This is a genomic window from Pseudoalteromonas sp. bablab_jr010 (genome assembly GCF_016464105.1).
In the GTDB taxonomy this organism is placed as follows: domain Bacteria; phylum Pseudomonadota; class Gammaproteobacteria; order Enterobacterales; family Alteromonadaceae; genus Pseudoalteromonas; species Pseudoalteromonas simplex.
Genome location: NZ_JACDWV010000199.1, coordinates 57,672 through 173,014 on the forward strand (window position 1 = coordinate 57,672; position 115,343 = coordinate 173,014).

The window sequence follows — 115,343 nt, forward strand, 5'->3', positions numbered from 1 at the left end:
TCATCAGGTAACGGAAACACATAACGGGCATTAACGGCAAACGGGTGCGGGTTTTGATAACGCTGTTTAACAACAACATGATTAATAAGCCCAGTGAGCGTCATAGTGACATCGTTTTTCACTAATAAGCCCGACGACACTTGGCTATTTGAGTCATCATAAAAACGCAGCTCGGCACTGGCATTGGCTGCAAATGCAGGGTTAACAGCATAACCTAATAAGAGGATAAAAAGGCTCCCAAAAAGGAGCCTTTTGGTACGGTTACTCAACATAATATGTCACTCCATCGACCGATGAATTAGTGGTTACTTTGTGCTGTGCGTAAGCTGCTTTGTGAAACAGGGCGTGTCGTTAAGGTTACGCGGCGGTCAAACACGTTGTCTTCGTAGTTATTTGAATCGGCAACACTTTGCTGCTCACCAAAGGCGGTAGCGGTTAAGCGCGTATGAGGCACACCTTGTTTAATTAAGTAGCTTTGCACTGCATTTACGCGCTGTTTTGAGAGCATTAAATTAGCCAACTCATCACCACGCTGATCTGCAAAGCCATTTAAGTCGATAGCCAGATTTGGCTGAGCAATAAGTAACTGTGCGACTTTATTGAGCTGGTTAGCAAAGTGTGGGGCAATTTCGCTAGAGCCAGTTTTAAACTGTACCGTCATGGCCAATAAGGTGTTTAATTGAGCTTGTAGTAACTGCTCTTTTTCGTCAGCTAATAATTCAAGCTGCTCACTTAAGGCTGCGTTATCGGCAATTACTTGTTGGTAATCAGCGGTTTGCTCTTTCATTACAACTAATGCGTGTGCTTGTTCATCAATGGTGTTGTCTGCCGCTTCTTTTTCGCCAATTAAGCCACCTGCAAACGCGCCAATAAATGCCCCCACTGGGCCGCCGACTAGGCCGCCAACAACGGCACCAGCACCTAAGCCAATGGCAGTTTCTTTTGGTGTTTCTTGTTTAGCTTGACTCGCGGCGTCTGCAAAAGGGGCTACAGATACAGCAGACGTAATAACAGCGGCAATAATTAATTTTTTCATGGTTTAATCCTTTTTCTACTTAATTGCTTGGCAACATTGGTTGGTGTTGCGAACTTGGTATGGAGCTATTAAAACAAGTCGAAATGGCAATAAAGGGGATCAAAAAAGGCAAACTGCTGAGCAATTGTGGCAGAAAAATGGCAATCGCGTTTTTGCCAGTACGCAAGGCAAAAAATTAGGTATAGTTCGCTATAGAAAGAATTTAAGTAAGTATTAACAATGAAGAAAATAGCAATCGTTGAAGATGAAACAGCAATCCGCGAAAACTACACAGAAATGCTCAGCGCTCAGGGCTATCAGGTTGTAGGCTTTGCTGACAGAGCCAGTGCTGAACTGGCATTTAGTCAATCTTTACCAGATTTAGCCATTGTTGATATTGGCCTTGGCCATGAAGTAGATGGTGGTTTTTTACTTTGCCAAACATTACGCAGTCTATCTAAAACCTTACCGATTATATTTTTAACCGCCCGCGATAGCGAAATTGATACCGTATGTGGCCTGCGCATGGGTGCTGACGATTACTTAACCAAAGACATCAGTATGGCGCATCTTGCTGCTCGTATTGGTGCCTTGTTTAGACGCCTTGATGCCTTCGATCAACCCGCCGATCAAACCGCTCTTTTACATCGCGGCCCGTTAAAGTTAGATACTCAGCGCATGCAGGTTTTTTGGCAAGAGCAACTGGTTGATTTAACTGTGACAGAATTTTGGATGGTACATTCACTTGCACAGCGTCCAGGCCATGTAAAAAGCCGCAACGAATTAATGAGTGATGCGAAAATTTATGTTGATGACAGCACCATTACCTCTCATGTAAAACGCATTCGTAAAAAGTTTATTGCTTTAGATGATGCATTTGACTGCATTGATACCGTTTACGGTATGGGTTATCGCTGGGAGCAAGCTTAATGCTGCGTTTGGGGCTTAGAACAAAGTTTATTTTCTTATCCTGCTTTTTATTTTTATTGCCTTGGCTTGGCTATGAATATGTGTGGGAAATGGAAAAGTTCTTAAGACAAGGGCAAGAAAAAACCTTAGTAGGCACCACCCGCGCACTCGCAACCGCATTACATGAGCGCCCCGCTTTGTTTGACTCGCAAACCAACTTTTTAGATCAAGTTGTAAAAGGCCGAGATTTATATGCCTATAACCTAAATAACCCGATTCAACTTGATGGTAAATTGTCGGAATGGCAACCGTATCAAAGCTTATTTTGGCATTATGACAAACGCTACCTACAGGGGCTAAGCAATGAGCACCAAGAAAGTGATCTAAGTTTTGATCACATGGTAGGCAAGTACGAAAACTACCTTTATGCGGCATTTAAAGTCACTGACAGCTCATTAGTTTATCGTGCTAAAAATGTGCTTAGCTTTACCCGTAACGATCACTTACAGATCATGTTAAAAACACCTGAAGGTGAATTTAAACGTTATGTGGTGGCCGCCCGCCAAGATGGTTGGGTTAATGCCTTTGATGCTGCAACACAAGAGCCGGTCACTAAAATCCAAGGCTATTTTAAAAGCACCGACACGGGTTACAACATAGAGCTGCGTTTTCCGCTTTCGATGCTAGGTAATAAGCTTGGTTTTGCGATTGAAGATTGGGATGAAGACAAAGTTGAGCCTCAGTTAATGTCGACCTCAAACCTGCAAAACCCCAATGATATCGGCTCTGTTTTAGTACCTTCGCCGGAAATTAACCGTATTTTGAAAGGCATGGGCCACAGTGGCAGCCGAATTTGGGTCGTCGATAACCATCATCGTGTACTTGCACAATCAGGCTCAATTCATCATGCCGATGGCGTTTGGGCAGACGGCCTAAAAGAGGAGCCTGCAACAACATGGTGGCAACGCTTTGAGCAAGATTACTTACACCCACTTTACTATAAAATTTTAACTCGCCCAGAAAATGAGTTTATTGATACCTTACATGATGTCGCAGCGATGCAAGGTACTCACATAGCAAGTGCTTTAAATGGTAAACCCGCATCATCATGGCGCTTAACTCCAGATAACAAAGCCGTTATTTTATCGGCGGCTTACCCTATTTGGATCCAAGATAAAGTCATTGGTGCAGTAATCGCAGAAGAAACCACCAATGGCGTGCGCACCCTACGTAATAAATCGTTAGAGAAGCTCTTTAATGTCATTTTAGCAGTGATGCTTGTAGGCACTGTGACGCTATTCTTTTTTGCTTCAAGAATTTCCAGCCGTATTCGCCGCTTACGTGACAACGCCGAGCAAGCCATTGATGCCCAAGGGCGCATCACCGGCAAAATTACTTATGCCGATTCGAATGACGAAATTGGCGACCTTTCTCGCAGCTTTGCCAACATTGTTAGCCGTTTAAGTGGTTATACTGATTACTTAGAAAATATGTCATCACGACTCTCCCATGAACTTCGTACGCCCGTGGCTGTTGTGCGCTCATCGCTTGAAAATTTACAAATGCAGCCGCAATCTGAACTGAGTCAAAAATACCTCGACCGTGCCAGTGAAGGGGTTGAGCGGTTAGGTAAAATTATTACCACCATGAGTGAAGCAACGCGCCTTGAACAAAGTATTCAAAGTGCCGAGGCAGAAGAGTTTGACCTGACCAAGGTGATCACCGGCTGCATGCAGGGCTATCAAATAACCTATGGTGAAAGCCTATTTACATTGTCGCTTTGTAAAGAGCCGTTAAATGTTAGTGGCGCACCAGAATTTATTGCCCAATTACTCGATAAGCTCATCAACAACGCACTTGAGTTTAAAACCCCGCAAAGCACAATTTCAGTCAGCTTAATCAAGCAAGAGCAGCATGCATTATTAAAAATCAGCAACCAAGGGCCTTTGCTCCCTGACGGTTTAGTTGAACACATTTTCGACTCAATGGTCTCGGTGAGAAGTCAGCAGCACCAGCAGCAGCCCCACTTAGGTTTAGGTCTTTATATTGTAAGGCTTATTTGCGATTACCATCACGGTAAAGTATTGGCAGAAAATTTAGATGATGGCACAGGTGTTGTGTTTACTGTGAAGTTGCCTATTAAATAAGCATATTTGCGTTACATATGATTACAGTTTAATGACTGGCTATTCACCGATAATTCAGATTACAGGACGTAATATTTGTAATACAAAAGGCAAACTATTCTTTGGAGGGCATCATGCGTTCTGGATTACAACGTGAAGAGATTGAGTTCATTATGGGGCTATTTAGCTATAATGAAGCAACCGATAAACCAGTGGCTCCAAAAAAGCAGCCTGTAAAAGCTGACACTAAAAAAGTTGATACAGCGCAATATAAAGCAAACTACAAAGCAAGCTATATCAATTAGCTTAATTAAGTAAGCAACTTTGAGGCAAGAAAACCGCGTTGATAGCAAGGCAAAAATTTTGCTATTTAGTTGTTCTAAATGAAAAATTTTTAACGCTGCTAGCATCAGGTTTAATCCCTCAAATTGATTAAGTATTATTGCTGATTGATATCGTTTGACCTAACTAAGGGTAGCTCATTACAATGGCGCACCTTTGGAATATAACGCCTTGTAATGAAAAAACACTCACCTAAAAAAGAACTGATTTTACTGCCCGTTTTATTCGTGGCTATTTTACTTTGTGTTGCAGGTCACTTCCTACTCCAGCCCAACTACCAAGACAGCCATACCGTTGAGTATTTACTCGCTGCACTGCCATTTGCCTTGTTTGGATTGGTGATTATCGCCTTTAAAGTTGCCAGTAAAAACGATAACCAAGAATAGATCACAACACGTGATAGCCAAACCAATCGGGTTTCATTGCTTGAGCTTGCCCGCTTGGCGTTAATTTGATTGATAAGTTGCTATCTAACAAGTCAATCGCAAAACAATCGTCTACATCGTGTAAGTCATCTTTATGAAGATGAGTCATTCCCGCCAATAAAGACTCTTTAGCGCGTTGCTTTGCTTCTTCACTGCTACGGGCAACATACAATGCAAAATCATGTTGCTCTGCAAGACTATCAGCTCGGTAAGCACCTAAATTTACAAAGTATAGTTTTTCGGCTTGGTGATGCGCACTATCAACCACTTCGACCTGATAACCATCAATGTGCTGAATTTGCATGTAGCTATCCATGTGTACGTTGCTTTTATCACCCACCCATTGTGCTTTTAGTTTTGAGTAGGTTTGCTCAATGCTATCGCCTACGACAAATCGAACGTCGTGCATTTCAATGTGGCAACCTTGAATACGACCGCCCAGATAGACTAAAAAAAGCGCCATGTTTTTCCTTATATTAAGCTTTCAACATTAATGTTGTGCTTTTTGATTAATTTATAAAAATCTGAGCGATTACGTTTCGCAAGCTTTGCGGCTTCGGCAACATTACCCGCTGACATTTTCAGCGTATTAATTAAATAATCTCGCTCAAATTCTTTTTTTGCATCATTTAACGAAAGTGGCTCAGCAATACTAACATTACTATTTAATGCACTCTCAACTAACTGAGCAGCTATCACTTTACCAGGTGTAAGGGCTACTACCTGCTCTATCACATTTTGTAATTGACGGATATTACCCGGCCAATCATAGCGCACCAAAGCATGCATCGCATCATTGGCAAACTGCTTTTGCTCTTGCCCCATACGTTTAGCAATTAGACCTGCAAAATGCTGTGCTAGCAAACTAATATCTTCTCGGCGTTCACAAAGCGGAGGCAGTTTTAAGTTCACCACATTTAATCGGTAATATAAATCTTCACGGAACTGCTGATTATTGATTGCCTCTGGGAGGTTCTTATGAGTCGCCGACACCACCCGCACATCAATTGGGATCTCTTCTTGAAAGCCCACAGGGCGAATGGTTTTCTCTTGTAAAACCCTCAGTAGTTTTACCTGTAAATTTAGCGGCATATCACCAATTTCGTCTAGAAAAAGGGTCCCACCTTGAGCTTGTTGAAACAAACCTTGATGGTCTTTGACTGCGCCTGTAAACGCGCCTTTTTTATGCCCAAACAATTCAGACTCTAAAAGCTCCCCCGGCACAGCGCCACAGTTAATTGCCACAAATGGCCCATCACTAACATGGCTATGTTGATGTATCGCTTGTGCAAGCAGCTCTTTACCTGTGCCGCTAGCACCGGAGATCAACACATTCACTTGCGTTGGACCAAGCAATTTAACTTGCTCAAGTAAATGCAACATCGCGCCGCTACGGGTGACAATATTTGTTTGTGTCGGTGTTTCATCACCGTGTACACCATGGATCTCAATAGCTTTAGCAAGGCTGTCGAACAGCTCATCTTTATCAACTGGTTTGGTAATAAATGCAAAAATACCTTGCTTCGTCGCTTCCACTGCATCAGGTATCGAACCATGTGCTGTCATCATAATCACCGGCATTGAAGGGTAACGACTTTGTAACTGGCGATGTAGAGCCATGCCGTCCATTTCATCCATTCTTAAGTCAGTGATCACCGCATCATAGGTTTGGTTTTTTAACGTTTGTAATGCCTCAATGCCACTTTCGACTGTGCTTACCAAATAGCCTTTAGACTCAATTCTAATCGCTAGTAACTTTAATAAACTCGCATCGTCATCTACTAATAAAACCCGTGGTTTTGTTACTTCATTCATGGTTACTGCTCCTTGGTCTCTTCACGTAGCAGAAGTTGTTGTTCGATAGTCGCAAGCGACGATAAGGTTTTTTCCATTTCATCACTCAGTGCTTGCTTAGCTTGTTTTGCCGCTAAATTCTGTTGTAAATATTGCTTTTGTAACCATAGATACTGCTTAATATCATCTGGCCAATAAAAAGCATGGTCACTTTTTTCAAGCTGACTAAGAGCTTTTTCTGGCTCTGAAGCACCGAGTAAACAAATCGATTCAAACAGACGCTTTAGCTCATTTTCACCAACATAATTTGCTTTATCAGAGCTTGCTTTAAAGCCACCGCACTTGGCAGCATGCCAAGCAATGACTGTACTTGCAGGCGGGTATAACGGCTCACTTTTCGGCCGAGGCTTGGGGTTAGGTTGCCCTTGAGGTTTCACTTCTGCTGTCGGCTCTACTTGCTCTGCCTCAACATGCTTTTGCGTGATCGTGCACCCTGTTATAAAAAGTGTGCCTATAACAAGCATAAAACTGGCTTTATTCGCTAAGCCCATATCAGTTAACTCCTTGGGTTAATTGAATTGGTAAAATGGCTGTAAATACACATCCTTGTGGGTCATTATCAGTAATAGAGAGCTTACCGTTTAATTGTTCAACGGTTTCTTTAACTATGGTTAAACCAAGCCCGCTGCCCATTTCAGTATGTTGTTTTGCATTCTTACCTTGGTAAAAAGCCCCAAACACAGCGGCTTTTTCTGTATCCTCTATCCCTACCCCTAAGTCGCTGACACTCAAAATTAACTGTCCCTGCTTTAAGCTTGCTTTTATTGTCACTGACTCATGTTCTGGCGAAAACTTTAGCGCATTTGAAGTCAGCTGAATGAGCACCATTTCAAGTAGCTCAATTGAGATAAACAAAGCTTTATTTGGTAATTCATTCACCCACACAATGGATAAGTCACGCGCTGATAATCGGTGCTCAAAATGACGCTCAATTTTGTTCATCATCAAATTAAAGTTAAGCTCGCTTAGGCTTTGCTTACTGGTGCGAATGGCGTTGTAACTCAATAAGCTTTCAATCATGGCTCTGAGTCGCACCATACTTTGCGTTATTAGCTCAAGAACGGCTTGTTGCTCGCTATTGATAGGACCAACAATCTCATCTGCGAGTAAGTCTGTGCCTTCAACCATCGAAGCTAGGGGCGTTTTTAATTCATGTGTCACATGGCGTAAAAACGTATCTTTTTGCTGCTCAAGCATATGTAACTGCGCTTGAACCCACTCTAATTTATTACCTAATTCAACTAACTCTGACGAGCCGCGAACTTGAATTTTTTGCTGCCAGTGACCTTGTCCAAGTTTATCAATCACATGTGTGAGTTCTCTGAGCCGCCCGCTGATCCGCCAAAGAAAGCCGCCCCCGACCAATAACGTGAGTGGAATTAACGCAACTAACCAATTAATAAATGAAGCTTGAAGCGCTTTTAATTGCTGCTGATTTTTTGTGATGCGCAATTCATTTTGCTCTTTGAGCCAATTTGTTTGCTCACTGATAAGCTTACTAGCGGGTGCAAACAGCTCACCATCTTGCTTTTGTTCTATTAATAAATGCTGATGCGCAAATTGTAATACCTCAGCCAATTGCCGCCACTGCGAGACATAATCAGCGGTTGGGCTTAAGAAAATGAGCTCATCGACACTTTGCAATGACGATTGCCACTTGTAGGCAATCAAGCTATCGAGGGATTCTCTTTTAAGCACCCAGTTTTGTCGAGTTGCTCGTTCAAGGCTATTTAAGTCTTGTTTGAGGTTGTTAAATGCTTTAGTAATCTCGTAATTGTCACCGACGATTTCTTGAGTCACTGCAAGCTGCTTATTGAGCGCATTTAAAAATAAAATCACCACCAAAGATAACGGTAGTAAAGACAGCAAAATGCTACAGACGAACTGGCCAATAAGACTAGGTCGCCAATTGAGTAACTGTTTTATTTTTATCGCTACTGTATTTTGCATATTCACTCTCAACATAATTGCAGATGCTGATTATTAGCGAACAAACTTAGACACTCGCTGAATCCGACCTTAAAAAGTACTGATTTCCCCCCAAAAACCGATACAAAGTTGCTATTTGGCAACAAACTAACTCATTGAAATAAAATAGATAAACTTTTAACACCTGAAAATCGTTGCAAAAAAGACACAACACCCTGTAACTATTTCGCATTCAAATCCACACAAAAACCATAACCACCTGATAACTAATAACTTTTAATATTGGCACTGATTTTGATTAGTACTAAGCAAATTAGTTATTTAGGACACAAAATGAAAGTAACGGCCCAGGTAGCCATCCTGCTTATAAGTCTCATCTCGGTAAGTAGTTATGCACTAGATTTGCAAACAACGTTTAACGAGCTAGATAAAGACAGCAATGGTTTTTTGAGTGAGGCAGAAGCATCTGAAGATGCCTTGTTGCACGGCAACTTTACGCAAATTGATAGTAATCAAAATGGCCAAATTTCATTTTCTGAGTTTCAGTCGTTTATTCAATAGGAGATTGTAATGAAACAACTTTTAGCTGCATTCTCGCTGATGTTTTTAGTTATCAGCGCCACCGTTTTAGCATCACAAATGGATGTTCGATTTGCTAAATTTGATACAAACGCCGATGGCGAGATTTCATTAACTGAAGCAACCAAACACGATAACTTACTTAAGCAATTTGCCGATCTGGATGAAAACGGCGATCAGGTTTTGTCTGAACAAGAGTTTGAAAAATTCAAACCTTAACGGCTTAAAGTGCTTGCCATAATCCCAGAGGGAATGTGTAAACGGATTTAAATTTTGGGAGTTAAATTATGGCAAGCACTTTTATTTAGGAGGCAATTATGAGAATTTTCTGGCTTGCTCCATGCACCTTAATTACTATAAGCTTCAATAGCTTAGCATTGGACGTAAAACAACGCTTTGATCACCTAGATAAAGATAAAAATGGCTTTTTATCTGAGCAGGAACTGTCATCGCAACCGCACTTGCAAAAACGCATAGCGCAGTGGGATACAGATAAAGATCAACAAATCTCGCTCCTTGAGTTTAAACACTATTTAACAAACAAGAGTTAAAGTAATGTCAAAATTAACCTTTGCCAGCCTAGTTTTAAGTTGTGCATTTAGCACAATGAGTTTTGCTGCAGATAGTATTGGTGAAAAATTTAAACAACTTGATCGTAATGACGATGGTTACCTGACTCGCTCAGAGTCTGCGAGAGACCCAGCTCTGTGGTCGCGATTTAAAAATTACGACAGTGATAAAGATAATAAATTATCCCTCAGTGAGTTTAAGATTTATGCGAGCAAATAAAGAGTTATAGTTAATTATTAATCTCTGCTGAGTTGCAGTTTACTGCAACTCTGATACTGTTTTCATAAATCAATAAAAACTATTAGAAGATTATGAAACTCATCATCAGCTTACTCGCAACAGCTTCACTTAGCTGCTTTGCCAACACCACTGTTATTTATAATGTAAATGGCTATACGCCTACCTATAAAGGCGAAACCCAACACTTTTCTGCACTGGTTTTTAAAGACGGTAAAATCGTAAAAACAGGCAATGACTCAATTAAAAATAGCTTTCCTGACGCCACCGCAATTGATGGCAAGCAAGCCACATTGTTACCAGGCTTAGTCGATGCTCATGGCCATGTGATTGGTTTAGGAAATAACCTTTCACAACTTGATGTCAGGAATACGCGCTCGGCAGATGAGGTTGGCAAAATGCTGGCTGAGTTTGCCAAAGATAAACAAAGTTGGATCATTGGTCGCGGTTGGAACCAAGAGCAATGGCCTGGCGGTAAGTTTCCAACTGCAGCTGATTTAGACAAATACGTAAAAGACAAACCTGTGGTACTTTCTCGCGTTGATGGTCATGCTGTGTGGGTTAACTCAAAAGCCATGGAACTTGCAGGTATTACCAAACAAACTTCCTCTCCTGCCGGCGGTGAAATTTTAAAGCTAGATTCTGGCTTACCTTCTGGGGTGTTCATTGATAAAGCCGAAACGCTTGTTACCCAACATGTACCAAAAGCAAGCCATGCCAGCATTAATACAGCCTTAGATAATGCAGGTAAACATCTACTAAGTTTGGGTATTACATCAACCCATGATGCCGGTATCGATTATGACACGTGGCAAGTGTACAAGCAGCGCTCTGAGCAAAGTACTCTTCCTGTCAGAGTCGTAGCCATGCTAAGTGCTGCCGATCCTCAATTAGAAACCATGCTCAAAGCGGGTAAATATAAAGACATGAATGACATGCTGTCGATTCGCAGTGTCAAAGTGTATGCGGATGGCGCTTTGGGAAGCCGAGGCGCAGCCCTCATTGAAGAGTACGCTGATCGTAAAAATCATCATGGCTTAATGCTTGAAACTCAAGAAAAGCTTGAGCAGCTATTTAACCTAAGCTTTTCCCATGGCTTTAGTGCAAACACTCATGCAATTGGTGATAAAGCCAATCACGTAGTACTCGATGCGTATGAAAATGTGTTCAAAAAAACCGGTGGTATTTTACTTCGTAACCGAATTGAACATGCACAAATTGTGACTCCTGAAGATATTCCTCGTTTTAAAACATTAAAAATTATTCCATCAATGCAGCCTGTTCATGCAACCTCTGATATGCATATGGCAGAGCAGCGCCTGACTGAAAAACAGCTTGAAGGGGCGTATGCTTGGAAGACCTTTTTAGCACAAGGCTCAGTGATTGCAGCGGGTTCTGACTTTCCAGTGGAGCTTGCTAACCCATTTGATGGTTTATATTCGGCCATCACCCGAATGGATCATAATCAATTACCAGAAGGCGGCTGGCGACCACAAGAGCTGCTATCGCGTGATGAAGCTTTGCGTGCATTTACTTTAGGTGGTGCTTATGCTGCACATCAAGAGTTTAAGGTAGGCAGTTTAGAGCAAGGTAAATGGGCTGACTTTATTTTGATTGATAAAGACTATTACAAAGCGCCAATCTCAGAGATCCACGATATAAATGTGACGCAAACTTGGATTGCGGGCGAGCTGAAATATAAAAAAGAGGAATAATATTACTCGGCGTCAGCTTTTTGCTGACGCTTTAATTTAACGATGTGGTAAATATTCACAAACGCCAGTAAGCCATTAGTGAAGGCAACGGGCACGGCTCCTATTGCTAATCCGTAGAAGGTAAATGCAATACACCCTGCTAAGTTAAGCCAACGTAGTTTTACTACATCGCTCATTGTCAAAGAAGCAACCAACAGTGCTGACGCTAAATAGCCTAAATATTCCCAACTCAATTGTTCTCTCCTAGGCTTTAGGTTAGCATTGGAGCTTGTCATTTTTTTTGACGCACTCTGTGCTATTTTGACAATAAAATAAAAAAGCTAACTTACTAAAAACCTTGTAAAGCTTAAGAATAACCTTGGCTTTAAAATCATTACACGGGAAATGAAGGTATCAGTAACGTGAAACACCTTACTAGCAAGTTAGCGTAAATTCTTAGAATCTTAATGCTAACGTCATTAAGATGTAATAAATAGGACAATTGTCCGAAGAGCGGCGTTAATGTTTCAATATCATTTTTCAAGCTATCTTGTTGACCAATTACTGACATTTGCTGGCAGCAGTTTTCAACAAGCTAAAAAAGAGGTGCTGATCCACCAAGATCAACCCTTGTCAAAACTCGTATTAGTGAGAAGCGGCACAGTGTCGTTCAGCTATGACGTGGGTAATGGCCGACGCCTTCTTTTAGGCCAGCTTGATTGTAACAACACACTGATAGGTGAAATTGAAGCTCTGAATAACTATCCGTGTATTTATACAGTTACGTGCTTTAGCGATGTAAGCTATAACCTAATAGAGCTCAAGCATTGGCGCGCACTACTGTTAGAAAAGCCAGAGTTAAGCTTGTACACAGCGCAAACAATTGCCGCTAAATTCCAAGAAAACCAAAAAATAAACTTAGATAAGCTGCTATTACCACTTAGCTACAACATAGCTAAAGATTGCTTATTAAGAGCTGAAAACAGCAACCCAACGTTACTGCGTGCCTACCCTACCGTAAATGCTGAAGCTGAGCGCTTTGCTACCACCGAAAGAGCATATAGACGCGTCGTTACAGAGTTAGTTGAAAAAGGCTTAGTGCAAAGAAGTAATCAAGGTTTACAAGTAGTAGATATCGACAAGCTTAGTGATTACGTCGATAGTTTTGCGCAGTTATAAGTGTAGGACACACTCATAACTGCAAGGGTATTCAAACTTACTTTTCTAAAAGTAAATCATGAATATTAGCTAAATCTGACTTACCTTCGATAATTTCGTCTGGCGTTAGGCCTGAAAGCTCATGAGGGAACACTAACCACTCTTCAGACTCATGAATGAAGTAATCTGGCACCATGTCTACTTTTGAGTTCTTCGGCTTGTAGTATGGGCAAGCAACGCGAATATCACGTGGTAGGTTTAAACGCATTAATTCAGAAAGCTTTTCTTTTAATGCAAAAATACTGCGGCCAGAATCGAACACGTCATCAACGATTAGTAATGAATTGTCTGCATTGGCATTTTCAATGATGTAATGCAAACCGTGAACTTTAATCTCTTTAGATTGCTGGTTAATACCGTAATACGAAGAAGTACGCACTGCGATATGGTCAGTTTCGATGCCTTTGTAATCGTAATATTCTTGAACTGCGATACCAATTGGTGCACCACCACGCCAAATACCAATGATGAAATCAGGACGGAAACCATCTTCATAAACTTGTGCCGCAACACGAAATGAATCTTCAAGAAGCTGCTGCGCAGTGATATAGCACTTATCTGACATAAATAGAGACCCCAGTGTCAATTGATCATTCTAGTGTAGCTAATTTAATAAAAACTAACCACAGGATGAGAAAATGTGGGGCGGGATTTTATACTAATTTACTCAAAAAAGCTTGTATCAGTTTGTAAAATTCCCCTTTAGATCAAAAAAGCCCCTTAACTTAGATAAAGTTAAGGGGCTTTTAATTAGGGCGTGTTGGCCTTTGTGGATTAAATTTGTTCACTCTAGGGACGATTTAATCGCGGCGCGAGATTTGTAACCTAGTGGGCTAAGTAAAAATTGAGCAACAAAGAGTTAATCGCCCCTAGGAAGAACCCGAAGGGCAGCACGTGTTTGGCATTAATGCTGCGTTATCGCCTATTTATGTGGAACAACCACACTACATTGGCTCTGCCTTGTCTAAATACCAAACACACTGCTGCAAAGTTAATCATAAAAGGTCAACACGCCCTATAGATAATTGCTTATGCTTTTTCTAGTAAAGTTCTTGCAACGGTACGCATACCTTGTGTTGTTGCGCCTGCAGCCCACTCGCTTGTGCTACCCATGTTAAATGCAGCAGCAAGGTCTATGTGCACCCAACCTTTACCTTCATTTGGCACAAAGCGTGATAAGAAACCAGCCGCATTAGAAGCACCACCGTAACCACCACCTTTTTGAGGACGGCTATTTGCGGTATCTGCATATGGCGACGGGCAATTTTGTTGATGCCATTTTTCAAGTGGTAATGGCCATGCAGCTTCCATTTCTTGCTCTGCAAAGTCTTGTACGTCACGTACAAGCTCTTTATCAAGACCGAACAATGCATTGTACTCTTGACCAACAGCAACAAGCGCAGCGCCTGTTAGTGTTGCCGCATCAATGATTAATGGCGCGCCAGACTCACCTGCAGCCATTAAGCCATCAGCTAGGACTAAACGGCCTTCAGCGTCAGTATTAACGATTTCAACTGTAGTGCCATTTTTATACGTTAAGATATCACCAAGTTTGTAGGCATGACCTGAAATTAAGTTTTCAGCACAACATAAAAACAATTTAATACGTTTGTTGATACCACGGCTAATAGCAAGTGCTAAGCCTGCAGTTACTGTAGCAGCACCGCCCATGTCGCACTTCATGCCTAACATGCCTTCACTTGCTTTGATTGAGTAACCACCTGAGTCAAAGGTAATGCCTTTACCAACTAAAGCGGCCGCAACAGGTGCGTTTTCGTCGCCCGTTGGGTTGTAATCTAATGCTAATAATACCGGTGGACGCTCACTACCACGGCCTACCGCGTGAATACCAATCCATTGTTGCTCTAATAAAGCATCGCCTTTAATGATTTGGTAGCTTACGTGCTCAGGCGCTAATGACTGAATAAACTCAGCAGCTTTACCAGCTAGGCTCTCTGGGAAAATATCATCCGCAGTGCCATTGATCATTTGACGAGCCCACGTCGCAGCTTGCTTTAACGAAGTCAGCTCTTTGCTGTCTGTTTTTGCATTTTCAACAAACTCAATTGCGTCTAAATTCTTTGGTGATACAAAACCTTGATAAAAAGCCCACTGTGTTTCTGTGCACCAAACATCGCCTACTAAGGCAATATTTTTTAAGCCTTGATTAGCTAACGTACGTGCTGCTTTTTGTACGTTTTTAAGTGTATCTTGCTCAGTTAAATGAACAGTTGCGCCTTGTTCAGTAAAAGAAAGAGCGGCTTTTTCGCCCCAATGTGCGGCAGCGCCCTGCTCGCTAAGTTGAACTAGAAATTTTTCTGACATGTTAGAATACTCTTTGCGCTAAAAATGTTGATTGAGTTTACTACAGCCAACGTCAGTTCCCAACAGCTTGCGATAAATAGCGTTATGAAGTGTGGTTTAATCCGCGTAATGAATCACTTACAATAAAGAAAAACCAATCAGGTAAAGTCATGAAGTTTACTCCTGCATTACAATCAGCCACCTTAATTAAGCGCTACAAGCGCTTTTTAGCCGACTTAAAAACTGCCGATGGCGCAGAGTTTACAGCTCACTGTGCTAATACAGGCAAAATGACGGGCTGCGCAGAGCCTGGGTTTAAGGCTTTTTATTCAACCAGTGATAATGATAAACGTAAGTACCCTCAATCCTTGCAATTAACTCAGAACCAATTCGACCACTTAATTTGTGTTAATACCGCTATTGCAAACCAGGTTGTGCTAGAAGCTTTAAATACAGGCGCGATTGCTGAACTTGTTGACTATCAAACCATTGCTGCAGAAGTAAAATACGGCCAAGAAAATAGCCGTATCGACTTTTTACTAACAGATGAACATAAACCCCATTGCTATGTAGAAGTAAAATCTGTGACATTACTTTCACAAACAGAACCACACTCCGGACAAGGGTATTTTCCGGATGCAAAAACTGAACGTGGCCAAAAACATGTCAGGGAATTAGTAGAAATGGTACAGCAAGGGCATCGTGCCGTTCTGCTTTTTGCAGTTTTACACGACGGTATCAATCAAGTAAGTGCAGCAGAACATATCGATCCGAAATATGCCCAGCTTTTGACTGAAGCTATAAAAAAAGGGGTTGAAGTGATTGCTTATAAAGCAGAAATTTCAGCCAGCCAGATCAGACTGGCTGAAAAAGTACCTTTTATTGCTTAGTCATTGACAGGTCGACTTCATCAATCAGGTTAAGCTCAATATCTTCATCTTTAAAAAGTAAAGGTCTAAGCTTAGCCGACTGAGAATAATAGCGACTTTGATCATCAAAATGTTCTGAATGTGAGTCTGAACTTTGTGACATAGTTAACAAACCTTTTGCCTCAGGGCCATTTTCTGTAAAGTTCATTACAAACATCCAACTAGAGCCATAGTTAACAGGGTATCCCTGCGGCGTTAAGTTTGATGCAAGAGGTTTACCCGTCACAGCATCATTTAGAACAGCATAATCCGTGTAAGGGATCAGTGTCGAACGCGTTAAGTTACTGCGATCATATCTGAACACGTTAAACCCACCTTCCACATGCATAGGACCAGCCCAAGGTAGCTTTTCACCTGAGCCACTGCCACCGGCAAGTGATTTTTCGACAAACTGTAATTCATCTAAGCGACTATCCAGTGCAACATTATTTGCTTGTAAATTATAAACAGCATGTGCCAATGCAGTTAAAGCAACTTTATCTTTGCGTAATGTATTTGGCGTATTAGCAGGGTTAGTCACATCAAAATTGTCATAAAGATGTTGGTCTACATCAAATAAGTGCGCAAACTCACGAAATAGAGCAGCACCTTGCGTATCTAAGTTCATTTTACCATCGGCATTAGCTAATAAATCGCATGCTTGGCTAATATCAACTTGCATACCATTGCTTAATTCTATTGGTAAGTCCCCTTGTGCAAAACATTGTAATGCCAGCTCTTCAAACACTAAACTATCAAGGTAAAAGTGATTACCGACTAATGCCTGCTCTAACTCATCCAGGGTAAATTTAGCATCTTCGCCTCCTCCTTGTTGAAGAAGTTTCAATCCCATTCGTGTTCTTAGTGATAAGGGTTTATGCACATCACCATATTGAGCCGCAAAGCCGATGAGTGGCTCGTTAAGGTTAGTAACCCAATAGCTGTCATTAGAGTTTTGTACATAATCTGTGCGTGTTAATTGCGGCGCTTCATTAAATGGTACTTTGCCTTGGCTTTCAAATAGCTTCATATTGCCAGGAACAATGTCAAAGCCGACGGATTCTCTTAAAGCAACAAGCTCTGGTTGTAATCGAATTGCTAAATTCGCTTGATCTTCAAGCTTTAAAACCGTGCTATCGTCAACATAAAAGACATTACCTTGTTTGTCTGCTGCCATGGTGTTATTGAAAGACACACCATCAAACTCAGCAAAGGCTGCTTTCATATCTTCAAGGCTTACAGCTTGGTTTAAAGCCGACCACTGAGCAACGACATCCATATTAAATTCGTTAGCATCTTTTATCGTAAATGCTTGAGTATCACTCCAACCTAAGCCATTTTCTGCAGGTGTTTCGAGCATTAACCCATGATGGCTGTAATAAAATGGCTTGCTCAACTCGATTGTGCTGCCAGCACCTGTAGCCACTTCAACTGTAACGACTTTTTCAGTAATTGAGTACTGCTCATCTTCAACGCTATAGCTCATTTTATCATTTTCATTTAAAGCCAATTGATAAATTAAAAAGTGGCGCGCAGTCGAAAAAGTATGCGTCCAAGCTACATGCTCATTAAAGCCAATATTAATAACGCCCGGCATTCCCTGAAGACTCCCCCCCATTACATCCATTGCACCAGGTATGGTCAAATGAGACTGCCAAAACCGCAAATTTCCCTCATAAGGAAAATGTGGGTTAGCGAGTAGTCCTCCTTTGCCATTGGCCATCATGTCTTTACCAAGACCCCAGCCATTTGAACCTAAATGTTTATATTTTTTTTCAAGTTTAAATTGCGCAGCTTGCTGAGCAATGTTGTTAGTGATACTAGAAACCGCTGAAGGAGCACCGCTCATTGGTACAGGTAAATATTCATTGCTATCCCCAGGGTTGGCAAAAAAGGCTAACTCTAAGAAATTAGCCGAACTGGCTAACTGTACGGTAGCCATTGAATAGGCAAGCATATCTTGTGCTGTTAGTTGAATTACCCAAGGTTGCGATGCACACTCTGGTGCAAGGTTTTCAACACCGGTGTCTGTTACGTATTTATTAAACCCTTGTACAAACCCCTCGTAGTGGGCGCGGCTGTCTTCATTGAGTTCATCATAATGCTGCAGGGCGTATTCGTTAACTCCCAATGCTTTATAACCAAAGTCTGATATTAAGTGCTGTGAATCTCCACTTCCAGCAACCTTATCTGGGCCATAGTATTTTGAGCGTTCGCCTCGCACTTTAATAATTTGGTCCATTAATAAGCAAGCATGATCTTTTGCATATGCAAACCCTGCTCCAAACGCCAAACTTTCTAAGTTTGCTGCTGTAATATGTGGCACACCATAGGTTGTCCATCGCACATTAGCTTGTAAAGTATTGCCTTCGGAAAATGCAGGAATATCTACTTTTACAACTGGATCTGGGTCGGGGGTAACAACGGGTGCTGTGGTGTCATTGTTATCATTATCTGAGTTACAGCCGACGAGCAAAGCCGCAGCAATACCGATTAGCAGGGGATTGAGTTTCATTGTGGATCCTTATTATGATTGTATGTCCACCCCCCAGCTTGCCTTAAATAGTAGGCTAAATCTTGACCTTTCACGCAAAAAATTGACTTTGCGCGCCAACTAATGCAGCGTTACTTCTATTAAAATAATAATAACTATGAATGACCTATGTTTTATATCAGTTGCCAGATAATTCGCTCACTTGTATTTTTTTTAGAACGCCAAGGCATGTGTAGCAAACAAATTGAAGCTTTGCTCGGTGAACGACTGAAAGATTTGGACGATGTAAGCACCCGCTTTCCTATCGCTGACTATGAGTCACTCATGCACTATGGCGATAAAATATTACAACAAGAGCATATTGGGCTGGAGTTTGGCAACTCTTTAAAAGCACAAAATTGGGGGCTACTAGGTCATGTTGCATTAGTGAGCAAAAACTTAGAAAAAGCACTGGAGCATGCACAGAGATTAAGCAAAACAATACGAAACATTGGTCACATTGAACTCGTTTCTGAAGACGAGTTTTGTCGTCTAAGCTGGCATGCTCAAAGTAACATACAGCATTACATGGTAGATGAATTATTTAGCAGTTGGCTTTCATTTGCTAAGCACTGTTGTCACAATCATGCCGATGTTAGCCTTGAAAAAGTACAGTTGACTAGGCCGATCCCTAACCCAGAAAGTTTAGCTGTTTATAAACAGGTTTTTAATTGCCCTATTGAGTTTTCAGCTAACTCAAACTCTCTTATTTTTAGTAAATCGATTCTTAAATGTCGATTGCAATCTCCTAACCCCGAGCTTGAAAACATTTTATTATCTCAAGTCGATACAGCTGTATCACAGCATGATTATGCCTCGCAGTTAGTTACTTTCATTAATACCCAATTGCCTCACATCCCCACCCTTGAGCAAGCATCAATTCAACTCAATATTAAAAAACGCACTTTACAACGTCACCTTTCAAATCAGCAACTTAGTTTTTCTAAACTCATTGATCAGCAACGAAAACTGCTTGCAAAAGAGATGCTGCTAAAAGGCCTATCTGCACTGGAAATTAGCAACAAGTTAGGTTTTTCTGAACAAAGCGCTCTACAACGCGCCTTTAAGCGTTGGTACAAAACCACGCCAAAAAAGTTTTTAGCTTTATATACTATTTAAGTTGTATTATTTTTTTTTGCCCATATAACTTAGCAAATTTTAAAAAATGACGAGTAGTTAAGGGCTTACCAAACCGCCCATAATTATTTGAGCAATCATTAGCACAAGGTCAAGAGGATTAATTAAAAATAAATTTGCCTCAGTCTAATGATTCTGCTATTTATAGCCGCCGGCTAACGCTGGGCAAAATATTAAGGATTTAGGAGAAAGTTATGCCAGACCAAAAAAGACTAGGGTTATTGGCTCAGGCCGGGTTGGAACCATACCAAGAACAGCCAGGTGAAGAGTACATGAATGAAGCACAACGTGCTCATTTCAAAACAATTTTAGAAGCTTGGCGTAACGATTTACGTAACGAAGTAGACCGTACTAAATCGCATATGCAAGACGAAGCAGCTAACTTTCCGGATCCAGTAGACCGTGCAGCACAAGAAGAAGAATTCTCATTAGAACTTCGTACTCGTGACCGTGAGCGTAAACTGATCAAGAAAATTGAAAAAACGATTCAATTAATCAAAGAAGATGACTTTGGTTTCTGTGAATCATGTGGTATCGAAATAGGTATCCGCCGCTTAGAAGCGCGTCCTACAGCTGATTTATGTGTAGACTGTAAAACGCTTGCGGAAATTAAAGAAAAGCAATCTGGACGCGGTTAATTACATCCTTTAATTAGCCCATGTCTACCACAGCCGTTAACACGCCAATGCGTGAGTATCGTGGCCGCTTTGCGCCATCCCCTTCAGGGCCATTACATTTTGGCTCACTTATAGCGGCTGTGGGTAGCTTCCTTGATGCAAAAGCCAATCAAGGAAAATGGTTAGTACGCATTGAAGATATCGACACAACGCGTGTTGTAAGCGGTGCTAGCGACGATATATTACATACCTTAGAGGCTTACGGTCTTTACTGGGACGAGCCTGTCATATACCAAACCCAGCGTCATGAGCAATACCAAGCCATTGTTGACGAGTTAATTTCGCAAAACCTTGTTTATGCATGTCATTGCACGCGCAAAGAAATTAAAGCAATCGGTGGAATATACCAAGGCCACTGCCGGTATAAAAACCACGCTTTAACTGATTCAGCGCTACGTTTAACCCAGCAATTTGCAACCAGTCACTACCATGATTTAATTCAAGGTGAAGTGTATGTTGATAGCCAACTTGCCAAAGAAGATTACTTAATAAAGCGCAGCGATGGTTTATTTGCTTACCAACTGGTCGTAGTCGCCGATGATATCGCACAAGGTATTACAAGAGTCGTTCGCGGCGCTGATTTACTCGAGCCGACTGCACGACAACTTAGTTTGTTTAAGCAACTAAATAAACCGGCCCCAGAATACGCCCACCTTCCTTTAGCGGTAGCTAAACCAGGTTTTAAGCTATCAAAGCAAAATTACGCCCCCGCAATAGCAAAATCAAATCCAAAGCCCGCGTTGTTCGATGCCTTGCGTTTTTTAGGTTTAAAGCCAGAAAGTTCACTATTATCGTTAAGTATCGAACAGATGTTAGCTTGGGCTGTTGAAACTTACCGCCTTGAACACATACCAAAGGTGCAAGAAATACAAGTTAGCGAGGATCCTAACTCTCCTTTTTGTAACTTTGTTACTATTGAAAAATAAATTGCCAATTTTAAAGGCCGAGTAACTTAATTTTTCAGCCTTGCTGGTATATGATAGCGACCCAAAGTGTGCGAATCATCAACACCTTAATTTAGCGCCATTTAATACACACTGATTACACGTCAATCTCACATCGGCGAAGTATCAAACAAACGCTATACTTGATGAGTCGCAAAGTCCGCGTCGTAGGAGACAGATTATTATTTCTAAGCTTTTTCAATTTTGTCGGCAGATTATTGGCCCAAATGCCACGACATCAAGTGATGCTTTGCCAACGAGCGAGTTACCTTTGGTGATCGAACGCAGTGAACATGGTATTTCACGCAAACAATTTAGCCCAAATGCAATCAAAGTATTGTACCGCCTTAAAGAAGGTGGTTTTGATGCCTACCTTGTAGGTGGTTGTATTCGAGATATATTGTTAGGCCAACAACCAAAAGACTTCGACGTTGTAACAAACGCAACCCCTGAGCAAATCAAAAAGCTATTTCGTAACTGTCGTCTAATTGGTCGTCGTTTTCGTTTAGCCCATATCGTGTTTGGTCGAGAAATTATTGAAGTGGCGACCATGCGCGGCCATCACGAAGCCGAAGAAAGCAAAAATCAAATTAGTCAATCAAGCGAGCACGGCCAACTTCTGCGCGACAATGTCTATGGCAGCATCGAAGAAGATGCCGAGCGCCGTGACTTTTCGATTAATGCACTTTACTACTCAATTAACGACTTTTGTATTTATGACTATGCCAATGGCATTAGCGCGATAAAAGCAAAACAAATAGAGCTGATTGGCGACCCAGAAACGCGTTACCGTGAAGACCCTGTGCGCATGTTACGCGCAGTGCGTTTTGCCACCAAACTAGGAATGAGCATTGCACCTGGCACCGAAAAGCCAATTAAAGACCTTGCTAATTTACTCGACCATATTCCGCCAGCTCGTTTGTTTGAAGAATCACTCAAATTATTCTTAAACGGCAAAGCAGAAGAAAACTACTTAATGCTTCGCCAGTATGGTTTATTCAAAGCATTATTCCCTGCGCTTGATAAAATCTTAGATGCCAACCCTGAAGGCTTTGAACATACATTTATCCTGCAAATGTTTAAAAACACCGATAAACGTATTAATGCTGATAAAAAAGTCACTCCAGCCTTTATTTTTGCAGCCCTTTTGTGGTTCCCATTACTGAGCATTGCTAAAAAATTACAACAACGCGATCAACTTTCAGAGTACGATGCATTTGCACAAGCGATGAACAAAGTACTGAGTGAAAACGCACAACATGTAGCAGTACCAAAACGCTTCACACTGGGTGCACGCGATATTTGGCATATTCAGCAACGTCTTGATAAACGAGGTGGTCAACGTGCTTATAGGCTGACTCAACAGCCTCGCTTCAAGGCAGCCTATGATTTCTTACTATTGCGTGTGCAAGCTGGTGAAGAGCAGCAAAAAGAGCTTGCTGATTGGTGGACAACCTACCTAAGCCAAGACATTAATGGCCAAAAAGAGATGGTTAAAAATTTAGGACACCAAGGTGGCCCTAAGCGCCGTCGTCGCCCACGCAAGAAAAAAGTAGACTAAGTATGCATACCGTTTATTTAGGTTTAGGTGCCAATTTAAACGCGCCACGTAAACAAATTCATGCTGCTGTCGCTGCCCTAAAAGCATTAGAAGATGTTGAGTTTGTTTGTGTATCCCATGATTACGCAAGCAAACCCATGGGGCCACAAGATCAACCCGATTATGTAAATGCGGTCGCATGTGTTAAAACTGCACTTATGCCAGAGCAGTTGCTTGATTTAACGCAAGCCATTGAGCTTGAGCATGGCCGTGTTAGAAAAGAACAGCGCTGGGGTCCGCGTACCCTTGATATAGATATTTTATTGTTCGGTAATGACGTAATAGACACCCCTCGCTTAACCGTGCCTCATTATGGCCTAACAGAGCGAGAGTTTGTTGTTTACCCCTTGTTGGAAATTGCACCAACACTTGTACTACCGAATAATCAATCACTTGCTGATATAACAAAAACGTTGCCTTTAAACGATTTACAACAACTCCCTCAGCAGTAATCAACCAAGGCTAAGCCTTAGAGGAAATTATGTCTAAAATCACCGTTTCAACCTTGAATAAAATGAAACAAGAACAACAAAAAATCACCGCATTAACAGCTTACGATGCCAGTTTTGCTAAATTGTTTCATGATAATGGCGTCGAGGTGATTTTAGTTGGTGACTCTTTAGGTATGGTATTGCAAGGTGCTGATGACACATTAGCAGTAACCAATACAGAGATTGCTTATCATACACGCTGCGTACGTGCTGGTAGCCGCGAATTATTTGTAATTGCTGACTTACCCTTTATGACCTATGCCAACCCAACTGATGCCTGTAAAAATGCTGCAGAGCTGATGCGTGCTGGGGCAAACATGATCAAGCTTGAAGGTGGCGAATGGCTGCACGACAGCATTCGTGCGATGACTCAACAAGGTATTCCAGTATGTGGCCACCTAGGCTTAACACCTCAGTCAGTGCATGTATTTGGAGGTTTTAAAATTCAAGGTCGTGAGCAATCTCAAGCCGATAGAATGGTTAGCGATGCGAAAGCACTTGAGGCGGCAGGTGCGCAGTTACTTGTTTTAGAATGCATACCAAGTGAGCTTGCTAAACGTATTACTGATGAGCTAAACATTCCTACTATTGGCATTGGAGCAGGTAATCAAACTGATGGACAAATCTTAGTTATGCACGACTTAGTTGGTATTTCAGCAGGCTATATTCCTAAGTTTTCAAAGAATTTCTTATTAGAAACCGGCAATATGCCAGCAGCAGTGCAAAAGTATTGTGAAGATGTAAAAAGTGGTGCTTTCCCAAGTACCGAACACGAGTTTAAATAAATGCAATCAATCACTGAAATCAAATCGTTACGCAGCCAAATCAAAGCTTGGCGTCAAGCAGGCCTGAGCATTGCACTAGTGCCTACTATGGGCAATTTACACCAAGGTCACTTTTCACTGGTAGAAAAAGCCAAAACCTTGGCTGATAAAGTGGTTGTGAGTATCTTTGTGAACCCAATGCAGTTTGGGGCTAACGAAGATCTTGATAGCTACCCACGTACACTTAACGAAGATAAACAAGGTTTAGCTGAACTCGGTACTGATATCGTGTTTACACCCTCCGTTGAGACAATCTACCCAAATGGGTTAGGCGAACAAAGCTTTGTCGATGTGCCGGGTGTTTCTATGGGTTACTGTGGCGGCTCGCGCCCTGGCCACTTCAAAGGCGTCGCAACCGTTGTCACTAAGTTATTTAATTTAGTACAGCCTGACTTTGCTTGTTTTGGTGAGAAAGACTTTCAGCAGCTGCAAGTGATAAAAACCATGACACGCGATTTATCTATCCCTGTAGAGATAATTGGCGTACCTACTTGCCGTGAAATCTCTGGGTTAGCAATGAGCTCTCGTAATGGCTATTTATCTGATGAGCAAAAAGACACCGCAAAAGTACTGTTTGCCACACTAAATAATACTGCAACTGCACTTAAACAAGGCAGCGCAGACATTGCAGCACTTGAGGCAGATGCAAAATTACAGCTTGAAAAGGCAGGCCTTAAACCTGACTATTATGCGGTAGCAGAGCGCTCAACATTAAAGCCTGCAACAACGGCTGATAAACAACTTGTTATTTTAGCTGCAGCCTACTTAGGCTCAGTACGTTTAATTGACAATTTACAAGTTGAGCTGGATTAAATAGCAACAATCTGGGTAAGATGGATTGCAAAGAAAAGACATAAACTAGGGATAAGCATGAAAAAACTACCTGCAATTGCAGCAACATTATTTGCTATGACATTACTGTCTGCTTGCTCAAATAAAATTGACAACCCAGAAATGCAACAATGCGCTCAACAAAACTACCAATGCGAGGCAAGCTGTGAACAACAAAGCACTGCTGATGGCTTAGTTCATAAGGTGTGTAGTAACAAGTGCATTGAAGCTTATAATCAATGTAAAGCTAATGCCGAAAAATTAGGTGAAGTTAAATAATACTTACTTTTAGCTCGCTTATTAGGGCACTGAAACCTGTTCGGTGCCTGCACTTCTCTTCTCGATTACAATTTCATTTCCATAATTAAGCCTCTGGTAATTTTGTTCATATTTTTGTTTACCCTTTAATCTATTCATATTAGGGCAAGCTTTCGTTCATTAAACTTCTCTATATTGGTGACGAATAAACAACTGCAACCATGTAATTGTTTCTCACTAATTTCAAAATTTTACTCTTCGCATTTAACTGCACCAACTCAAAGTCATTGAGATTATTAGTTTTTATTTTGGGTTCAGTAATTGCTAAGGGATATGAATTAACGTGATTTACGGCTAAAGGAAAATTGAATGAGACCAGAAACTCGAACCAAGCTCTTCAGTGCTGCTAAAAAGAAGACCTTATTGGGCGTATTATTAGCCATGAGCGCAGGTCATACATACGCAATTGAAGAACAAGATCAATCAAACGTAACTAAAACAGAACAAACAGCCGTTAAAGTTCAAGCAGCCGAAAATGAAAAACTGGCCTCAAAGGAAAAGGCTGCTGTTGAGCTTAAGCCTGAGATGATCACTATTCCGCAAGAAAAGCTATTTGATGTTATCACTGCGCGTGCTAAAAAACTCGCTTCAGAGCCTTATGTAGCCCCGAAAGATCTTGAACTTGAGGCGCTCACAAGCATCAATTACCAAGACTACCGTGCAATCCGTTTTCGTACTGAGCAAGCAATTTGGAAAGATCAAAGCCTTTATGAAGTGCAGTTGTTCCACCCAGGATTTTTATATCGTTCACCGGTTGCAATTAATACTCTTGAACAAAACGCTGAAGTAAAAAGTTTACCTTTTAAAACAGATTACTATCGTTATGATGCAACTGCTGCCCCGTTAGAGCAAGAGATCAGTACCGCGATTGCCAATACACAACTTGGCCATGCAGGTTTTCGTTTGCATTTTCCACTGAACAACAACCAGTACAAAGATGAAGTGGCTGTGTTCCAAGGTGCTTCATATTTTCGTTTAGTTGGTCCGCACCAAGTATATGGTCTGTCAGCCCGTGGGCTTGCGGTGGATACTGCTCTTAGTTCAGGTGAAGAATTCCCTGTATTCAAAGAGTTCTGGTTAGTAAAACCAGCACCCGAAGATACCACTATCGTGCTCTACGCATTATTAGATAGCCCATCTGTGTCGGGCGCCTATCGTTTTGAATTAACACCTTCGACCAACACTGAAGTGAAAACTCAAATGCAAATTTTCGCCCGCAAAGACATCAAAAAGCTTGGTATTGCCCCGCTAACAAGTATGTTCTACCACGGTGAAAACAGTACAAAGTTCTTCGACGACTACCGCCCTGAAGTACATGACTCTGACGGCCTTCTAATGCAATCAGAACAAGGTCAATGGGTTTGGCGCGCACTGAATAACCCGAAGAAGCTAAGTGTCACTTCGTTTAGCTACGATAACCCGAAAGGCTTTGGTCTTGCACAGCGAGACCGTGACTTTAATAACTACCTTGATACCGAAGCACATTATCACAACCGTCCGAGTATGTGGATTGAGCCAGAAGGTAATTGGGGTAAAGGGCGCGTTGAGTTAGTAGAGATCCCAACAGATACAGAAACCAACGACAATATTGTTAGCTACTGGGTGCCAGAGCAGCCAATGAAAGCCGGTGACAGCTTAAGCTTTAGTTACAAGCTTTCGACTTTCAATGCCACGCTTGCAACTCAAGATAAAGCGAGTGTGTTAAGAACTCGAATTGGTAGTGCAGCATTACCTGGTGAAGACAATCCACCACCAAAAAGCCACCGCCAATTTACCGTTGATTTTAGTGGCGAAACCATTAATCAACTATCAGCTAATTTTGCCATGCAAGCGGATCTTACACTCTCTGCTGGGCAAATAAGCGATAAAACGGTACAGCAGTTACCAAACAATCAAGGATGGCGCGTAGCCTTTAAAGTGGCGCCAGAGGGAGATAAGCCAGTTGATATGCGCTTATCGTTAAAACTACGTGATAAAGAAATCAGCGAGGTATGGAGCTATGTCTGGTATCCAAACGACGTCCAATAGTAAAGCGTTAGAAGCAACAGCAATGCCATTTAAGAAAACCCGCGCTTGGCTTTTTTCGAGCCTAGCGCTCAGCATTACCGCCTATGGCGTGTGGATCATGTTCGATATTTTAAATTCTAACGGCATGACACCGCTTGAGTACGCTTTACTGGCATTATTTACAGTCACCTTCGCGTGGATTGTTACAGCCTTTTGTAGTGGCTGTATGGGCTTTATCTTGCAATTATTTCGTATTGACCCGTTGACCTTAAAACGTCAAAAGCCAATCGAGATTAATCAGCATGCCTTGAGCCAAACGAAAACAGCCATTGTTATGCCTATCTACAACGAAGATACAGAGCGTGTAATTGCCGGTTTTGAGGTTAGCCTTCGCTCGCTAGCCAAAACAGGACAAATGCCACATTACGATTTTTACTTACTTAGTGATACGCAAGACCCTGAAATCGCACGTAATGAACTAAAAGCATGGAATGCTCTCACTAAGCGTTTAGGTGATTTAGCTGCGCATACTTTTTATCGTCGCCGTGAAGACAACAAACACCGTAAAGTAGGTAACTTAACTGATTTTTGTGAACGTTGGGGCAGCCAATACGATCATATGATTGTGCTTGATGCCGATAGCATTATGACGGGTCAATGTATGCTTGAACTGACTTCTAGCATGATCAGCAATCCAAAATCAGGTTTGATCCAGACGATCCCTATTCCGGTTCGCCAAGACACGTTTTTTGGTCGCTTTTTACAGTTTGCATCGATTTTATATAGCCCAATGTTGGCAACTGGTTCTGCTTTTTGGCAAACAAACCAAGCAAACTACTGGGGTCACAATGCAATTATTCGCGTTGAAGCATTTACAAAATGCTGCGGCCTGCCAGTTTTAAAAGGCAATGCCCCATTTGGCGGTGAAATCTTAAGTCATGACTTTGTTGAAGCCTCACTGCTACACCGTAGTGGTTGGGATGTGTTACTGCTGAGTGATGTTGAAGGTAGCTACGAAGAAGTGCCAAGTAACATTCTCGATTACGCAATTCGAGATAGACGATGGGTGCAAGGAAATATCCAGCATTTAGGTTTATTGCCAAAATCTGGCCTGAAGCTAATGAGTAAAATGCACTTTTTATTTGGTGCCACAGCGTATATTTCATCGTTAATCTGGTTATCAATGCTGGCATTAAGTACATTAGATGCAGTGACTCGTGCTCTTAATAGCGACGTATACTTTAACCATGCTTATCAGCTTTTCCCAACCTGGCAAATTGCCAAAACGGATCTAATTGATTCGTTGTTATTCATTACTGCCGTATTACTGTTACTACCTAAATTAATGGGTATTATTGTGACTTTAGTACACCGTAATAAAGCCTTTGGTGGCACGATGAAGCTAATTGCAGGTTCACTCATCGAAACGGTTTTTGCTATTGTGATTGCGCCGCTAATGATGGTATTCCATAGCTATTTTGTCGTGTGCGTATTTTTAGGCAAAAAAGTGAGCTGGGATGCACAGCCTCGTGAAGGTAGAATGGTACCGTGGAAGGAAGCGATTGGTTATACGTTATTTTCGACTATTACCGCGATTATTTGGGGCTCGGTTGCTTACTATTACACACCGACCTTCTTTTGGTGGTTATCACCTATTTTAGTGGGCCTTATTTTAGCAGCGCCAATTGTACGTTACTCAAGCAGCATCGGCTTAGGTGTGAAAATGCGTAAAATGGGCTTATTCTTATGTCCAAGTGAAGTTGAAAACGATGATACCTTAGCGGCACTTCGTGTACATCAACAAGAAATTGGTTTACCTAAGGATGAGCACGCTGACTTTAGTGTACCTGCACTACCTAATGAATACCCAACGGTAATGCCAATTCAAAGCTTTAAGGCTCCCTCGGGTAAAAAGCGTAAGCAAGTACGCCTTGCTCAGCAACGCATTAAGGCAAAATTATTTGCTAAAAGCTAAACGAAAAAAAACCGCTCAATGAGCGGTTTTTTCATCTATGTCTGTATGGTTGTTACAGAAGGCCTAGCTTTTTAAGTTCAGCCATTGCCATTTTGCCTGAAAGTGGCACATAACCATCTTTCTCAACAATTTTTTGACCATCTACAGAAAGAACCATTTTTAAGAACTCTGCATCGATAGGTGAAAGCGGCTTGTTAGGGTGCTTGTTCACGTAAACGTATAAGAAACGAGATAGTGGGTATTTACCTGTTGCTACGTTTTCTAATGTTGCATCAACAAAGTTGTCGCCTTTCTTAGAAAGTGGAACCGTACGTACACCTGATGTTTTATAACCGATACCTGAGTAACCAATCGCGTTCACTGAAGAAGAGATTGACTGTACTACAGATGCAGAACCAGGTTGTTCGTTTACGTTGTTACGGAAGTCACCTTTACAAAGTGCTTTCTTCTTGAAGTAACCGTAAGTACCCGATACTGAGTTACGACCGTAAAGCTGGATATCTTTTGCTGCCCAATCGCCCTCAAGACCTACTTCGCTCCAACGATTAACCTGTGCATCAGCACCACATTTACGTGTTGAAGAGAAAATCGCATCAACTTGGTCAATACGTAAACCTTTGATTGGGTTATCTTTGTGTACGAATACAGCAAGAGCATCGATTGCAACGCGTACTTCAGTTGGCTTGTAGCCGTAACGCTTTTCGAATGCTTCAATTTCTTTTGACTTCATACGACGGCTCATTGGGCCGAAGTTTGCTGTCCCTTCAGTTAATGCTGGAGGAGCAGTTGAAGAACCCGCTGCTTGGATTTGAATGTTTACGTTTGGATAGAAGCGCTTGTACTCTTCTGCCCAGAACGTCATCATGTTTGCAAGCGTGTCAGAACCTACAGATGAGAAGTTACCAGAGATACCACTTACTTTAGTGTACTCAGGCATATCTTTATCAACTGCAGCTGCTTGTGCTGATACAAATGTTGTTACAGCCACACCCATTGCGGCAACGAGATTTTTGAATTTCATAGGGGTTACTCCGATTTGTTCGTCCCATTTCCTAACTGCGGTCTACTCTAATGACACTAGATGACAGTTAGATTACCCTTAAATGACATTTTTATGACTTTGCAGTTTTTTTAATATTATCTGTTAAACGCACGACTTTTTCGCTACCAAATGCAAACGCAAAGGTCGAGCCTTGGCCTAATTTACTGCTGATATCTAAACGACTGTCATGCCTTGTAAGTACATGTTTTGTAATCGCTAAACCTAATCCTGACCCACCTGTAGTGCGGCTACGAGCCTTATCAACACGATAAAAACGTTCCGTTAAACGGTTAATATGTTCAGCGGCAATACCATCACCATTATCGGTCACACTAAACGCGGCTTGGTTATTTTTAAGCTGCCAATCAACCACAATCTTGCCACCGGGCTTGGTGTAATGAATGGCATTAAAAACAAGGTTAGAAAAGGCACTTCGTAATTCGTCTTCAGCCCCTTTAATGTCTAAACTCGCATCAACATTAAAAATAAGCTCATGGCCTTTATCTTGGTTTAATGACTGTGCTTCGGTTTGAATATAGGTAAGTAGCTGCGGCACATTGACAGGCTTATCGTTATCTTGACGACGTGCCCCTTCAATACGCGACAACGATAATAATTGATTAACTAGACTGTCCATGCGCTTACATTGTTCAAGCATGGTAGTTTGCGCTTTTTGCCACATTGCAGGAGGTGGTAAGCTATCTGAATCAAGCATTTCTAAGTAACCGGTTACCACTGTAAGTGGTGTTCTCAGCTCATGAGAAACATTGGCCACAAAATCTTTACGCATCTGCTCAAGTTGCTTTAAGCGAGTAACATCACGCACCACCATCATCAACTGTGAACTTGCATAGGGCATAACACGAAACTCTAAGGTTTGATCGTAGCTGTGGCCACCATCAAGCTCGAGCGGTTCATCGAAACAGGCTTTATGCATGTACTTTGCAAACTTAGGATCGCGAATAAGATTATCTAAGCGTTGCCCATGATCGGTAGGCCACTGTAACCCTAAAACCTTTAAAGCCAATTGGTTACACCAAATGATGCTGAGATCTTTTTGTAAAACCACTACCGCATCAGGCACAGCCTCGGCGCCATCACGAAAGCGGCGTATTAAGTCTGCAAGTTCATTACGTTTTTTACGGTTTCGATGTTGTAAGTGATAGATCCCTTCAAAGACTTGCTCCCACGCTCCCTCCCCTTCGGGTGGGTTGAAACTACGTTGATTAAGAAGCCAATCGCTGAGGCGATATAATTGATGATAATGCCAAATTAGCAGTGCAAAAGAGCCTAAAAATAAAAGCAAAAAAGGCGCACCTACAAGTACGCCAACTAATAACAAGGGTAAGAAATACATAAACAGGCGTTTTGCTAACGCCTGTTTATTCACTACTCGATACATACACTCACTTTACCTTAAGTATGTAAATTAGCTTGTTAAGGTCATTGCTATGACACTTATAATTTACTTGAAAAACGATAGCCTGCACCGCGAACGGTTTGTACTAAACGGTCATGCCCTAATGGTGCAATCGCTTTACGTAGACGACGAATATGTACATCAACTGTACGGTCTTCTACATATACATTTGTTCCCCATACATGATCAAGTAATTGTTCACGGCTGTAAACACGTTCTGGATGCGTCATGAAGAAATGGAGTAATCTAAATTCAGTAGGCCCCATATCCAATTCACTCCCTTCTGAGGTTACACGGTGTGAGATTGGGTCAAGGCGTAAGCCATGGACTTCAATGGCTTCTTCTAATGAGGTTGGTGAAACACGGCGAATAACCGCTTTAATGCGCGCCATTAATTCTTTTGGAGAAAATGGTTTGGTTACGTAATCATCAGCACCTACTTCAAGGCCGCGTACTTTGTCTTCTTCTTCACCGCGAGCAGTCAGCATGATGATAGGAATTTGACGAGTGTATTCGTTTTGCTTAAATTTCTTAGCAATTTGAATACCGCTACCACCAGGTAACATCCAATCTAATAAAACCATATCTGGGTATGGTTCAACCATAGCTTCAATCGCAGAGTCATAATCTTCTGCTTCAATTGCTTGAAAACCATTTTGCTCTAAAACAAAAACCAGCATCTCTCTGATAGGCGCTTCGTCATCGACGACTAGTACTTTACGTGACATTCCAATTTATCTCTTTCGTTAGCGAACTGGTTTCATTATTATGACTAAGTATGACATTTTTATGAAAGTCTAACGAGTAATTGAAAAAGCGCAAAAGAATCAATGCAAAAATAGCCATTTTTTACGCTTAAATAGTAAATTTCGGATTAAAAGTCATACCTTAAAGTGACTGCAAGATGATCTTCATCAGCATTATTATCTAGTGAAAATTGCGTATACCACATATACATACGTGCTTGTTTTGACAGGCTTCGTTCAACGCCAACAGAGGTACCACTCCCTGAATCTTTCAACTTACCAAAGCTGCCATCAGTATCTTGGTATTGCGCCAATAACTTATATTTATCGATTTTGTAAGATGCGCTCACTAAAAAGCCATCTTCTTTATCGGAACCTGTAACTTTTTCGCTTTGTTGATACATACCGCCTAAGGTTAAATCGCCTAATTTACCTTGCGCCGTAAACCGCGTTGTATCATAACCGGCTACTTTACTGTCATGGGCAACACTAACAAAGTAAGGCGTTTTTTTAAATTTACTATCACCATACATAAATGCCGCAGAAACACCGGTTTCTTCATCTTGTTTGGAGTTATCTTCAGCAATGTAGGTGACCACAAATTGCATATTGCCGACAATTGGCGAGCTATAATGAACCACATCGCCAAGGCGATTTTCGCCATTAAATAAGGCTTTAACATCACCATTAAAGTCGTTCATTAAATCAATTTTACCCTGCGATACTTTTAACGCTGTATCATGTCGACCAAGTACTACCTGCCCATAACTGCCTTGAAGACCAACATATTGGTTACGCGCGGTAATATTCTCTTCAGTTTTACCATCGCTGTCTTGATCTGCCGCATTTACAGCAAATTCAAACTTATATACGGCTTTTAACCCATCGCTTATTTCACCGCTGCCTTTGATCCCCATACGAGAGTTATAGCTTTCAACAGACGTTTTACTGCCCTCGCCAGTGTCGCTATTAGCAACCCCTAAATGGGCCCGACCATACACATCTACAGCTTCGGCAGCACTATGAAAAGAAATAATGCACATTGCAAAGCTCGACAACATCATGGCAGGTTTATTCATGGTAGCGATCCTCAATTTAAGCAATAACTTAAAAATCGAACATAAAGGGCTTTTGGTCAAGGCAAGGAGACTATATTTCACATAAAAATCACGGATCACTGATCTACCAACTTAATCAGATCAGGATCAGATTTTTACTAAGAAGATCAACTTCAGATCAGTTTTTTACTTAGAGAATAAGATAACTTGTTGATTTAATGTTAAGAGGCTCAGCATTTCGTTTAAAAGATGAGCAAAGAAAAGCCTGTGATCAGTATACAACTAGTAAAATAATGATCCGTGAAAGCTAAGGTTAGTAAAACAGTGATCCTGAAAAACACGAGTAAGTATATCGCTGATCCGTCTTGATCGAATCATAAAAAAACCGGCATAAAGCCGGCTTTTTCAACTTATTGTCAATTACTTGATTTGTGGATCAAGTTCACCTGATAAATATTTAAGATGCATATCATCTAAAGAGATAGGCTTGATCTTACCAGCTTGACCTGCCGTACCAAACGCTTCGTAGCGAGCAACACAGATCTCAGTCATTGCTTTCGTTGCTTCAGCTAAGTATTTACGTGGATCGAAGTTAGCTGGGTTTAAAGCTAAGTGGCGACGAATTGCACCTGTAGATGCTAAACGAAGATCGGTATCGATATTTACTTTACGAACACCGTATTTAATACCTTCGATAATTTGCTCTACTGGCACACCATAGGTTTCAGGGATTTCACCACCGTATTGGTTGATCACTTCTAACCACTCTTGTGGCACTGAAGACGAACCATGCATTACCAAGTGCGTGTTAGGAATACGCGCGTGGATCTCTTTGATGCGATCAATCGCTAAGATATCGTCTGTTGGTGGACGCGTGAATTTGTAAGCACCATGTGATGTACCACAAGCAATAGCAAGTGCATCAACTTTAGTTTTACGAACGAAATCAGCGGCTTCTTCAGGATCTGTTAGCATTTGATCAGTAGATAATTTACCTTCTGCACCCACGCCGTCCTCTTCACCTGCTTCACCTGTTTCAAGTGAACCTAAAACACCTAACTCGCCTTCTACAGACACACCACAAGCATGTGCCATTTCAACGGTTTGACGAGTAACATCAACATTGTATTCATAACTTGAAGGAGTTTTACCATCAGACATTAATGAGCCATCCATCATAACTGATGAAAAGCCTAACTGGATTGAACGCTGACATACACCTGGTGAAGTACCGTGGTCTTGGTGCATTACGACTGGAATATGTGGCCATTCTTCAACGGCAGCTAAAATCATATGACGAATAAAAGGGGCACCAGCATAGGCACGTGCGCCTGCTGAACCTTGTACAATTACCGGGCTGTTTGTTTTGTCAGCCGCTTCCATAATTGCGCGCATTTGCTCTTGGTTATTAACGTTAAAAGCAGGTACGCCGTAACCATTTTCAGCTGCATGATCAAGAAGTTGTCGCATACTGATTAAAGCCATTTGGTATTCTCCAAATTGTATCGACAGTAGTTTCCTACTATCTAGTTTGAACGGATAAGTTATTTTTTGATGCATCACTGCATCACGAAAAGCTCGCGCCTACCGTAACAGCTGTAAATAAAACGAGGGTGAGAGGTATTTTATTAACAGCTAAACCAGCGTAATTACCTAATAACTACGCTGGCATACGCACTAATTACTTAGCACGTTCTTCAAGCATAGCAACTGCTGGTAATTTTTTCCCTTCTAAAAATTCAAGGAAAGCACCACCACCGGTTGAAATGTAAGAAACTTTATCGGCAATGCCGTATTTATCAATCGCTGCAAGCGTATCACCGCCACCAGCAATCGAGAATGCACTTGAGTTAGCAATCGCATCAGCAATAGCACGTGTGCCGTTGCCAAATTGGTCAAATTCAAATACACCTACTGGACCATTCCATACAACGGTGCCTGCATTAGCAATGATTTTTGCTAATTGGTTTGCTGTATCAGGACCAATATCGAAGATCATGTCTTCGTCTGTTACTTCATTCACATCTTTTAGTGTTGCCACTGCAGATTCTGAGAACTCATTACCTACAACAACATCAGTTGGTACAGGGATTTCACCGTTATTAGCTTTTGCTGCCGCACTTAATTTGTTTGCTTCATCAATTAAATCAGCTTCAAATAAAGACTTACCTACTGAGTGACCTGCTGCTGCGATGAAGGTATTAGCGATACCACCACCTGTTACAAGTTGGTCAACCACTTTAGAAAGTGAATCAAGTACAGTTAACTTAGTCGATACTTTAGAGCCACCAACGATAGCAACTAAAGGACGAGCTGGGTTATCAAGCGCTTTACCTAGTGCGTCTAACTCTGCCGCAAGTAGTGGACCAGCACATGCAACATCAGCAAATAAACCCACACCGTGAGTCGATGCTTGTGCACGGTGAGCCGTACCAAATGCGTCCATTACGTAAACATCACATAATGCAGCTAGTTTTTTAGACAATGCTTCGTCGTTTTTCTTTTCGCCAGCGTTAAAACGCACGTTTTCGAAAACAACCACTTCGTTATCAGCAACGTCTACGCCTTCTAGGTAGTCTTTTTCAAGACGAACTGTTTGCTCAAGGGCATCATTTAAATAATTAACCACAGGGGCAAGTGAAAACGCTTCATCATATTCCCCTTCCGTAGGGCGGCCAAGGTGTGACATCACCATTACTTTAGCACCTTTTTCTAACGCTAATTTGATAGTTGGTAATGCTGCACGAATACGCGCATCAGAGGTCACTTTACCTTCTTTTACAGGCACATTTAAATCTTCACGAATTAACACGCGTTTGCCGTTTAAATCTAAATCTGCCATTTTAATGACCGACATGGACTTCTCCTTAGTTAACGATACTAATATTATATTTATAAATTATTGGCTTACAGCCATCATCGCACGCGCAGTGTCGAGCATACGATTCGCAAAGCCCCACTCATTATCGCACCACACTAACAACTTTATCAGTCGTTTATGACTAACACGTGTCTGAGTGCCATCTATGATACAAGAATGTGGGTCATGATTAAAATCTACCGATACCAATGGCTCTTCAGTGTAACTTAAAATACCGTCAAGGCGATCTTTTGCAGCTAACTTAAGTGCTTGATTGACAGTCGCTAAATTCACATCAGTATTCACTGTTACACTTAAATCCATTGCAGTCACGTTGATAGTGGGTACCCTAACAGCAATGGCTTCAAAGCGACTATGAAACTTAGGCAAAATGCGCTCAATACCACGCGCAAGCTTTGTATCTACCGGAATGATAGACTGGCTTGCAGCGCGAGTACGACGCAAATCATGATGATACGCATCAATCACTTGTTGATCATGCATCGAGGCATGAATCGTCGTAATAGCCCCAGATTCAATCGAAAATGCGTCATCTAACACTTTAATTACTGGCACAATACAGTTTGTGGTACATGAACCGTTTGAAACAATCGTATGTTCAGCTTTTAGCTCATCATCGTTAATACCATACACAATTGTGGCATCAACATCAGCATCTGCAGGCTGTGAAAACAATACTTTTTTTGCGCCCGCAGCTAAGTGTAGTTCTGCATGTTCACGAGAGTGATACACCCCTGTACATTCAAGAACCACATCAACATCAAGAGTTTGCCAAGGCAGTTCTGCAGGGTTTTCTTCTGCAAATAAGGCTATAGAGTCGTTAGCAACCGTTAAAGTATCTTCGCCAAGATTAACTGGAAATGAAAAGCGGCCATGAGATGTATCGTATTTAAGGAGATGGGCAATGCCCTTAGGGTCGGCTAATTCGTTAATAGCGACAATTTTGATTTGATCTTCAAGCCCAGACTCATACAGAGCACGGACGATGTTGCGCCCGATTCGACCAAAACCATTAATTGCAAGTTTGATTGCCATGAAGAAGAAAATCCACTCTATTTGCTTGCAGATAAAGGCAGCTGCCTTTTAGATGGCGGTATTGTAATCGACCTTTGAAGTTTTTATAAGAGGGCAAGGTAAATAAAACTACTTTAACAACCCTAGATGGCTCAATTTTGGTAATCGACCTGAAGAGTTTTTATAAGAGGTCAGCCAAAATAAAAATTGCTTAGCATATTTTAGATGGCTCAATTTTGGTAATCGACCTTACACATTATTATAAGAGGTCAGGTGAAATAAAAGTTGCTTAGCATGTTTTAGATGGCTCAATTTAGGTAATCGACCTGAAGAGTTTTTATAAGAGGTCAGGTGAAATAAAAGTTGCTTAGCATATTTTAGATGGCGCAGTTTTGGTAATCGACCTGAAGAGTTTTTATAAGAGGTCAGATGAAATAAAAGTTGCCTAACACTTTTTAGATGGCGCAGTTTTGGTAATCAACCTGAAGAGTTTTTATAAGAGAGTAAGATAAATAATGCTACTTAAGTTAGTAAATTACCACTCACCTTAACTCTAATTAAAAAGTGAGTTAGTTGCCCAACCCTCACGCTAGTGCTAACATTTGTACACACATAGATGAGGAGTCTAGCATGGATACCAGAATTCAATTTCGAGTTGATGAAGAAACTAAACGACTTGCCCAGCAAATGGCACAAAGCCAAGGTAAAACACTTAGTGATGCTTGTAGAGAACTCACTGAACAACTAGCTGAGCAACAAAGAAAAGCGCTGTCTCATGACGCTTGGTTAACAGAGCAAGTAAATCAAGCTTTTGATAAATATGAGGCTGGTGAAAGTACTTTTATCGACAACGAAACAGCTAAATCCCGCATGGCTGAGCGTAAAGCAAAAATACGCAATAGAGGCAATCTATGATCCTGTGGGAAGATGAATCTTTAAATGATCGTGAAAAAATCTTCGAATATCTTTATCACTTTAATCCAAGTGCTGCAGACAAAACCGATGAGCTTATTGAAGCCAAGGTAGAAAATTTATTAGCACAGCCTTTGATGGGTGTAGAGCGTGCTGGCATTAAAGGACGACTGCTCATTATTCCAGAAATATCGATGATTATTTCCTATTGGGTTGAGGATGACACAATACGTGTAATGCGTGTTTTACATCATAAACAAAAGTTTCCTCAAGACTAAATAGCGGCTTTAAGTTAAATCAGCTCCCCTACTTTCAATGCCTTACCACGACTAATTTGATGACACTGGGCTAAGAATAACTCGGCTGTTGCCATGGCATCCGTAAGAGCATGGTGCGAGCTATAATGCGGTAAGTTGTAGCGTTTACGGCATTCGCTAAGTGTTAAGTCATCGTGGCCAATTTCGTGGCCTTGCTGGTGCAGGCGTTTTTTTTCAATAACAAAGGTATCAAGAATTAAACGCGCTTTTGCATCTAAGCCAAGCGTTCTGCAGGCTTGTTTTAAAAACCCCCAATCAAGTGCCGCGTTATGAAACACTAAAATGCACTCACCAAAATGCTGATGCAGCTTACCAAGAATGCTTTCGAGGCTTTCACCTGTATCTATATCTTGTTTTGCAATACCGTGATAAATCGGGCTTTGCTCTAAGCTTTGCACGTCTTTATTTATTAAGTGCTGCGCACCGCTGAGTTTAATGCATTGATCTTCTATCATCACCCACGCCACCGAGACAATTTCGTGCTGGCGAGGATCTAGCCCCGTTAATTCCATGTCTATCACTATGTAGCGTTCTTTATAGGCATCAGCTGCCAAGAGTTGCTTGCGCGCTAAATACCGACTTAACCAGCGTTTAACCATACCCTCTCCTATAAACTACCGCGAGCAAACTTAAATGCGGCGGCTTGTTGCGCCTGCTTAACCAAATAAAATGCTTCTTTTAATTGATGTCGCTCTAATGAATTCAACGCATTTGGGTTAATACAGTTGCTAGGCAATCCCTCTTCGTTAATTTGCGTGCCTAAACGCAGCTGGGTTAAAAAGCGCCAACAGTCTTTTAAGTTATAGAGATCATCTTTATTGAGTAACGAAAATTTCATTAACGCATCAATACGCTCTTGCGTATTAGCACGCTGAATACCCGCTTTGAGGGAATATAAACGTACTATGTCGTTGATGATCACCACACCGCGTTTTTTTAAATCGAGGTACTTATGCTGCTTTTCGTCTTTCTCTAATTTAAATTGATTAAACAAACCAATGGGCACTGGCGTATTTTTAATGTCACTGGCCATAGCCGCATAGAATAAGTCATTTTTAGAAATGCGTTTTAGCTGCTCACAAAAGCGCGCATATAAGGTAGTGGAACCTTCAATAAAACGTAGGTCAAAAAATATCTTACAATTGAGCATCGCCTCTGGTGTAGGTGAGGTGATCCACTTATGAAACTTTTCTGTCCAAGCATTAATGCCCATACGGCACTGTGCATTGCTCGCCATAATATTGCCAGGGCAACGTTTTATACCGCACTCAATTAAATGCTCACAGACATACTCGCCCATGCGCTTAAAGTAATCGTGTTGTTCTTCTGTTAAATCATCAGGTAGCAACAGGCCATTATCTTGGTCAGAATGCAGTGTTTGTTCTTCTCGCGCTTGCGAACCAAAACAAATAAAACTAAAGCTGGTTGGTGCCGCACCATTATCTTCTTGGAACAAACGAATTAACCGCGAAGTCAACGCATCGGTTAAGCCACTTAATAATTTACCAATCAAAGAGATATCGTCAATATTGTTCGAAAAGCCTTTTAATAAACCGGGTATCTCTTGCGAATAACGTTTTAAATCAACCACGCTATGCGCTTTGTAAATTCGCCCAATCAATTGTACTGGGTCGCTTTTTTGCTGACGCAGTAAATCAGTACTGGTGAGCATACCAAGCGGTTTGTGATGTTCATCAAGCACAGGTAAATGGTGAATATTGTGCTTAAGCATTAAGTGTAGCGCCGAAAACACGCGGTTATTTTCAAAAATAAACTTGGGTTTACACGTCATGATGCTACTAACAGACTCTTGTGGGTCAACCTCATCGGCTAATACGCGGTTGCGTAAATCTCGGTCGGTCACGACTCCTACAAGACGCTCATGTTCAGTCAACATAATCGATGAAACTCCCTGTTGTTTCATTTTTTTAGCGGCTTGACGAATACTTGCATCTGGCGCCAAGGTGACGGCCTTGCGATTCATCAACTCGCAAATTTTTTTCTCCGACCAACTGTCGTTTTGACTTTTATAATGAGACGACAATAAACGGTTTTTATGGGCACGAACAAAGTATTGCTCAAACACCTTATACTCACGGCGTAAGTAATCAAATGCCGCTTGGTTAAGCATGTAAACAATGCCTTCCTTTTGCACTGAAATGCTATTTTGAATTGCTTCGCCAGTTAACAGTGAAGGAAAACCAAAGTAATCGCCACTTGATAACTTAGTGATCACATCGCCTTTTGGGTCAACTAAATCATAATCGCCAGAGCGAATTAAAAATAATCTTAGATTATCCGAACTTAACCACTGATTTTGATTCTCACGGGTCAAATAAATAATATCGAGATGGTTTACAAAATACTCACTGGCAGCGCCATCAAGCTGATTAAATGGCGTTTGCTGCATCACAAATTGGGCGACTTCCTGTTGCTCGGTATTCATGGTCATTCTCGCTATAAAATAGAGACAATATCTACACTACCCCTGTTTGAAATAAATAAAAAGCCCGACTTAAGTCGGGCTTTTAAACGTCAAGAGTGTGTTCTTATAAAATGGTTTTATTAGTGCGCGTGTGCTGCGCTCGAACCTTTAGGGTTACGGATACCTTCAACCATTTCTTGGATTTCAACTGGTGTTTCAGCCGTTAGTTTAAGTACGATAGCTGCAACTACAAAGTTAACAATCATACCAATAAGACCGATACCTTCAGGTGAAATACCAAATAACCAGTTTGCCGGTGTATTCAACTCAGGGCTTACGAACTTGAAGTAGATAATATAAGCCGCTGTAAATGTAATACCTGTCACCATACCCGCAATCGCACCTTCTTTATTCATCTTCTTAGAGAAGATACCCATAATGATGGCTGGGAAGAAGCTCGCCGCTGCTAAGCCGAAGGCGAAGGCAACAACCGAGGCCACGAACCCTGGCGGGTTAATACCAAAGTAAGCTGAAATCACAATCGCTATCATCGCAGCTAAGCGTGCTGCAAGTAGCTCTTGTTTGTCACTTATATCTGGTTTTAAGGTGCGTTTTAATAAGTCATGGGATACCGAGGTCGAGATCACCAATAGTAAGCCTGCTGTTGTTGATAGCGCTGCTGCGATACCACCTGCTGCGACTAATGCAATCACCCATGCTGGTAAGTCTGCGATCTCAGGGTTTGCAAGTACCATGATGTCGCGGTCAACTTTAACTTCGTTTGCGCTGTTTGGATCATCAATCTTACCTGCTGAGTAGAACATTTTGCCGTCACCATTTTTATCATTAAAGGTGATTAGGCCTGTTCTTTCCCAGTTTTTAACCCAAGCTGGTGCTTCTGCGTACTCTGTACCGCTACCGTCTTTACCGTTAATTGTATCAATCATGTTTACACGAGCGAATGACGCTACAGCTGGTGCTGTTGTATAAACAATTGCAATGAAAACAAGTGTCCATGCAGCTGAGATACGCGTGTCTTTAACACGTGGAACAGTGAAGAAACGAACGATTACGTGCGGTAAACCTGCAGTACCAACCATTAACGCGCCTGTAATTGCGAATACATCAATCATGCTCTTCGAGCCTTCGGTATACTGCGCAAAGCCAAGCTCGGTACTGAGCCCATCTAGTTTATCAAGTACAAACTGTCCTGAGCCATCGCTAAGGGTTGCACCGAAACCGGTTTGTGGGAAGAAGTGACCTGTCATCATCATTGAAATGAAGATTGCTGGAACAAGGTAAGCAAATACGAGTACACAGTACTGAGCTACTTGCGTATATGTAATCCCCTTCATACCGCCTAATACAGCGTAGAAGAATACAATCACCATACCAATGTAAACACCGGTCTCAATATCTACTTCTAAGAAGCGAGAGAAAACCACACCTACACCACGCATTTGACCTGCGATATATGTGAAACAGATAAAAATAGCACATAAAATTGCAACAACACGTGCAGCTTGTGAGTAATAACGGTCACCGATGAAATCAGGTACCGTGAACTTACCAAACTTACGTAGGTAAGGAGCTAAACAAAGTGCAAGTAGTACATAACCACCTGTCCAACCCATTAGATATACACCACCGTCATAACCCGCAAACGAGATAATACCCGCCATTGAGATAAACGATGCCGCACTCATCCAGTCAGCAGCGGTTGCCATACCATTTGCTAGCGGCGGTACACCGCCCCCTGCAACATAGAATTCATTTGTTGACCCAGCACGAGCCCAGATTGCGATGCCGATATAAAGCGCGAAGCTTAAACCGACGATAATAAACGTGAGTGTTTGAACATCCATTGCTTAGCTCCTATTCGTCTACGCCGTATTTTTTATCTAACGTATTCATTTTGAAAACGTAAACAAAAATCAAAGCAACAAAGGTGTAAATAGCGCCTTGCTGGGAGAACCAGAAGCCGAGTTTAAACCCAAAGAAACGTATCTCGTTAAGTACGTCTACCAGTAAAATGCCAAAGCCAAATGACACGACAAACCAAATTGCTAATAATTTAAATAGCAGTGCGAGGTTTTCCGCCCAATAAGCTTTTGCTTGTTCTTCATCTTTAAAAGCCATTTTTTATCCCCTTATGCATTACAAGAAAGTAATGAGTGGTATTAGTTGTCATTAACTAAGTTAGCAAGGGTTCTGATTTATGGAATTGAGACCATAGTCGTAACAGTCAGTTTACGTTTACGTAAACTGCAAAACACCATTTGTTAATAAATGGTAAAAAACAATATTTAACAACAACTTAACCTATAAAGATAAATTTGCGAAATAGCGAAAATAGTAAAAACGAATGATCTGCGACATTAGTCTAATAGCAGCGCATAAAACAGTACTATCTTTTAAATATCAACAACTTGATTTTTATTAATTTTTATTGCAAAAAATCTAGCCATCGAAATCGCGCATAATTCTGGTAAGGTAGTGTTATTACAATAATTACTGAATTTAAACATGACAGCTGCGCTTTTATTTGTTGCACTCGCCTATATTGGCGTGTTGTTTTGGTTGGCAAATTGGGGAGATAAAACCACTCCTCTTGCAAAAAGAATTAGTCACCACCCATTTGTCTATTCTTTTTCACTAGGGATTTACTGTACGTCTTGGACCTACTATGGTTCGGTTGGTACAGCAGCCACCAGCAGTTGGAACTACTTACCTATTTTAATTGGCCCTGCGCTGCTATTTTTCTTCGGCCAAGGGTTTTTACGTAAATTAGTACTGGTCAGTAAAAAGCAAAATATCACCACCATCGCCGACTTTATTTCAGCTCGCTATGGTAAACGGCAAACCACCGCGATTATGGTAACGATTATCGCTTTATTAGCGACTATTCCGTATATCGCACTGCAATTAAAAGCACTGAGTAGCAGCTTCTTACTGCTGCAAAACGACGATCGTATTTCGGGGTCTATGCTGGCCCTTTCAGCAACACTTATCATGGCAATGTTTGCGATATTCTTTGGTACTCGTAAGGTGGATGTAACCGAATATCGCTCGGGGCTGATGCTGGCTGTTGCCTTTGAATCGATGATTAAATTACTGGCTTTAGTGGCCGTTGCTGGGCTTGCTTTATACACATTATTTAATTTAACTACGGTGCAAACCGAGCAACTAAAGGGCTCTATTTGGCAGCACTGGCATAACTTCGACTTTTTTAGCTTTAACTTTATCGGTCAGTCATTAATGGCAGCTGCGGCGATTATCTGTTTACCAAGGCAGTTCCATGTAACTGTGGTCGATAACCAAGACAAACGCCATCTTTATACTGCCCGCTGGGCATTCCCCCTGTATTTGTTACTGACTGCTGCAATGATTTTCCCTATTGCAACAGCAGCTATACACCCAGGCATTGGTAGTGGCTTCTCTCCAGATAGCTTTGTATTAGCCCTACCGCTGATGCACGAAAACGCCTTTTTAACGACCTTTGTATTTATCGGGGGTCTATCAGCGGCTACAGCGATGATTGTTGTAGCCACACTTACACTCAGCACCATGATCTCAAACGATGTGGTATTGCCGTTAATGCTGCGTCGTAAGTTTAAACGTAATCTCATCACCAGCAGCTATAAATCACAAATTCTGTTAGTTAGACGATTCACAATTGCTGGCATTTTGATTTTGTCGTATTTCTACCAGCAATGGTTTGGTCATGGTAAAGCATTGGCTAGTATGGGTTTAGTGGCCTTTTCTTTAGTATCGCAATTACTGCCTGCTATTGTGGGTGGTCTATATTGGCGAAAAGGCCATGCTTATGGGGTTTATGCGGGATTATTAGCAGGCTTCATTTGCTGGGTTTTATTCTTAATGCTACCTATTTTAGATGCAGGCAATACCTTAAACGCAGAGCTACAACAAACACTCATTACTCGTGGCACCCTCATTGCTTTATTTGCCAATATTGGTTGTTACATTAGTTTTTCGCTCGGTGCAGATGAGCGTTTAATTGATAAAATTCAGGCAGCTGCCTTTGTTAATCCTAAAGATCAAGCTGTGTTTGCTAGACGCTTGAATAAAAATGTGAAAGCCACCGTCTACGACTTTAAGGTTCTGCTACAAACCTTCTTGGGCGTACAGCGATCGCAACAAGTTTTAGCCCATTACTCTTTAACTCATAACTTAGATAATAATAACGCACACCCAGAACCTGAGTTTATTGCCTATTGTGAACGCGCCTTAACTGGTGTGCTTGGTGCCTCTTCAGCACAGGCGCTGATCCACACAGTTGCCTCTGGTAAACGCATGGCCTTTGAAGAAGTGGTTAACTTTTTTGATGAAACCACACAAGCTCTGCAATTTAACCAAAACCTATTATTCACCTCACTTGAAAACCTCAGCCATGGTATTTCTGTTGTTGATAAAGAGCTTAATTTAGTGGCATGGAATAAGCGCTACGCAGAAATGTTTGACTACCCAGAAAACTTTTTAGAGGTTGGTCAACCCATAGAGGAAGTGATCCGCTACAATGCCGAGCGCGGCGAGTGTGGTCCAGGTGAAGTTGAGCGCCATGTAGAAAAGCGCGTGCAGCATCTTAAAAACGGCACGCCCCACCACTTTATTCGCCACCGCCGTAATGGCCAAGTGTTCGAAATGATTGGTAACCCACTGCCAGATGGTGGCTTTGTAACAAGTTTCTCTGATGTTACCACGCATATCGAAACGCAAAATGCGCTTGAAGAAGTAAACATGGACCTTGAAAACCGTATTGAAGCGCGTACTCAAGAAATCCGTACTATCAATAAAGATTTACAAGCACAAATCGATAGTCGAGTACAAACTGAGCAAGCACTTACTTTAGCTAAAAAAGAGGCAGAACAAGCTAATGACAGTAAGACGCGATTTTTAGCCTTAGCAAGTCACGATATTTTACAACCGCTAAATGCGGCGCGCCTGTACCTTGCAGCCATTGATGATAAAACCCTCTCGAGCAACAACTTAAATAACTTTGAAAAGCTTGGCGCAAGTTTAGATTCAACGGTGCATTTGATGTCTGCGCTGTTAGAAATTGCCAAGCTCGAGCAAGGGGCAATGACCCCGACTCCGCGTCACTTTAGTATTGATGACATACTTGCCCCGCTTAAGAACGAATACGCCATTATGTCGAGCGAAAAAGGCTTAAAACTCACGGTGCGTTCAAAAGGAGTTATCGTTCACAGTGATATCACTTATTTACGACGAATTATTCAAAACTTGGTGTCAAATGCGGTTAAATACACTGATAGTGGCCGAGTTTTAATTGCTTGTCGCAAACGCAAACATCATTTACGTATTGAAGTATGGGACACAGGCCCCGGCATTACAGAAGTAGAGCAAGCGAAGATCTTTAATGACTTTTATCGTATTGAAGCGGGAGATAACAAAGGGGTTGGCCTTGGCTTAGGAGTTGTAAAACGAATGGCCGACTTACTCTCTTTACGATTAGATGTCAGTTCAAAGCCTGGCAAAGGTAGCCGCTTTAGTATTGAAGTACCTTATGGTGAAAGCCAATTTATTCAACAAAAAGAGGCACCTAAAAAAGGTGTTGAGAACCGCAGTGCAATGAATATTATTGCGGTGGATGATGACCCTGAAAACCTTAATGCCATGGCAAGCCTATTGCAAAAGTGGCAGGCCAATTACCAGCTCTTTGATCAAGTTGAAACCGTGATGGCCTATGCCAAAGAGCACCGAGCGCCCGATGTGATCTTAATGGATTATCAGCTCGGTCATGATTGCGATGGCATCACGCTTATTAAAACTCTAAGAGAAATTTGGCAAAGCCCAGTACCGGCGATTTTAATCACAGCGGTACGTGATGAAGCGCTAAAACAGCAAACCAAAGAAGAGCAAATTCATTACCTTAGTAAACCTGTTAAGCCCGCAAAACTCAAAGCACTGCTTAACCACAGTACTTAACAATAGTGCTTAACCAACGTTTTTAAAAACATAGATTTAAGGCAAAGCAGTAGGCTTTGCCTTAAATTTTTGGAACAACCAACTAAGCGCCACTAACGACAAGCCTAAGCCGATAAACGAAATAGCCCGCAATAATCCAGTTAAGTTTGCCATATCAATCAAGAACACTTTTAACACCACCAGCGCCAATAAGCCAAGGCCAAGCTTTTGTAATAACGTAATGGTTTTTAAATGCCCTATCACAACTACCATAGCTCCGATAATAAGCCAAACTAAAGAATAACTGTAAAGCTCGGCATCTGAGGTTGGCAAAGCAATATTTATAAACTCGCCTTGCCAGTTGTGGCGAATTTCCGCATTGATATATAAAACACTCATCACACCTGCAAGAACTGTAAACAGCTTTTGTAAATAGTGCTGAGATTTCGTCAGTCGGCTTGCCCAAATTGCAATTAAAGCTGGTACTAACCAAAGTAATAGTAACCAGTTAATAATCGGCCAGCTGCCTATATTTATCGGTTCAAAAAACGGATTTACAGCGGTAAAGCTTTTCACTACTAGCAAGCCGCTTAATGTTAATAACGCAAAACCAGCCATTTGATAGAGCTTAACCAATTGCGCAGTAAAGCGTGAGCGCAGTAAATAAACACAACCCAAGATGCCCCAGTTACAGGTTAATAAAATATGCTCATACACAGACAAGCTCTCAAAATCAGGGTAGCGCCCCACCAACTGATAGCTCGTCTCTGTGGTAATAAATAAAGCAATACAATGAAGCACCGCACCTTCTAGCCACACCCGAACTGATTGCAGCTGCCAGTGCCTCGCCGCTAAGTAAAATAAGCAAGCGCATACTGGGTACACAATCAAACTCCAATGCACACCGAGCAGCAGCGCATCACTGTAATCCGCTGACCAAGGTGCAAAACTTAATCTAATGAGTAAAGCACCAACTAAACCTTTAAGCGGCCAAGTCAGTATGCTGAGTGACTGTTTATTCACATAAAAACTGATCAACAACACTTGCACAGCAAGCGCTAAGGTCAAGCTGCTGCCTTCAAGGAGCATGGATAATGCCAAACTAATATTGGCATTACCGCCGAGCCAGTAACTAAATACTCGCATTGGATTTGTGCTATTGATGGATAACTTAAATAGCCAGGCAGACAGTGCCAGTAATACAAAGCACCAAACCGGGTATGCCGTCATCAAGGCATGGTCGGGAGTGATGAGATATAAGCAACTAATAATCACAAAACTTGAAAGTGATGCGAGTAACGTAAAGCCAAAGCGTTTAGGGTATTTAAGACCAAATAAAAAACCATAGCCAGCAAACAAAGCAATAAAAAACAGCCCTGCTCCGTAATTTTGCCTAAATACAAAAAGCTGCTCAGAATAATCAACAGTATTATTTTGCCCTGTCAGCAAACACATTACACTGACGACAGCTATTATCAGCCAGTGATCCCATGCACTGTTTTTTAATACCAAAAACAACAGTAAAGCCACTAACAACAACATACTCAACTGCCAAGTAAGCAGTTGATTACTACTCATGAGTAAAAGATAAAGTGGTACGACAACCGCTAATAACAAAGGGTTGTCGGGCAGTTGTTTCATTAGCGTTTTAAAGCGATGTGGGCGGTATTCAATTTGCTTAAAGCCCAGCCCAAAGCGTGGAATAGCAATTAACAATATGATGCTAAATAGAGCATAAAGATTAATAAACCAATGCAGGTTTTTAGATACTGTCAATGCAACTAAAATGTACCAACCTAAATGACCTGCCCATAACAGATACCACAGCCAATGACGTTTTACATAATGCGCTACCAGCGAAGCAGAAACACTAACAAAAGCAACATAGGTAAGCAGCGCTATAAAATCATTATTCCCAGTATTGACCCAAACCGGCACGCTGTAGGCGCCAATAATACCAATGACCGCAAGCACTGGACCAAAACGCAGCGCCATCCAGCTGGCTGCTACAGAGATTAAGGTTAAAACGCTAAATGCAGGTAATGCTTGGAGTAAGCCATAATGGCTGTAGGCCAGTAAAGTGAGCGCAAAACAACTGATAAAGCCGCCGCTAGCAAGCGCAGCGGGAATATAGTTACTAAACCCATCAAAGATAATATCTTTACGATGTAACACCTCAGCCGCAACAATTAAGCTCAGACCAAAAATAGCCCCAAGTGTGAGTCGCATAGTTTCGGATAATAAGCCTGCTTCCAGTGAATAGCGGGCTAAAAAGATACCACCAAAGGCAAGTGCAACCGCTCCTACCCAAGTTAGCCAATTGGCTTTGATTTGTGTAACGAGTTGGCTTACTAGCGGATTTAAAATGGCAGGCTTGGGTTTTGTTGGCTCTGGCTTTTTAGGGATAGCCTCAATCGGCTTAATAATGACTTTCGGCTTTGGTTCAAATTTTGCTGAGTCAGTCAGATCTTCGTTTGAATTTTCAAACGTGTTTGCAGTATTTGTTTGAGGGTTATTAACATATGTCGCGTTAAGTTTTACTCGAAGAGCAGCCACCTCTCGCTTTAAACTAGAGAGTTGAAAAAGGGCAATAATGCCAGCAATTGAGCCACCTACAACAACTAGTGCTAGTAAGACTAGTAACGCAATACCGCCGTCCATACTCTCTCCTTGTGTATACTTTAAACAAAAAAGCAAAAGCCTTAATTGTTTATACAATAAACACTTAGCAAGAGTAAATAAACAACGATATTGCGTTTTAGCCGGTTAAGACTGTTCAGTCACCGTACGCTCTAAGGTCATCTTGTAACCTGAATCAGTGGTTTCATCGTGTTCAATCACCAAGATATAGTTACCTTCTTCAGTAAAATCCATATCGCTTTGTTGTAAAAGCACAATCTGTTGGCCGTTATCTTCAAACACCACATAGGTTGTATAAACTTCGTTATCAACCACCTGCTCTTGTTGGTCGTATTGATCTAACCCTTCTACAACATTGCTAGTATCTTCAACCGTTTCACCATTGAGGGTGAAGTACACATCAACCTCGTCAATTTCTTGCCCAGCATAGCTATCAATTAAGTTAACCACAGTAACTGCATGGCTGTAGCTGCTTGGAGTTAGGTTTTCTTCAATGGTCATCATACGAGGGCCGTAATCTTTGTCATTGTAGAAAAGACCAACCGCACTTTGCTCACGTTCTAATGTCATTAAGAAGTTATCTACAATCGTGTCACCCGCTTCATCTAACATGGCGACGCTGTAACTATTTGGCGACATGCTCATGTATTCAGAGTAACTATCGTTGCTGACAACTTCGGTGTTAGTCGCCGTTGTGCCTCGGGTTACTTTAAACTGGGTTTGCGTGTAGTCATCGATAGTATTGATAAAACGCAGCTGACCTTGCGCGTCTTGGTGGTTTAGTTGTGTTACTGAGCTACTAGCCGTTACGACATCAAGCGTAATGCCATCTTCTTCTGTTGCATAACTTGGACGGATCATCGCCATGTACGTTGCTTCATCATTAAAGTACACGGTTGGTGATTCAAAAATCACATCTGTGCTACCGCTAGCGGTAATATAAATAGTGTAATAACCTTCCTCAAGCGTCGCTAATTCTGGTTCAACGAGGTATTGCGAAGTCATTAATAACTCAGCGGTATCAAATAAACCGTCGTCGGTAGCAACGTATACATCGTAAAGGTTATCTTCACCAACGATATTAAAAAAGCCAACATTGAATTCATCTTCATCGCTTAACGTCGGCACACTGAGCTCTGTAAACGTTGGTTCAGCAAAGTCGCCATTCATTACTAGCAGCTGAGTTTGATCATTTTTAATTTTGATGGTTTCTTCATCGATGGTGATATAGCTATCGTTGGCATCAACATATTCAAAACTTAAATCATACTCCCCCGAACTGTAGTTATGACGAGTTGATACATCACCAAAATCTGCGCCTGAACGTTCAGTGTCATCAACAAATAAACGTGTGTATGGGCTGTTGTAAGAGCCATTGTACAGTTGCACATAGCCACTGTTGCTACTGCTGCTGTCGTCGCTTGAACAGGCAGCCAGTACCGAAAGCAAACTTGAGGCAACAATTGTTTTAAGCAGAGTGCTTTTCATGGAATTTTTTCCTTATTGTTTGTAATACCCCATTCTGACTCGAATAGTGCGAAAAAATTCTATGTTTTACAAACTATTACCTTCACTTACAGTTACTTACGATAAAGTTAAAAAGTGTAGAAAATGATGTAGAAAAGCACTTAATTAATCATAATTATGGACAGAAAATCACATTTATAGTGAAAGCAGCTTACTTTTACACGAAAAGTAAATAATGATTACATTTTAGGCGCTTATACAATCAAATCAGATAAATTATTAGATAGTTAAATTTGCGCTATGCAGCACAAAAAAATTAGCAAATAATGGTGTTCACACAAACGGGATTAGAATGAGGACTATGAACACGATTTTAACCACACAATGCGATGATGATGTTGGTCTAATTGCCAAGATCACCGGCCTTTGTCATCAACATAACTTAAATATTACACGTAATAACGAATTTGTAGATAAAGACGCTAAACGCTTTTTTATGCGTACAGAGTTAAGCGGCGTTATTTCAGAGGACTTTTTACCAAGCCTTGCTGAGCTACTTCCTGATGGCGCAGAGCTTGCCCTGCACAGCAGCGAAAAAACGAAAGTGGTATTACTTGCTACCAAAGAAGCGCACTGTTTAGGTGGGGTATTACTTAAGCAATTCGAAAAAGCCTTAAACATCGAAGTATTAGCTGTAATTGCTAACTACGCTGATTTAGCGCCATTGGCTGCAGGCTTTGGCGTGCCATTTCATGTGGTATCGCACGAAGGTTTAAGCCGTGCGGAGCATGATCAACAAGTAGGTGATTTAATTGCCAGCTACCAGCCTGACATTATTGGCCTTGCTAAATATATGCGTATTTTAAGCCCTGAATTTGTGGCGCGCTTTGAAGGTAAGATTATTAATATTCACCATTCATTTTTGCCTGCCTTTATTGGAGCAAAGCCTTACCATCAGGCATTTGAGCGCGGTGTAAAGATTATTGGCGCAACCGCTCACTTTGTTAATAATGAGCTTGATGAAGGGCCGATTATTTTACAAGATGTGACGCATGTCAGTCATGCGGATACCGCAGAGATGATGGCAAAAATGGGTAAAGATGTAGAGAAAACAGTATTCTGTAAAGCGCTGCAACTCGCATCTGAACATAAACTGTTTATCAATGCTAATCGAACCGTGGTGTTCGCTTAAGCAATAAAATGAAGAGGCTGAATGGCCTCTTTATTATTTTTATTATCGTTTGTTATGCCGACTCAATAGGCTCTAGTTGCAATTTAGAGGCAATTAATACCGCTTGAGTACGGTTATACACACCTAGCTTTCTAAAAATTGCTGTAATGTGTGCTTTAACGGTTGCTTCAGAAATATGTAACTCGTAAGCAATCTGTTTGTTTAACAAGCCTTCGTGCAAGTATTGCAACACCTTGTATTGCTGCGGTGTCAGTGAAGCCACTTGCGCTGCAATTTCTTTGTCTTCGCCATCTACAGCAGCCACTTTATCTTTAAGTTCAAGTGGCAGCCAAACATCGCCTTCAAGAATGTGGTTGATTGCCAGCGCAATATCATCTGATGAAGATGATTTAGGAATAAACCCCATCGCACCATAACCCATTACTTTAGAAACTACATTGATGTCTTCGCTGCCAGAAACAACAGCTATTGGTAAGCTTGGATAGTCTTCGCGAATGCGAATAAGGCCGTATAAATCGCCATTGCCTGGCATGTGAAGGTCTAGTAGTAAGATATCAAGATCTTCTTGCTCGCTTAGCACCTGCAAAGTGGTATCAAAGTTTTCCGATTCAAACACTTCTAAATCAGCGAACTTAGCACTCAATGCCCCTTTCAGCGCTTCACGAAATAACGGATGATCGTCCGCTATTAAAAACTGACTCATGGTTCACTCCTAATAAATTCGGCTGACACCTATTTCTAAGTGACAGCCGATATACTACGTTTAGAATCAACTTCTAATCAAGTTTTTAACGCGATTTTAACGATTTAATCGGTTTTCGATTAGCTCATCAACAACGCTTGGATCGGCTAGTGTAGAGGTATCACCAAGCTGTTGGTGCTCATTTGCCGCAATTTTACGTAAAATTCGACGCATGATCTTACCAGAACGAGTTTTCGGTAAACCCGGAGACCATTGGATCATATCTGGTGATGCAATTGGGCTTAACTCTTTACGAACCCAGTTACGTACCTCTTTTGTTAGTTCATCACTCACTACAACACCCTCATTTGGAGTGATGTAAACATAGATGCCCTGACCTTTAATATCATGCGGGTAACCAACTACAGCCGCTTCTGCTACTGCTTCGTGAGCAACCAATGCACTCTCGATTTCGGCAGTACCTAGGCGGTGGCCTGATACGTTAAGTACGTCATCTACACGGCCTGTGATCCAGTAGTAGCCATCTTCATCACGACGACAACCGTCACCAGTGAAGTACACACCTGGGTATGCTGAGAAATAGGTTTGTTCAAAGCGCTCATGGTCGCCATAAACTGTGCGAGCTTGTGATGGCCAGCTGTCTAAAATAACAAGGTTACCGTCAACCGCGCCTTCGAGTGTATTACCTTCAGCATCAAATAGTGCCGGTGCAATACCAAAGAACGGACGAGTTGCAGAACCTGGTTTCATATCTGTCGCACCTGGTAATGGTGTGATCATGATGCCACCAGTTTCTGTTTGCCACCAAGTATCGACGATTGGGCAGTTTTCGTTACCAATGTGCTCGTAATACCATGCCCACGCTTCAGGGTTAATCGGCTCACCCACAGAGCCCATAACACGAAGGCTGTTACGAGTTGAAGTCGCTGTTGGCTCATCGCCTTTCGCCATTAGAGCACGAATAGCAGTTGGTGCTGTGTAAAGGATAGTCACGTTGTGCTTATCAATCACTTCACCCATACGCCCCGCCGTTGGGTAAGTTGGTACACCTTCAAAAACCACTTGCGTGCAGCCATTCACTAATGGACCGTAAGCAATGTAGCTGTGACCTGTGATCCAGCCCACATCGGCACTACACCAGAAAATATCGTCTTCTTTCAGGTCAAACACATATTCATGTGTCATCGATGCATAAACAAGGTAACCACCGGTAGTATGAACCACACCTTTTGGTTGACCCGTTGAGCCTGAAGTGTAAAGAATAAACAGCGGATCTTCTGCATTCATTGGCTCTGGCTCGCACTCAGCTGGTAAATCAGCTACAAGCTCATGCCACCAAACATCATGGCTATTCCATTCAACTTCACCACCGGTCAGTTGATGAACAATAACGTGCTCAACAGTGGTTACTGAATCTTGTGATACCGCTTCATCAACATTTGCTTTAAGTGGTACGCAGTTACCAGCACGACGACCTTCGTCTGATGTAATCACCACTTTAGCGCCTGAATCATTAATTCGGTCAGCAATCGCTGATGGAGAGAAACCACCAAATACCACAGAGTGAATCGCGCCAATACGCGCACACGCTTGCATAGCGTAAATAGCCTGCGGTGTCATTGGCATATAAATAGCGACACGGTCACCTTTCGATACACCTAATTTTTTAAGGCCATTAGCTAATTTAGCGACTTCGTCGTGAAGCTTTTGGTAGCTGATGTTTTCGTTATGTTCAGGGTTGTCGCCTTCCCAAATGAGGGCTGTTTTATCGGCTTTAGTAGCAAGGTGGCGGTCAATACAGTTATAAGATGCGTTTAGTTGGCCGTCTTCATACCAGCGAATACTGATGTGGCCTTTGTCGAATGAAGTATTCTTTACTTTATTGTAAGGAGTTGACCAATCAAGGCGTTTACCGTGTTCTCGCCAAAATCCCTCAGGGTCATCAATCGATTGCTTATACAGTGTATTATATTTATCGTTATCAACTAATGCAGCATTCTTGATATGCGCTGGTACTGGATAGATACTTTCTGACATTGTTGTCGTCTCCATTTTAATTACTTGCCTACGGCCTGCATCAAGGATCACTCAGCAAAGCCCCTGAAAGTATTAGACCTTAGTTGTATATCTTGTCATTTAACAAAAAACGTCGAAATCGCCTTCTATAATCTAGTTCAATGTTAGATTGGTTGTGATTTAACCAGATATTCCACCTTAGTCTAATAGACCAATAGATAATTGAGAGAAGTCTTATCTTAAACAACAGTGGTACAACAACATTATTAAAAAATCATTAATGCAACAAGTAGCTTCGACAGGAATACACATTATGACAACAACAAAAGTAACCGCATTAAAAACACTAGCAGCTTCAGCTGTTTTATCAGCACTTGCCAGCAATGCTAACGCTGCAACCATTGGTAACACAGAGGTTTCTTATGGTGGCTATGTAAAACTTGATGCCATGTGGAGTGATTACTCAGCAGGCGTACCAGCCGGTGGTAGTATTGGCCGTGACTTCTATGTACCAGGTACAACACCAGTAGGCGCAGACAGCGACAGCGATGCTGTATTTGACATGCACGCGCGCCAATCTCGCTTTAACCTAGGTACCGCAACAAAGTTAGACGATGGCAAAACCATCAAAACTAAAATTGAAATCGACTTTATTGCTTCAGCACCAGGCGGTAACGAACGCGTAAGTAACTCTTATGCGCCACGTATTCGTCAAGCATTTGTAACTTATGATGGCTGGTTATTTGGTCAAGCATGGTCAAACTTTCAAAACGTAGGCGCATTACCTGAAACACTCGACTTCGTGGGACCTGCTGAGGGTACCGTGTTCGTACGCCAAGCACAGGCACGTTACACTACTGGCAACTGGTCATTCTCTATCGAAAACCCAGAGAGCACAGTCACAGTAGACGGCGCTCGCGTAGCCACTGATGATGCATCAATGCCAGACTTTACAGCACGTTATGCACATAAAGCTGATTGGGGGGAATTAGTATTTACCGGTCTTGCTCGTCAATTAACTTACAAGCAAAATGGCATTGATGCAGATACATCATCGTTCGGTATCAGCGCCTCAGGTAAAGTTAATTTTGGCCAAAACAACCTAAAATTCATGCTAACTCAAGGCTCAGGTTTAGGCCGCTACATTGGTTTAAACGTAGCAAATGGTGCTGTGCTTGATGGTGATGATTTAGATGCGATTGATTCAACATCAGGTTTTATTGCCTACCAACAACACTGGAACAGCCAATGGCGTTCAACTTTCCTTTACTCATTCTTCTCAGCAGATAACAACACAGATTTACTTGCTGTGACTGGCGACCCTACAGAAATGAGCCAAAGCTATAGTGCCAACCTTTTATACTCGCCTGTTAAAAAGCTCACCTTTGGTGTTGAGTTTAAACATGCCGAGCGTGAGTTAGAAAGCGGTGCTGACGGTGATATGGATCGTCTACAGTTTTCTGCAAAATACGTTTTTTAAGATTTAAACTTATTTACTTCCTGAAGCGGCTTCGGCCGCTTTTTTTATATCTCCTTTTTATATTTCTGTGCCCTTTAAACTTTTTTGCAATCAATTATTCACTAAAACAGCAAACCTTAATTGCAAATTATTTTCATTTAGATTAGATTACGCATTAATTTCACTATTCATTGAACTAATTGGAACTTTGCATGTCATCAACAAAATTTTTGCGCTTATCTCAATTAAGCCTTGTGACCTCAGCACTTTTAAGTGGCCACGCTTTTGCAGAACAACAAAAAGAAGAACAAGCAATTGAAAAAATAGCCGTGTATGGCCAGCATCATAAAAACTACATCACTGAAGAAGCACAGTCAGCGACCAAATTAGGGCTAACAATTAAAGAGACACCACAGTCAATCTCTGTTGTTTCACGTGCATTAATGGATGACTTCTCACTCGATAACCTTAACGCAGTTCTTGAAAGCACACCGGGTGTGACTGTTGAGCAAATTGAAACTGATCGTACTTATTTTAAAGCTCGCGGTTTTGAGATCACTAACTTCCAAGTTAATGGCATGGGTATGCCGCAAGACAACGGTTCAATCCAAGGTACTCTTGATACCTCTATTTTTGATAGTGTTGAAATTGTACGTGGTGCCAATGGTTTAATGACAGGTGCGGGTAACCCTTCAGCAACCGTGAACATGGTTCTAAAACGCCCTACTTATCAAACACAAGTAAATGCGTCTGTATCGTATGGCTCTTGGGACAACAAACGTTTAGAGCTTGACGCTTCAACAGCTATCAACGAAAACCACGCTGTACGTGCAGTATTCACTAAGCACAAAACTGAGTCATACCTTGACCGTTACGAGCAAGATAAAACAATTTATTACCTAGCCTACGAAGGTCAATTAACTGATAGCACAGTAGTCACTGCAAACTATGTAAATCAAAAGAAAGATGCCGACAGCCCACTTTGGGGTGCCTTACCACTTTATTACAGCGATGGTTCAGCAACAAACTTTGATGCGTCAACCAGCACTGCTTCAGATTGGTCATATTGGAATAACACAACTGAGCAGCTGTTCTTATCAATTGAGCAAGCAATCACCAATACTTGGTTCTTAAAAGCCAGCTACGCGCACTTAGAAAATGAGCAAGATTCTGAGCTTTTCTATGTTTACGGCACACCAGACAGAGAAACAGGTCTTGGCCTAACTGGTTATGCTAGTGAATATGACCACAAAGATAAGCACGACATTTTAGATATCTACGCAACAGGTAAATTTGATTTATTTGGTATGGAACATGATCTGTCGTTTGGTGTAAACCAAGCAGATATGGATAACAAAGATAAATCATTGTATGACTACACTACAGGCAATGGTTTCCCTGCAATGCCTGAGCTAGGTGGTTGGGACGGTGTTGCGCCAGTACCAACACTTACTGATGGTTTAACAGGTGCTGATATCACTAGCCGTCAACGCTCTGCATATGTTTCAACACGCATTCGTGCAACTGACGCATTCAGCATTTTAGCAGGTGTGAGCCAAGTAAATTGGGAAACTGAAGGTGCCTCTTACGGCGTTGCAAAAGACAAAGATAGCGACCAAACGGTGCCTTACTTCGGTGCTGTGTATGATATCAACGAAAGCTTCTCAACTTATGCAAGCTACACAGAAACCTTTGTTCCACAAACAGAGCGTGACATCAATGGCGATTACTTAGATCCAATCACAGGTAAAAGTAGCGAAATTGGTGTGAAAGCGCAGCTACTTGATGACGATTTATTTGTAACTCTTGCATACTTTGATGCTAAACAAGTTGGCCTTGCTGTTGCTATCCCTGATTCATTACCTGACGACACTCGCTACTATGGTGCAGATGGCATTAACAGCGACGGTATTGAAGTAGAGCTTAGTGGTCAAATCAACGAAACACTAAGTGCAAGCTTCAGCTACAGCAATCTAAACATTGATGGTGATGAGTTAGTCAAAGACTACACACCTGAAAACCAATTCAAACTTGCTGTAACTCATAAAGTGCCTGAAGTTGATGGTTTAACCTTTGGCCTAAACTATCGCTGGCAAGACGATACAAAGCGCGTACAAGTTCGTGATGCGGCAACAAATGCTGCACTTATCACCACAACGCAAGATGCGTACGGCCTATTAAACCTAATGGCAACATACGATATTAATGACAATATGAGCGTTAACTTGAACGTTAATAACGTGACCAACGAAAAGTACATCCACAGTCTTTTCTGGGCACAAGGTTATTACGGCGCACCACGTAACTACTCAGTGTCTTTTAACTGGCAGCTATAATTTTATAAAGCGACAAGTTTTAAGCTTTAAGTACATGAAAAGCCGCATCATATGCGGCTTTTTTATTACCCCATTTTACTCTAAGAGCAAAAAACATAGCGAATAACCTTCACTTCATTGCACCTTATAAATTTTTCTGTAGTGTATTAAAAAATGAATATTTTAGTTATTTGGTACAGATTAATGGATGCTAAAAAATCGAAACGCTCTAGAAGATGTCCAGATTGTGGATGGAAGTTTCCAATAGCCAAAGCGAGTACACCAATAGACAGGGTTGACGGTAAACTATTCACTTGCCCTGATTGCCAAACAGCTCTCATATATCGAACTGATACAGAACTTATGTATCGAATTTTCACGCTGATGACAATACCAGCTACCAGCTTGGCATTCATATATGACGATAATGCGCTATTTGAAACAATAGCGATTTTTTTGATAATCCCTCTGGCAACTCTTGCTGCTATTTTATGGCGTCGTAGCGAATATATTGAACGTGTAAAATGAGTTATACCAATTCGCTTAATTAACTTCCTACTCCAACAACTGCGGGTATATCCCGCATTAAGTTCTGCAATTAAACGTGATATAAAATCGCAACTACAAGCAACCATAAAAAAACCGCTAACTGTGTAGCGGTCTTTTTGTGTTAAGTGCGGGTCAAATCACGCTTAACTATACTCTTTTGCGGTGTTTATAGCTCGTCTTCAGCTAATAGGCCAGCATCTTCACCATCTTCTGGTTGCACAGTTGCTTGAAGTAATAGCATCTCACGTAACTTACCTTCAATCTCATCAGCGATCTCTGGGTTGTCTTTTAAGAACTTAATTGAGTTTGCTTTACCTTGACCAACTTTGCTGCCATTGTAGCTGTACCAAGCACCTGATTTTTCTACAATCTTATGCTTAACACCTAAGTCGATTAGTTCGCCTTGTTTAGAAATACCTTCACCATACATGATGATGAACTCAGCTTGTTTAAACGGCGGAGCAACCTTGTTTTTAACAACTTTAACGCGGGTTTCGTTACCAACAACCTCATCGCCTTCTTTCACTGAACCAATACGACGAATATCGATACGTACTGAAGCGTAGAATTTAAGTGCGTTACCGCCTGTTGTTGTTTCAGGGTTACCAAACATAACACCAATTTTCATACGGATTTGGTTGATGAAAATACATAGTGTGTTTGAACGCTTGATGTTACCTGTAAGCTTACGTAATGCTTGTGACATTAAGCGAGCTTGCAGACCCATGTGTGAGTCACCCATGTCACCTTCGATTTCAGCTTTAGGTGTTAAAGCTGCTACCGAGTCAACAATCACAACATCAACAGCACTTGAACGAACTAACATGTCACAAATTTCTAATGCTTGCTCACCCGTGTCTGGCTGAGAAACAAGTAAATCATCAATGTTTACGCCCAATTTTTGTGCGTATACAGGATCTAAAGCGTGCTCAGCATCTACGAATGCACACGTTTTACCTTGCTTTTGAGCTTCAGCGATAACTTGTAAAGTAAGTGTTGTTTTACCTGATGATTCAGGACCATACACTTCAACAATACGGCCTGTAGGTAAACCACCAATACCTAGTGCGATATCGATACCAAGTGAACCTGTTGAGATTGCTTCAATATCTAGGGCTTTGTTGTCGCCCAGTTTCATAATTGAGCCTTTACCAAATTGACGCTCAATTTGTGATAAAGCAGCGTCTAAGGCTTTTTGTTTGTTATCGTTCATTCTGTTCTCCAAATCCGGCTAATGCAGACAGTATACTGTATGAAATTACAGTATCAAGCTAATTTTCAGATTTTATCAATTCAATTATGTTTTTTAATGAATAAACAATAGCTTGCAGTCTAACTTCAGCTCTATCACCAGCGAAAACCTGTTTGCTTGGGTAGTTTTGACCAGCAAAATGAATACAAAACCACACTAATCCCACAGGTTTATCCAGTGTTCCACCACCGGGGCCTGCTATCCCCGAAATAGCTATTGCAATATCGGCGTTTGCAGCTTTTGCCGCCCCCGATGCCATTTCAACAACGGTTTGTTCACTCACCGCGCCAAAGCTGTTTAAAGTTTGCTCGCTAACGCCAATGAGCTCATGTTTTGCTTGATTACTATAAGTAACAAACGCTCGGTCAATATAATTAGAACTGCCCGGGGTATCGGTGAGCGCATAACTCACTCCACCGCCAGTGCATGATTCTGCGGTAGTGATCCATAAGCGTTTATCCGTTAAAATAGCTCCTAATTTCGCAGCAAGTGTTTTAATCTCTTGATGTAATTCCATATTCAGCCTTTGGGTAAATACATGTCGTTTGATCTTTATGCACCGCACACTATAAAACAACAAACCCCTATGATGCAGCAGTATCTAAAAATAAAAGCCGAGCATCGGGATATTTTATTGTTTTATCGTATGGGCGACTTTTACGAACTTTTCTTTGATGATGCCAAGCGTGCAGCACAACTTCTTGATATTTCTCAAACCCACCGAGGAAAAGCCGGTGGCGATCCCATTCCAATGGCGGGTGTGCCCTATCACGCAGTAGAGAACTATTTAGCTCGCCTTGTACAAATGGGTGAGTCGGTGGCTATTTGTGAACAAGTTGGCGACCCAGCTACTAGCAAAGGCCCTGTTGAGCGTAAAGTTGTGCGCATTGTTACACCGGGCACTATTTCTGACGAAGCGTTATTACAAGAACGCCAAGACAACTTGCTAACCAGTGTGTGGCAAAGTAAACAAGGCTTATATGGTATTGCTTATTTAGATATTAACTCTGGCAGATTCAATGTATTAGAAGTAAATACTGATGAAGCATTTAGCTCAACATTACAACGTTTAGCCCCTGCTGAGCTGCTCTATAGTGAAACATTTGCAAATGTGCATTTAATTGAACATATCAAAGGCGCACGTCGTCGCCCAGAATGGGAATTTGATTTAGATACTGCACAGCATTTACTTTGCGACCAATTTGGCACCAAAGATTTAGTTGGTTTTGGTGTAGACAAAGCACACGCTGCTTTGGTGGCTGCGGGCTGCTTAATGCAATATGTAAAAGACACTCAACGTATTGCCCTGCCGCATATTCGTGCGATTACCCTTGAGCAAAACGAACACGCGGTGATCTTAGATGCCGCAACCCGTAAAAACCTTGAACTAACAGTTAATTTATCAGGCGGCTACGAAAACACGCTTGCGCAAGTACTTGATAAAACAGCGACTGCGATGGGTTCACGCTTATTAAAGCGTCGTATTCATACACCAGTGCGCAGCAAAACAGAGCTCAACTCTCGACTAAACGCTATTAGTGCAATTATCGATGCGCAATTATGTGGTGAGCTACAAGAGTCATTAAAGCAAATTGGCGACATTGAGCGTGTTATCGCCCGTTTAGCGCTTTGCACAGCACGCCCGCGTGATTTAACGCGCCTGCGTAGCGCACTGCAAGCTCTGGCACCATTACACGAATTACTTCTGGACGCCAACGATCCGCGTATTAGTCAAATAATAGCGCAATCACAGCAATTACCTGAGCTACAAGACTTACTAGAACGTGCTGTCATCGAAACCCCACCGGTACTTATTCGTGATGGGGGTGTTATTGCCCCGGGTTATAACAGTGAGCTTGATGAATGGCGTGCCCTAAGCCAAGGCGCAACCGATATTCTCGAAAAGCTTGAAGAACGTGAGCGTGAACGCACAGGCATTAGCACCTTAAAAATTGGCTATAACAAGGTGCATGGCTTTTTTATTGAAGTAAGTCGCGCTAACTCGCATTTGGTTCCTGCCGATTATATTCGCCGTCAAACGCTAAAAAATAATGAGCGCTATATTATCCCTGAGCTTAAAGAGCACGAAGATAAAGTGCTTGGTAGCCAGTCAAAAGCGCTAGCACTTGAAAAACAGCTTTACGAGCAACTCTTTGAGTTTATTGCTCCGCACATTGAGCAGTTACAAACAATGGCAGCTGTTTTAGCAGATTTAGATGTACTGAACAATTTAGCCGAACGTGCGCAAGCGCTTAATTATGCTAAGCCAACACTGTGCGATAACGATAATATCAGCATTAAACAAGGTCGCCACCCAGTGGTAGAACAGGTAATGAAAGACCCGTTTATTGCCAACCCAGTAGAGCTTAATAACGACCGTAAAATGTTAATTATCACAGGTCCAAATATGGGTGGTAAATCGACCTATATGCGCCAAACCGCACTTATTGTTTTGATGGCTCACATTGGTTGTTACGTTCCTGCTGATAGTGCAGAAATTGGTAATATTGACCGTATTTTTACGCGTATTGGCGCAAGTGATGACCTAGCATCAGGGCGCTCAACCTTCATGGTTGAAATGACCGAAACGGCAACAATTTTAAATAACGCCACAGCGCAATCACTGGTACTGATGGATGAAATTGGTCGCGGTACTTCAACTTATGATGGTTTATCGCTTGCCTATGCAACGGCTGATTATTTAGCATCAAAAATTGCTGCTAAAACTTTGTTTGCAACCCACTATTTTGAGCTAACCGAACTGGCCGAGCAAAAAACGGGGCTGGTTAATGTGCACCTCGATGCCATTGAGCATAACGACACCATTGCCTTTATGCATACCGTGCTTGAAGGCGCAGCAAGCAAGAGCTTTGGTTTACAAGTTGCTGCTTTGGCTGGTGTACCAAAAGCGGTTATCCAACAAGCAAAACAAAAGCTTAAAATGCTTGAGAATCATCAACCTGTTACTGCCCCTATTGAGCAACAACAGCAAACATTAAGTTTTGATGATGAACCTTCAGAGCTTGAATTAACCTTAAAACAGCTTGATCCAGATAGCCTAACGCCAAGACAAGCACACCAACTACTGTATCAATTAAAAGATTTACTTTAAATTTTGAGTGGATGTAAAAAAAGCTGACGTAACGTCAGCTTTTTTGTGTGTTCTGAACCCGTGGGTTCGATACCCTTGATCAGGTATACATTGTTGTCAAATCAGGTGAATTGGTCGAATAGGCTATCTGTACTTAAACCTTCGTGTTGCAAAATGTCTTTTAAGCGACGTAATGCTTCCACTTGAATTTGTCTTACACGTTCACGTGTTAAGCCAATTTCACGACCAACATCTTCAAGGGTTGATGGCTCATAGCCCAGTAAACCAAAACGACGAGCAAGTACTTCACGCTGTTTCGGGTTTAACTCTCCAAGCCAATCAACAATGTGCTTGTTGATGTCATTGTTTTGTACTTCGCCTTCTGGACCGTAGTCTTTCTCATCGGCGATAATATCTAATAACGCTTTGTCATTTTCACCACCGATAGGTGTATCCACCGAGGTGATTTTTTCGTTTAAACGCAGCATCTTAGTAACATCTTCAACCGGCTTATCTAAGCACTCTGCAATTTCTTCTGCAGTAGGTTCATGGTCAAGTTTCTGCGTTAATTCACGGGCTGTTCTTAAATAAACATTAAGCTCTTTGACCACATGAATAGGTAAACGAATCGTACGTGTTTGGTTCATGATGGCACGTTCAATGGTTTGACGTATCCACCAAGTTGCATAAGTTGAAAAACGAAAACCACGTTCTGGGTCAAATTTCTCAACGGCTCTGATAAGGCCTAAATTACCTTCTTCAATAAGGTCTAGTAGCGCAAGGCCACGGTTGTTATAGCGGCGGGCAATTTTCACCACTAAACGTAAATTACTTTCAATCATTCGCTTGCGAGAGGCTTCACAGCCTTTCAGTGCTTTTCGAGCAAAATAGACTTCTTCTTCTGCGCTTAACAGCGGAGAAAAACCAATCTCACCAAGATACAGCTGTGTAGCATCTAAATTCTTGGCAACTTCTTCTTTTGCAAAAATTTCATCTTCGTTGTCGACTTCTTCAAGTAATTCAGAAGACTCTTCTTCGACTACCGTGTCATCAAATTTATCGTCAATCGCGTCAGTTTTTTTCTCAAGTTTTGCTGTGTGACCCATAAGCGTCCTCCCGAGCAAATATGTGATTGAGCTAAATCACTTTATCAATACCCTAAATGGCTAAGGTAGATACTTAGCAGGATTGACTGCTTGACCCCGATAACGAATTTCAAATCTCAAAGCCGTAACCGTAGAGTCTGAACTGCCCATTTCTGCTATTTTCTGCCCCGCCTTTACTTCCTGTTTTTCCTTTACAAGCAACTTTGAATTGTGCGCGTATGCACTTAGGTAATCATCATTGTGTTTCAAAATGATTAAATTACCATACCCCCTCAATGCGTTGCCCGCGTATACCACAGTTCCATGTGCAGCAGCTACAACAGAAGCCCCTTGTTTATTAGTGATCTGTAACCCTTTAAAGCCGTTCTCTTTATTAGAGAAGCGTTGCGTTACTTTACCTTTAGCAGGCCAGTTCCATACAACTTTTGCATTAGAATTACGTTTTTTTTCACTAATTATTTTGTTGGCTTGTTTCTGAACATACTCTCGTTGTTTTGGCTGATCAAGCTCTTTCTTTAATTTTTTGTTATTTTTTTGTATAGAAACAGTAGACTTTTTACTCGAATTCGTATATTTTTTCGTCTTTTTTTGTTTTTGTGCCGATTTTATGAGCGAAATATTCTGCCCAGGGAAGATGGTATAAGGTGCTGGAATATCGTTTATTTTTGCGAGGGTTCGAAAATCTTGCTGAGCACTAAAGGCAATTGAATACAATGTATCACCTTTTTTAACTACATATTTTGAACCTGAGATATTAACTTTGCGTGTGGCGGGTTTAACTTTATTATCTAAACTACTCACCGGTGCTGGGGCTTCGCGAGAAGTACAGCCAAAGAGCAAAATACTAAGAAACAAAGTAACATAGACTGTTATCTGCCTGCTCATCGTAAAATGCTCCTTATCGTACTAGTTTAATGGTTTTACGGGTTATCGCAGTAAAAAGTACGCAACCACAACTAAAACAACTAATCCCCAGCCAAGCGCTTCAACATATTGACGTAATTTCTGCTCCATTTTAACGCCGCCCCACTTCATTAAAGCCGACACTAAGAAAAAGCGTGCGCCACGACCAATTGCCGAAGCAATTAGAAACGGCAGAAATGCCATTTGCATCAAACCAGCACCTATGGTGAAAACCTTATAAGGTATGGGGGAGAATCCCGCTAAAAACACCACCCACACACCGTAGTTTTCAAACCAACTTAGCGCTGTGTCAAATTTCGCTTGCCAACCCATTTGCGCAATCAGCGGCTCGACCACAGGTTCGAATAACCAAAAGCCAAGTAAGTAACCTAAAATACCACCAATCACTGAAGCAATCGTCGTAAAGCTGGCAAAACGCCATGCTTTATCTGGTTGAGCAAGTGACATAGGTGCTAGCATGACATCCGGTGGTACCGGAAAAAAAACAGATTCAGCAAAACTCATCCCTGCTAAATAACGCTCTGCATGGCGATGTTTAGCCCATACCAGTGCCATATCATATAACTTAGTAAACAACTTCAAAGTTTAACGTCCTATTCAATATCACCAGGTACCAAAGGTACAAATCTTACTGGTGCGACTTTATGTTCTGTGAAAGTATCGCCATTTCTAACGACCATCATTAATTGCTGATCTTGCTCACCGATAGGTGCAATCATAACGCCCCCATCAGCCAATTGAGCAAGTAACCCTTGTGGCATAGTGGCGGCTGCAGCTGTAACAATAATCCCCTCAAACGGCGCTTGTGATTGCCAGCCTTGCCAACCATCACCATGTTTCATGGTGACATTATATAAATCGAGTTTGTGCAAACGGCGTTTTGCTTGCCACTGTAGTGCTTTTATACGCTCTACCGAGCACACTTTAGTGAACGTTTTTGCCAGTATTGCCGTTTGGTAGCCAGACCCTGTGCCAATTTCGAGCACTTTATCACGTACGCCCGCTAAGCGAAGTAGCTCAGTCATACGTGCGACAATATAAGGCTGCGAAATCGTTTGTCCTTGACCAATTGGCAATGCGGTATTTTGATAAGCTTTGTGCTGTAAAACATCATCGATAAAAATGTGTCTGGGTGTTGAGGCTATCGCTTCAAGCACAGTGCTGTCTTCTACACCTTCGCGTTTCAATAACTCTGCTAATGCCAGTGCGCTGCGATTATAATTAGTCAGCACTATTAATCTCCATATTTGCTAACCAGCTATCGACTGCTTGTAAACTTTCTTTCGCTGTCATATCAACACTAAGCGGGGTCACTGATGCGTAACCATTATTTATGGCGTAAAAATCAGTGCCTTCACCTGCATCACTTTCAGCACCAAGGGTACCATACCAATAAATGTCACGGCCCCATGGGTCTTGTTGTTTCGTCATGGTTTCAGCTTTATGACGCGAACCTAAACGGGTTACCTTGACTCCTTTTAGCTCAGTAAGTGGAATATCTGGTACGTTTAAGTTGATGATTTGATCTTTCGGTAATGGGTGCGATGCCAACTCTTTGATAATACTCACCGCAATCGCAGCTGCAGTTTCAAAGTGATTTCCTTCTTTAGAGCATAACGACACAGCAATCGCTGGCAGTCCTAAGTGGCGACCTTCAGTGGCGGCGGCAACAGTACCTGAATACAAGGTATCATCACCTAAATTGGCGCCGTGGTTTATTCCGGCTACCACGAGATCTGGCTGCTGCTCGGTTAACTCGTTAACCCCTAAGTGTACACAGTCAGTCGGCGTGCCATTAATTGAAATGAAACCATTATCAAGGGTAGTTGCACGCAGCGGATTCATTAACGTTAATGAATTACTTGCGCCACTGCAATTGCGATCTGGCGCCACTAAGGTCACATCTGCAATTTGCGTTAATGCATGATACAAAACCGCAATCCCTTTAGCATGTACGCCATCATCATTGCTCAATAAGATTTTCATTTACGCATCCTTTTGTTTTTGTTCTCTGGGGCTTGCATCTTGATAGTCCACCAACTCACGCAGTAAGGCAGTAGCAAAACAGCCTTTTGGTAGACCAAAACTTAACTTTAAAGTAGTTTCGTCAATCGTTTCAACGGCTAATGAGTCAGGAATAAGGCGTAACATTCTACGCTCATTCTTAAGGCCAAGTTCGCTAAGGCCCCCTATCCAAGATTGATAAGGCTCGAGCCACACTTTTTCGGTTTCGGTCAGGCCTTTTTCGCCTTTACCAACCATGGGGGCCGACATCACAATATCACCAGACGCTAAGCGAGCAATATTGTCATCACTAATGTTGTCTTCAAAAAATGCATTACTGCCGCTGAGCATAAACACTTCGCGGTGCATTGTTTTTGCAAGGCCATGCTCGGCAACCCGCATACTCACAATTTCATTAAATACATAAGATCGTGCAGCTGAAATAACTAAACCACGCAATTTTTTATCGCGGATACGCTCTCCAGCAAACATGCGCTTTGCCATTTCAAGGTTGTGACCACCATGCCCAAAGCGCTGCTCACCAAAGTAATTAGGCACCCCTGCACGCACCGCGTTGATACGGCACAAAATATCCAGCGGCTCAGTCACGTTGCGTAACGTAATGGTAAAGCGATTGCCTTTATGGCAACCCGTTCTGAGCTTACGGTTATGGCGCTGTTGCGAAATTACAAAAAATTGCTCGTTATTCAGTTCACTAAATTCTATGTGCTTTTTAATTGGTACTGGCACGCTAAACCACTGTGTACACACGCCATGACGGTCTTTTAAGCCTGCATAACTCACATCACGTGGAGATACCCCTGCTTTTTCGGCAATGCGTTTCGCAATAAACTGAGTATTTTCGCCTTTTTTTACAACCTGCAAGCAAACATGTTCACCAGAACCAGTAAACTCAATTCCTAAGTCTTCATCAACCATGAAGTCTTCGGCGTGAGTTTTAAAGTCAGCCTTAGAAAGAGGTTTACCGTATAGGTAGTTTAACTCACTCATGCGCTTAGTTTGCTCATAATCACCACTGCGTGGCTTGAAATACCTTCTTTGCGGCCTTCAAACCCTAGCTTCTCTGTGGTTGTTGCTTTCACATTAACTTGTGAAATATCAGCTTCAAGGTCTTGGCATAAGTTTTCACGCATTGCTTGAATATGTGGCAACATTTTTGGTGCTTGCGCAACAATCGTGACATCGGCATTGCCAAGTACGTAACCTTGCTCTTTAGCAAGCCCAACCACGTGGCGTAGTAAAATTCGGCTATCAATATTTTCGTATTCGCTCGCAGTGTCTGGAAAATGCTTGCCAATATCCCCCATTGCTAATGCACCTAAAATAGCATCACACAATGCGTGAATGGCAACATCACCATCTGAATGCGCTAAAAAGCCTTGTGGGTAATCTATTTTTTCACCACAAATTACCAACGGGCCTTCGCCGCCAAATTTGTGTACATCAAAGCCATGGCCAATTCGAATCATGAGGTACTCTCGTTTTGTTGTTTTTGCAGTAAAAATGCTGCTAAATCTAAATCTTCTGGGGTGGTGATTTTAATATTGTCACTGCGACCGGCAACCAGCTTAACAGGCTGCTTAGCCCATTCAATTGCCGATGCTTCATCAGTGATAGTCACACCATTTTTAAGGGCACTTGATAGCGCATTAGTCAGCGCTTGATAAGGGAAAAACTGAGGAGTGAGTGCCTGCCATAAATCATCACGAGGCACTGTTTGCTCACTGTGGGTATGACCGCGCTTAATGGTGTCTTTTACTTTTGACGCTAAGATACCGCCTTCATTGGCAGCGATGCATTCTGTCATTAAACGCTGGATATCAGCCAAACACACTAACGGCCTTGCCGCATCGTGCACAAGTACCCAATCAGGTGGGTTATCAGCAAGTGATAGCAAGGCGTTAAGCACTGAATCAGCGCGCTCTTTACCACCACTCACACGCTCAATACGCTTATCTATGTGTGGTAAATCAGCAAAGTAGCCGTCATCATCGCTAATTGCTACTTTGATGGTGTTTAATTCGTTAAGTTCTGCAAGTTTACTCAGGGTGTGTTCTAAAATAGTTTTACCCGCCAGTTCAATATACTGCTTTGGCGCCGAATGCTGCATTCGACTCCCTACCCCCGCAGCGGGAACAATGGCGGTTATAGTTTGCTTAATTTTCATTTTGTTGTTGGCCCGGCAAAACGCGAATAAAGGTTTCGCCAGGTTTAATCATTCCTAATTCATTACGCGCGCGCTCTTCGATACCTTCTTGACCAAGCTTTAGATCTTTTATATCTGCTTTAAGTACAGTATTGCGCTTTAATAATTTCGCGTTAGTGTCTTGATGAGAGGTAACCGCTTGTTTCAGACGAGTGTAATCTTGCACACCATTATGACCAAACCATAAACGATATTGCAGAAATAAAGCCAAACATAACAAGGCGAATTGAAAAACCCGCATTGAACACTCCTTCGCGGTTAAATTAAGTCAAAGGGCGTTTTAAATTACGCCAATTTATATTGCTTGCTAGTAGCATTTCTCTTAATGACAAACGCTTAGGTGTGATGCGTTTATTAAATTGCCATTGATGACCGCAACACGCCGCCGCCATCACTGCCTTTGCAGGCTTAAGCAGTTGAATATGCGTGTTTTCTAGCGATTCACCTGAAGTATCAAACCAACCAAGCTCGTTGCAATGTACCTTATTGTCGCTTACTTGATCTAAGCTGTCTATGCGCACAGTTGTACATTGCTCGTCATTAATTAGCACGGGAACAATTAACCCGCGCTTAGCATGTTGACTATAAAAGTCTTTTGAGTCTTTTTTATTATAAACAGGTGGCGTTGTTTTTTGTTTTTCAAGCCAACTGCCATTTTGTGAATCAAGCTGTAATGGTGCATCGCCACTAACTATACGCATGGCTAAACGCTCAATATAGTAAGGCAAACTTGCCAATAAGCGTTTAAGCCTTGCAGTATCAGGTTCATCGACTAAACGCGGGATCTCACGAGCATAAAATGCATTACATAACTGCGCATACAAAGCACGTTCGGCATCAGTTTGCCAAATTTCGGCTTGTTGCGAGTGTTCGCTCTGTGAAGTTGGTTTAGACAATGCGCGCTCTTATAAAACAATTGCTTGACTGTTTTATAGCATAGAGCGTTTATTGAGCGCTACTTTACTGCACCTTTTTTACCCAACTTTGCGTTACCAGTTTCTAAAAACTGCACTACTGCATCACGCTTTTTACCTAACAACAAACTACCATCTGCTAAAAACATAAAGTTTTGCCAACAACGCTTAAAAACGGCAAAGCTGGTTTCAATGATATTATCGCGAGCCATACAAAAATAAACAGTGGTATTAGCTTCCCACGCTAAGTGGTTTAGGATTTCTTCAGGTAACTGCTCGTCGCCCGCTTCCCATGCGTTTTCCCAGTTAATGGTCTCTGAAAAGCTGTCGTCTTTGCCGCACCAATCTGTTTTATCAAAAAAGTCAGGGTGATCATGTTCGCGGCTCACCATAGTAGTCCATAAGACCGCAGCGCGTTCAGCGCTCATTGGTTTAATTTGTGCTGCGTCTTCGCTGCTTATCGGCATATCTTTATGACGAAAAACCCAGGCTTTTTTGTATTCATCTAACGAAATATAATTCATAGTTTAGGCAGTTTGTTTCAGCGTAAAATGTGCAAACTGCAATTATACCCAAATGACTCCAAGATGCGAGATAAACACATGACAATCAAACCCGGTATTTACCAACATTACAAAGGCCCAAAATACAAAGTTGAATATATTGCTACCCACAGCGAAACGAATGAGCCACTGGTAATTTATCAAGCGCTATACGGCGAATTTGGTATGTGGGCACGCCCACTTAGTATGTTTACAGAAGTAGTTACTGTAGAGGGCAAAACGGTACCGCGTTTTGCATACCTTTCAGACGCCGACTAACTGTGGCATCATGACGTTATTAATCACTGCTCAGACCAGATAAGGTGACATCGTGCTTTTTAATTCAACCGATAACTACATTGCCAGTAACTCATTAAAACAAGCGGTTAACGCAGCGATCTTGCTTGAAAAACCCCTGCTTATAAAAGGTGAACCCGGCACAGGTAAAACCATGCTGGCCGAGGAGCTTGCAAAAAGCTTAGACACCACGCTAATTCAATGGCACATCAAATCAACCACTAAAGCGCAGCAAGGCCTGTATGAATATGATGCGGTATCGCGCCTTCGCGACAGCCAGTTAGGTGACGAGCGAGTGCACGATATCAGCAACTACATTGTAAAAGGGAAATTATGGCAAGCCTTTACCTATGGTGAGCAACATAACAAGCGTCCTGTGCTATTGATTGATGAAATCGACAAAGCCGATATTGAATTTCCCAACGACTTGCTATTAGAGCTCGATAAGATGGAGTTTCATGTTTATGAGACCGGCGAGCGAGTTATTGCAAAGCAACGTCCGATTGTGATCATTACGTCGAATAACGAAAAAGAGCTGCCAGATGCCTTTTTACGTCGTTGTTTTTTCCATTACATTGATTTTCCTAGTAGTGAAGAAATGGCGCAAATTATCGATGTGCATCACCCGCATGTTAAACAAGATTTAGTACGCCAAGCACTTGAGGTGTTCTTTAATCTACGTGACGTAAACGGCATTAAGAAAAAGCCATCAACCAGCGAATTACTCGACTGGTTAAAGCTACTGATGGCCGAAGATATTGATGCTAAAACACTGCATGATAAAAGCCAAAAAGGCGGCTTAATGCCCATGTTTGGCGCGTTATTAAAAAACGAGCAAGACATTAGCTTAGTCGAAAAACTTGCGTTTATGAGCCGCCGTTAAGATGTTAATTGCGTTTTTCTTTAAGCTTCGCGAATACCGCTTACCTGTTAGTTTGCGAGAGCTACTTGATTTGATCAATGCGCTCAAGCAAGGGGTTATTTTTGCCGATGTTGACGCGTTTTATTACTTAGCGCGTACCATCATGGTAAAAGATGAAACCCACTTTGACCGTTTTGATAAAGCCTTTGCAGATTACTTTAGTGGCGTGGCCGACCTTGATCTGCTCGAAAGCTTAAAACAGCAACATGCCTTGCCTGATGATTGGCTACGCAAAGAGTTTGAAAAACACTTAAGCGAAGAAGAAAAGGCGCAATTACAAGCCATGGGCGGCCTTGATAAACTCATGGAAACCCTCAAGCAACGCCTTGAAGAGCAGCAAAAGCGCCATGCTGGAGGTAATAAGTGGGTAGGTACCGGTGGCACTTCGCCATTTGGCGCCTATGGTTATAACCCTGAAGGTGTGCGCATAGGCCAAGACGGTAACCGACATCGCCGTGCAGTAAAAGTATGGGATAAACGCAGCTACCGAAACCTTGATAGTGACCGTGAAATTGGCTCGCGCACCATTAAACTCGCTCTAAAAAAACTGCGTAAATTTGCCCGTACTGGCGCCAGCGATACTCTCGATTTAACCGAAACCATTCGCGCAACCGCAAAACAAGGCGGCATGCTCGATGTAAAAATGGCACCAGAGCGCCATAATGCGGTAAAAGTATTGATGCTATTTGATATCGGCGGTTCAATGGATGATTACATTCATACCTGCGAAGAGTTATTTAGCGCCGCCCACAGCGAGTTTAAACACCTTGAGTTTTACTATTTTCATAACTGTTTGTATGAGCATGTTTGGCAAGACAACGAACGTCGTCACTCTAACGTCATTGATACCATGACCTTGATTAACAAGTTCACCAGCGACTACAAGGTGATCTTTGTTGGCGATGCCACCATGGGCCCTTACGAAATCGCCTACCCCGGTGGCAGCGTTGAGCATTGGAATGAAGAGCCCGGTAGCGCTTGGTTAAACCGCATAACCAATCACTTTGATAAAGTCGCTTGGCTCAACCCACAGCCCGTTGAACACTGGCGCTATTATCAATCAATTGATTTTATAAAGCAGTTAATGGATAACCGCATGTACCCACTCACGCTAGATGGGATTAGTAATGCGATTAGGGAGTTGAGTTAGAGCTATCAGCCGTCAAACAGCATAAAAACTGAGAAATGAATGTAAAGTTATAATTGTTTATAAATACAAATAACTAAGCCCCTTCTCGATCAGCTATAAACTGACGGCTGAAAGCTGACAGCTCCCATTTACATTCCCTTCCAAACCAAAAACACTAGCGCAAAGCCCACTAAATAAACCAATCCTAGCCAGCTTAGGGTGCGTAATAAAGGTGAGTGATGAATGCTGGGTTCTGAGCGCACTAAACTAAAGTTCAGCCATGCAAATACAGGCGTGGTTACAAAAGCGAGGGTCATAGCAAAAGTGAGCATTGGGCCAAGGGCTGATTTAAAGAATAAAATCACTGCCATGCCAGCAAATGCTTGCAGTAATAACCACATATTTAAACTGTGTTTAGATTGTTTAATCGGTAGCAGTTTATGTGACTCATTTAATGTTCTGGCGTAGCCATCAAGCACTGTTAGCGTGGTGCCAAACATACATAAAAAAGCAATACCTGAAACCAGCGGCCTTGCCCACTCGCCCATGGTAAGGGCATACATATCAATTAATTGCTTTGCAAAGGCGACTCCACCTAATTGCACAGCCTGTGCTTGGCCATATTGCACTAATACGCCTAATGAGAAAAACACTAACGCAAGTGCTGCGGTAAGCCAGTAGCCCAAATTAAAATCAAACAAGCCTTGTTGCTTTGTCACTGGTTGTTGGTGCTGCTTTTCTTTTAGCCACAGTGAGCTAATTGCTGATATTTCGATAGGCGCAGGCATCCAGCCCATGAGAGCGACCATAAAGCCGAGCATAGCAAGTTCGTACGGCGACGGCCCCACATAGTCAACTGGCGCCATAGCACCATTATTAATTGCCACTACCAACGCAGCCACAGTTGTAACCGTTAACAGCCCCATAATGAGCTTTGAGACATTATCGAGCGCTTTAAAATGCCCTAACAACAAAATAAGCAAACACACAGCTAAAATCAGCCAGCATAATAAGGTTACAGAAATTGTGACAGGTAATGCATAGTGCAGTAGGCTGGCCGTTAATAATAAAACCCCCGCAGTATTCACTACGGCGGCGACTATATTAAGCGCAATAAAGCTATAGAAATACCCAGGTCCTTTTTGCTTGTAGCCCTCAACTAAACTTTGTTTGGTCGCAAGGGTGTACTCCATGCCAAATCGAAAGAATGGATACTTCAATACGTTTACTACAATGATTAGCCAAAATAGCTGCCAGCCGAATAACGACCCGGCTTGTGTTGATGCTACTAGATGTGAGCCACCAATGGCGGCTGTAGCCATTAAAACCCCCGGCCCTAAAGCATTTAATTTAGACTGCCAATTTGATACTGCTGATTGCATAAGTTGTGTGTGTTTTATTCTTAGTTACAAGCAACTTACAGCGTTTTAGGTGAGATTGGAAGCAGAGCAAGTTAGCAAGTTAGCAAGTTAGCAAGTTAGCAAGTTAGCAAGTTAGCAACACTAGACTGCCTACCACTTATGTCAAGCCGTTGTTTTTTAATCTGACTTCTAACGACTGATATCTGATATCTCCATGTTTGTTCGGCGTTAAAACGCCTCCTACGTCTCGTATCTCACTAACTTTACTCTTTCCCCTAGCAACTCGCTAACTTTTGGAACTTCAATCTGACGGCTGATAGTTAAATATTAAAACCAAAAAAGCCAAGCGTTTCGCAACGGTTGGCTTTTTCAGATTTAGTTTTAAGTCTAGCCGCTTAGGCTAGTGCTCTGTAATTAGCTCAGGTTCATTTCCTGAATGATTTCGTGGGCAATTTCCGGAGTTGTACTGACCGGCTTTTCGTGTAGTTTGGCTTTCATTTGCCCTTTACGATGTTTCAGTGATGCATCGAGTTTTTTAGCAGCACCTGCGATAGCTGGGTACATCACATCATCTTCAGCTTTTACTGATAAACGTGCGCCTTCATAGGTTGTACTAATCTCAGCCTGATACTTATTATGTTCTTTTGAAAGAATAATATCGAGTGATATTAATGATGGAAAATGGCTAGCAATTTTCGAGAACTTCTCGTTGATATGAGCTCTAACAGCCTCAGTAACGTCAACATGATGACCAGAAATATTAATCTTCATAGGGTATCCTTTTTTCTTGTTACCTCACAGTTAGTATTGGGGGCGAATTGAATTAACACAAGCGAAAATTGCAGATAATTAGTAATTGATTGTAACCACAGATGATTTAGATCATGCGTTGCGGATAAAATATGCAAAAGCCCGCATCACACGGGCTTTTCAGAAAGGTTAACAACTGTTCATTAACTATACGAACAACAGTAGTCAGCAAACTCGCTGACCTTTACTAGAAAGGTAACATTTGCATCAACCGTAAAAGACTCTCCAGCTTGCATCGTTTGCCATTCGCTCTCACCGGGTAATAGCACTTGCCAACTGCCACCGTTAAGCTCCATCAACTCTTTTTTACTCGTAGCAAACTCAAACTCACCCGGTTGCATAAAGCCTAACGTCTTCGTGCTGCCATCAGCAAATACCACAGTACGGCTAGACACTTTACCGTCAAAATACACATTAGCTTTTTTCAGCACACTTACATTATCAAACTGAGACATCCTCACTCCTGTTGTTTTGTTAAATCTAATCCACCCTGCCCGAATTTTAAGCGTGCAGCAACTGAAGATAATTCAATTAATACTTATATTTAAGCTGGCTTTTTATTATCTTTAATAAACTGAACAAGTAAGAAAACAAAGAAAGTTCCAGGTAGACCAACAATAAACAACAATGGAGTTAATACTCTTGGAGATGTTCCATTAATGTAAAACTTACCATATAAGAAATTACAAATTAGCCAGCCAGCGAGAATAAGATACGATAACAAGCTCGTATTTTCAGCCTTCAATTCGCAGCTTCCGAAAGCAACTTCGACTAATAAAAGATCGAAAGATATACACTGACTTGTATTTAGTGCGTAAAAAGTAAGTGCTGCCATAGATATTAAAGCGATGGCTGTAACGATGTATTTCATGGTCATTTCCTTATTAAATTAAAAGTAAAAAGAAGCAAGCAACTGCCTCTGTCATTTCAATTTAAATGACTCTGAAAATTACACCATAATTTAGCCATTACTTAATCATCACTTACTTATAACCAAAGTTATAACTATAATCACACCAACAATAACACCAATAAATCAATAAGTTAGCTAAAAACTTCAGCTATGAATTGATACCCTCTTTTCATCTGGGACTTTATATATTTAGGGTTTTTTGTATCAGTATCTGAAAAGGCATTTCGCAACTTACTAATTACTCGGCGAATAGCAGTGTCGGTGACTATTTGATTTTGCCAAACATTGCTGTGTAGCTCTTCTAAGCTGACGACTCTAGGTTGTTGCTCTATTAAATAGCTAAGTACTTGCATCATTTTTGGTTCTAAATAAGTTACTTGCTCATCTTTTGAAATGCTTTTTTCTTCGTAATTAAATGTATATTCACCGATCATCAAAGTGCTTTGGTCTGAAAGAGAAAAGCTTTTTTCCTCTACTTCTTGAGTATCTTCTTGCTCACTTTTTCTCAATACTTTTTTATAATTTCTACTAATTAACTTAAAGCTGTAAGTCACTAAAAGAACAATTGGGCTAAGTGGTAGAGAGAGAATAAAAAGTAAAGATATTAAGTAAGCATTAACCTTGCTTTTTACTAATAACTGCCCAAATAAAACAACCGCAAGCACCCATAAAATAAATGGTAAATCGATACTAATACTTTCAAGATCGTCTCCACAAACACCCACTCGAAAAAACGACATATCAAAACATAAAGCAAAGCTATTAAAACTAGCTAACAGTAAAGCCAGCATATACAACCATTTCATTTTCATTCCTTAAATATTACTTTGACTGGACGATAATATAGCAGAAAGCCACTATTAACCAATCCCTTATAATACATAGGGAAAGCTTAACAATTTGCATGATGTGATAATTGAAGATCGTACTTGAGCACGCCACGAGGAGTAAGGTTTATGTGCTAGCAAATGTGTTGGGTTTCACTCCGTTCTACCCAACCTACCAGTCAAACACAAAAAAGCCCGCGCTGTGCTATACAGGGCGGGCTTTTAAATTTTAGCGGCTTAAGCTTAGAACAAAGCGTTTGCTTTGTTTACGATGTTTTCAACAGTGAAACCAAAGTGCTTGAATAGCTCGCCTGCAGGTGCTGACTCACCGAATGTCGTCATACCAACTACTGCACCATTTAGACCTACGTATTTGTACCAGTAGTCTGCGATGCCCGCTTCGATTGCTACGCGGCGTGTAACGCTTGCTGGTAGTACGCTTTCTTTATACGCGGCGTCTTGCTCATCAAATAAATCAGTTGAAGGCATAGATACCACGCGTACTTTTTTACCTTGTGAACGAAGTTCTGCAGCGGCATCTTGTGCAAGCTGTACTTCAGAACCTGTTGCAATAAGGATAAGCTCTGGCTCACCGTCACAGCTAAGTACGTAACCACCTTTTTTCACATCGGCTAACTGTTGTGCAGTACGCGTTTGTTGCTCAAGGCCTTGACGAGTGAAAATGAGTGACGTTGGGCCATCTTTACGCTCAATAGCTTGTTGCCATGCAATCGCTGACTCAACTTGGTCACATGGACGCCAGTTCACTAGGTTAGGCGTTAAACGCATGCTTGCGATCTGCTCTACCGGTTGGTGCGTTGGACCATCTTCACCTAAACCAATTGAATCGTGCGTGTATACGAAGATACTTGGTTGCTTCATTAGTGCCGCCATACGTACTGCGTTACGTGCGTATTCCATGAACATTAAGAATGTAGCACCGTAAGGAATAAAGCCTTTATGCAGTGCAATACCATTCATAATCGCTGACATACCAAATTCACGTACGCCGTAGAAAATGTAGTTACCGTTTGCATCGTTTGCTTCTAGGCCTTTTGAGCCATCCCAAAGTGTTAAGTTAGAACCAGCAAGGTCAGCAGAGCCACCCATGAATTCTGGTAGTAACGGACCAAACGCGTTTAATGCATTTTGTGATGCTTTACGTGTTGCAGGGTTTGCAGGGTTTGCTTGTAGCTCTTCGATGTAAGCTTGTGACTTTTCAGCCCAATCTGCCGGTAGCTCACCGTTTGTACGGCGCTTAAACTCAGCAGCAAGTTCAGGGTATGCACTTTCATAAGCTGCAAATTTTTCGTCCCAGCTTGCTTCTAGTTGCTTACCTTTTTCTTTGCCATCCCACTCGCTATAGATATCAGCTGGGATTTCGAATGCATCGCCAGTCCAACCAAGGAACTCACGAGATGCTTTAATTTCGTCTTCACCTAGTGGTGCACCGTGACAATCATGGCTACCTGATTTATTAGGTGAACCATAACCAATCACTGTTTTACAACAGATTAATGATGGCTTATCAGTAATGCTACGCGCTTCTTCGATAGCGGCGCGAATTGCATCAGGGTTATGACCATCAACATCGCTAACTACGTGCCAGCCGTATGCTTTGAAGCGCGCTGGTGTGTCATCGCTGAACCAACCTTCTACTTCACCATCAATTGAGATGCCGTTGTCATCCCAAAACGCAACTAGTTTACCTAGGCCTAATGTACCGGCTAATGAACAGGCTTCGTGTGAAATACCTTCCATTAAACAGCCATCACCCATGAATGCATACGTGAAGTGATCAACAATATCGTGGCCTTCACGGTTAAACTGTGCAGCTAGCGCTTTTTCGGCAATTGCCATGCCCACTGCATTTGTGATCCCTTGACCTAATGGACCCGTAGTAGTCTCAATACCTGGTGCATATCCATACTCTGGGTGACCCGGTGTTTTTGAGTGCATTTGACGGAAGTTTTTAATTTCCTCTAGTGGTAAGTCATAGCCACTTAAGTGCAGTAGAGAATAGATCAGCATTGAACCGTGGCCATTCGAAAGAATAAATCGATCTCGGTCTGCCCACTCTGGATTCGTTGGATTGTGCTTTAGATAATCGCGCCATAGTACTTCTGCGATATCTGCCATGCCCATAGGGGCGCCAGGGTGACCAGATTTGGCCTGTTGTACTGCGTCCATTGATAAGACGCGAATAGCATTTGCAAGTTCTTTGCGTGATGGCATGAATTCTCCTACCTTTATGTATTTGCGCTGGTTGTTTATGAAGCCCCATTCTTACTTATTGTAAGGGTACAGTGCAATTAAAAATCCGCATTAAATGCACCATTTATGGGCGTTTGTTAAGAACAATACGTTATTACTAATTTTAAATGGACGTCTAGGCGTAAAATTACTATGCAAACATATTTGTTTTAGATAAAATACGCCCCTTAATTTTTTAGCGCTATTACCGACGTTTGTGAAGCGCAATATTTGTGAGCAGAAATACAATGGCAAAACATTTATTTACTTCTGAATCTGTTTCTGAAGGTCATCCGGATAAAATCGCGGACCAAATCTCTGACGCGGTTCTAGATGCTATCTTAGAGCAAGATTCTCATGCCCGTGTTGCATGTGAGACTTACGTTAAAACTGGCATGGTGATGGTTGGTGGTGAAATCACAACTAGCGCTTGGGTTGATATCGAAGAAATCACACGTAAAACAGTACGTGAAATCGGTTACACGCACTCAGACATGGGTTTCGATGCTGACTCTTGTGCGATCCTAAACACTATCGGTAAACAATCTCCAGACATCAACCAAGGTGTTGACCGTGCTCGCCCTGAAGAGCAAGGTGCTGGTGACCAAGGTCTAATGTTCGGTTACGCATGTAATGAAACTGACGTTTTAATGCCTGCACCAATCACTTATTCACATCGTCTAGTTCAGCGCCAAGCTGAAGTTCGTAAAAGCGGTGAGCTTAACTGGTTACGCCCAGATGCAAAATCTCAAGTAACGTTTGCATACGAAAATGGCAAGCCTGTTGGTATTGATGCCGTTGTTCTTTCAACTCAACACTGTGATTCAATCTCACAAAACGACTTAGTTGAAGCGGTAATGGAAACGATCATTAAGCCAGTTCTTCCTGCTGAGCTAATCTCAAGCGCGACTAAGTTCTTCATCAACCCAACTGGCCGTTTCGTAATCGGTGGCCCAATGGGTGACTGTGGTCTTACAGGTCGTAAAATCATCGTTGATACATACGGTGGTATGGCTCGTCACGGTGGTGGTGCTTTCTCAGGTAAAGATCCATCAAAAGTTGACCGTTCAGCGGCATATGCTGCTCGTTACGTTGCTAAAAACGTGGTTGCTGCAGGCCTTGCTGACAAATGTGAGCTACAAGTTTCTTACGCTATCGGTGTTGCAGAGCCAACATCTATCAGCATCGAGACATTTGGTACAGGTAAATTAGAAGAAGCGCGTCTAATCGAATTAGTACGTGAGCACTTCGACCTACGTCCTTACGGCTTAATCCAAATGCTTGATCTTGAGCGTCCTATCTATCAACCGACTGCGGCTTATGGTCACTTCGGTCGTGATGAGTTCCCTTGGGAGCGTGCAGACAAAGCAGACGCACTTCGCGCAGCTGCTGGCCTGTAATAGGTTAGATAAAATGAAAAAAGCGCCTTTTGGCGCTTTTTTTATGAACACGAACCTAACTGACTTATTAAGTTATCTCGCGAGAACTGATTATTGGTTAATTGCTCTGTCAGTGCTTGTAGCGTTTTATAAACGCTCTTTAGCGATACCTTATTGCTCAACCAATGCGGGATTGAGCCACCCGGATCAGCATAGGCCTGATGGCTTACCAATAAATGACTTTGCTGCTCTTCTAAACGCCAATAAGCCCTGAGCTCTTTAATACGCACAACCCCAGAGACTTCTGCTTTAGCGTATGGCTGACTGATAATTTTTAGCTCTGTTTTATGTTCACCTAAGGCATGATAACAAGAGTAACTCACCAAATCGCGATCTAACACCGGCCAAGGCGAGTTAAAGTGAGTGTAAACAAGGGTTTCTGAGGGGCTTAAGCGCTCCATTAAAGTCACGCTTTTAACATTTTCGAGCCAATTAGGCGCGTTGTCGGTATCACTTAACAGCGCCATAAAGTCACTGGCCTTAGCATTTTTTACCAGCACAGAAGCATTAATTTCTATAATGCCAGTTTCGTGCTTTTTATAGCTAACCTTTATATCGTCTTGCTGTTTGTAGGTTTGCCATTCAATAGGGTTAGCCACTGCCGAGAGACTCAAACATGCTAACCCTATCCATAGGCACAAGCGCATTTATTTAAAACCAATAAGGGTCTGTATTAAATGACGCGTGGCGACTTTGCTCCATTGCACTGACCAAAAACTCTGACTTTTGATCAAGCCATGATTGAATTTTTGTTAGCTCTAAGTCGTCTTGCCCTGCACATAACTGCTTTAAGTACTCAAGGGTGCTTAACTCATAAATACCATGAGAGATATCAACCCACGGCATACGAAACTCGTTTCGATCTTCTTTATCGAACAAAGCGCCTAAGCAGTTGCCGCTGAGTAATGAGTTTTCAAGGCGGGTGCGCAGTGCCAAATAGTCTTTATCTGTAAACACTTGCTGCTCAGGAATAAGTTCGTGCATATCGTGCCAATCTTTAGCAAATAAACGCTTAGCAATATCGGCAACAGGTTTTTCAGCAGCTTGAAACTCAGTTTGCCCCCATGACTTACGCCATTGTTTTTCAATCAACCATGTTGTTAATTGTAATAATAAGCGATTGTATCGGGTGCTATGGAAAAGTTTTTCGATATCTTCAATGCTTGGCTGCAACTCTTTTAAGTCATTAATAACTTGAGTGAGCTCAGGCGCACTGTTGATTTTTTTGTAGTACGCGTGGCGCTTAGATGTGTAGGTTTTTAGCTGAATAGCATTTTCAACCCATGCTAATTCGCTTAATAACCACTTTAATTCTGTACGTAATGAGTCGGTATCGTCTTTACTAACAATATCGTCAAACAGCCAAAATGTATGGCGAATCAAACGAATACCGTCGGTGACACGCTTAAGGGTTTTTAAGCTTGGTTTTATGAAGTAGCAGGCTTCATGTTTTTGTACAAAGCGAATCGCGTAGTTAATGCTTTCTACTAAGGCTTGTTCTTGGGTTGCACCACGTTTTAGTGGCACAAAGCCAATTGATTTACTTGCTTTTAATGGTTTGTCATCTGCAAGACGATAACCTCGAGCAGCTTTAGAATAAAGCCCTAAGCGAACATGGCTTTCACTTACCAGTTTATCTGCCAAAGCAAACAACTCATTGCGACTACCTTCAATCAGTTCGATTTCAAGTTCAGAGATTGGCTCAACTTGGCCCGATGCAGCCACTTCACCTTTATCTAATACCACTTCAATTTTTGCGCCATTTTCGGTTTCGAGTAACCAAGTACGGCGTATAAAGTTAGTGCTAAAAATTGGGTATAGGTTTTCTGCGATGGCAGGCACTTGCATACCATGCGGCCAAATAGCAGCATCAAATGCAAGTAAATCAGGGCGATTACCTGACAGTGGCAAATTGTATTCAGGGCGCTGATGTAAGCCGCCCACCACTTCGCCAGCAAGCTTGATGGTTTGCTCACACTCACCATCACAACAGCGAGTACGAAGGCCAATATCTAAAGCGCGTAATTCTCGGCTTGGCGTATCGTAATAAGCATTTTGTAAATTGCGTGACGGTTTATTGGTAACGGTTTTTGCAAATTGGGTAATTAATGCGGGGATCAGTGGAACAACGGCATCTGACACCAAAAACTTCAGTTCTATCTCAGTATCCATTCGCTTTGCGGAGTACATTTAAAATAAATAAGTGATCAAAATAAACAAAGCAGACTGTTAATGCAAATTTTTTCCTGTTTTTTGCGGTTAAGCCCACGCACGGATTACAATATCAGCCTTGCTATTAATAGTTGAAATCCCTACTATCTCTATACATAAAGAAATTATAAATTTAGCCACTTCTAGGCAAGATCACATTAACAAGGTAGATTGATGTTAAAACAGTGTATTTTTGGGTTGCTCCTTGCGGCCACCTCTTTTATTAGCTACGCAGAAGAAGCACCAAGCAGCGACAGCCAAAACACCGCCTACATAGTCGATAACCTGTACACCTTTATGCACTCAGGTCCAAGCAAAAACTACCGCATTTTAGGTTCAGTCGATGCAGGCACACAAATAGTGTTATTGTCGGGTGAAGATAATGGCTACTTTAAAATTCGTGATGATAAAGATCGTGAAGGTTGGGTAGAGTCAAAATTTGTTACTGAAAATGCAGGTATTCAACAACAGTTTCAAGCGCTGAATAACGACATGACGGTAATGCAAGAACAGCTTCGCCAAGCTGAAATTGAACTACCACAACTACAAGAGCAGAACAAATCACTAACAGAGCAAAACCTAGCGCTTAGCAAGCAAATTGAAGCACTTAAAAGTACTATTGAGTCTGAGCGTAATGCTAAGCAAACAGCCAGTGCCAAAGAGAAACGTCAGTTATTAACTTATGGCGGCGCAATTGCGTTCATCGGCTTACTACTTGGTATTATCCTAACCGTGGTGTTATCTCGTCGTAAACGTTACGACGGCTGGGCATAAACCTCCTCCCCATTTTGACAAAAATAAACCCTGCATTTTGCAGGGTTTATTTTTTAAACTTATCCACTTTTTACTCAAGAGCATTTTTGTCTAAGAGTCTTAAACACTTCTTGCTTTAACACTAAAAGCCCCTCTTTGTAACCTAAGATAAGCAATAACAATATCAAGCCTCCAGGCAATAGCACTGCAATAAGCAGAGGGCCTAAGATAAAGCTATAAAAGCAAATACCAGGTACGAATAATACATAACCAATTAAGCGTTTTAATTTATTCATAGTGCAACCATCCATTTAATTGAGCGCGCTCATTTTAATATTGAGCGCGCTCAATTTACAACACCTTTGATTGAGTTTTTTTTAATTTCTGGTTAAATAGCATAAAAATTGGAGTGTTCAGTGACCAAAAAAGAGCAAACAAAACAACAGATACTTACAGCCTCATGGCAGCTTTTTTCAGAGCTCGGCTACCACCAGACCAGCACACGAGATATTGCAAGAGCAGCTAATGTCGCCAATGGCACAGTATTTAGTCACTTTGCGACTAAAGTTGAGATTCTTAAATACAGTTTTGAGAGTGAACTAGAAGATATTCTAAGCCGCGCTAAACACTCAGATTCGAGTACTACAGCGACAGATAGAATGTACCATTACGCTTGTTTTCTTTATGAGTTTTACCTTGCAAAAAAGGAGTTTAGCCGAGAGTTATTTAAAGAAATTATGTGGCAACAGAACGAGCTTGAACCGCAGCTTAAAGCATTCAAAAAGCGCCTGATCAATGACAATGAAGCAACCGCTTTAGATGCAGATATCATTATTGATATTTACTTTATGACGCTCATGGAAGGGCTTAATCAGGAAGACAGTTCTGTCGGTTCGATGCTGGCAACACTCAAAGCAAAACTATCAAAAATTAACATCAATTAGGTTAGTTGTATAAACTGTAGCGCCGTTCGTTCAGTGCTACAGAAAGATAGGAAACCACTCGGTTTCCTTACGTTAAATATCGAATCTAAGGCCTGTGTCCTGTTTTATTTTTTCGATCACCATATAGGTGTGATGTGTACCCACTCCGGGAATATCTACTAAATCACCCAGTACTTGGCGATACTCATCCATATCTGAGACCCGTACTTTTAATAGGTAGTCATAGCCACCAGCGACCATGTCGCATTCAACCACTTGTGGAATATTCAATATATATTCGCGAAACACTTTAAATACTGATGTATTCGAGGTCACCAATGATACCTGTACATGTGCTAACAAGCTCTGGTTAAGTTTAGCTTCGCTAAGCTTTGCGTAATAGCCTTCGATGTAGCCTTCTTGCTCTAAACGTTTTACACGATCTAGACACGGGCTTGGGCTCAGATTTACCTGTTTTGCGAGGTTTACGTTCGATATTCTGCCATTTTTTTGCAGAGCGTCTAAAATTGCTAAATCGATGCGATCTAACATGCGTAATCTATTCGGACTGGTCATAACAGAATTTTATGCGGCTAAGTTAACGGTATGCCCTGTAAATTATCGTAAATCGAAAAATTTAACCAGCATATTCTGCTGGATTTTAATTAGAATGCACGAATTATATCAATGGTAAGAAATGCAATAAGTTCATTTCTAGACTCCACATACCAGAGGGTTACATATGCTATTTAATGGCGATTTGACAACTGAATGTCCAATTAGACAAAAGATCCGTGATTTCTACCGTATTGACGAAAATGCGGTTATTGATCATATTTTGCCTTTGGCTGAAGTAGGCGTGAAAGCGCGTAGCCGAGCGTGGGAACGTGCTCGTCAAATGGTTTTAAATATCCGTCGCGATCAGGATGGTCAAAGCGGTGTAGATGCATTACTAAATGAATTCTCACTTTCGAGTGAAGAAGGCGTTGTATTAATGTGTCTTGCAGAAGCACTATTACGTGTTCCAGATAAAGCAACGCAAGAGTCACTAATTCGTGACAAACTTGCTAAAGGTGACTGGAGCTCGCATTTAGGTAGCAGCGATTCTTTATTTGTAAACGCCTCTTCTTGGGGTCTGTTAGTAACCGGTAAAATGGTTAACTACAGCGACAAGTCAAAAGAGCAGCAATTCGGTGTTCTTAAAAAAACAATTGGTCGTTTAGGTGAGCCTGTTATTCGTAAATCTGTGAACTTCGCGATGAAGATCATGGGTAAGCAATTCGTTATGGGTCGTACTATCAACGAAGCGATTGAACGTGCAGCCGATAAAGAGCAAAAAGGCTACGTATACTCATACGATATGCTAGGTGAAGGCGCACGCACAATGAAAGATGCAGAGCGTTACTTCAACAGCTACATGACAGCTATCCACGCAATTGGTAAAGCGGCAAATGGCCGTGGTCCAATCAAGAGCCCTGGTATCTCAGTTAAAATTTCTGCGATTCACCCACGCTATGAGTTCACACATCGTGAACGTGTTATTGCTGAAATCGTACCTAAGTTAAAAGAACTTGCGCTTGCAGCGAAAAGCTACGATATCGGCTTTACTGTTGATGCTGAAGAAGCTGACCGCTTAGATATCTCTTTAGATGTTATTGAAGCAGTATTCAGTGATGACGATTTAGGTAACTGGAACGGCTTTGGTTTAGCAGTTCAAGCATACCAAAAACGCGCTATTTTTGTGGTTGAATGGGTTGCAGAGCTAGCTCGTCGCGTTGGTCGTAAACTAATGGTTCGTCTTGTAAAAGGCGCATACTGGGATACAGAAATCAAAACCACTCAACAAGATGGTTTAGATCACTACCCTGTATTCACGCGTAAAGCGACCACAGACGTTTCTTACAAAGCCTGTGCTATCAAACTACTTGAAGCACGTGATGTATTGTACCCGCAATTTGCTACACACAACGCCTACACTGCAGCAACAATCTTAGAAGTTGCAAAAGGTGATAACGAAGGTTTTGAATTCCAACGCCTACACGGTATGGGTGAGTCGTTATTCGACCAAATCGTAAGCCAAGAAAAAATTCAATGTCGTGTTTACGCACCAGTGGGTCAACACGAAGACTTACTTGCATACTTAGTACGTCGTTTATTAGAAAACGGTGCTAACTCATCATTCGTAAATGCGATTGTTGATACCACTAAGCCTGTTGAGTCACTATTACCTGACCCTGTAGAAACACTGCAAGGTTTACGTAACAAGTACAACACGCAAATTAAGATGCCTATTGATTTATACGGTGAAGAACGTGCTAACTCAAAAGGCATGGACTTAACTGATATCAACGTAATCACACCATTTAAAGAAAACCTTGATACCTGGTTTGCTGAGCACCGCATTGAATTAAGCGATGTGCCAGAAGGCTCTCTTCCGGTGAAGAACCCTGCGAATCACAAAGAAATCATTGGTCATGTGAAGCTACAATCTTCAGACGAAATGACTGCACTTTTAGAAAATGCAGAAAAAGCATTTGAGTCATGGTCACAAACGCCAGTAAAAGAGCGCGCAAACTTATTACGCCGTGTTGCTGATATCTTAGAGCGTCACCACGATGAGTTAGTGGCACTGTGTATCAAAGAAGCGGGTAAAGTAACTCAAGATGGTATCGATGAAGTTCGTGAAGCAGTGGATTTCTGCCGCTACTACGCTGCACGCGCAGAGGAACTTTCTGAAGACGAGCGTTTTGAAGCACGTGGTGTGATCTTATGTATCAGCCCATGGAACTTCCCACTTGCAATCTTCCTAGGTCAAGTTGCTGCGGCAATCGTGACAGGTAACACAGTTATTGCTAAACCTGCTGAGCAAACAAGCTTAATTGCACTTCGTACCATTGAACTTATGCTATCTGTTGGCTTACCAGAGCACGTTGTACAACCTGTTATTGCTCGTGGTAGCGAAGTAGGTAAAACCATCGTTCCTGATGAGCGTATTCAAGCAGTTATGTTCACAGGTTCTACAGAAACCGGTACTGTTATTTCGCAAACATTGGCTGCGCGTAATGATATTCAAGTACCGCTTATTGCTGAAACGGGTGGTCAAAACTGTATGATCGTTGACTCAACTGCTCTACCAGAGCAAGTTGTTGATGATGTAATCAGTTCAGGTTTCCAAAGTGCTGGTCAACGCTGTTCTGCACTACGTGTATTATTCTTACAAGAAGACGTTGCCGATGGCATCATTGAGATGATCAAAGGCGCTTTAAAAGAACTTCACGTTGGCGACCCTTCATTACTTTCAACAGATATCGGCCCAGTTATCGACGAAAAAGCACTTAAAAACTTAAGTGACCACGTTGAATACTTAAAAGGTAATGCAACACTTCACTATGAGTGTGCTATTCCTGATAACAGTGAAAATGGTGCTTACTTCTTTGCGCCTCGTTTATACGAAATCAAAGATTTATCTGTACTTAAGCGCGAAGTATTTGGTCCTTGTGTACATATCATCCGCTTTAAAGGCACAGAGCTTGATAACGTGATTGACCAAATCAATGGCACGGGCTTTGGCTTAACGATGGGTGTGCATTCACGTATCGAAGAGCGCTGTGAATACCTAGCGAAAATGTCACGTGCAGGAAACGTTTACATCAACCGTAATATGATCGGTGCGATTGTTGGCGTACAACCTTTCGGTGGCCGTGGTTTATCTGGTACTGGTCCTAAAGCGGGCGGCCCTAACTACCTACAACGCCTTGTGAAAGAAAAAGCATCACCAGATAACGTACAAATGACAAACCTAACACCTGATGAGTTAGATACTCACCACTATTCAGGTGCAGCTGAGCAAGTTGCTAAGCTAATGGATAACTCATTACGCGATGAGAAGATCTGGCGTGCGACACCACTAAACGACCGAGTTTCTGCTGTACGTCAATTACTTGCAAAAGTAGCGACTGTAGAAATTATTGACGAGCTTGCCGATGACTTAGCATTAACGCTAGCTGATGCTCGTGCGCAACTTAACCGTCTTGAAAAACACATGCGTAAGCACACTGTGTTGCCTGGGCCAACGGGTGAGTCAAACACACTTCACTTAGAGCCTCGTGGTTGTGTGGTTTGTTATGCAGATAAGAGTACGTCATTTAACTTCTGGGCAATTTCGGTTATCACAGCACTTGCTGCTGGTAACACGGTAATCACGGTTGCTTCTGAGTTATTCTTTGACGAAGCGGTTGCATTCAGAGACAAGTTTATCTCTACAGGTATCGCTGAAGGTGTATTCCAAGTTGCTAAACCTAATCAGTTACAAGCTATCTTAGCGCACCCTCACCTTGCAGGTGCGGTTGTTGCGGCTCGTTCATCACGTTTAGGCTACTTTAGCCAGCAGCTAGCACAACGTAAAGGTGCAATCCTGCCAGTGATCAGCTCTGAGTACTACGACACGCTAATCAAGCGCTTACTGACTGAGAAAACAATCAGCGTTGATACAACCGCATCAGGTGGTAACACATCACTAATGACCTTGGTTGAAGACGACGAGTAAGTTGTATTGCAATAACTAAATGAGAAAGCCCTCGCTAGTCGAGGGCTTTTTGTTTACAGCCATAAAAACCCCTCCTTTTTACTATTATTATTTACTGATACACGAACTTTCTGCTAATTTTATATTATTGTAGTCGTTTAGAAGTAAAGGTCTTGAAAACACTTCCTATCAATCAACTTAAGCCGGGCATGTTTGTACAGAGCGTGACAAAACAAACAGGCAAGATCCGTATAAAAAACCAAGGTTGGGTTAAAACACAGGGAAGTATAGACAAGCTGATCAAAGCTGGCATATTAGAAATTGCGATCGATCCAGACAAAACACTGACCTTAGACAGTGACAATAAAGTGGTTGAGCAGCAACACAATCCGCAACCAGTAGGAGACGCTGCCGCTTTCGATCCTTGGCACACCACTCACAGTGTGTCGGCAGAAATGACTAAAGCCAATAACTTATATAACGAAGCAAGATCATTACAAAGTAAAGCCTTTGACGATATTCGTAATGGCAACAAAATTGATATTGCCCCTTTTCAAGAGCTCGCGACTGGATTTATTGACTCGGTTTTTCGTAACCAAGATGCGCTTGCTTGTATCACCCGTATGCGTGACAAAGATACTTATCTACTTGAACATTCAATCAATGTTTCGATTTTAATTAGTATCTTTGCTAAACACTTAGGTATCGAAAAAACCATTATTGAGGAGCTTGCGACCGGTGCTTTACTGCACGATATTGGAAAAATAAATATTCCCGATGAAATACTCAATAAACCCGGCAAATTAACCGATGCCGAATACCAAACTATTCAAGACCATGCTCGTTTTAGTAAAGAAATTTTAGAACAAGCAGGCTTGAGCGGAATTGCTGTTGATATAGCAGGCTTCCATCACGAACGCTTAGACGGCAGTGGCTACCCATTTGGTAAAAGTGCTGAAGAGATTAGCTTGTACGTACGTATGGCTTCGATTGTTGATGTTTATGATGCATTAACCGCAGAGCGGGTCTATAAAGCTGGTATGGAGCCAATTAAGGCATTTAAGATACTCAAAGATGGCTGCCCCGATAGCTTTGACGGAGACCTAGTCACTAAGTTTATTCAGTGCATCGGTGTTCACCCAGTCGGCACCTTAGTGAAACTTGAAAGCCAAAAATTAGGTGTGGTCACTCACAGTAACCCTACTAGCCCTTTAAAACCTCAAGTTAAAGTGTTCTATAACGCTAAACATGCACGCTATACCGAAATACAGGATATAAACTTAGCAAATAGTCGCTGTCACGACAGTTTAGAAGCCGCCGTCAGGCCGACTGAGTTCAACATCGACCTGATCCGCTTTTTTAAGAACTCAATTTTACCTTAATCCCTTAAGCTCAGGACTGGCTATTCAGGCCAGTCTTGTAATGCTTTTAAGGTAAACTCATAGCCATCGTAACTTAATAAGCTCTGCTCTGGGGTAATTTCAATTACTGATAACACGCCGATGTTATCGCCTTCATATAACTCACGACCATTTAACTTAATCCAGCGCTTCGATGTTTCTGAAGCATAAATGTGAGCTTGATATTTTATGGTAGGAATAAGGCTTTGTAATGCATCTGGCAAAAGCTCAATAGGCTCTGCATAAGACGTGTTTTTAGTGCTACGGGTAATATCAACACTATGTTTGTTATCAACATCTTCAACTGCTTTAGCAAAGGCATCTTTCAATGTATCTGGCACATCTCTTAATTCATCATTTGTTGATGGTTGAGAAGCCGGTTGACTTGGCTGACCATCAAGCGGCTTGCCTAGCACCTTATATTTACTTAAATCAATGCCATTACTGCTCATTTGCTGCGGATTGATTTGCTGCATTGGCTGCGAAAACTGTGGCTGTGATTGATACACTGGCTGATTTTGATATATTGCTTGCTGCTGGTACTGAGGCTGAACTTGATAACCTTGATTAGCATACACAGGGGCTGAATTGACAGGTACTTGCACCCACTGAAATTGCTGACCTTGCACTGGAGTCTGCTGCATCATTTGTTGCGGTAAAGATTGTTGCACTTGCCCTTGTGGCATGGCAGCTGATTGCCCTGAGTTATTGGTCACTTGCGGGGTTTGGCTTTGTGCTACTTGCTGTTGCATCGTTGGTTGTTGTGTTTCAGGGTTTGCCTCAACTTCAGTCGCAACGCTTTCTGCGGCTTCATTGCTGTTATTAACAACCTTTGGCTGCTCGGCAACTTTAGTTTGCTGTAACCATTTACCAATCGAAAAACCTGCCATAAGGGTTAATATCGCCGCCAGTAATAGGCCAAATGAAAAGGCCAAACGGCGATAGCGCGTTAATTCTTGCTGTTGTTTGAGCGCAAGAGCGGCTTGGTCATGATCTACAGCAGTTTGTGCATGCTGATCAGACTGTTTAATTGCATCTAATAATAAGGACATAAATGAACACTCGTTATATTAGGTAGGATAAACCAATACCCATTCCTAATACGGCTAAAAATGAAACTGGGTAAAGCCAAACATAACTCGGCTCTTTATTTGTTACTGTTGCAACAGGGGTACTGGTTGGAGGAAGAGCCTCAGCAGCAGAGAGCATTACAAGCTCACTGTCGATACTTAGCTTTTGCTGTGAAAATGCACCAACGAGGCACCGCTCACACAACAAATTGATTAATCTCGGCACCCCTTGAGTAACCTGATAAATCGCTTTTAACGCATCCCCTGAGAACAAGGCTTGCTCTGTCCCCGCTTTAAATAAACGATGCTTAACATAGGCAAACACCTGCCCTTCAGTAAGTGGCAATAAGTGATAACGAGCCGTAATGCGCTGGGCAAGCTGCCTTAATTCAGTGCGTTTTAATAACTCTTGCAGTTCAGGTTGCCCTACTAACACAATTTGCAGTAGCTTTTTATGATCTGTTTCGATATTGGTTAACAGGCGCAATTGCTCTAGCACATCAGGAGCGAGTAATTGAGCTTCATCAATAATTAAAATGGTATGACCGCCCGCTTGATTATTTGCCTCAAGGTGCTTTTTAATCACATCAGTAAGTGTCTTCAGAGTCGCATTCGCGCTGTCATACTCAATCTTTAATTCGTCACAAATACTGGCAAGCAGCTCAAGCTGTGACAAAGCTGGGTTATGAATTTGTGCCACTTGCGTGTTTTCAGGTAACTGCTCTTGCAGGCTTCTTGTTAGTGTTGTTTTACCTGTACCCACTTCGCCTGTTAATAATACGAAGCCTCCCGCTTCACCTAATCCATAGGTAAGGTGCGCTAATGCCTCTTTGTGGCGCTCACTAAGAAATAAATACTCAGGATTTGGGGCAATCGAAAAGGGTTTTTCTGACAAGCCAAAATAGCTTAAATACACCGTGTTATTCCTTGCGTTTAAAATCACGGTCTATAATGGCAAAAAACATCGCTACTTAAAACCTTGTTTACATTTTATTGGTTAAATAACGTAAAATAGCGAAAAGGTAAAATTATAGGTGTTTTATGCAGGTTTATTTAGTCGGTGGCGCAGTCAGAGACGCCCTACTTGGTCGTGACGTTAAAGAACGCGACTATGTGGTAGTTGGTGCCACGCCAGAACAACTGATCAGCCAAGGTTATCAACAAGTTGGTAAAGATTTTCCGGTATTTCTACACCCACAAAGTAAAGAAGAATATGCGCTGGCGCGCACCGAGCGAAAACAAGGTCAAGGTTACACTGGCTTCATTTGTGATTTCGCGCCGGATGTCACATTAGAGCAAGACTTAGTTCGTCGAGATCTCACCGTAAACGCCATAGCACAAGCCCAAGATGGCAGCTTAGTTGACCCATTTTCTGGCCAGCAGGATCTTGAAAATCGTGTCTTACGCCATGTCTCAGATGCCTTTAGTGAAGACCCTCTACGCATATTGCGAGTAGCCCGCTTTGCTGCTCGTTATCATTACCTAGGTTTTACTATTGCGCCAGAAACCCAGTCACTATTGACCGAGATGGTTAAAGCCGGTGAACTGAACACGCTAACTGCTGAACGCGTTTGGTTAGAATGCGAAAAATCCCTCAGTGATGGCGCATTTAGCGAGTTTCTAAATGTACTTGCCAGCATCCATGGCCTGTATGTAATTAGCCCTGAGCTTGAAAGTAAATGGTGTGATGAGCTTTACCGTACCTTACAAGCTCGATTTGCCTATGCGAATGAACAACAAATTAGTGACACTGCGTTATTATTCAGCCAAGTTACCTTAGCGCTTTCAAGCAATGAGATAAAAGCGATAGCTAGCAACATACGCTTACCTAATGAAGTGCGCGATTTAGCGCTGTTTAGCCAAACTCATCAAACAAGTTTAAGTGCAGAAAAGCCGACTAGCGAGACCGTTTTTGCTTGCTTTAATCAACTTGATTTATGGCGTCGCCCTGAACGTTTTGAGCAAGTACTCAAAACATTAGAAGTTAGTCACCAACAGCCTGTAGTTTGTTATGACTCTCTCAAAAACGCAGCCACGCAAGCACGAGCAGTCAGCCCGCAACAGTTTATTGCACAAGGTATTAAAGGCGCAGAAATAAAAACCGCGCTTGAGCAAGCGCGGTTAGAGATTATTAAAGGCTACTTTTCGTAGCGCACTAAACGCAAATAAACATCGGACGTTTTTGCGTGAAGACTGTTGATGCCTTTATCAAATTGATACACCCAAGCTAGATCAGTGCGACTGATCCCTGAAGTGCTACTCCAGTAGTTTTGCAGCTTAGTCGATAAAAATGCGTTTTCGTTAATGCTAGGCTGCACACAACTGTGCTCTAAAATACTGGCTAACTCTTTAACATTTGGCACATGCCAATCGCTGTAATCAGCAAAGGTTGCATTTTCAGCCCCGCGTAAAGCTTCGCCCCAAGTAAGCTGCTGACTATTACCTTCACACGTATCCGTTTCAGCGTTGTAGCTTTGACCAAACGTACAACGTTGCCACATTAGACCTGTTTCGCTGTCGCTCACTGTGCCATCTTCGTTAATAACAAAGCGGCTATCAGGAGTCGTTTCATTGACAGCGCTATAACATACTTGCGCAGCGGCATAACCCGATTGTAGAGCAATAACAGTAAGTGCTGTAATTAATGGTAACTTTCGCATATTACTCTCCTGGCGTTCTAACTAAGCGCACAAAGGCGGTGTTACTTTTCGGATACGCTAAATCATTAGCACTACTCATATCGATAATATAAGCTTGCGATAAACTTGTACCGTCTGCCGCGGTTTGCGAAGTCCAATAAGGCATAAATGAACTGCTACCAGTGCTTAACTGAGTATCACTTGGTTGATTTGGGAAGAAGTCACTGTTAAGTAACGTAGACTCACCTTGCTTGGCATAATCTAATAACCCTAATAATTCCGTGTAAGTTGGCACACGCCAGTTTGTACCACCGCAAAAGTCGCTGCTGTTCACATCATTAATGTAAGTTTGTAGGCCACAGTCACTGGTGCTTGGACAGGTAGAGCCCGCAGCCCCTTGTACACTACCCGTTTGCACACCGCTTGAACCATTTAAATACCAAGTATAATGATTTGATGCTGCACGCTCGGAGGTTGCCGGTGGCAATGTTGAACTGGCTTCTTTTACTTCCCAAATAAGCCCAGTTACATTATCGCGTACGCAACTAAAGCTAGTCGCATCATCTGGAAGTTCGTCAGCAAACTCATTCATCTTAGTAAAATCAAATGCCAAATCACCTAGGCCGACTTTATCGAGCTGATTTGCGACGCTGTCACGACCTATATCTGCGTCTTGGCTTGGGAAGTCTTCGCTGCTGCAATTAATTTTTTGCGAATTGTTGTAGCAATCACTCATCCCGGTATCGTTAATTAACCCTAGTGGTTTTGGGCTAATATCAATAATCACTGTATCTGTGTCGCTACGCGATTTACTGTCTGTCACGGTAACTTCAAAACTAAGCTCTGAATCGGTATCAACATCAGGGGCTACAAACGTCGTGATACATTGGTTCTGGTTTGCCAAGGTCACAGTTTCGCCTGTTAATTGCTGCCAAAAACATGATTTTGTTGCCGTCACAATTTCACTATTGCTGGCATCAAGGGTTACGGTATCAAACTCGATAACCTGCTGATCAACACCTGCATCAGCAATAATTACCTCAACCGTTTTGTTTAAGGTGAACGACGCCTCTGTACTTGCTGATCCACCTTCATCATCCGTTACAGTTAAACGCCATGTCATCGCTGTATTTGATTCAAGTAGTGGGTGAGTAAAGCTAATGGTTTGGTTGTTGTAGCTGTCAGCCGTTAAATCAGGGCCATCAAGTTGAGTCCATAAATAACTGTCAACTGTACCGTTTTCATCTATATCAGCAGATTCTTCGCCACTTAATGTGATCACATCATTATATTTTGACGGTAACTCTTCTGGCGCAGTTTGGGTGATCACTGCAACTGGCAGTTGATTATTCGAGGTAATAAAAATACTGACCTGATCGGAAACAAGTTGCCCATCGTCGGTTTGGTAATTTACTTTTAAAACAAGTTCTGAGTTAAGTTTAATATCAGGAGCTGTGATGGTTTGTTCAGCACCTTCGGCAGGAAAACCTTCTACTGCGGGGCCACTGACACGCTCCCAGGTAAAGGTACCATCTGCAGGAGAGCCTTTAGCTGAGACAGTAAATTCACTTTTTTCAATAATTTGTTGATCTGAACCAGCATTAACTGTCGCTGCGATTGTATTCGAATCACTCGAACCGCCACCACCACAAGCTGTTAATGTGGTTAATGCTATTAGGCTAAGAGGCACTAATCTCATGAATACCACCTTAAAATACAAAGCCGGCAATAACCGGCTGCCAAATAAACTAACAACTAGCAATTAAAATGCCAAACTTGGGGTTATAAATAACTTTCTTGGTGGATACGTACGAAGAGCTTGGTGCCTATTTTACTGTAATCAACTTTGTATTCTCTGCCATCTAGGGCTTGGATAAACAACAAACGTTTTTCTTCTGCAAATACATCTGGGCTTGATACATACACCATTTCTAAATAACGCTCTTTAGCCTCGCGACGATTTTTTGGCAGGTCTTCTTTAAACGGCTCTAAACCATTTTGAGTAACTTTAATGCGCGGATGGTTCTCACCATTCACAACCACTAAATCGAGTTTCTTATCTTTATGTATAATTGTGTTTCGACCGCTTTTAATAAAAGAACGTTCTTGACTCATAGTCTTTTCCTACTACATAACTGCCGCCTATAGCTTACTTTTCTGTAAGCGAGTCTCTAAAAACTCTTTAGGGTTCAGTTTCCAACGATTCAAATCAGCACTGAATTGCCAAATATCAACATCAAGAACATTGGCAGGTAATAGTAAATCGTATCCTGTCAACTGCCTTAAATGTTGCGTACGATTGGCAAACATGGCAATCAATCCTTTATAAATCTGACCACTAGGGGCCGTGTAGTCCGTCTCTTCTATTAACCATTCTGATGGGCAATCACCATTTTTGCAATACTTTTGAATGACTTGCATAAATAAATGACGTTGCTCGATAAGTAATCGTCCGGCAATTCTTGGGTGAATCTGTGTTAAAAATTCATCTATGTTATTGAGTTTAATACCAACTGCATTTAACTCAAGGTATTCTAAGCCCTGTTCCACTTTTGGTATACCACTATGATGAAAATTAGCACGATTTAACTGCCAATTCCCAATCTTATGATGATAAATAAGCAAATTCTGAGTAAAAGTTAAGCTAAAGTATGGTTCTTGAGTTTTTAAAAAGCCAATAAAAATTGCCGCTATACAGGTTGTGGCCAAAAAAATCTCAACAATGCTAATTTCACCGGGTCTCAATAAGTTAACCAGCATAATAATGATTAACCCAATTCCGCCAACAATTAAAAACTCACTGCCATGGCGAGATGATTGAGCACGCACTTTTAGTGCAGGAAGATTTTTATCCATAAACAGAGAAGTAAAAAATAAACATCACAATTGTGACCAATATTATTTTTCTGAGCGTTAAACAATAATTACACTTTGGTGCTTTACTCATTCTAAACCTTTCTTAATTTGTCACAATAAAGGAACAAATTAGCATAACTTTTCACTTTTACGCTAAATGCACAAATTTATGAGATACCTGACATACGTGGCACGTACTAATTTTGTACACTACACTCAACTAAATTTCTGGTAACACGACGATGTACTCTACACAATCTGGTAAGGCACTATTCCCTTTTATTATTACCCTTTTTCTAGGGTTATGCATTTACTTATACCTTCCTTCGAGCCAAGGTGAGCAGAGCAACTTCTCAGGCGCTGCAACTCAAGTAACAGCTCACACTGTCACATCTGAAGAAAATGCTGTGCTCATAGAAGCAATAGGTAGTGCTCGTGCTAACCAAGCGATCTATATTCGCAGTGCGCAAAACGATTATGTTACAGATATATTTTTCAATGATGGCGACTTAGTCAGTAAAGGTCAAAAACTGGTTCAGTTACAGTCTCAAGAAGAAGAATTAGCAGTTAAAGAGCTAAGCATTAATTTACGCGAAGAGCGCCGTCAACTTGATCGTCTCACTGAACTATCACGCTCACAATCAACGGCTAAATCTTTACTAGAAGAGCAGCTTTCACGTGTTGATGCAACCGAGGCGCAGCTTGAGAGCGCCAAAACCAAGCTAGCAGAAATGACAATTAAAGCACCGTTTTCTGGCTTACTTGGCAAGCGCGAGATTTCAATTGGTACTTATGTTAGCAATACTACAAACATCACCACCCTTGATGATATCAGTATCATTAAAGTCGACTTTAAAGTGCCAGAAAAATACCTAGCGCAGTTACAACTGGGTATGAAAGTGATGACGCAAAATGATGCTTACCCAGAAAAAACCTTCAACGGTAAAGTGACCCACATTAGCTCGCGTATCGATTCAGTCACTCGTAGCGTTGAAGTGACAGCAAGCTTTATCAATGAAAAAGGCCTATTACGCCCAGGCATGCTATTAAATACAGCATTAGAGCTAAGCTCAAACCAAGCGCTAATGGTACCAGAGAAAGCCGTCATTCCTCAGCAAGACAAACACTACGTGTTCCAAATTGAAGATGGCGTTGCTAACAAAGTCGAAGTACATGTGGCGGGTCGTCACAATGGCTGGGTAGCTATTGATAAAGGCCTTGAAAATGGTCAGCAAGTCGTGACTGAAGGCATCATTAAGATCCGTACTGGCAGCAAAGTAAGTATCAAGGGCTAAACCATGAAAATTACTGATACTAGCGTTAAACGCCCCGTCTTTGCGATCGTAATAAACCTGTTGTTACTTACCTTTGGTTTGGTGGCATTTTCTATGCTACCACTGCGCGAATACCCAGATATTGAAACACCGATTGTTAGTGTGAGCACTGATTACACCGGCGCCAGCGCAGAGATCATTGAAACTAAAATCACCCAAGTACTCGAAAACCGCATTTCGGGTATCGAAGGCATTAAAAGTATTAACTCGTCGAGCCGAAATGGCCGCTCAAACATCACCATTGAGTTTAATATCAGCCGCGATATCGATGCCGCATCAAACGATGTACGCGAACGTGTAGCCCGAGCCCTTGATAGCTTACCTGAGCAAGTTCGCCCGCCAGAGGTCTCTAAGTCAAACAGTGATGAAAGCCCTATTGCCTGGTTCGTACTAAACAGTACTACCATGGATTCATTACAGTTATCTGATTACGCACAGCGCTTTATTGTTGACCGATTAGCCGTTGTTGATGGTGTCTCTAACGTACGCGTGGGTGGCGAGCGTAAATACGCCATGAAAATTTGGTTAAACCGTAAAGCGATGGCTGCACGCGGTATTACCAGTAGCGATATTGAAAACACCTTACGCACTGAAAACGTTGAATTACCCGCCGGTGAAATCGAATCTATCGACCGTGATTTTACAGTACGTACCGCGCGTAGTTATAAAGATCAGCGAGATTTTAGAAACTTAGTGATCAAACGTGGTGATGATGGCTATTTAGTACGTTTAGGTGAAGTGGCTGATGTTCACCTAGAAGCTGCTGACGACGAAAGCTTATTCCGTGGTAATGGCCGTAATATGATTGGTTTGGGTATCGTCAAGCAAGCCAAAGCCAATACCCTAACCGTGGTTGATAATGCCCGCGCAGAGCTTGAAAAAATTAAGCGTAACCTGCCAGAAGGTACCACCATTCAAGACAGCTATGACTCATCTATTTTCATCAAAGAGTCTATTGATGAAGTATATAGAACCCTTGGGATTTCAATGGCGCTGGTTGTATTGGTTATTTACCTATTCTTAGGCAATATTCGCGCAACCCTAGTGCCTGCTGTAACCGTACCAGTGGCGTTAGTGGGTAGCTTTATGTTCTTGCTCGCTATGGGTTACTCAATCAACTTGTTAACTCTTCTGGCACTCGTGCTTGCTATCGGTTTGGTAGTGGATGATGCGATTGTAATGCTTGAGAATATTCACCGCCGTATAGAGCTGGGTGAACCACCACTGCTTGCTGCATTTCGTGGTGCCCGTGAAGTTGGCTTTGCGATTATTGCCACCACCCTCGTACTGATTGCGGTGTTCGTGCCGCTAGTGTTTATGGATGGCCGTATTGGTGCCCTATTCACAGAATTTGCGATGGCAGTAAGCGCCGCAGTGTTCTTCTCTAGTATTACGGCATTAACACTTTCTCCAGCGCTTTGCTCTAAAGTATTGAAAGCTTCAGAAAAAGAAAGCAAGTTTAGCCAGTGGATGGATAGAACCTTTAACAAAATCGAAAACGCCTATCGTAACTCTCTGGCTTCAAATATGGGCCGTAAGTGGAGCTTGCTACTGACTATGATTTTGGCTGGTGTTGCCAGCTTTATGCTATTTCAAAAAGTGCCATCAGAGCTTACGCCAAAAGAAGACCGCGGTACTTTCTTTATCATGATGAGTGGTCCTGAGGGCGCAAGTTATGAAAATAACGCTGCAAACATGGCAAAAATTGAAGAACGTTTAATGCCTTACTCTGAATCTGGTGAATTAAGCCGAGTGCTTGTTCGTGTACCTGGCTGGGGTGGCCAAGGTGGTGTTGCTATCATTGGTATGGCCGACTGGGATAAGCGTAAGCGCTCAACATGGGAAGTAATGGACGAAATCAGCGGCAAAATGACTGAAGTGACCGATGTGCGTGCATTTGCAATTATGCGCCGTGGTATTGGTGGCGGTGGTTCATCTCGCCCGATTGAATTTGTACTGCAAGGTAACGATTACGACCAACTAGCCGATTGGCGAGACCGTATCATTGAGCGTGCTGAGAAAAATCCTGGCTTGGTAAGAATCGATCACGATTACAAAGAAACATTCCCGCAGTTTTTAATCAATATTGATAAAAACAAAGCCGCTGATTTAGGGGTTTCTGTATCAGATGTAGGCCGCACACTCGAAACCATGTTAGGCCAACGCCGCGTAACGACCTTTATCGACCGTGGTGAAGAATACGATGTGATTTTAAAAGGCACCAAAGAAGACTTTGCTAATCCGACTGATATCTCAAATATCTATTTAAAATCACGCAGTGGCGAATTAGTACCGCTTGATAGCTTAATTAGCTTAAAAGAAGAAGCCACAGCATCGCGTTTAAACCGTTATAACCGTATGCGCGCAATTACGTTAAGTGCGAACTTAGCAGATGGTTATACCCTAGAAGAAGCGCTTAACTTCTTAAATCAAGTTGCAGCAGAAGAAAACGACATCGACGGTGCAATTGACTACAAGGGTGAATCCCAGCTGTTCTATGAAGGCGCATCGGCAATGACCTATGTATTCATACTGGCATTGACAGTCACCTTCTTAGTACTTGCAGCCCAGTTTGAAAGCTTTATTCACCCATTTGTGATCATGCTTACTGTGCCACTTGGTTTAGTGGGAGCATTATTTGGTTTGTGGTACACCGGACTTACTCTTAATATTTACAGCCAAATTGGTATTGTAATGCTGATAGGTTTAAGTGCGAAAAACGGTATCTTGATTGTTGAGTTCGCCAACCAACTGCGCGATAAAGGCGTTGAGTTTAACGAAGCGATTAGCCAAGCTGCTACGCAGCGTTTACGCCCAATTATTATGACCTCATTGACCACAGTAATGAGCTCGGTACCGCTGGTTCTTGCAAGTGGCCCAGGCGCAGAAAGCCGCATGGTAATTGGTGTGGTGGTGTTTACTGGTGTTATTGTTGCAACCTTACTTACCTTATTCGTGGTACCTGCAGCATACAGTGCACTTGCTCGAAATACTCAGTCGCCTGAGTACTTACAAAGCAAGTTAGAACAACAAGCAAAAGACAAGCCGTTAGAAGAAATTTAAAACGCACTTTATTGATACAAAACGCCGTCTTTACGGCGTTTTGTTTTTTCGGCTATAGTCAGCAAAACGATAAGGGAGTTTAATATGGATAACAACATACAAATAGCCACTTTTGGCGGCGGCTGCTTTTGGTGTATTGATGCCGCATTTAGACGTGTGAAAGGCGTGCTTAATGTCAGCTCTGGCTATGCAGGCGGTGAGATTGAAAACCCTAGTTATCAGCAAATTTGTACTGGCTTAACGGGTCACGCTGAGGTGGTTCAGCTCGATTTTGACAGTAGTATCGTGAGCTATAACACCCTGCTTGAAATGTTCTTCACTTTACACGATGCCACACAATTAAACCGCCAAGGTAATGATGTCGGCACTCAGTATCGCAGTGTTATTTACTATCATAATGAACAGCAAAAAGCAGAATCTCAAGCCATGATTGATGCTTTACAAAAGCAAATTCGTGAGCCGGTTGTCACCGAGCTGAGTCCGCTTACAAACTTTTACCCTGCAGAGCAGTACCATCAAGACTATTACAATGAAAACCCAAATCAAGGTTATTGCAGTATTCTTATTGCCCCAAAGCTTGCAAAGTTCGAACAGTATTACGCAGCTAAACTTAAATGAAAAAAGCCCGCTAAGTAGGTAGCGAGCTTTTAAACGCAGAACTAATAATTTTCCTTATTATTAGAACTGATAACGGGCACCTACAAACAAGCGACGCTCGGCCGTGTTGTAATAATAAAATTCGTCGTTGATGTAATCACCATCTAGGTCTGTACCATAGGCATCAACGGCGTTGTACTCTTTATCGAATAGGTTTTCTACACGAAGTGACACTGTTAAGTTGTCAGTCGCTTGGTAGTGACCAACTAAATTCCATAACGTATACGATGGTAAGTGCGTTAACTTGCCATCACGATCACCACGGTATTGCATATCGATACCAGCATCAAAATCACCCCATGCTTTGTTTAATGACCAATTTACACTGTGATTTGACACATAGGTTAGTGACTGACCTGTCTCAGTATCTTCCGCTGAAAGGTAGGTAAAGTTAAAGCTGTGATCAAAGCCAAACACTTGGTTTTTAAAGCTAAACTCAACACCTTCGTGGCGAGCTTCGTTTATATTAGTTGGGATCCACTGCCCTGATGCATTTGGTGCCCAAGCGATTTTGTTGTCGATTTCGCTGCGGAAAATCGCAATATCAAGGCTGATATCATTCACATTGAGTGATAAGCCAAGCTCTTGGTTATCTGATGTTTCAGGGTTTAACTCTGGGTTACCTGAGCCTGGGTAATATAGGTCATTAAATGTTGGAGATTTAAAACCTGTGCTTTGACTTACGCGGAATGTCGCGATGTCATTTAAGTGATAGCCAACAGCTGCAGTGTAAGTTGTTTCATCACCAAACTGCTGATCATCATCTTGGCGAACGGTTAGGTTTGCCAGCACGTGTTCGTCGTCATAATAAGCGCCAACAAACGCAGCGAATACTTCACGGCTGTCTTTTAAATAAGTACCTGAGTTAGTGTTCACTTCATCTTTATACCAATTCAGACCGCCACTAAGAGTCAGTGCTTGATTGAAAAAGTATTGGCCATTGTAATCAATTTGCTCACGCTCAGTTTCAAACTTATCAACCACCGTTGCACCCGTGTAATCAATGCGTGAGTCATCTGAGCTATCACTTGATATGGCAATATCAATGGCATGACTGTGTTTTTCGAAAGCCTTTTTCCAACCTAGTGAAGCTTGGTAATTTTCGAACTCGCCTTTTTCTACGGTGCTGTCTGCAGGGCTATAAGCACTATCGTATTTTGCTTCGCCTTCTGAGTATTGTGCTTGCGCTAAAAACTCACCTAACTGCTCATTTTGATAACCAAGATTAAAGCCAAGGTTTTTGTTCTCGTAGCCGTCTTCATCTGGCGCTAAGCCTTGCAGAACATCAAAACCATCTGTTTTTTCATAACCGGCATTAACGGCAACATCAACACCTGCAAACTGACCACCTGTCGCTACTTGGTACTCTTGGTAAGAGTCTGAGCCAAAAGTAACATCTAAGGTCGTGTTTTGTGCTTTACGGGTAATGATATTAATTACACCAGCTAGCGCATCAGAACCATATACAGCTGCACGTGAGCCTTTAATTACTTCAACACGCTCAATACTGTTTAAAGGAATATTGCTAATACTTTTATAGCCAAGTGTTGCAGAGCCTGTGCGTACACCATCAATTAAAATAAGTGTATGACGAGAACTTGCACCACGTAATGACACACCAGAGCTTTGCCCAAAACCACCATTGGCATTAATTTGAAAGCCTGCTTGAGTGGCTAGTAAGCTTGGTAAGTCACGAACATAGCTTGCTTCAATATCAGCGCGGTCAATGACAGTAACGCTGGCTAATACATCATTAATTGATTGTTCGAATTTATTGGCAGAAACTGTGATGTGCTCGATTGATTGCTCGTCAGCAGATACAGAAAAAGACAACGCAGCAGCAACCGCTACGCCTAACGCAGATTTATTTAGCATGATATCCCCTAGCCTGTGCCCACCGCACACGCGAATAGTAAGTTACTTCAAGGCCGGTCTCCGGACTCTGTACATGCATGGCATCTACATTACCGTTGCGGGGGCAGTGTTGGCATTGTTTTCTCCCTGAAAACGCACCAACTTCCCGATTATCTTGCGACTATTTCACCCTTTGAAATAAAACGTATCTGAAGATACAGCAAGCACCTCGAAAATAGGCCGTTATTGTGATGATTTTGGGGAGGAAAGTCAATGGACGGCTATACTTCTAAACTAAAGTTTTAAGTCTAAAGCTTCAAGCTGCAAGTTAAGTGCTAAGGTGTAAGCCTAAAGTAAAAAAGCCAATCAGCATGGCTGATTGGCTTTTATAAAACAATGATTACCAGAAATACTCATGGGGTTTCGAGTTTCCTAACGGAAAAACAATTCCTTCTGGGTCAGCACCATTAAGCACAAGCTTACAAAGAGCTTTATTTAAACGTCTTCTTGGCTTGGTCATCGTCATTTTCACCCACCAACTTGGTGTTTGTTGGTAAAAATAAGTACTGTGTGGGCCTGTGTATTTTCTGTTTATTTTACCGTGTTTATTACGATCTATTGCTTTGTTTTTTACTGACATAAATATCCTCTAGCTGAAAATAGCTAGAAGATATCTTTTTCTCTGTAACCTAATATTTGTCTCAAAATACACTCCTTGTAAAGTTCAGAAACTTGTAGGCTTATAGCTTAAAACTTACAGCTTAAAGCTAAAAACATAGAGTATTAATCGCGGAAGTTTTTGAACTGGAATGGTTGACCTAAATCAGCAGTACGAACAACTTGCATTGCTTCTTGTAAATCATCACGCTTTTTACCAGTTACACGTAATTCTTCACCTTGAATAGCAGCTTGTACTTTGATCTTTGAGTCTTTGATTAACTTAACGATTTTCTTCGCTACGTCTTTTTCGATACCTTGCTTAAGAGCAACGTCACGCATTACGTATTTACCGCTACGCGACTCATCTTTAAGCTCAAGGCTAGATACATCTAAGCCACGCTTTGAAATTTTCGCAGCAAGAATGTCAAAAAGTTGCATAACTTGTTGTGGTGCTTCTGCTTTTAACTTGATTACTTTGTCACTTAGTTCGATTGATGCATCAACACCACGAAAATCAAAGCGTGTCTCTAGTTCACGCTTTGCATTATCTACTGCATTCTGCGCTTCGTTCATTTCTACTTCAGAAACAATATCAAATGAAGGCATGGGGTTCTCCTAACATAGTCTTTTTTAAATTCATTTATGGTTGGCAATTATAACGCTTATTTGTCGATTCTTTCTATTTTTATCCGACTTGTTCAGGTGCGATGCAAAAATTGTTTGTTATACTGGCCATTCAATTTCGGCATTTTTAGGGTTTATTGTGACAAGGCGTGTTTACCAAGTTATCTTTTTAGCCAGCATTATTGGCTTTACAATTTTATTTGCCAAAGAAATTAAAGGGGTGAGCAACCTCTTTCCACACGTTGATAAAGTGGCGCATTTTGGTATTTTCTTTGTACTGGCCATGGTGATGGACAAAGCCTTTAAATTGCCACTTATGGTGCAAATTTTACTGTTAGCCGGATATGGTGCAGCCATAGAATTTATGCAAGATATGCTGCCTTATCGTCAAGCTTCGGTTGGGGATTTTGTCGCTGATTTTATCGGTGCAGTTAGCTACTTTATCATTAAACTTGGTTTTCATTTAGGTAGTAAACAACGTAATGGCTAACATTTTAATTGTTGGCGACGGTGCGATTGGCTTATTGTTTAGCCATTTTTTATCTGCACAACATGACATTACATTACTGACCCGTAAGCCAACCCTGACCACGCGTTTTTATCAAGCGAGTAATGGTAAATCACACCCGATTAAAGCTCGCCTTATACATCACAAAGAGCTAAGCCAATCCGCCCCCTTTGACTTGGTGTTAATAACAGTAAAAGCATTCCAGGTGCAAACAGCCTTTGGGCAAGTAAAGCCTTATCTCAGTAAAACATGCCAAGTCGTTATTTCTCATAATGGCATGGGTAATGTTGATGAGCTGAATGCTCAGCTTTTAAAAACGCAAGGGTTGGCGTTTTTAACAACGCGTTTAGCTGGTTTTAAAACAACGCCTTATAGTGTGAGCCATACAGGTGATGGTGAAAGTGTGCTAGGTGCATGTAATGCGGCTGCATGTGAAAACCTCGGTGAACTTAAGCAGCAGTTTAGTTACTTACCACACTTTTCTGTGAGTGATGATATTCACTCATTGCGATGGCAGAAACTGTTAGTGAATATTGCTATTAACCCGTTAACAGCGATTCATAACGTAAAAAATGGCCAGCTACGTGCACCGCAATTTAGCACGCGTATTATTAATTTACTTAATGAGGCGTGCCTGGTAGCCAAAAAACAGGGGGTTAAAGTAAAACTCAGCGAGGCGCTGGATCAAGCCTACTCTGTGATGACAGCCACCGCTGAAAACTTTTCTTCTATGCAACAAGACATCAGCCATAATCGAGAATCTGAAATTGATGCAATTTGTGGTTATGTGTGCGAGCAAGGCGCTAAGTTAGGAATAAAAACCCCCTATAATCAAGCACTGCTCAGCATGATAAAAATAAAAAGTTAAGCTACAAGGGGAAAGTTCTCGTAATGATTTCAGGTATTAAAAAGCGCGAACATTTCGCGCTTTTATCAGTATCTCTTACGGACGATACACTTTTACGTTGCTAAAGCCTTCTTCGTGCAAGATCAGCGCTTGTAGCTGACTCATCACACCTTTAGCACAATATAAGTAATATTCTTTATCTTTTGGTAAGTCACCAAATTTAGTTGCTAAGCGGAAGAAAGGTAAATGTACAACTTCAATACCTTCAAGTTCTAGTGGGTTTGCGTCTTCTTCTTCAGGTGAGCGAATATCAACAACAACCGCCCCTTCAGGTAAATCAGATACAGACTCAGCTTCTTTCACCTCTTCTTTTGCTTCGGTGTCGATATCGCGAATATCCATCACACGTGCATTTTCAACAACTGTATTTAGCACGTCGAAGTCAAACTTAGCTTCTTCGGCAAGAATAGTTTTGATTTTAGCTTTAACCGTTGGCTTTTTAGAAATGACGCCACAGTATTCAGGCATGCTTTCTGCCATCTCTGCTGTGCCGATTTGACGCGCAATATTGATAATATCTTGCTTGTCGTGTTGGATTAACGGGCGAATGATTAAAGTTTCCGTCACACGGTCAATCACACTTAGATTAGCCAATGTTTGGCTTGATACCTGACCAATACTTTCGCCAGTCACTAGCGCTTGTACACCTAGTTTTTCTGCAACTTGGCTACCGGCACGCATCATCATACGCTTAAGCACAACACCCATTTGGCTGTTTTCAACATTCTCTAAAATCTCAGCAACAACAGGTTCAAAATCAACAGTAACAAACTTCACTTTGTGAGTAGAGCTGAACTGTTTCCAGATATAATAACTCGCCTGCTTAACACCGATTTCGTGAGCCGCACCACCTAAGTTAAAGAACAAGAAGTGAGTACGTGCACCTTTACGGATCATTTGGTAGCTAGCAACACCAGAGTCAAAACCGCCCGACATAAGCGATAATACATCTTCTTGTGTTGGCAACGGGAAGCCCGCCATACCTAAGTGAGTTTGAGTTACAATATATGCTTTATCATCACGTACTTCTAAGCGAACAGTCACTTCAGGGTGAGATAATTTAACGCGTGCACCTTCAACATGCTGGTTTAAACCACCACCAACGTAGCGCTCTACATCGCTCGATGTGAAATCATGCTTACCAGAACGTTTACATCGCACACAGAAGGTTTTGCCTGCAATCGTGTGGCCGATTAGTTCAAGTGCTTTTTGGTAAATATCGTCAATTGAGTCGAAGTCTGTTTCTGTTACTTCAATAAACTGTACGATACCTGGAATGCGTTTTAAGCCATCGATAATATCTAAGCGAACTTGCTCAGATTCTAGCAAGCTAACAACAGAGATATTGTCCCAGTTGTTTCTTACCTGCACTTTTTCGTCAACACGACGCAAAACGATCTTAATGTTATTTTCTAATAACTTGGTAAAACGCTTACGAACAGATTTACTCTTGATCGCGATTTCAGGGTGTAATTTGACGATAAATTTAAGCATAGTTCACTCTTAGACTGTGGATTTCACACGCCCTAAGGTATAGCAACCTCAAGGGCGCGCGATTATAACAAAAATTATAGCGTCTAGGAAATAAACTGCTTTGCGGGGTTATTGTTCGCTTTGCTCTGTTTCAGCAAGGGCTAAATACTTTGCCCTTAATTGATTTACTTGCTCTAAGTGTTGCTCGGTGCAATGGGCTTTTAATAGCAGCAATACCTTTAAAATACCGTTATAAATATCGGCTCTGGCAAGTTCGCCGCTTAAGCGGCGAGCTTTGATGTAAGGTGTCCAAAAGCTCACGGTCATTTTAAGCATATGCGCAAGCTCTGTGACATCTTCGTCTTCAATACAAATGATACCGCCTTCTCGTAATGCAAAAAGTACCTCTTTTACTTGCTCCAAAAGCTCAGCTTGAAACGCAATGTAGCCTTTTTTCAGCTCTTCATCACGAGATAAAATATCGCCTAAGTTGTCGTAGAAAAACTGAAAACGCCACATAAGTTCAAATAGCGAATCAAGATAGCCCGCTAGGTTTTCTAGTGCATCATCGTCAGGAGTCAGTGGTTTAAAGTGGGTATGTAAATGGTCGCTATACAAAGCAAATATGTGGCGAATAATATCTTCTTTATTTTTAAAGTGATAATACAAGTTACCTGGGCTTATCCCCATGTGCGAAGCAATATGGTTAGTTGTTATGGCACGCTCACCGTGGCGATTAAATAATTCGATGCTGGTGTGTATGATCTTGTCCTTTGTGCTCATAGCCTATTTACTCTGTTTTTTATGATTATTACGGTCCCCAGCCGAGCAGTATAAACAAATGCGCGACAATTAAATACTACCTTGAAAAATATTAACCTCAATCGGCTTAGTACCTTATATAGGTGAAGGTTCCTAATCCGATACGCGTATTTTCTAAGCTGCATAGTCGAGAAAACACTGTTAATATAGCAAGCAAATTTATAAATCGCTGATAGTTATGAACGTTACTGCAATCTATCCGGGCACTTTCGACCCACTTACAAATGGCCATACAGACCTAATTCATCGCGCGGCAAAAATGTTCGATAAAGTGATTGTTGCCATTGCGCATAATCCTAGTAAACAACCCTGCTTTACCCTTGATGAGCGTGTTGAACTTGCTAATAAGATTTTGGCGCACCTTGATAACGTGAGTGTAATTGGTTTTTCTGGCTTATTGGCTGATTTAGCTCGCGACCATAAAGCCGAAGTGCTTATTCGCGGTATTCGTGCTGTGTCTGACTTTGACTATGAATTTCAGTTAGCTAATATGAATCGTCGTCTAAACCCTGATCTAGAAAGTGTATTTTTAACACCAGCAGAAAAGAATTCGTTTATATCATCAACTCTAGTTAAAGAAGTTGCACGCCACAATGGCGATGTGAGCGAGTTTGTTGACCCTATTGTAGCCAAAGCCTTACAGGATAAAATTCACGGATGAAATTAAAAAAGTTCATTAGCTTAACTGCATTACTAATGATCTCTGCGCCAAGTGTTGCTGGGCCATGGATAGAAAGCGACGACCCACTGCTTCGCGCTTCAATCGAAATGCTATTTAACCAAGGCATTATTAAACAGCCTATTAATAGCTACCCATTAATGTGGCAAGGTATCGCACGGGACCTAGACGTTGCCAATACCAGCCAACTTGATGAGCAAAGCTTATTTGCGTACCAGCATGTAAAACATGCTCTTGATAATGCAAAGCAAAAAACTAGTTCAGGTATTCGCCTAAACTACAACAGCGAGCCACTGTCTCAGCAAGGGTTTGGTAAACGCCACCAGCAAGAAAGCGGTGTAAATAGTTATGGTTCAATCACAGGGAAGCGTGTTAGCGCTAAAGTCAGTGTAAATTACGCCGATGACGCCCTTGATAAGCAGCATGTTACTTACCAAGATAGCTATTTAGCCATACTTCTGGGTAATTGGTCACTTAGTGCAGAGCAAGTAAGCCATTGGTGGGGGCCAAGTAACGATAACGCCCTACTACTATCAAATAATACGGCGCCAATGAAAGGCGTGCGCTTTACCAGAGCAAATACACAATATGTAGGCCCAAGTTGGTTATCATTTATCGGTAACTGGCAGTTAACGGGTATTTACGCCAAACAAAAGCCATATCTAAATAGCTCAGATGACGGTGACTTTTGGGCGCTCCGATTTGCAAGTACGCCATTAACAGGCCTTGAAATAGCAATTAACAGTGCAGGCTCTGATTATTTAACTAACTTAGAAATTGACCCTGTTACACTCGAAAGCAGTGAATCAACACACCGTTTAACTAGCTTAGATGTTAAGTACTCAACCTCTTTAGCGGCGCAACCTGTGGCATTTTATGCTGAAGTAATGGGTCGAAATGAAAGTGGTTTAGCACCGAGAGAGCCATTTTATACGCTGGGTGTTGAAAGCTATTTTGGCTCGAAAGAAAGTCTATTAAAAAGCTACTTTGAATACTCCAATACAGAGCAAACTTGTGAGCAAATTAGTGATTGCGTATATGGCTCTGGTAGCTATACACAACGCTCACGTTTAATCGGCAGCTCAACACCACAACAAAGTAAATCGGCTATCCTAGGCGCCTATTACCATACTCTAAACGGTTATGGTGGCCATGCTAAGCTTCGTTGGATTGAAAGCGAAGCAGCGCAAGCTGAGCTCGCATCAGATATGAGTCAGCTGCAGTTAGAACTCGGTTATCAACAATCTGTCTTTAATGGTCTGTGGAAAGTGACGGGGCTTATTTCAAAAGATGAAATAGGCGATGAGTCAGAAACAAACACAGCCCTTAGAACCAGTTGGGAATTCCGTTTCTAACTAATGAGGTCAAGCTGGTTCAGCTTGGCCTCGAACTCGCCTATATAGCTTCACAAGCCCTAGAAAATCTTTATTACTGAAAAGGGCGATGAGCATCATGATATCCATCAGATTCACAGTGATACTGTAAACATCCCAAAACCACCAACTTCCAGTATAAGCATAGTTAATATCGAAATACATGGCTAAAAACAGTGATGAATTGACGAGAAGCCCAGTGTACACATAAAGCTTAGCTGGAGCCTGTGCAAGATTTCGCTTTCGAGCAATTAACCATACAATTAGCAGAATTGTTAAATCAGATAGCGCCCATATGACATAGGCAAAGCTTGAATCTAACATATCATAACCAAGCGCGATATTGAGTAATGGGTCGCTCATCATGTAAGAAATAAACAGTGCAAGTGAGATCCACATCACTGTTTTGTCACCATTCGGTACAGATGATTTCTTTACCATGTTATAAAGAAACGACATCAAAAACCCCCACATGATGAATGCTGCGAGGTATACTCCAAAGTTGTCTTGGATTAGTTTAAGCATGAAGTAAGTCTTAAAATTTAGCTACTCTAAAAATACTACGAGTTTCATTAAGCGTTAGTAAGGTGTTCAGGTTTATCTAAAAATGACGCTCTAATTTTATATTTCATAAGACGGCAAAGTTTATGCAAAAGAAAAAAGTCGCGATTCGTAATCAATGCAATGAGCATAATTATATCAACGGTATTTACTCCAAACGAATAGATACTCCAGAGTGCCCAAGGTGTTCTGTTTTCGATAACAAAAATATCTAAAAATATACTAATCATCAAAGTTGCGTTTAAAAGCAACCCGAAGACAATGTAGTAGATCGCATTAAAAGTGCCTATTTTTGTAATGCAAATCCACGCTAAAATTGTTGTTATGGTTAGCAGGTCGAAATAAAACCAGTTTAGATAGCTATAAATAGATAAGTTAAAAATACCACTTAAAAAGTATGAAACCATCATTATAAACGCCAAAATAACTAAGCGTTTATCAGGTTTATTAATGTGGGTCACTAAATTAAAAAGAAAAGCCATTAAGAACCCCCATTCAATGAAAGATCCTATCAAACTTCCGACAAAGTCACTTATGTACATGGCTGTTATTATTAAGCTAATTTATGAGTCTTTGCAGAAGCAAAAACAAAGTTTTTCAATTTATTTAAGAATAGAAAGTCGCGATCAACAATTAGAGCAATAATCATTGTAAAGTCAACTATATTGACTCCGAGAGAATACACATCCCATAAAATCCAATGAGTGGTATTTTTATAAACTTCAACGTCTAGGTAAACAGAAAGGAACAAAATTGTGTTAATTATCAAGCCTACAATAAGATAAATAAATGAAGGCGTAGTACGTTTTACAAAATAGAAAGAAACAACCAAGAATGTAAGTGTAGCTAGATCATAAAGAGCCCAATCTAGAAAAGTAGTAGCAGTATAAGTTATCCAATTGAAAAAATAATCCCCTCCTAGATAGGAGAGCATCATTATAAATGAGCTTAAGAGCAACGTGGTTTTTCTTTTATTTTCATCTATACAATAAACAAAAATATTAAAAAAGAACGCCATTAAAAATCCCCACGCACTCATTGCGGATAGGGAAAAAAAACCTAGTTGCTCTATAAAAGACATTCAGTTCCTAGTACTCTTTCTTGCTAGGTGGGAGCATTGCACCACCGCCACGTTGAATCTCTACACCACCTGATAAAGACAGCGCTTCTTTTGATAAAGTTACTGTATCAGATTGCAGGGTTTTATTACTAGTAGTTTGTTCCAAAGCAGGCTTTGTTTGTTGCATTTGGCTATAAGCTTGCATTTGCAATTGGCTATTGTTTGAAACTTGCATAAGTTAATTCCTTTAAGTTAATTGTTTTTTCAGTGTAGCTTACAATAGCTTGTAAGCTGAGTTAAGCGTTCTCATTTTTTTGACGCTTTTTTATACTTCATCGCGACGTTGCCACCGCATTGATAATAAAAGCAATTAACGATCCAACTTTTACAAAAGTTGATCATTTTGATCATAAAAGTCAGTAAATCTAAATTTCAGACATAAAAAAACGCACAGGGGTAACCGTGCGTTTTTCCTATCCAGGGAAAATTAAGCCACGTGTTTACACGGGATCACCGCGCTATTACTTGGCTTTAAAATATATTCCATTGCCACTTCATCGCAATTATCTTTACGAAGGCAAAGCTCACAATCTTTGATCACTTTTTCTGGCAAACTGTCTTTGCTACAAAAGCTGAAACCTTGGCTTGCAAAAAATTCTGGCACTCTTGTCAGAACAATTACCCGACTAAGCGCCAAGCTTTTGGCTTTTTTTAGCAAATGTTCAACAAGTTGACGTCCCTGCCCGGCAATTCGTGATTCGGGGTCCACCCCGAGCGAGCGAATTTCAGCAAGGCCAGTATCGTAAATATAAAGCGAGGCACAGCCAGCAACTTGGTTTTCAACTTCAGTGACAGCAAACTCATTAATTGAGTGAATCATGTCGCTTTTAGCTCGTGGTAGGTTTTCACCTACCGTAGCCCAATGCTGAATAAGCTTAGCGATAGACTCAACATCATTTAAGGTTGCGTCACGTACCGCTATTTGCTGTTTTTTTTTGCGTATTTGATGGCACTTGTTACTTGCTCGAGAGAGGTACCACCCTGCGCTTGTCTTGCTTTAATACAGGCGTCTATTTCTAATACAGGATATACATCTGATTCGAAAATGCTATGCACTGACTTAAATTGCTCTAAACTTAAATCTTCTAAGTTATTCCCTTGTGCAATAGCCATTTGCACGAGCGTACCAACAATGTGATGACCTTCCCTAAATGGAATACCTTTAGCCACTAAATAATCAGCAAGTTCAGTCGCATTTGAGTGACCACCTTTTGCAGCTGCTAATGTTTTATCTGCATTAACTTTAATGCCTTTGATACACGCTTGCGCCATATGAATACATGCCAGCCAAGTTGGCATCGCATCAAATAAGCCCTCTTTGTCCTCTTGCATATCTTTATTGTAAGCAAGTGGTAGCGCTTTAAGTGTCATCATCATGGCACTGAATGCGCCAAAAACGCGGCCAGTTTTACCACGAATTAACTCTAGTGCGTCTGGGTTTTTCTTTTGCGGCATTAGTGAAGAGCCTGATGTTACCCCATCAGAAAGCTCAATAAAGCCCGCTTCACCCGAATTATAGAAAATTAAATCTTCGGCCATACGCGATAAGTGAATCATCGAAATCGATGCACAGCTTAATAGCTCAACCACAAAATCACGATCTGATACAGCATCAAGGCTATTGCGTGTGGCACCATTAAAGCCTAACCCTTCGGCAAGCATTTGCCTATCAATTGGGTACGCAGTACCGGCTAATGCACCGCTACCAAGTGGGCAATAGTTCATACGGTTTTTGGCATCGCTTAAACGGCTCTCATCACGCTCAAGCATT

At 41.7% G+C, this 115,343-nt stretch carries 108 protein-coding genes, 1 pseudogene and 1 riboswitch (2 of these 110 cut by a window edge); of the genes and pseudogenes, 45 read left to right on the forward strand and 64 right to left on the reverse strand.

What is annotated here, in order from left to right; translation table 11 throughout:
- Nucleotides 1–272, reverse strand: partial view of a marine proteobacterial sortase target protein gene (locus JIG37_RS19970; protein ID WP_199530141.1) — the 5' portion only. The gene continues 1,729 nt to the left of window position 1, outside the view; 272 of the gene's 2,001 nt are visible here — the first part of the coding sequence; its start codon is at nucleotides 270–272; the stop codon falls past the left edge of the window.
- 26 nt (nucleotides 273–298) lie between these two features.
- Nucleotides 299–1,036, reverse strand: a complete 738-nt coding sequence (gene pdsO, locus JIG37_RS19975) for a sortase-associated OmpA-like protein PdsO (protein ID WP_054551198.1) — start codon at nucleotides 1,034–1,036, stop codon at nucleotides 299–301.
- A gap of 219 nt (nucleotides 1,037–1,255) precedes the next feature.
- Here pdsO and pdsR point away from each other — a divergent pair, with 219 nt between their 5' ends.
- From pdsR to JIG37_RS19995, 4 genes are all read left to right on the forward strand, one after another.
- Nucleotides 1,256–1,945 (forward strand): proteobacterial dedicated sortase system response regulator, encoded by a 690-nt coding sequence (pdsR, locus tag JIG37_RS19980; RefSeq protein WP_063527939.1) that lies wholly within the window; start codon nucleotides 1,256–1,258, stop codon nucleotides 1,943–1,945.
- Nucleotides 1,945–4,071 (forward strand): proteobacterial dedicated sortase system histidine kinase, encoded by a 2,127-nt coding sequence (gene pdsS / locus JIG37_RS19985; protein WP_199530142.1) that lies wholly within the window; start codon nucleotides 1,945–1,947, stop codon nucleotides 4,069–4,071. The genes pdsR and pdsS overlap by 1 nt, the downstream gene beginning before the upstream one ends.
- 113 nt (nucleotides 4,072–4,184) lie before the next feature.
- Nucleotides 4,185–4,355 carry a hypothetical protein gene (locus tag JIG37_RS19990; protein WP_199530143.1) on the forward strand — a complete coding sequence of 57 codons (171 nt, stop codon included), beginning with the start codon at nucleotides 4,185–4,187 and terminating at the stop codon, nucleotides 4,353–4,355.
- A 213-nt stretch (nucleotides 4,356–4,568) separates the two neighbouring features.
- Nucleotides 4,569–4,778: a hypothetical protein gene (locus JIG37_RS19995; protein ID WP_054551195.1), complete on the forward strand. Its 210-nt coding sequence runs from the start codon at nucleotides 4,569–4,571 to the stop codon at nucleotides 4,776–4,778.
- A 1-nt stretch (nucleotide 4,779) separates the two neighbouring features.
- Here JIG37_RS19995 and JIG37_RS20000 read toward each other — a convergent pair whose 3' ends face one another.
- Genes JIG37_RS20000 through JIG37_RS20015 form a run of 4 tightly spaced genes read right to left on the reverse strand, consistent with a single transcriptional unit; the run spans nucleotide 4,780 to nucleotide 8,621 of the window.
- Nucleotides 4,780–5,280 (reverse strand): DUF1543 domain-containing protein, encoded by a 501-nt coding sequence (locus JIG37_RS20000; protein WP_054551194.1) that lies wholly within the window; start codon nucleotides 5,278–5,280, stop codon nucleotides 4,780–4,782.
- A gap of 8 nt (nucleotides 5,281–5,288) precedes the next feature.
- Nucleotides 5,289–6,632, reverse strand: a complete 1,344-nt coding sequence (locus JIG37_RS20005) for a sigma 54-interacting transcriptional regulator (RefSeq protein ID WP_063527941.1) — start codon at nucleotides 6,630–6,632, stop codon at nucleotides 5,289–5,291.
- 2 nt (nucleotides 6,633–6,634) lie between these two features.
- The gene (locus JIG37_RS20010) at nucleotides 6,635–7,162 is read right to left on the reverse strand and encodes a hypothetical protein (RefSeq protein ID WP_199530144.1); all 528 of its coding nucleotides are present in this window, start codon (nucleotides 7,160–7,162) and stop codon (nucleotides 6,635–6,637) included.
- 1 nt (nucleotide 7,163) lies between these two features.
- Nucleotides 7,164–8,621: a HAMP domain-containing sensor histidine kinase gene (locus JIG37_RS20015; RefSeq protein ID WP_199530145.1), complete on the reverse strand. Its 1,458-nt coding sequence runs from the start codon at nucleotides 8,619–8,621 to the stop codon at nucleotides 7,164–7,166.
- Between the two features lie 312 nt (nucleotides 8,622–8,933).
- On the opposite strand from JIG37_RS20015, the gene JIG37_RS20020 reads away from it, so the two are divergent.
- The 5 genes from JIG37_RS20020 (at nucleotide 8,934) to JIG37_RS20040 (ending at nucleotide 11,701) form a co-directional block, all read left to right on the forward strand.
- Nucleotides 8,934–9,161, forward strand: coding sequence for an EF-hand domain-containing protein (locus tag JIG37_RS20020; protein WP_199530146.1), 228 nt, complete (start codon nucleotides 8,934–8,936; stop codon nucleotides 9,159–9,161).
- 9 nt (nucleotides 9,162–9,170) lie between these two features.
- The gene (locus JIG37_RS20025) at nucleotides 9,171–9,398 is read left to right on the forward strand and encodes a hypothetical protein (protein ID WP_054551189.1); all 228 of its coding nucleotides are present in this window, start codon (nucleotides 9,171–9,173) and stop codon (nucleotides 9,396–9,398) included.
- 98 nt (nucleotides 9,399–9,496) lie between these two features.
- On the forward strand, nucleotides 9,497–9,730 hold the full coding sequence (locus JIG37_RS20030) for an EF-hand domain-containing protein (RefSeq protein WP_054551188.1): 234 nt from the start codon (nucleotides 9,497–9,499) through the stop codon (nucleotides 9,728–9,730).
- A gap of 4 nt (nucleotides 9,731–9,734) precedes the next feature.
- Nucleotides 9,735–9,968, forward strand: a complete 234-nt coding sequence (locus JIG37_RS20035; protein WP_054551187.1) for an EF-hand domain-containing protein — start codon at nucleotides 9,735–9,737, stop codon at nucleotides 9,966–9,968.
- A 92-nt stretch (nucleotides 9,969–10,060) separates the two neighbouring features.
- Nucleotides 10,061–11,701 carry an amidohydrolase gene (locus JIG37_RS20040; protein WP_199530147.1) on the forward strand — a complete coding sequence of 547 codons (1,641 nt, stop codon included), beginning with the start codon at nucleotides 10,061–10,063 and terminating at the stop codon, nucleotides 11,699–11,701.
- A gap of 2 nt (nucleotides 11,702–11,703) precedes the next feature.
- Here the strand turns inward: JIG37_RS20040 and JIG37_RS20045 are convergent, their stop codons facing one another.
- Nucleotides 11,704–11,934, reverse strand: a complete 231-nt coding sequence (locus JIG37_RS20045) for a YgjV family protein (RefSeq protein WP_054551185.1) — start codon at nucleotides 11,932–11,934, stop codon at nucleotides 11,704–11,706.
- Nucleotides 11,935–12,202: 268 nt separating this feature from the next.
- Here JIG37_RS20045 and JIG37_RS20050 point away from each other — a divergent pair, with 268 nt between their 5' ends.
- Entirely contained in the window at nucleotides 12,203–12,859 is a 657-nt protein-coding gene (locus tag JIG37_RS20050) for a Crp/Fnr family transcriptional regulator (RefSeq protein WP_054551184.1), read from the forward strand.
- Nucleotides 12,860–12,896: 37 nt separating this feature from the next.
- Here JIG37_RS20050 and JIG37_RS20055 read toward each other — a convergent pair whose 3' ends face one another.
- Both JIG37_RS20055 and pepB read right to left on the reverse strand, forming a co-directional pair.
- Complete coding sequence (locus tag JIG37_RS20055) at nucleotides 12,897–13,463, reverse strand: phosphoribosyltransferase family protein (protein ID WP_138616378.1); 567 nt, start codon at nucleotides 13,461–13,463, stop codon at nucleotides 12,897–12,899.
- A 464-nt stretch (nucleotides 13,464–13,927) separates the two neighbouring features.
- On the reverse strand, nucleotides 13,928–15,223 hold the full coding sequence (gene pepB / locus JIG37_RS20060; RefSeq protein ID WP_054551182.1) for an aminopeptidase PepB: 1,296 nt from the start codon (nucleotides 15,221–15,223) through the stop codon (nucleotides 13,928–13,930).
- A 149-nt stretch (nucleotides 15,224–15,372) separates the two neighbouring features.
- Between pepB and sfsA the strand changes: the two genes are divergently transcribed.
- Nucleotides 15,373–16,092 carry a DNA/RNA nuclease SfsA gene (gene sfsA / locus JIG37_RS20065; protein ID WP_138599599.1) on the forward strand — a complete coding sequence of 240 codons (720 nt, stop codon included), beginning with the start codon at nucleotides 15,373–15,375 and terminating at the stop codon, nucleotides 16,090–16,092.
- Here sfsA and JIG37_RS20070 read toward each other — a convergent pair.
- Entirely contained in the window at nucleotides 16,082–18,625 is a 2,544-nt protein-coding gene (locus JIG37_RS20070; RefSeq protein WP_199530148.1) for a penicillin acylase family protein, read from the reverse strand. The genes sfsA and JIG37_RS20070 overlap by 11 nt on opposite strands.
- 147 nt (nucleotides 18,626–18,772) lie before the next feature.
- On the opposite strand from JIG37_RS20070, the gene JIG37_RS20075 reads away from it, so the two are divergent.
- From JIG37_RS20075 to mdoH, 10 genes are all read left to right on the forward strand, one after another.
- Nucleotides 18,773–19,762 (forward strand): AraC family transcriptional regulator, encoded by a 990-nt coding sequence (locus JIG37_RS20075; RefSeq protein WP_199530149.1) that lies wholly within the window; start codon nucleotides 18,773–18,775, stop codon nucleotides 19,760–19,762.
- 212 nt (nucleotides 19,763–19,974) lie between these two features.
- Nucleotides 19,975–20,418: an RNA polymerase-binding protein DksA gene (dksA, locus tag JIG37_RS20080; protein ID WP_054551179.1), complete on the forward strand. Its 444-nt coding sequence runs from the start codon at nucleotides 19,975–19,977 to the stop codon at nucleotides 20,416–20,418.
- A 20-nt stretch (nucleotides 20,419–20,438) separates the two neighbouring features.
- On the forward strand, nucleotides 20,439–21,383 hold the full coding sequence (gene gluQRS, locus JIG37_RS20085) for a tRNA glutamyl-Q(34) synthetase GluQRS (RefSeq protein WP_199530150.1): 945 nt from the start codon (nucleotides 20,439–20,441) through the stop codon (nucleotides 21,381–21,383).
- A 292-nt stretch (nucleotides 21,384–21,675) separates the two neighbouring features.
- Nucleotides 21,676–22,962 carry a polynucleotide adenylyltransferase PcnB gene (gene pcnB, locus JIG37_RS20090; RefSeq protein WP_324616110.1) on the forward strand — a complete coding sequence of 429 codons (1,287 nt, stop codon included), beginning with the start codon at nucleotides 21,676–21,678 and terminating at the stop codon, nucleotides 22,960–22,962.
- 2 nt (nucleotides 22,963–22,964) lie between these two features.
- Entirely contained in the window at nucleotides 22,965–23,453 is a 489-nt protein-coding gene (gene folK / locus JIG37_RS20095) for a 2-amino-4-hydroxy-6-hydroxymethyldihydropteridine diphosphokinase (protein WP_054551177.1), read from the forward strand.
- Between the two features lie 29 nt (nucleotides 23,454–23,482).
- On the forward strand, nucleotides 23,483–24,277 hold the full coding sequence (panB, locus tag JIG37_RS20100) for a 3-methyl-2-oxobutanoate hydroxymethyltransferase (protein ID WP_199530151.1): 795 nt from the start codon (nucleotides 23,483–23,485) through the stop codon (nucleotides 24,275–24,277).
- Nucleotides 24,278–25,129 (forward strand): pantoate--beta-alanine ligase, encoded by an 852-nt coding sequence (gene panC, locus JIG37_RS20105; protein ID WP_199530152.1) that lies wholly within the window; start codon nucleotides 24,278–24,280, stop codon nucleotides 25,127–25,129.
- A gap of 57 nt (nucleotides 25,130–25,186) precedes the next feature.
- Nucleotides 25,187–25,426, forward strand: a complete 240-nt coding sequence (locus JIG37_RS20110) for a hypothetical protein (protein ID WP_062564854.1) — start codon at nucleotides 25,187–25,189, stop codon at nucleotides 25,424–25,426.
- A gap of 348 nt (nucleotides 25,427–25,774) precedes the next feature.
- A complete protein-coding gene (locus JIG37_RS20115) occupies nucleotides 25,775–27,493 on the forward strand; it encodes a glucan biosynthesis protein G (RefSeq protein WP_199530153.1) in 1,719 nt (572 codons plus the stop codon).
- A complete protein-coding gene (gene mdoH / locus JIG37_RS20120) occupies nucleotides 27,465–29,447 on the forward strand; it encodes a glucans biosynthesis glucosyltransferase MdoH (RefSeq protein ID WP_138599593.1) in 1,983 nt (660 codons plus the stop codon). The genes JIG37_RS20115 and mdoH overlap by 29 nt, the downstream gene beginning before the upstream one ends.
- Nucleotides 29,448–29,499: 52 nt before the next feature.
- On the opposite strand, the gene JIG37_RS20125 is transcribed toward mdoH, so the two are convergent.
- The 7 genes from JIG37_RS20125 to epd all read right to left on the reverse strand — a co-directional run bounded on the left by JIG37_RS20125 (nucleotide 29,500) and on the right by epd (nucleotide 37,629).
- A complete protein-coding gene (locus JIG37_RS20125; protein WP_054551171.1) occupies nucleotides 29,500–30,468 on the reverse strand; it encodes a phosphate ABC transporter substrate-binding protein PstS family protein in 969 nt (322 codons plus the stop codon).
- A gap of 91 nt (nucleotides 30,469–30,559) precedes the next feature.
- Complete coding sequence (gene phoR, locus JIG37_RS20130; RefSeq protein WP_138616392.1) at nucleotides 30,560–31,891, reverse strand: phosphate regulon sensor histidine kinase PhoR; 1,332 nt, start codon at nucleotides 31,889–31,891, stop codon at nucleotides 30,560–30,562.
- Nucleotides 31,892–31,947: 56 nt separating this feature from the next.
- Nucleotides 31,948–32,637, reverse strand: a complete 690-nt coding sequence (gene phoB, locus JIG37_RS20135; protein WP_054551169.1) for a phosphate regulon transcriptional regulator PhoB — start codon at nucleotides 32,635–32,637, stop codon at nucleotides 31,948–31,950.
- 146 nt (nucleotides 32,638–32,783) lie between these two features.
- Nucleotides 32,784–33,734, reverse strand: a complete 951-nt coding sequence (locus JIG37_RS20140; RefSeq protein WP_199530154.1) for a porin — start codon at nucleotides 33,732–33,734, stop codon at nucleotides 32,784–32,786.
- 399 nt (nucleotides 33,735–34,133) lie between these two features.
- Nucleotides 34,134–35,198, reverse strand: a complete 1,065-nt coding sequence (gene fba, locus JIG37_RS20145; RefSeq protein ID WP_187490641.1) for a class II fructose-bisphosphate aldolase — start codon at nucleotides 35,196–35,198, stop codon at nucleotides 34,134–34,136.
- A 196-nt stretch (nucleotides 35,199–35,394) separates the two neighbouring features.
- Nucleotides 35,395–36,570 (reverse strand): phosphoglycerate kinase, encoded by a 1,176-nt coding sequence (locus JIG37_RS20150; RefSeq protein ID WP_138599591.1) that lies wholly within the window; start codon nucleotides 36,568–36,570, stop codon nucleotides 35,395–35,397.
- A gap of 42 nt (nucleotides 36,571–36,612) precedes the next feature.
- A complete protein-coding gene (gene epd / locus JIG37_RS20155) occupies nucleotides 36,613–37,629 on the reverse strand; it encodes an erythrose-4-phosphate dehydrogenase (protein ID WP_054551164.1) in 1,017 nt (338 codons plus the stop codon).
- 609 nt (nucleotides 37,630–38,238) lie between these two features.
- Here epd and JIG37_RS20160 point away from each other — a divergent pair.
- Together JIG37_RS20160 and JIG37_RS20165 are read left to right on the forward strand one after the other, a co-directional pair.
- A complete protein-coding gene (locus JIG37_RS20160; RefSeq protein ID WP_199530155.1) occupies nucleotides 38,239–38,523 on the forward strand; it encodes a type II toxin-antitoxin system RelB/DinJ family antitoxin in 285 nt (94 codons plus the stop codon).
- Nucleotides 38,520–38,798 (forward strand): type II toxin-antitoxin system RelE/ParE family toxin, encoded by a 279-nt coding sequence (locus JIG37_RS20165; protein WP_199530156.1) that lies wholly within the window; start codon nucleotides 38,520–38,522, stop codon nucleotides 38,796–38,798. The genes JIG37_RS20160 and JIG37_RS20165 overlap by 4 nt, the downstream gene beginning before the upstream one ends.
- A gap of 14 nt (nucleotides 38,799–38,812) precedes the next feature.
- Here JIG37_RS20165 and JIG37_RS20170 read toward each other — a convergent pair whose 3' ends face one another.
- From JIG37_RS20170 to JIG37_RS20185, 4 genes are all read right to left on the reverse strand, one after another.
- Complete coding sequence (locus JIG37_RS20170) at nucleotides 38,813–39,436, reverse strand: 3'-5' exonuclease (RefSeq protein WP_199530157.1); 624 nt, start codon at nucleotides 39,434–39,436, stop codon at nucleotides 38,813–38,815.
- 8 nt (nucleotides 39,437–39,444) lie between these two features.
- A complete protein-coding gene (locus tag JIG37_RS20175; protein WP_054551335.1) occupies nucleotides 39,445–41,283 on the reverse strand; it encodes a DUF294 nucleotidyltransferase-like domain-containing protein in 1,839 nt (612 codons plus the stop codon).
- Nucleotides 41,284–41,402: 119 nt separating this feature from the next.
- Nucleotides 41,403–43,127 carry a sodium:solute symporter family protein gene (locus JIG37_RS20180; protein WP_199530158.1) on the reverse strand — a complete coding sequence of 575 codons (1,725 nt, stop codon included), beginning with the start codon at nucleotides 43,125–43,127 and terminating at the stop codon, nucleotides 41,403–41,405.
- A gap of 10 nt (nucleotides 43,128–43,137) precedes the next feature.
- Complete coding sequence (locus JIG37_RS20185; protein ID WP_054551160.1) at nucleotides 43,138–43,401, reverse strand: DUF4212 domain-containing protein; 264 nt, start codon at nucleotides 43,399–43,401, stop codon at nucleotides 43,138–43,140.
- Between the two features lie 387 nt (nucleotides 43,402–43,788).
- On the opposite strand from JIG37_RS20185, the gene JIG37_RS20190 reads away from it, so the two are divergent.
- Entirely contained in the window at nucleotides 43,789–47,229 is a 3,441-nt protein-coding gene (locus tag JIG37_RS20190; protein ID WP_199530159.1) for a PAS-domain containing protein, read from the forward strand.
- Between the two features lie 36 nt (nucleotides 47,230–47,265).
- Here JIG37_RS20190 and JIG37_RS20195 read toward each other — a convergent pair whose 3' ends face one another.
- Entirely contained in the window at nucleotides 47,266–49,869 is a 2,604-nt protein-coding gene (locus tag JIG37_RS20195; protein ID WP_199530160.1) for a DUF2339 domain-containing protein, read from the reverse strand.
- A 105-nt stretch (nucleotides 49,870–49,974) separates the two neighbouring features.
- Complete coding sequence (locus JIG37_RS20200; protein WP_199530161.1) at nucleotides 49,975–51,336, reverse strand: hypothetical protein; 1,362 nt, start codon at nucleotides 51,334–51,336, stop codon at nucleotides 49,975–49,977.
- A 340-nt stretch (nucleotides 51,337–51,676) separates the two neighbouring features.
- Here JIG37_RS20200 and purU point away from each other — a divergent pair, with 340 nt between their 5' ends.
- Nucleotides 51,677–52,507 carry a formyltetrahydrofolate deformylase gene (gene purU / locus JIG37_RS20205; RefSeq protein ID WP_199530162.1) on the forward strand — a complete coding sequence of 277 codons (831 nt, stop codon included), beginning with the start codon at nucleotides 51,677–51,679 and terminating at the stop codon, nucleotides 52,505–52,507.
- Nucleotides 52,508–52,559: 52 nt separating this feature from the next.
- Here purU and JIG37_RS20210 read toward each other — a convergent pair whose 3' ends face one another.
- Both JIG37_RS20210 and acs read right to left on the reverse strand, forming a co-directional pair.
- Nucleotides 52,560–53,210 carry a response regulator transcription factor gene (locus JIG37_RS20210; RefSeq protein ID WP_054551155.1) on the reverse strand — a complete coding sequence of 217 codons (651 nt, stop codon included), beginning with the start codon at nucleotides 53,208–53,210 and terminating at the stop codon, nucleotides 52,560–52,562.
- Nucleotides 53,211–53,306: 96 nt separating this feature from the next.
- Nucleotides 53,307–55,247, reverse strand: a complete 1,941-nt coding sequence (gene acs, locus JIG37_RS20215) for an acetate--CoA ligase (protein ID WP_199530163.1) — start codon at nucleotides 55,245–55,247, stop codon at nucleotides 53,307–53,309.
- 292 nt (nucleotides 55,248–55,539) lie between these two features.
- Here acs and JIG37_RS20220 point away from each other — a divergent pair, with 292 nt between their 5' ends.
- The 3 genes from JIG37_RS20220 (at nucleotide 55,540) to JIG37_RS20230 (ending at nucleotide 59,528) form a co-directional block, all read left to right on the forward strand.
- Complete coding sequence (locus tag JIG37_RS20220; RefSeq protein ID WP_138599724.1) at nucleotides 55,540–56,706, forward strand: DcaP family trimeric outer membrane transporter; 1,167 nt, start codon at nucleotides 55,540–55,542, stop codon at nucleotides 56,704–56,706.
- A gap of 191 nt (nucleotides 56,707–56,897) precedes the next feature.
- Nucleotides 56,898–59,021, forward strand: a complete 2,124-nt coding sequence (locus JIG37_RS20225) for a TonB-dependent siderophore receptor (protein WP_199530164.1) — start codon at nucleotides 56,898–56,900, stop codon at nucleotides 59,019–59,021.
- 153 nt (nucleotides 59,022–59,174) lie between these two features.
- Nucleotides 59,175–59,528 carry a hypothetical protein gene (locus tag JIG37_RS20230; RefSeq protein ID WP_138599726.1) on the forward strand — a complete coding sequence of 118 codons (354 nt, stop codon included), beginning with the start codon at nucleotides 59,175–59,177 and terminating at the stop codon, nucleotides 59,526–59,528.
- A gap of 187 nt (nucleotides 59,529–59,715) precedes the next feature.
- Here the strand turns inward: JIG37_RS20230 and recA are convergent, their stop codons facing one another.
- Both recA and JIG37_RS20240 read right to left on the reverse strand, forming a co-directional pair.
- The gene (recA, locus tag JIG37_RS20235) at nucleotides 59,716–60,762 is read right to left on the reverse strand and encodes a recombinase RecA (protein ID WP_054551150.1); all 1,047 of its coding nucleotides are present in this window, start codon (nucleotides 60,760–60,762) and stop codon (nucleotides 59,716–59,718) included.
- 58 nt (nucleotides 60,763–60,820) lie between these two features.
- Nucleotides 60,821–61,318: a nicotinamide-nucleotide amidohydrolase family protein gene (locus JIG37_RS20240; protein WP_138599727.1), complete on the reverse strand. Its 498-nt coding sequence runs from the start codon at nucleotides 61,316–61,318 to the stop codon at nucleotides 60,821–60,823.
- A gap of 21 nt (nucleotides 61,319–61,339) precedes the next feature.
- Here JIG37_RS20240 and mutS point away from each other — a divergent pair, with 21 nt between their 5' ends.
- A complete protein-coding gene (mutS, locus tag JIG37_RS20245; RefSeq protein WP_138618548.1) occupies nucleotides 61,340–63,913 on the forward strand; it encodes a DNA mismatch repair protein MutS in 2,574 nt (857 codons plus the stop codon).
- A 101-nt stretch (nucleotides 63,914–64,014) separates the two neighbouring features.
- On the opposite strand, the gene rpoS is transcribed toward mutS, so the two are convergent.
- From rpoS to JIG37_RS20300, 11 genes are read right to left on the reverse strand one after another with little or no spacing between them, the layout of a single operon-like run.
- The gene (gene rpoS / locus JIG37_RS20250) at nucleotides 64,015–64,998 is read right to left on the reverse strand and encodes an RNA polymerase sigma factor RpoS (RefSeq protein WP_054551147.1); all 984 of its coding nucleotides are present in this window, start codon (nucleotides 64,996–64,998) and stop codon (nucleotides 64,015–64,017) included.
- Nucleotides 64,999–65,058: 60 nt separating this feature from the next.
- On the reverse strand, nucleotides 65,059–65,883 hold the full coding sequence (locus JIG37_RS20255; protein ID WP_054551146.1) for a peptidoglycan DD-metalloendopeptidase family protein: 825 nt from the start codon (nucleotides 65,881–65,883) through the stop codon (nucleotides 65,059–65,061).
- 42 nt (nucleotides 65,884–65,925) lie between these two features.
- A complete protein-coding gene (locus JIG37_RS20260; RefSeq protein WP_054551145.1) occupies nucleotides 65,926–66,504 on the reverse strand; it encodes a YqaA family protein in 579 nt (192 codons plus the stop codon).
- An 11-nt stretch (nucleotides 66,505–66,515) separates the two neighbouring features.
- Nucleotides 66,516–67,154: a protein-L-isoaspartate(D-aspartate) O-methyltransferase gene (locus JIG37_RS20265; protein ID WP_054551144.1), complete on the reverse strand. Its 639-nt coding sequence runs from the start codon at nucleotides 67,152–67,154 to the stop codon at nucleotides 66,516–66,518.
- The gene (gene surE, locus JIG37_RS20270; protein ID WP_138599729.1) at nucleotides 67,144–67,908 is read right to left on the reverse strand and encodes a 5'/3'-nucleotidase SurE; all 765 of its coding nucleotides are present in this window, start codon (nucleotides 67,906–67,908) and stop codon (nucleotides 67,144–67,146) included. The genes JIG37_RS20265 and surE overlap by 11 nt, the downstream gene beginning before the upstream one ends.
- Complete coding sequence (locus JIG37_RS20275) at nucleotides 67,909–68,937, reverse strand: tRNA pseudouridine(13) synthase TruD (RefSeq protein WP_199530165.1); 1,029 nt, start codon at nucleotides 68,935–68,937, stop codon at nucleotides 67,909–67,911. It lies immediately after the preceding gene.
- On the reverse strand, nucleotides 68,934–69,416 hold the full coding sequence (gene ispF / locus JIG37_RS20280) for a 2-C-methyl-D-erythritol 2,4-cyclodiphosphate synthase (RefSeq protein WP_054551141.1): 483 nt from the start codon (nucleotides 69,414–69,416) through the stop codon (nucleotides 68,934–68,936). Before ispF ends, JIG37_RS20275 begins: the two co-directional genes overlap by 4 nt.
- On the reverse strand, nucleotides 69,413–70,114 hold the full coding sequence (ispD, locus tag JIG37_RS20285; protein ID WP_054551140.1) for a 2-C-methyl-D-erythritol 4-phosphate cytidylyltransferase: 702 nt from the start codon (nucleotides 70,112–70,114) through the stop codon (nucleotides 69,413–69,415). Before ispD ends, ispF begins: the two co-directional genes overlap by 4 nt.
- Nucleotides 70,104–70,394 (reverse strand): cell division protein FtsB, encoded by a 291-nt coding sequence (gene ftsB / locus JIG37_RS20290; protein WP_054551139.1) that lies wholly within the window; start codon nucleotides 70,392–70,394, stop codon nucleotides 70,104–70,106. Before ftsB ends, ispD begins: the two co-directional genes overlap by 11 nt.
- Nucleotides 70,395–70,416: 22 nt before the next feature.
- The gene (locus JIG37_RS20295) at nucleotides 70,417–71,049 is read right to left on the reverse strand and encodes a hypothetical protein (RefSeq protein ID WP_054560904.1); all 633 of its coding nucleotides are present in this window, start codon (nucleotides 71,047–71,049) and stop codon (nucleotides 70,417–70,419) included.
- A gap of 59 nt (nucleotides 71,050–71,108) precedes the next feature.
- Nucleotides 71,109–71,591 carry a DUF2947 domain-containing protein gene (locus tag JIG37_RS20300; protein WP_138599731.1) on the reverse strand — a complete coding sequence of 161 codons (483 nt, stop codon included), beginning with the start codon at nucleotides 71,589–71,591 and terminating at the stop codon, nucleotides 71,109–71,111.
- 78 nt (nucleotides 71,592–71,669) lie between these two features.
- Between JIG37_RS20300 and JIG37_RS20305 the strand changes: the two genes are divergently transcribed.
- The 3 genes from JIG37_RS20305 to JIG37_RS20315 are packed head-to-tail and all read left to right on the forward strand — an operon-like array spanning nucleotide 71,670 to nucleotide 73,978.
- Nucleotides 71,670–71,888 carry a DUF1653 domain-containing protein gene (locus JIG37_RS20305; RefSeq protein ID WP_138599734.1) on the forward strand — a complete coding sequence of 73 codons (219 nt, stop codon included), beginning with the start codon at nucleotides 71,670–71,672 and terminating at the stop codon, nucleotides 71,886–71,888.
- Nucleotides 71,889–71,940: 52 nt separating this feature from the next.
- Entirely contained in the window at nucleotides 71,941–72,789 is an 849-nt protein-coding gene (locus tag JIG37_RS20310; protein ID WP_054560907.1) for a MoxR family ATPase, read from the forward strand.
- A 1-nt stretch (nucleotide 72,790) separates the two neighbouring features.
- Nucleotides 72,791–73,978, forward strand: a complete 1,188-nt coding sequence (locus JIG37_RS20315) for a VWA domain-containing protein (RefSeq protein ID WP_054551134.1) — start codon at nucleotides 72,791–72,793, stop codon at nucleotides 73,976–73,978.
- Nucleotides 73,979–74,106: 128 nt separating this feature from the next.
- Here the strand turns inward: JIG37_RS20315 and JIG37_RS20320 are convergent, their stop codons facing one another.
- The 6 genes from JIG37_RS20320 to tkt form a co-directional block, all read right to left on the reverse strand.
- Entirely contained in the window at nucleotides 74,107–75,339 is a 1,233-nt protein-coding gene (locus JIG37_RS20320) for a divalent metal cation transporter (protein WP_199530166.1), read from the reverse strand.
- A gap of 393 nt (nucleotides 75,340–75,732) precedes the next feature.
- Nucleotides 75,733–76,089, reverse strand: a complete 357-nt coding sequence (gene raiA / locus JIG37_RS20325) for a ribosome-associated translation inhibitor RaiA (protein ID WP_054551132.1) — start codon at nucleotides 76,087–76,089, stop codon at nucleotides 75,733–75,735.
- Nucleotides 76,090–76,271: 182 nt separating this feature from the next.
- On the reverse strand, nucleotides 76,272–76,583 hold the full coding sequence (locus JIG37_RS20330; protein WP_054551131.1) for a pyrimidine/purine nucleoside phosphorylase: 312 nt from the start codon (nucleotides 76,581–76,583) through the stop codon (nucleotides 76,272–76,274).
- Between the two features lie 89 nt (nucleotides 76,584–76,672).
- A complete protein-coding gene (locus tag JIG37_RS20335) occupies nucleotides 76,673–76,999 on the reverse strand; it encodes a hypothetical protein (RefSeq protein WP_166340599.1) in 327 nt (108 codons plus the stop codon).
- Nucleotides 77,000–77,172: 173 nt separating this feature from the next.
- Complete coding sequence (locus JIG37_RS20340) at nucleotides 77,173–77,847, reverse strand: winged helix-turn-helix domain-containing protein (protein WP_240921030.1); 675 nt, start codon at nucleotides 77,845–77,847, stop codon at nucleotides 77,173–77,175.
- 264 nt (nucleotides 77,848–78,111) lie between these two features.
- Complete coding sequence (tkt, locus tag JIG37_RS20345; protein WP_199530167.1) at nucleotides 78,112–80,103, reverse strand: transketolase; 1,992 nt, start codon at nucleotides 80,101–80,103, stop codon at nucleotides 78,112–78,114.
- Between the two features lie 266 nt (nucleotides 80,104–80,369).
- Between tkt and metK the strand changes: the two genes are divergently transcribed.
- Nucleotides 80,370–81,521, forward strand: coding sequence for a methionine adenosyltransferase (gene metK, locus JIG37_RS20350; RefSeq protein WP_199530168.1), 1,152 nt, complete (start codon nucleotides 80,370–80,372; stop codon nucleotides 81,519–81,521).
- 41 nt (nucleotides 81,522–81,562) lie between these two features.
- Here the strand turns inward: metK and JIG37_RS20355 are convergent, their stop codons facing one another.
- Complete coding sequence (locus tag JIG37_RS20355; RefSeq protein WP_199530169.1) at nucleotides 81,563–82,174, reverse strand: START domain-containing protein; 612 nt, start codon at nucleotides 82,172–82,174, stop codon at nucleotides 81,563–81,565.
- 37 nt (nucleotides 82,175–82,211) lie between these two features.
- Nucleotides 82,212–83,732, reverse strand: coding sequence for a CYTH and CHAD domain-containing protein (locus JIG37_RS20360; RefSeq protein ID WP_054551123.1), 1,521 nt, complete (start codon nucleotides 83,730–83,732; stop codon nucleotides 82,212–82,214).
- Between the two features lie 213 nt (nucleotides 83,733–83,945).
- Here JIG37_RS20360 and JIG37_RS20365 point away from each other — a divergent pair, with 213 nt between their 5' ends.
- A complete protein-coding gene (locus JIG37_RS20365; RefSeq protein WP_054551122.1) occupies nucleotides 83,946–84,545 on the forward strand; it encodes a TIGR04211 family SH3 domain-containing protein in 600 nt (199 codons plus the stop codon).
- A gap of 74 nt (nucleotides 84,546–84,619) precedes the next feature.
- On the opposite strand, the gene JIG37_RS20370 is transcribed toward JIG37_RS20365, so the two are convergent.
- On the reverse strand, nucleotides 84,620–84,820 hold the full coding sequence (locus JIG37_RS20370) for a hypothetical protein (protein WP_199530170.1): 201 nt from the start codon (nucleotides 84,818–84,820) through the stop codon (nucleotides 84,620–84,622).
- A gap of 120 nt (nucleotides 84,821–84,940) precedes the next feature.
- Here JIG37_RS20370 and JIG37_RS20375 point away from each other — a divergent pair, with 120 nt between their 5' ends.
- On the forward strand, nucleotides 84,941–85,468 hold the full coding sequence (locus JIG37_RS20375) for a TetR/AcrR family transcriptional regulator (protein WP_199530171.1): 528 nt from the start codon (nucleotides 84,941–84,943) through the stop codon (nucleotides 85,466–85,468).
- Nucleotides 85,469–85,540: 72 nt separating this feature from the next.
- Here JIG37_RS20375 and JIG37_RS20380 read toward each other — a convergent pair whose 3' ends face one another.
- Nucleotides 85,541–86,023, reverse strand: a complete 483-nt coding sequence (locus JIG37_RS20380; protein WP_054551119.1) for a winged helix-turn-helix transcriptional regulator — start codon at nucleotides 86,021–86,023, stop codon at nucleotides 85,541–85,543.
- A gap of 166 nt (nucleotides 86,024–86,189) precedes the next feature.
- Here JIG37_RS20380 and putA point away from each other — a divergent pair, with 166 nt between their 5' ends.
- Together putA and JIG37_RS20390 are read left to right on the forward strand one after the other, a co-directional pair.
- Nucleotides 86,190–89,993 (forward strand): bifunctional proline dehydrogenase/L-glutamate gamma-semialdehyde dehydrogenase PutA, encoded by a 3,804-nt coding sequence (putA, locus tag JIG37_RS20385; RefSeq protein WP_138599685.1) that lies wholly within the window; start codon nucleotides 86,190–86,192, stop codon nucleotides 89,991–89,993.
- Between the two features lie 152 nt (nucleotides 89,994–90,145).
- Complete coding sequence (locus JIG37_RS20390; RefSeq protein ID WP_054551117.1) at nucleotides 90,146–91,354, forward strand: HD-GYP domain-containing protein; 1,209 nt, start codon at nucleotides 90,146–90,148, stop codon at nucleotides 91,352–91,354.
- Between the two features lie 20 nt (nucleotides 91,355–91,374).
- On the opposite strand, the gene JIG37_RS20395 is transcribed toward JIG37_RS20390, so the two are convergent.
- Together JIG37_RS20395 and JIG37_RS20400 are read right to left on the reverse strand one after the other, a co-directional pair.
- Nucleotides 91,375–92,424: a general secretion pathway protein GspB gene (locus JIG37_RS20395; protein ID WP_199530172.1), complete on the reverse strand. Its 1,050-nt coding sequence runs from the start codon at nucleotides 92,422–92,424 to the stop codon at nucleotides 91,375–91,377.
- A gap of 13 nt (nucleotides 92,425–92,437) precedes the next feature.
- Nucleotides 92,438–93,358 carry an AAA family ATPase gene (locus JIG37_RS20400; RefSeq protein WP_138599682.1) on the reverse strand — a complete coding sequence of 307 codons (921 nt, stop codon included), beginning with the start codon at nucleotides 93,356–93,358 and terminating at the stop codon, nucleotides 92,438–92,440.
- Between the two features lie 125 nt (nucleotides 93,359–93,483).
- Here JIG37_RS20400 and JIG37_RS20405 point away from each other — a divergent pair, with 125 nt between their 5' ends.
- The gene (locus JIG37_RS20405) at nucleotides 93,484–94,593 is read left to right on the forward strand and encodes a tRNA nucleotidyltransferase (protein WP_054551114.1); all 1,110 of its coding nucleotides are present in this window, start codon (nucleotides 93,484–93,486) and stop codon (nucleotides 94,591–94,593) included.
- Here JIG37_RS20405 and JIG37_RS20410 read toward each other — a convergent pair.
- The 4 genes from JIG37_RS20410 to JIG37_RS20425 form a co-directional block, all read right to left on the reverse strand.
- Nucleotides 94,581–95,102: a DUF1566 domain-containing protein gene (locus JIG37_RS20410; RefSeq protein WP_054551113.1), complete on the reverse strand. Its 522-nt coding sequence runs from the start codon at nucleotides 95,100–95,102 to the stop codon at nucleotides 94,581–94,583. The genes JIG37_RS20405 and JIG37_RS20410 overlap by 13 nt on opposite strands.
- 1 nt (nucleotide 95,103) lies before the next feature.
- The gene (locus JIG37_RS20415) at nucleotides 95,104–96,780 is read right to left on the reverse strand and encodes a DUF1566 domain-containing protein (protein WP_199530173.1); all 1,677 of its coding nucleotides are present in this window, start codon (nucleotides 96,778–96,780) and stop codon (nucleotides 95,104–95,106) included.
- 83 nt (nucleotides 96,781–96,863) lie between these two features.
- The gene (locus tag JIG37_RS20420) at nucleotides 96,864–97,196 is read right to left on the reverse strand and encodes a hypothetical protein (RefSeq protein WP_054551111.1); all 333 of its coding nucleotides are present in this window, start codon (nucleotides 97,194–97,196) and stop codon (nucleotides 96,864–96,866) included.
- A gap of 27 nt (nucleotides 97,197–97,223) precedes the next feature.
- Nucleotides 97,224–97,937: a DUF2982 domain-containing protein gene (locus JIG37_RS20425; protein WP_138599679.1), complete on the reverse strand. Its 714-nt coding sequence runs from the start codon at nucleotides 97,935–97,937 to the stop codon at nucleotides 97,224–97,226.
- 242 nt (nucleotides 97,938–98,179) lie between these two features.
- On the opposite strand from JIG37_RS20425, the gene JIG37_RS20430 reads away from it, so the two are divergent.
- The 3 genes from JIG37_RS20430 (at nucleotide 98,180) to msrA (ending at nucleotide 102,952) form a co-directional block, all read left to right on the forward strand.
- Entirely contained in the window at nucleotides 98,180–99,232 is a 1,053-nt protein-coding gene (locus JIG37_RS20430; RefSeq protein WP_138619266.1) for an efflux RND transporter periplasmic adaptor subunit, read from the forward strand.
- 3 nt (nucleotides 99,233–99,235) lie between these two features.
- Nucleotides 99,236–102,334 carry an efflux RND transporter permease subunit gene (locus JIG37_RS20435; protein ID WP_058585800.1) on the forward strand — a complete coding sequence of 1,033 codons (3,099 nt, stop codon included), beginning with the start codon at nucleotides 99,236–99,238 and terminating at the stop codon, nucleotides 102,332–102,334.
- 84 nt (nucleotides 102,335–102,418) lie between these two features.
- Nucleotides 102,419–102,952: a peptide-methionine (S)-S-oxide reductase MsrA gene (gene msrA / locus JIG37_RS20440; RefSeq protein WP_199530174.1), complete on the forward strand. Its 534-nt coding sequence runs from the start codon at nucleotides 102,419–102,421 to the stop codon at nucleotides 102,950–102,952.
- A gap of 60 nt (nucleotides 102,953–103,012) precedes the next feature.
- Here the strand turns inward: msrA and JIG37_RS20445 are convergent, their stop codons facing one another.
- The 3 genes from JIG37_RS20445 to JIG37_RS20455 form a co-directional block, all read right to left on the reverse strand.
- Nucleotides 103,013–104,866, reverse strand: coding sequence for a TonB-dependent receptor (locus tag JIG37_RS20445; RefSeq protein WP_138599676.1), 1,854 nt, complete (start codon nucleotides 104,864–104,866; stop codon nucleotides 103,013–103,015).
- A 33-nt stretch (nucleotides 104,867–104,899) separates the two neighbouring features.
- Nucleotides 104,900–105,054: riboswitch (cobalamin riboswitch) on the reverse strand.
- Between the two features lie 191 nt (nucleotides 105,055–105,245).
- On the reverse strand, nucleotides 105,246–105,485 hold the full coding sequence (locus JIG37_RS20450) for a hypothetical protein (protein WP_054551105.1): 240 nt from the start codon (nucleotides 105,483–105,485) through the stop codon (nucleotides 105,246–105,248).
- A 143-nt stretch (nucleotides 105,486–105,628) separates the two neighbouring features.
- Nucleotides 105,629–106,111, reverse strand: coding sequence for a YajQ family cyclic di-GMP-binding protein (locus JIG37_RS20455; RefSeq protein WP_054551104.1), 483 nt, complete (start codon nucleotides 106,109–106,111; stop codon nucleotides 105,629–105,631).
- Between the two features lie 157 nt (nucleotides 106,112–106,268).
- Here JIG37_RS20455 and JIG37_RS20460 point away from each other — a divergent pair, with 157 nt between their 5' ends.
- Both JIG37_RS20460 and JIG37_RS20465 read left to right on the forward strand, forming a co-directional pair.
- Complete coding sequence (locus JIG37_RS20460; protein ID WP_055021578.1) at nucleotides 106,269–106,619, forward strand: VanZ family protein; 351 nt, start codon at nucleotides 106,269–106,271, stop codon at nucleotides 106,617–106,619.
- Nucleotides 106,612–107,505, forward strand: a complete 894-nt coding sequence (locus JIG37_RS20465) for a 2-dehydropantoate 2-reductase (protein ID WP_199530175.1) — start codon at nucleotides 106,612–106,614, stop codon at nucleotides 107,503–107,505. Before JIG37_RS20460 ends, JIG37_RS20465 begins: the two co-directional genes overlap by 8 nt.
- 75 nt (nucleotides 107,506–107,580) lie before the next feature.
- On the opposite strand, the gene thiI is transcribed toward JIG37_RS20465, so the two are convergent.
- The gene (gene thiI, locus JIG37_RS20470) at nucleotides 107,581–109,038 is read right to left on the reverse strand and encodes a tRNA uracil 4-sulfurtransferase ThiI (protein ID WP_062566412.1); all 1,458 of its coding nucleotides are present in this window, start codon (nucleotides 109,036–109,038) and stop codon (nucleotides 107,581–107,583) included.
- Nucleotides 109,039–109,146: 108 nt separating this feature from the next.
- Nucleotides 109,147–109,800, reverse strand: a complete 654-nt coding sequence (locus JIG37_RS20475; protein WP_138619258.1) for a TetR/AcrR family transcriptional regulator — start codon at nucleotides 109,798–109,800, stop codon at nucleotides 109,147–109,149.
- Nucleotides 109,801–110,017: 217 nt separating this feature from the next.
- Here JIG37_RS20475 and coaD point away from each other — a divergent pair, with 217 nt between their 5' ends.
- Nucleotides 110,018–110,500, forward strand: coding sequence for a pantetheine-phosphate adenylyltransferase (gene coaD / locus JIG37_RS20480; protein ID WP_054551099.1), 483 nt, complete (start codon nucleotides 110,018–110,020; stop codon nucleotides 110,498–110,500).
- Complete coding sequence (locus JIG37_RS20485; RefSeq protein ID WP_199530176.1) at nucleotides 110,497–111,873, forward strand: capsule assembly Wzi family protein; 1,377 nt, start codon at nucleotides 110,497–110,499, stop codon at nucleotides 111,871–111,873. Before coaD ends, JIG37_RS20485 begins: the two co-directional genes overlap by 4 nt.
- Before the next feature lie 9 nt (nucleotides 111,874–111,882).
- Here JIG37_RS20485 and JIG37_RS20490 read toward each other — a convergent pair whose 3' ends face one another.
- The 5 genes and pseudogenes from JIG37_RS20490 to argH all read right to left on the reverse strand — a co-directional run.
- A complete protein-coding gene (locus tag JIG37_RS20490) occupies nucleotides 111,883–112,416 on the reverse strand; it encodes a hypothetical protein (protein ID WP_166340586.1) in 534 nt (177 codons plus the stop codon).
- 47 nt (nucleotides 112,417–112,463) lie between these two features.
- On the reverse strand, nucleotides 112,464–112,934 hold the full coding sequence (locus tag JIG37_RS20495) for a hypothetical protein (RefSeq protein ID WP_199530177.1): 471 nt from the start codon (nucleotides 112,932–112,934) through the stop codon (nucleotides 112,464–112,466).
- A 71-nt stretch (nucleotides 112,935–113,005) separates the two neighbouring features.
- Nucleotides 113,006–113,533, reverse strand: a complete 528-nt coding sequence (locus JIG37_RS20500; protein ID WP_199530178.1) for a hypothetical protein — start codon at nucleotides 113,531–113,533, stop codon at nucleotides 113,006–113,008.
- 7 nt (nucleotides 113,534–113,540) lie between these two features.
- Nucleotides 113,541–113,747, reverse strand: a complete 207-nt coding sequence (locus JIG37_RS20505) for a hypothetical protein (protein ID WP_199530179.1) — start codon at nucleotides 113,745–113,747, stop codon at nucleotides 113,541–113,543.
- Between the two features lie 252 nt (nucleotides 113,748–113,999).
- Nucleotides 114,000–115,343: pseudogene (argH, locus tag JIG37_RS20510) on the reverse strand (argininosuccinate lyase) (it continues 521 nt past the right edge of the window).

Excerpts from the sequence above, each read along its gene's own strand:
- JIG37_RS20370 (WP_199530170.1), bottom strand. The coding sequence starts at position 84,820 with ATGAATAAATTAAAACGCTTAATTGGTTATGTATTATTCGTACCTGGT.
- pdsO (WP_054551198.1), bottom strand. The coding sequence starts at position 1,036 with ATGAAAAAATTAATTATTGCCGCTGTTATTACGTCTGCTGTATCTGTA.
- JIG37_RS20500 (WP_199530178.1), bottom strand. The coding sequence starts at position 113,533 with ATGTCTTTTATAGAGCAACTAGGTTTTTTTTCCCTATCCGCAATGAGT.
- metK (WP_199530168.1), top strand. The coding sequence starts at position 80,370 with ATGGCAAAACATTTATTTACTTCTGAATCTGTTTCTGAAGGTCATCCG.
- surE (WP_138599729.1), bottom strand. The coding sequence starts at position 67,908 with ATGAAAATCTTATTGAGCAATGATGATGGCGTACATGCTAAAGGGATT.
- mutS (WP_138618548.1), top strand. The coding sequence starts at position 61,340 with ATGTCGTTTGATCTTTATGCACCGCACACTATAAAACAACAAACCCCT.
- raiA (WP_054551132.1), bottom strand. The coding sequence starts at position 76,089 with ATGAAGATTAATATTTCTGGTCATCATGTTGACGTTACTGAGGCTGTT.
- acs (WP_199530163.1), bottom strand. The coding sequence starts at position 55,247 with ATGTCAGAAAGTATCTATCCAGTACCAGCGCATATCAAGAATGCTGCA.
- JIG37_RS20185 (WP_054551160.1), bottom strand. The coding sequence starts at position 43,401 with ATGGCTTTTAAAGATGAAGAACAAGCAAAAGCTTATTGGGCGGAAAAC.
- JIG37_RS19990 (WP_199530143.1), top strand. The coding sequence starts at position 4,185 with ATGCGTTCTGGATTACAACGTGAAGAGATTGAGTTCATTATGGGGCTA.
- JIG37_RS20275 (WP_199530165.1), bottom strand. The coding sequence starts at position 68,937 with ATGAGTGAGTTAAACTACCTATACGGTAAACCTCTTTCTAAGGCTGAC.
- JIG37_RS20140 (WP_199530154.1), bottom strand. The coding sequence starts at position 33,734 with ATGAATAAACCTGCCATGATGTTGTCGAGCTTTGCAATGTGCATTATT.
- pepB (WP_054551182.1), bottom strand. The coding sequence starts at position 15,223 with ATGTCAGAAAAATTTCTAGTTCAACTTAGCGAGCAGGGCGCTGCCGCA.
- JIG37_RS20380 (WP_054551119.1), bottom strand. The coding sequence starts at position 86,023 with ATGACCAGTCCGAATAGATTACGCATGTTAGATCGCATCGATTTAGCA.
- JIG37_RS20225 (WP_199530164.1), top strand. The coding sequence starts at position 56,898 with ATGTCATCAACAAAATTTTTGCGCTTATCTCAATTAAGCCTTGTGACC.
- JIG37_RS20505 (WP_199530179.1), bottom strand. The coding sequence starts at position 113,747 with ATGCAAGTTTCAAACAATAGCCAATTGCAAATGCAAGCTTATAGCCAA.
- JIG37_RS20005 (WP_063527941.1), bottom strand. The coding sequence starts at position 6,632 with ATGAATGAAGTAACAAAACCACGGGTTTTATTAGTAGATGACGATGCG.
- JIG37_RS20435 (WP_058585800.1), top strand. The coding sequence starts at position 99,236 with ATGAAAATTACTGATACTAGCGTTAAACGCCCCGTCTTTGCGATCGTA.
- JIG37_RS20055 (WP_138616378.1), bottom strand. The coding sequence starts at position 13,463 with ATGTCAGATAAGTGCTATATCACTGCGCAGCAGCTTCTTGAAGATTCA.
- pdsS (WP_199530142.1), top strand. The coding sequence starts at position 1,945 with ATGCTGCGTTTGGGGCTTAGAACAAAGTTTATTTTCTTATCCTGCTTT.
- JIG37_RS20335 (WP_166340599.1), bottom strand. The coding sequence starts at position 76,999 with ATGAAATACATCGTTACAGCCATCGCTTTAATATCTATGGCAGCACTT.
- JIG37_RS20160 (WP_199530155.1), top strand. The coding sequence starts at position 38,239 with ATGGATACCAGAATTCAATTTCGAGTTGATGAAGAAACTAAACGACTT.
- JIG37_RS20490 (WP_166340586.1), bottom strand. The coding sequence starts at position 112,416 with ATGCTTAAACTAATCCAAGACAACTTTGGAGTATACCTCGCAGCATTC.
- JIG37_RS20175 (WP_054551335.1), bottom strand. The coding sequence starts at position 41,283 with ATGAATACCGAGCAACAGGAAGTCGCCCAATTTGTGATGCAGCAAACG.
- JIG37_RS20230 (WP_138599726.1), top strand. The coding sequence starts at position 59,175 with ATGAATATTTTAGTTATTTGGTACAGATTAATGGATGCTAAAAAATCG.
- JIG37_RS20015 (WP_199530145.1), bottom strand. The coding sequence starts at position 8,621 with ATGCAAAATACAGTAGCGATAAAAATAAAACAGTTACTCAATTGGCGA.
- fba (WP_187490641.1), bottom strand. The coding sequence starts at position 35,198 with ATGGCTTTAATCAGTATGCGACAACTTCTTGATCATGCAGCTGAAAAT.
- dksA (WP_054551179.1), top strand. The coding sequence starts at position 19,975 with ATGCCAGACCAAAAAAGACTAGGGTTATTGGCTCAGGCCGGGTTGGAA.
- JIG37_RS20165 (WP_199530156.1), top strand. The coding sequence starts at position 38,520 with ATGATCCTGTGGGAAGATGAATCTTTAAATGATCGTGAAAAAATCTTC.
- JIG37_RS20365 (WP_054551122.1), top strand. The coding sequence starts at position 83,946 with ATGTTAAAACAGTGTATTTTTGGGTTGCTCCTTGCGGCCACCTCTTTT.
- JIG37_RS20150 (WP_138599591.1), bottom strand. The coding sequence starts at position 36,570 with ATGTCGGTCATTAAAATGGCAGATTTAGATTTAAACGGCAAACGCGTG.
- JIG37_RS20420 (WP_054551111.1), bottom strand. The coding sequence starts at position 97,196 with ATGAGTCAAGAACGTTCTTTTATTAAAAGCGGTCGAAACACAATTATA.
- gluQRS (WP_199530150.1), top strand. The coding sequence starts at position 20,439 with ATGTCTACCACAGCCGTTAACACGCCAATGCGTGAGTATCGTGGCCGC.
- JIG37_RS20200 (WP_199530161.1), bottom strand. The coding sequence starts at position 51,336 with ATGAAAAGCACTCTGCTTAAAACAATTGTTGCCTCAAGTTTGCTTTCG.
- ispF (WP_054551141.1), bottom strand. The coding sequence starts at position 69,416 with ATGATTCGAATTGGCCATGGCTTTGATGTACACAAATTTGGCGGCGAA.
- putA (WP_138599685.1), top strand. The coding sequence starts at position 86,190 with ATGCTATTTAATGGCGATTTGACAACTGAATGTCCAATTAGACAAAAG.
- JIG37_RS20405 (WP_054551114.1), top strand. The coding sequence starts at position 93,484 with ATGCAGGTTTATTTAGTCGGTGGCGCAGTCAGAGACGCCCTACTTGGT.
- JIG37_RS20040 (WP_199530147.1), top strand. The coding sequence starts at position 10,061 with ATGAAACTCATCATCAGCTTACTCGCAACAGCTTCACTTAGCTGCTTT.
- JIG37_RS20475 (WP_138619258.1), bottom strand. The coding sequence starts at position 109,800 with ATGAGCACAAAGGACAAGATCATACACACCAGCATCGAATTATTTAAT.
- phoB (WP_054551169.1), bottom strand. The coding sequence starts at position 32,637 with ATGTCACGTAAAGTACTAGTCGTCGATGACGAAGCGCCTATCAGAGAG.
- ispD (WP_054551140.1), bottom strand. The coding sequence starts at position 70,114 with ATGAAAATTAAGCAAACTATAACCGCCATTGTTCCCGCTGCGGGGGTA.
- JIG37_RS20395 (WP_199530172.1), bottom strand. The coding sequence starts at position 92,424 with ATGTCCTTATTATTAGATGCAATTAAACAGTCTGATCAGCATGCACAA.
- thiI (WP_062566412.1), bottom strand. The coding sequence starts at position 109,038 with ATGCTTAAATTTATCGTCAAATTACACCCTGAAATCGCGATCAAGAGT.
- recA (WP_054551150.1), bottom strand. The coding sequence starts at position 60,762 with ATGAACGATAACAAACAAAAAGCCTTAGACGCTGCTTTATCACAAATT.
- panC (WP_199530152.1), top strand. The coding sequence starts at position 24,278 with ATGCAATCAATCACTGAAATCAAATCGTTACGCAGCCAAATCAAAGCT.
- msrA (WP_199530174.1), top strand. The coding sequence starts at position 102,419 with ATGGATAACAACATACAAATAGCCACTTTTGGCGGCGGCTGCTTTTGG.
- JIG37_RS20450 (WP_054551105.1), bottom strand. The coding sequence starts at position 105,485 with ATGTCAGTAAAAAACAAAGCAATAGATCGTAATAAACACGGTAAAATA.
- JIG37_RS20035 (WP_054551187.1), top strand. The coding sequence starts at position 9,735 with ATGTCAAAATTAACCTTTGCCAGCCTAGTTTTAAGTTGTGCATTTAGC.
- JIG37_RS20465 (WP_199530175.1), top strand. The coding sequence starts at position 106,612 with ATGGCTAACATTTTAATTGTTGGCGACGGTGCGATTGGCTTATTGTTT.
- JIG37_RS20000 (WP_054551194.1), bottom strand. The coding sequence starts at position 5,280 with ATGGCGCTTTTTTTAGTCTATCTGGGCGGTCGTATTCAAGGTTGCCAC.
- JIG37_RS20210 (WP_054551155.1), bottom strand. The coding sequence starts at position 53,210 with ATGAGTCAGTTTTTAATAGCGGACGATCATCCGTTATTTCGTGAAGCG.
- JIG37_RS20305 (WP_138599734.1), top strand. The coding sequence starts at position 71,670 with ATGACAATCAAACCCGGTATTTACCAACATTACAAAGGCCCAAAATAC.
- JIG37_RS20170 (WP_199530157.1), bottom strand. The coding sequence starts at position 39,436 with ATGGTTAAACGCTGGTTAAGTCGGTATTTAGCGCGCAAGCAACTCTTG.
- panB (WP_199530151.1), top strand. The coding sequence starts at position 23,483 with ATGTCTAAAATCACCGTTTCAACCTTGAATAAAATGAAACAAGAACAA.
- JIG37_RS20425 (WP_138599679.1), bottom strand. The coding sequence starts at position 97,937 with ATGGATAAAAATCTTCCTGCACTAAAAGTGCGTGCTCAATCATCTCGC.
- JIG37_RS20455 (WP_054551104.1), bottom strand. The coding sequence starts at position 106,111 with ATGCCTTCATTTGATATTGTTTCTGAAGTAGAAATGAACGAAGCGCAG.
- mdoH (WP_138599593.1), top strand. The coding sequence starts at position 27,465 with ATGTCTGGTATCCAAACGACGTCCAATAGTAAAGCGTTAGAAGCAACA.
- JIG37_RS20010 (WP_199530144.1), bottom strand. The coding sequence starts at position 7,162 with ATGGGCTTAGCGAATAAAGCCAGTTTTATGCTTGTTATAGGCACACTT.
- JIG37_RS20485 (WP_199530176.1), top strand. The coding sequence starts at position 110,497 with ATGAAATTAAAAAAGTTCATTAGCTTAACTGCATTACTAATGATCTCT.
- tkt (WP_199530167.1), bottom strand. The coding sequence starts at position 80,103 with ATGCCATCACGCAAAGAACTTGCAAATGCTATTCGCGTCTTATCAATG.
- JIG37_RS20410 (WP_054551113.1), bottom strand. The coding sequence starts at position 95,102 with ATGCGAAAGTTACCATTAATTACAGCACTTACTGTTATTGCTCTACAA.
- purU (WP_199530162.1), top strand. The coding sequence starts at position 51,677 with ATGAACACGATTTTAACCACACAATGCGATGATGATGTTGGTCTAATT.
- JIG37_RS20255 (WP_054551146.1), bottom strand. The coding sequence starts at position 65,883 with ATGAGCAGGCAGATAACAGTCTATGTTACTTTGTTTCTTAGTATTTTG.
- epd (WP_054551164.1), bottom strand. The coding sequence starts at position 37,629 with ATGGCAATCAAACTTGCAATTAATGGTTTTGGTCGAATCGGGCGCAAC.
- JIG37_RS20070 (WP_199530148.1), bottom strand. The coding sequence starts at position 18,625 with ATGAAACTCAATCCCCTGCTAATCGGTATTGCTGCGGCTTTGCTCGTC.
- JIG37_RS20430 (WP_138619266.1), top strand. The coding sequence starts at position 98,180 with ATGTACTCTACACAATCTGGTAAGGCACTATTCCCTTTTATTATTACC.
- rpoS (WP_054551147.1), bottom strand. The coding sequence starts at position 64,998 with ATGGGTCACACAGCAAAACTTGAGAAAAAAACTGACGCGATTGACGAT.
- JIG37_RS20180 (WP_199530158.1), bottom strand. The coding sequence starts at position 43,127 with ATGGATGTTCAAACACTCACGTTTATTATCGTCGGTTTAAGCTTCGCG.
- JIG37_RS20360 (WP_054551123.1), bottom strand. The coding sequence starts at position 83,732 with ATGGATACTGAGATAGAACTGAAGTTTTTGGTGTCAGATGCCGTTGTT.
- sfsA (WP_138599599.1), top strand. The coding sequence starts at position 15,373 with ATGAAGTTTACTCCTGCATTACAATCAGCCACCTTAATTAAGCGCTAC.
- ftsB (WP_054551139.1), bottom strand. The coding sequence starts at position 70,394 with ATGCGGGTTTTTCAATTCGCCTTGTTATGTTTGGCTTTATTTCTGCAA.
- JIG37_RS20300 (WP_138599731.1), bottom strand. The coding sequence starts at position 71,591 with ATGAATTATATTTCGTTAGATGAATACAAAAAAGCCTGGGTTTTTCGT.
- JIG37_RS20025 (WP_054551189.1), top strand. The coding sequence starts at position 9,171 with ATGAAACAACTTTTAGCTGCATTCTCGCTGATGTTTTTAGTTATCAGC.
- JIG37_RS20075 (WP_199530149.1), top strand. The coding sequence starts at position 18,773 with ATGTTTTATATCAGTTGCCAGATAATTCGCTCACTTGTATTTTTTTTA.
- coaD (WP_054551099.1), top strand. The coding sequence starts at position 110,018 with ATGAACGTTACTGCAATCTATCCGGGCACTTTCGACCCACTTACAAAT.
- folK (WP_054551177.1), top strand. The coding sequence starts at position 22,965 with ATGCATACCGTTTATTTAGGTTTAGGTGCCAATTTAAACGCGCCACGT.
- JIG37_RS20195 (WP_199530160.1), bottom strand. The coding sequence starts at position 49,869 with ATGGACGGCGGTATTGCGTTACTAGTCTTACTAGCACTAGTTGTTGTA.
- JIG37_RS20315 (WP_054551134.1), top strand. The coding sequence starts at position 72,791 with ATGTTAATTGCGTTTTTCTTTAAGCTTCGCGAATACCGCTTACCTGTT.
- JIG37_RS20110 (WP_062564854.1), top strand. The coding sequence starts at position 25,187 with ATGAAAAAACTACCTGCAATTGCAGCAACATTATTTGCTATGACATTA.
- JIG37_RS20445 (WP_138599676.1), bottom strand. The coding sequence starts at position 104,866 with ATGCTAAATAAATCTGCGTTAGGCGTAGCGGTTGCTGCTGCGTTGTCT.
- JIG37_RS20115 (WP_199530153.1), top strand. The coding sequence starts at position 25,775 with ATGAGACCAGAAACTCGAACCAAGCTCTTCAGTGCTGCTAAAAAGAAG.
- JIG37_RS20240 (WP_138599727.1), bottom strand. The coding sequence starts at position 61,318 with ATGGAATTACATCAAGAGATTAAAACACTTGCTGCGAAATTAGGAGCT.
- JIG37_RS20190 (WP_199530159.1), top strand. The coding sequence starts at position 43,789 with ATGACAGCTGCGCTTTTATTTGTTGCACTCGCCTATATTGGCGTGTTG.
- JIG37_RS20340 (WP_240921030.1), bottom strand. The coding sequence starts at position 77,847 with ATGAAATGGTTGTATATGCTGGCTTTACTGTTAGCTAGTTTTAATAGC.
- JIG37_RS20220 (WP_138599724.1), top strand. The coding sequence starts at position 55,540 with ATGACAACAACAAAAGTAACCGCATTAAAAACACTAGCAGCTTCAGCT.
- JIG37_RS20030 (WP_054551188.1), top strand. The coding sequence starts at position 9,497 with ATGAGAATTTTCTGGCTTGCTCCATGCACCTTAATTACTATAAGCTTC.
- phoR (WP_138616392.1), bottom strand. The coding sequence starts at position 31,891 with ATGTATCGAGTAGTGAATAAACAGGCGTTAGCAAAACGCCTGTTTATG.
- JIG37_RS20320 (WP_199530166.1), bottom strand. The coding sequence starts at position 75,339 with ATGCAATCAGCAGTATCAAATTGGCAGTCTAAATTAAATGCTTTAGGG.
- pdsR (WP_063527939.1), top strand. The coding sequence starts at position 1,256 with ATGAAGAAAATAGCAATCGTTGAAGATGAAACAGCAATCCGCGAAAAC.
- JIG37_RS19995 (WP_054551195.1), top strand. The coding sequence starts at position 4,569 with ATGAAAAAACACTCACCTAAAAAAGAACTGATTTTACTGCCCGTTTTA.
- JIG37_RS20050 (WP_054551184.1), top strand. The coding sequence starts at position 12,203 with ATGTTTCAATATCATTTTTCAAGCTATCTTGTTGACCAATTACTGACA.
- JIG37_RS20330 (WP_054551131.1), bottom strand. The coding sequence starts at position 76,583 with ATGTCTCAGTTTGATAATGTAAGTGTGCTGAAAAAAGCTAATGTGTAT.
- JIG37_RS20125 (WP_054551171.1), bottom strand. The coding sequence starts at position 30,468 with ATGAAATTCAAAAATCTCGTTGCCGCAATGGGTGTGGCTGTAACAACA.
- JIG37_RS20020 (WP_199530146.1), top strand. The coding sequence starts at position 8,934 with ATGAAAGTAACGGCCCAGGTAGCCATCCTGCTTATAAGTCTCATCTCG.
- JIG37_RS20415 (WP_199530173.1), bottom strand. The coding sequence starts at position 96,780 with ATGAGATTAGTGCCTCTTAGCCTAATAGCATTAACCACATTAACAGCT.
- JIG37_RS20495 (WP_199530177.1), bottom strand. The coding sequence starts at position 112,934 with ATGGCTTTTCTTTTTAATTTAGTGACCCACATTAATAAACCTGATAAA.